The sequence below is a fragment of the Micromonospora sp. NPDC049836 genome (assembly GCF_044465125.1).
Lineage (GTDB): Bacteria > Actinomycetota > Actinomycetes > Mycobacteriales > Micromonosporaceae > Micromonospora.
This window is the reverse complement of the sequence record NZ_JBITLH010000013.1, coordinates 1-115,343: the sequence shown is the minus strand read 5'-3', so window position 1 is coordinate 115,343 and position 115,343 is coordinate 1. Positions and strand designations below refer to the sequence as shown.

75 protein-coding genes and 2 pseudogenes (1 of these 77 running past the window's edge) are annotated in these 115,343 nt (G+C 73.4%); 41 read left to right on the top strand and 36 right to left on the bottom strand.

Annotated elements, in window-relative coordinates:
* The 7 genes and pseudogenes from ACIBPB_RS27960 to ACIBPB_RS27930 all read right to left on the bottom strand — a co-directional run.
* A protein-coding gene (locus ACIBPB_RS27960) for a PHP domain-containing protein (RefSeq protein ID WP_396842427.1) crosses the window boundary here: on the bottom strand, positions 1-797 show its 5' portion. The gene continues 136 nt to the left of window position 1, outside the view; the window shows 797 of its 933 coding nt (coding positions 1-797); its start codon is at positions 795-797; its stop codon lies beyond the left edge, outside the window.
* 220 nt (positions 798-1,017) lie between these two features.
* Complete coding sequence (locus ACIBPB_RS27955; protein ID WP_396842426.1) at positions 1,018-2,133, bottom strand: alpha/beta fold hydrolase; 1,116 nt, start codon at positions 2,131-2,133, stop codon at positions 1,018-1,020.
* Positions 2,130-4,487 carry a thioester reductase domain-containing protein gene (locus ACIBPB_RS27950; RefSeq protein ID WP_396842424.1) on the bottom strand — a complete coding sequence of 786 codons (2,358 nt, stop codon included), beginning with the start codon at positions 4,485-4,487 and terminating at the stop codon, positions 2,130-2,132. Before ACIBPB_RS27950 ends, ACIBPB_RS27955 begins: the two co-directional genes overlap by 4 nt.
* Positions 4,480-12,450: an HAD-IIIC family phosphatase gene (locus ACIBPB_RS27945; RefSeq protein ID WP_396842423.1), complete on the bottom strand. Its 7,971-nt coding sequence runs from the start codon at positions 12,448-12,450 to the stop codon at positions 4,480-4,482. Before ACIBPB_RS27945 ends, ACIBPB_RS27950 begins: the two co-directional genes overlap by 8 nt.
* Positions 12,451-12,483: 33 nt before the next feature.
* Positions 12,484-23,619, bottom strand: coding sequence for a type I polyketide synthase (locus tag ACIBPB_RS27940; RefSeq protein ID WP_396842422.1), 11,136 nt, complete (start codon positions 23,617-23,619; stop codon positions 12,484-12,486).
* Between the two features lie 12 nt (positions 23,620-23,631).
* A pseudogene (locus tag ACIBPB_RS27935) lies at positions 23,632-29,136 on the bottom strand (SDR family NAD(P)-dependent oxidoreductase); the annotation flags it as partial.
* Positions 29,137-29,403: 267 nt separating this feature from the next.
* Positions 29,404-41,166: an SDR family NAD(P)-dependent oxidoreductase gene (locus ACIBPB_RS27930; RefSeq protein ID WP_396842421.1), complete on the bottom strand. Its 11,763-nt coding sequence runs from the start codon at positions 41,164-41,166 to the stop codon at positions 29,404-29,406.
* Between the two features lie 434 nt (positions 41,167-41,600).
* On the opposite strand from ACIBPB_RS27930, the gene ACIBPB_RS27925 reads away from it, so the two are divergent.
* Positions 41,601-42,389, top strand: coding sequence for a hypothetical protein (locus tag ACIBPB_RS27925; protein WP_396842420.1), 789 nt, complete (start codon positions 41,601-41,603; stop codon positions 42,387-42,389).
* A gap of 214 nt (positions 42,390-42,603) precedes the next feature.
* Here the strand turns inward: ACIBPB_RS27925 and ACIBPB_RS27920 are convergent, their stop codons facing one another.
* Positions 42,604-43,560: an oxidoreductase gene (locus tag ACIBPB_RS27920; RefSeq protein ID WP_396842419.1), complete on the bottom strand. Its 957-nt coding sequence runs from the start codon at positions 43,558-43,560 to the stop codon at positions 42,604-42,606.
* 81 nt (positions 43,561-43,641) lie between these two features.
* On the opposite strand from ACIBPB_RS27920, the gene ACIBPB_RS27915 reads away from it, so the two are divergent.
* Together ACIBPB_RS27915 and ACIBPB_RS27910 are read left to right on the top strand one after the other, a co-directional pair.
* Complete coding sequence (locus ACIBPB_RS27915) at positions 43,642-44,277, top strand: TetR family transcriptional regulator (RefSeq protein WP_396842418.1); 636 nt, start codon at positions 43,642-43,644, stop codon at positions 44,275-44,277.
* Positions 44,278-44,364: 87 nt separating this feature from the next.
* Positions 44,365-45,660 carry a cytochrome P450 gene (locus ACIBPB_RS27910; protein WP_396842417.1) on the top strand — a complete coding sequence of 432 codons (1,296 nt, stop codon included), beginning with the start codon at positions 44,365-44,367 and terminating at the stop codon, positions 45,658-45,660.
* Positions 45,661-45,711: 51 nt separating this feature from the next.
* Here the strand turns inward: ACIBPB_RS27910 and ACIBPB_RS27905 are convergent, their stop codons facing one another.
* Together ACIBPB_RS27905 and ACIBPB_RS27900 are read right to left on the bottom strand one after the other, a co-directional pair.
* Positions 45,712-46,299: a DUF305 domain-containing protein gene (locus ACIBPB_RS27905; protein WP_396842416.1), complete on the bottom strand. Its 588-nt coding sequence runs from the start codon at positions 46,297-46,299 to the stop codon at positions 45,712-45,714.
* Positions 46,290-50,180 (bottom strand): GDSL-type esterase/lipase family protein, encoded by a 3,891-nt coding sequence (locus ACIBPB_RS27900; protein WP_396842415.1) that lies wholly within the window; start codon positions 50,178-50,180, stop codon positions 46,290-46,292. Before ACIBPB_RS27900 ends, ACIBPB_RS27905 begins: the two co-directional genes overlap by 10 nt.
* Before the next feature lie 438 nt (positions 50,181-50,618).
* On the opposite strand from ACIBPB_RS27900, the gene ACIBPB_RS27895 reads away from it, so the two are divergent.
* Complete coding sequence (locus tag ACIBPB_RS27895) at positions 50,619-51,191, top strand: GNAT family N-acetyltransferase (RefSeq protein WP_396842413.1); 573 nt, start codon at positions 50,619-50,621, stop codon at positions 51,189-51,191.
* 60 nt (positions 51,192-51,251) lie between these two features.
* Here the strand turns inward: ACIBPB_RS27895 and ACIBPB_RS27890 are convergent, their stop codons facing one another.
* The 12 genes from ACIBPB_RS27890 to ACIBPB_RS27835 form a co-directional block, all read right to left on the bottom strand.
* Positions 51,252-52,214 (bottom strand): formylglycine-generating enzyme family protein, encoded by a 963-nt coding sequence (locus tag ACIBPB_RS27890; RefSeq protein ID WP_396842412.1) that lies wholly within the window; start codon positions 52,212-52,214, stop codon positions 51,252-51,254.
* A gap of 2 nt (positions 52,215-52,216) precedes the next feature.
* Positions 52,217-53,713: an arylsulfatase gene (locus ACIBPB_RS27885; protein ID WP_396842411.1), complete on the bottom strand. Its 1,497-nt coding sequence runs from the start codon at positions 53,711-53,713 to the stop codon at positions 52,217-52,219.
* A 134-nt stretch (positions 53,714-53,847) separates the two neighbouring features.
* Entirely contained in the window at positions 53,848-55,245 is a 1,398-nt protein-coding gene (locus ACIBPB_RS27880) for a sulfatase (protein WP_396842410.1), read from the bottom strand.
* On the bottom strand, positions 55,242-56,132 hold the full coding sequence (locus ACIBPB_RS27875) for a carbohydrate ABC transporter permease (RefSeq protein ID WP_396842409.1): 891 nt from the start codon (positions 56,130-56,132) through the stop codon (positions 55,242-55,244). Before ACIBPB_RS27875 ends, ACIBPB_RS27880 begins: the two co-directional genes overlap by 4 nt.
* A complete protein-coding gene (locus tag ACIBPB_RS27870) occupies positions 56,129-57,028 on the bottom strand; it encodes a carbohydrate ABC transporter permease (protein WP_396842408.1) in 900 nt (299 codons plus the stop codon). Before ACIBPB_RS27870 ends, ACIBPB_RS27875 begins: the two co-directional genes overlap by 4 nt.
* Positions 57,025-58,425 (bottom strand): ABC transporter substrate-binding protein, encoded by a 1,401-nt coding sequence (locus ACIBPB_RS27865; RefSeq protein ID WP_396842407.1) that lies wholly within the window; start codon positions 58,423-58,425, stop codon positions 57,025-57,027. The genes ACIBPB_RS27870 and ACIBPB_RS27865 overlap by 4 nt, the downstream gene beginning before the upstream one ends.
* Positions 58,422-60,485, bottom strand: a complete 2,064-nt coding sequence (locus ACIBPB_RS27860; protein WP_396842406.1) for an ADP-ribosylglycohydrolase family protein — start codon at positions 60,483-60,485, stop codon at positions 58,422-58,424. The genes ACIBPB_RS27865 and ACIBPB_RS27860 overlap by 4 nt, the downstream gene beginning before the upstream one ends.
* Positions 60,485-60,874 carry a D-ribose pyranase gene (gene rbsD / locus ACIBPB_RS27855; RefSeq protein WP_396842405.1) on the bottom strand — a complete coding sequence of 130 codons (390 nt, stop codon included), beginning with the start codon at positions 60,872-60,874 and terminating at the stop codon, positions 60,485-60,487. The genes ACIBPB_RS27860 and rbsD overlap by 1 nt, the downstream gene beginning before the upstream one ends.
* Complete coding sequence (locus tag ACIBPB_RS27850) at positions 60,867-61,805, bottom strand: ribokinase (protein ID WP_396842403.1); 939 nt, start codon at positions 61,803-61,805, stop codon at positions 60,867-60,869. The genes rbsD and ACIBPB_RS27850 overlap by 8 nt, the downstream gene beginning before the upstream one ends.
* On the bottom strand, positions 61,802-62,842 hold the full coding sequence (locus tag ACIBPB_RS27845; RefSeq protein ID WP_396842402.1) for a LacI family DNA-binding transcriptional regulator: 1,041 nt from the start codon (positions 62,840-62,842) through the stop codon (positions 61,802-61,804). Before ACIBPB_RS27845 ends, ACIBPB_RS27850 begins: the two co-directional genes overlap by 4 nt.
* A 255-nt stretch (positions 62,843-63,097) precedes the next feature.
* Positions 63,098-63,589: a carboxymuconolactone decarboxylase family protein gene (locus ACIBPB_RS27840; RefSeq protein WP_396842401.1), complete on the bottom strand. Its 492-nt coding sequence runs from the start codon at positions 63,587-63,589 to the stop codon at positions 63,098-63,100.
* 63 nt (positions 63,590-63,652) lie between these two features.
* Positions 63,653-65,056 carry a PLP-dependent aminotransferase family protein gene (locus tag ACIBPB_RS27835; RefSeq protein WP_396842400.1) on the bottom strand — a complete coding sequence of 468 codons (1,404 nt, stop codon included), beginning with the start codon at positions 65,054-65,056 and terminating at the stop codon, positions 63,653-63,655.
* A 218-nt stretch (positions 65,057-65,274) separates the two neighbouring features.
* On the opposite strand from ACIBPB_RS27835, the gene ACIBPB_RS27830 reads away from it, so the two are divergent.
* The 12 genes from ACIBPB_RS27830 (at position 65,275) to ACIBPB_RS27775 (ending at position 78,321) form a co-directional block, all read left to right on the top strand.
* Positions 65,275-65,997 (top strand): hypothetical protein, encoded by a 723-nt coding sequence (locus ACIBPB_RS27830; protein ID WP_396842399.1) that lies wholly within the window; start codon positions 65,275-65,277, stop codon positions 65,995-65,997.
* Positions 65,985-66,374 (top strand): winged helix-turn-helix domain-containing protein, encoded by a 390-nt coding sequence (locus tag ACIBPB_RS27825; RefSeq protein ID WP_396842398.1) that lies wholly within the window; start codon positions 65,985-65,987, stop codon positions 66,372-66,374. Before ACIBPB_RS27830 ends, ACIBPB_RS27825 begins: the two co-directional genes overlap by 13 nt.
* Positions 66,375-66,500: 126 nt before the next feature.
* Positions 66,501-67,220, top strand: coding sequence for a DinB family protein (locus ACIBPB_RS27820; protein ID WP_396842397.1), 720 nt, complete (start codon positions 66,501-66,503; stop codon positions 67,218-67,220).
* A gap of 452 nt (positions 67,221-67,672) precedes the next feature.
* Complete coding sequence (kdpF, locus tag ACIBPB_RS27815) at positions 67,673-67,762, top strand: K(+)-transporting ATPase subunit F (RefSeq protein ID WP_357323899.1); 90 nt, start codon at positions 67,673-67,675, stop codon at positions 67,760-67,762.
* Positions 67,762-69,417: a potassium-transporting ATPase subunit KdpA gene (kdpA, locus tag ACIBPB_RS27810; RefSeq protein ID WP_396842396.1), complete on the top strand. Its 1,656-nt coding sequence runs from the start codon at positions 67,762-67,764 to the stop codon at positions 69,415-69,417. Before kdpF ends, kdpA begins: the two co-directional genes overlap by 1 nt.
* A 20-nt stretch (positions 69,418-69,437) precedes the next feature.
* Positions 69,438-71,627 carry a potassium-transporting ATPase subunit KdpB gene (gene kdpB, locus ACIBPB_RS27805; RefSeq protein ID WP_396842467.1) on the top strand — a complete coding sequence of 730 codons (2,190 nt, stop codon included), beginning with the start codon at positions 69,438-69,440 and terminating at the stop codon, positions 71,625-71,627.
* A complete protein-coding gene (locus ACIBPB_RS27800; protein ID WP_396842395.1) occupies positions 71,627-72,508 on the top strand; it encodes a potassium-transporting ATPase subunit C in 882 nt (293 codons plus the stop codon). The genes kdpB and ACIBPB_RS27800 overlap by 1 nt, the downstream gene beginning before the upstream one ends.
* A gap of 121 nt (positions 72,509-72,629) precedes the next feature.
* Entirely contained in the window at positions 72,630-75,182 is a 2,553-nt protein-coding gene (locus ACIBPB_RS27795; protein WP_396842393.1) for a DUF4118 domain-containing protein, read from the top strand.
* Positions 75,179-75,871 carry a response regulator gene (locus ACIBPB_RS27790; RefSeq protein WP_396842392.1) on the top strand — a complete coding sequence of 231 codons (693 nt, stop codon included), beginning with the start codon at positions 75,179-75,181 and terminating at the stop codon, positions 75,869-75,871. The genes ACIBPB_RS27795 and ACIBPB_RS27790 overlap by 4 nt, the downstream gene beginning before the upstream one ends.
* An 84-nt stretch (positions 75,872-75,955) precedes the next feature.
* Complete coding sequence (locus ACIBPB_RS27785; protein ID WP_396842391.1) at positions 75,956-76,750, top strand: ABC transporter ATP-binding protein; 795 nt, start codon at positions 75,956-75,958, stop codon at positions 76,748-76,750.
* On the top strand, positions 76,747-77,508 hold the full coding sequence (locus ACIBPB_RS27780) for an ABC transporter permease (protein ID WP_396842390.1): 762 nt from the start codon (positions 76,747-76,749) through the stop codon (positions 77,506-77,508). Before ACIBPB_RS27785 ends, ACIBPB_RS27780 begins: the two co-directional genes overlap by 4 nt.
* Positions 77,509-77,541: 33 nt before the next feature.
* Entirely contained in the window at positions 77,542-78,321 is a 780-nt protein-coding gene (locus tag ACIBPB_RS27775; RefSeq protein WP_396842389.1) for a MerR family transcriptional regulator, read from the top strand.
* Here ACIBPB_RS27775 and ACIBPB_RS27770 read toward each other — a convergent pair.
* A complete protein-coding gene (locus tag ACIBPB_RS27770) occupies positions 78,318-79,544 on the bottom strand; it encodes an MFS transporter (RefSeq protein ID WP_396842388.1) in 1,227 nt (408 codons plus the stop codon). The genes ACIBPB_RS27775 and ACIBPB_RS27770 overlap by 4 nt on opposite strands.
* A 481-nt stretch (positions 79,545-80,025) precedes the next feature.
* Between ACIBPB_RS27770 and ACIBPB_RS27765 the strand changes: the two genes are divergently transcribed.
* The 7 genes from ACIBPB_RS27765 (at position 80,026) to ACIBPB_RS27735 (ending at position 90,064) form a co-directional block, all read left to right on the top strand.
* Entirely contained in the window at positions 80,026-81,567 is a 1,542-nt protein-coding gene (locus ACIBPB_RS27765; protein WP_396842387.1) for a hypothetical protein, read from the top strand.
* A gap of 145 nt (positions 81,568-81,712) precedes the next feature.
* Entirely contained in the window at positions 81,713-83,356 is a 1,644-nt protein-coding gene (locus ACIBPB_RS27760) for a glycoside hydrolase family 10 protein (protein WP_396842386.1), read from the top strand.
* Between the two features lie 24 nt (positions 83,357-83,380).
* Positions 83,381-84,286, top strand: coding sequence for a hypothetical protein (locus tag ACIBPB_RS27755; RefSeq protein ID WP_396842385.1), 906 nt, complete (start codon positions 83,381-83,383; stop codon positions 84,284-84,286).
* A gap of 329 nt (positions 84,287-84,615) precedes the next feature.
* A complete protein-coding gene (gene ileS, locus ACIBPB_RS27750) occupies positions 84,616-87,732 on the top strand; it encodes an isoleucine--tRNA ligase (protein ID WP_396842384.1) in 3,117 nt (1,038 codons plus the stop codon).
* A gap of 72 nt (positions 87,733-87,804) precedes the next feature.
* Positions 87,805-88,200 carry a GntR family transcriptional regulator gene (locus tag ACIBPB_RS27745; protein ID WP_396842383.1) on the top strand — a complete coding sequence of 132 codons (396 nt, stop codon included), beginning with the start codon at positions 87,805-87,807 and terminating at the stop codon, positions 88,198-88,200.
* Positions 88,197-89,096, top strand: a complete 900-nt coding sequence (locus ACIBPB_RS27740; RefSeq protein ID WP_396842382.1) for an ABC transporter ATP-binding protein — start codon at positions 88,197-88,199, stop codon at positions 89,094-89,096. The genes ACIBPB_RS27745 and ACIBPB_RS27740 overlap by 4 nt, the downstream gene beginning before the upstream one ends.
* Positions 89,093-90,064: an ABC transporter permease subunit gene (locus tag ACIBPB_RS27735; protein ID WP_396842381.1), complete on the top strand. Its 972-nt coding sequence runs from the start codon at positions 89,093-89,095 to the stop codon at positions 90,062-90,064. Before ACIBPB_RS27740 ends, ACIBPB_RS27735 begins: the two co-directional genes overlap by 4 nt.
* Positions 90,065-90,130: 66 nt before the next feature.
* Here the strand turns inward: ACIBPB_RS27735 and ACIBPB_RS27730 are convergent, their stop codons facing one another.
* A complete protein-coding gene (locus ACIBPB_RS27730; RefSeq protein ID WP_396842380.1) occupies positions 90,131-90,481 on the bottom strand; it encodes a DoxX family protein in 351 nt (116 codons plus the stop codon).
* A 13-nt stretch (positions 90,482-90,494) separates the two neighbouring features.
* Positions 90,495-90,800 carry a hypothetical protein gene (locus ACIBPB_RS27725; RefSeq protein ID WP_396842379.1) on the bottom strand — a complete coding sequence of 102 codons (306 nt, stop codon included), beginning with the start codon at positions 90,798-90,800 and terminating at the stop codon, positions 90,495-90,497.
* A gap of 102 nt (positions 90,801-90,902) precedes the next feature.
* On the opposite strand from ACIBPB_RS27725, the gene ACIBPB_RS27720 reads away from it, so the two are divergent.
* Entirely contained in the window at positions 90,903-91,817 is a 915-nt protein-coding gene (locus ACIBPB_RS27720) for a LysR family transcriptional regulator (protein ID WP_396842378.1), read from the top strand.
* Here ACIBPB_RS27720 and ACIBPB_RS27715 read toward each other — a convergent pair.
* Both ACIBPB_RS27715 and ACIBPB_RS27710 read right to left on the bottom strand, forming a co-directional pair.
* Positions 91,814-92,284, bottom strand: coding sequence for a hypothetical protein (locus ACIBPB_RS27715; RefSeq protein WP_396842377.1), 471 nt, complete (start codon positions 92,282-92,284; stop codon positions 91,814-91,816). The two genes, ACIBPB_RS27720 and ACIBPB_RS27715, sit on opposite strands and share 4 nt — an antisense overlap.
* Positions 92,281-92,874 (bottom strand): CDP-alcohol phosphatidyltransferase family protein, encoded by a 594-nt coding sequence (locus ACIBPB_RS27710; RefSeq protein ID WP_396842376.1) that lies wholly within the window; start codon positions 92,872-92,874, stop codon positions 92,281-92,283. The genes ACIBPB_RS27715 and ACIBPB_RS27710 overlap by 4 nt, the downstream gene beginning before the upstream one ends.
* A gap of 140 nt (positions 92,875-93,014) precedes the next feature.
* On the opposite strand from ACIBPB_RS27710, the gene ACIBPB_RS27705 reads away from it, so the two are divergent.
* Entirely contained in the window at positions 93,015-94,121 is a 1,107-nt protein-coding gene (locus tag ACIBPB_RS27705) for a sensor histidine kinase (protein ID WP_396842374.1), read from the top strand.
* A complete protein-coding gene (locus ACIBPB_RS27700) occupies positions 94,118-94,765 on the top strand; it encodes a response regulator (protein ID WP_396842373.1) in 648 nt (215 codons plus the stop codon). The genes ACIBPB_RS27705 and ACIBPB_RS27700 overlap by 4 nt, the downstream gene beginning before the upstream one ends.
* 35 nt (positions 94,766-94,800) lie before the next feature.
* Here ACIBPB_RS27700 and ACIBPB_RS27695 read toward each other — a convergent pair whose 3' ends face one another.
* Positions 94,801-95,889 (bottom strand): epoxide hydrolase family protein, encoded by a 1,089-nt coding sequence (locus ACIBPB_RS27695; protein ID WP_396842372.1) that lies wholly within the window; start codon positions 95,887-95,889, stop codon positions 94,801-94,803.
* 129 nt (positions 95,890-96,018) lie between these two features.
* On the opposite strand from ACIBPB_RS27695, the gene ACIBPB_RS27690 reads away from it, so the two are divergent.
* The 3 genes from ACIBPB_RS27690 (at position 96,019) to ACIBPB_RS27680 (ending at position 97,663) form a co-directional block, all read left to right on the top strand.
* Positions 96,019-96,237: a helix-turn-helix domain-containing protein gene (locus tag ACIBPB_RS27690; protein WP_357323815.1), complete on the top strand. Its 219-nt coding sequence runs from the start codon at positions 96,019-96,021 to the stop codon at positions 96,235-96,237.
* Positions 96,237-96,944, top strand: a complete 708-nt coding sequence (locus ACIBPB_RS27685; protein ID WP_396842371.1) for a Clp protease N-terminal domain-containing protein — start codon at positions 96,237-96,239, stop codon at positions 96,942-96,944. Before ACIBPB_RS27690 ends, ACIBPB_RS27685 begins: the two co-directional genes overlap by 1 nt.
* 200 nt (positions 96,945-97,144) lie before the next feature.
* Entirely contained in the window at positions 97,145-97,663 is a 519-nt protein-coding gene (locus ACIBPB_RS27680; RefSeq protein ID WP_396842370.1) for a barstar family protein, read from the top strand.
* A 55-nt stretch (positions 97,664-97,718) separates the two neighbouring features.
* Here ACIBPB_RS27680 and aceE read toward each other — a convergent pair whose 3' ends face one another.
* The 3 genes from aceE to ACIBPB_RS27665 all read right to left on the bottom strand — a co-directional run bounded on the left by aceE (position 97,719) and on the right by ACIBPB_RS27665 (position 102,245).
* Positions 97,719-100,436 carry a pyruvate dehydrogenase (acetyl-transferring), homodimeric type gene (gene aceE / locus ACIBPB_RS27675; protein WP_396842369.1) on the bottom strand — a complete coding sequence of 906 codons (2,718 nt, stop codon included), beginning with the start codon at positions 100,434-100,436 and terminating at the stop codon, positions 97,719-97,721.
* 161 nt (positions 100,437-100,597) lie between these two features.
* Positions 100,598-101,617: an Acg family FMN-binding oxidoreductase gene (locus ACIBPB_RS27670; RefSeq protein WP_396842368.1), complete on the bottom strand. Its 1,020-nt coding sequence runs from the start codon at positions 101,615-101,617 to the stop codon at positions 100,598-100,600.
* A 103-nt stretch (positions 101,618-101,720) separates the two neighbouring features.
* On the bottom strand, positions 101,721-102,245 hold the full coding sequence (locus ACIBPB_RS27665) for a universal stress protein (protein ID WP_396842367.1): 525 nt from the start codon (positions 102,243-102,245) through the stop codon (positions 101,721-101,723).
* Between the two features lies 1 nt (position 102,246).
* Here ACIBPB_RS27665 and ACIBPB_RS27660 point away from each other — a divergent pair, with 1 nt between their 5' ends.
* The 3 genes from ACIBPB_RS27660 (at position 102,247) to ACIBPB_RS27650 (ending at position 104,132) form a co-directional block, all read left to right on the top strand.
* Positions 102,247-102,957 (top strand): helix-turn-helix transcriptional regulator, encoded by a 711-nt coding sequence (locus tag ACIBPB_RS27660; protein ID WP_396842366.1) that lies wholly within the window; start codon positions 102,247-102,249, stop codon positions 102,955-102,957.
* A gap of 89 nt (positions 102,958-103,046) precedes the next feature.
* Entirely contained in the window at positions 103,047-103,499 is a 453-nt protein-coding gene (locus tag ACIBPB_RS27655) for a VOC family protein (protein ID WP_396842365.1), read from the top strand.
* A 60-nt stretch (positions 103,500-103,559) separates the two neighbouring features.
* The gene (locus ACIBPB_RS27650) at positions 103,560-104,132 is read left to right on the top strand and encodes a hypothetical protein (RefSeq protein WP_396842363.1); all 573 of its coding nucleotides are present in this window, start codon (positions 103,560-103,562) and stop codon (positions 104,130-104,132) included.
* Between the two features lie 120 nt (positions 104,133-104,252).
* Here ACIBPB_RS27650 and ACIBPB_RS27645 read toward each other — a convergent pair whose 3' ends face one another.
* Entirely contained in the window at positions 104,253-105,479 is a 1,227-nt protein-coding gene (locus ACIBPB_RS27645) for a DUF4241 domain-containing protein (protein WP_396842362.1), read from the bottom strand.
* Positions 105,480-105,511: 32 nt separating this feature from the next.
* Here ACIBPB_RS27645 and ACIBPB_RS27640 point away from each other — a divergent pair, with 32 nt between their 5' ends.
* From ACIBPB_RS27640 to ACIBPB_RS27630, 3 genes and pseudogenes are all read left to right on the top strand, one after another.
* Positions 105,512-106,018 (top strand): SigE family RNA polymerase sigma factor, encoded by a 507-nt coding sequence (locus ACIBPB_RS27640; RefSeq protein WP_396842361.1) that lies wholly within the window; start codon positions 105,512-105,514, stop codon positions 106,016-106,018.
* Positions 106,015-107,385 carry a hypothetical protein gene (locus ACIBPB_RS27635; RefSeq protein WP_396842360.1) on the top strand — a complete coding sequence of 457 codons (1,371 nt, stop codon included), beginning with the start codon at positions 106,015-106,017 and terminating at the stop codon, positions 107,383-107,385. The genes ACIBPB_RS27640 and ACIBPB_RS27635 overlap by 4 nt, the downstream gene beginning before the upstream one ends.
* Positions 107,386-107,426: 41 nt before the next feature.
* Positions 107,427-107,741, top strand: a pseudogene (locus ACIBPB_RS27630) (DUF885 family protein); the annotation flags it as partial.
* On the opposite strand, the gene ACIBPB_RS27625 reads toward ACIBPB_RS27630, so the two are convergent.
* Positions 107,728-108,063 carry a hypothetical protein gene (locus tag ACIBPB_RS27625; RefSeq protein ID WP_396842359.1) on the bottom strand — a complete coding sequence of 112 codons (336 nt, stop codon included), beginning with the start codon at positions 108,061-108,063 and terminating at the stop codon, positions 107,728-107,730. The pseudogene ACIBPB_RS27630 and the gene ACIBPB_RS27625 overlap by 14 nt on opposite strands.
* A 508-nt stretch (positions 108,064-108,571) precedes the next feature.
* On the opposite strand from ACIBPB_RS27625, the gene ACIBPB_RS27620 reads away from it, so the two are divergent.
* The 3 genes from ACIBPB_RS27620 to ACIBPB_RS27610 all read left to right on the top strand — a co-directional run bounded on the left by ACIBPB_RS27620 (position 108,572) and on the right by ACIBPB_RS27610 (position 109,900).
* Complete coding sequence (locus tag ACIBPB_RS27620) at positions 108,572-108,763, top strand: hypothetical protein (RefSeq protein ID WP_396842358.1); 192 nt, start codon at positions 108,572-108,574, stop codon at positions 108,761-108,763.
* A 14-nt stretch (positions 108,764-108,777) separates the two neighbouring features.
* On the top strand, positions 108,778-109,470 hold the full coding sequence (locus tag ACIBPB_RS27615) for a cytidylate kinase family protein (protein ID WP_396842357.1): 693 nt from the start codon (positions 108,778-108,780) through the stop codon (positions 109,468-109,470).
* Positions 109,471-109,540: 70 nt separating this feature from the next.
* Positions 109,541-109,900 (top strand): hypothetical protein, encoded by a 360-nt coding sequence (locus ACIBPB_RS27610; RefSeq protein ID WP_396842356.1) that lies wholly within the window; start codon positions 109,541-109,543, stop codon positions 109,898-109,900.
* 34 nt (positions 109,901-109,934) lie between these two features.
* Here ACIBPB_RS27610 and ACIBPB_RS27605 read toward each other — a convergent pair whose 3' ends face one another.
* From ACIBPB_RS27605 to ACIBPB_RS27595, 3 genes are all read right to left on the bottom strand, one after another.
* Positions 109,935-110,738 carry a maleylpyruvate isomerase family mycothiol-dependent enzyme gene (locus tag ACIBPB_RS27605; RefSeq protein WP_396842355.1) on the bottom strand — a complete coding sequence of 268 codons (804 nt, stop codon included), beginning with the start codon at positions 110,736-110,738 and terminating at the stop codon, positions 109,935-109,937.
* Between the two features lie 148 nt (positions 110,739-110,886).
* Positions 110,887-111,768: a PhzF family phenazine biosynthesis protein gene (locus ACIBPB_RS27600; protein ID WP_396842354.1), complete on the bottom strand. Its 882-nt coding sequence runs from the start codon at positions 111,766-111,768 to the stop codon at positions 110,887-110,889.
* A 109-nt stretch (positions 111,769-111,877) separates the two neighbouring features.
* Positions 111,878-112,189 (bottom strand): EthD family reductase, encoded by a 312-nt coding sequence (locus ACIBPB_RS27595; protein ID WP_396842353.1) that lies wholly within the window; start codon positions 112,187-112,189, stop codon positions 111,878-111,880.
* Between the two features lie 411 nt (positions 112,190-112,600).
* Here ACIBPB_RS27595 and ACIBPB_RS27590 point away from each other — a divergent pair, with 411 nt between their 5' ends.
* From ACIBPB_RS27590 to ACIBPB_RS27580, 3 genes are all read left to right on the top strand, one after another.
* A complete protein-coding gene (locus tag ACIBPB_RS27590) occupies positions 112,601-113,380 on the top strand; it encodes an SDR family oxidoreductase (protein WP_396842352.1) in 780 nt (259 codons plus the stop codon).
* 591 nt (positions 113,381-113,971) lie between these two features.
* On the top strand, positions 113,972-114,604 hold the full coding sequence (locus tag ACIBPB_RS27585) for a hypothetical protein (protein WP_396842351.1): 633 nt from the start codon (positions 113,972-113,974) through the stop codon (positions 114,602-114,604).
* A 171-nt stretch (positions 114,605-114,775) separates the two neighbouring features.
* Entirely contained in the window at positions 114,776-115,249 is a 474-nt protein-coding gene (locus tag ACIBPB_RS27580) for a hypothetical protein (protein WP_396842350.1), read from the top strand.
* Positions 115,250-115,343 lie beyond the last annotated feature (94 nt).

The window sequence follows — 115,343 nt, the reverse complement described above, 5'->3', positions numbered from 1 at the left end:
CCCTGGGTGGCCACCAGACCGTGCCGGTCGCACAGGCCGGCGAGCCGGTCGATGTCACCGGCGTCGTGCCAGGTGGTCCAGACCTCGATCCCGGTCAGGCCCAGGCCCGCCAGGTCGGCCAGCCGGTCCGGCAGCTCGTCGGCGGGAAAGGCCCGTGCGGGGTGGGCCAGCACCGTGACGCCACCCGCCTCGGCCACCCAGCGCACCACCTCGGCCAGTTCCGGCCGCCACGGATGGGGCACGTGCAGGGGCTGGCCCGGCTTGCACCACTCCTTGATGAGCCGGGCGTGGTTGCCGCGCGGGTAGTCGGCGAACCGGGGATCCCCGGCCGCGGCGTCCAGGAAGAAGTCGAGGTAGTCGCCGATGTAGGCGACCCGGTCGGCGCCGAACCGGCGCGCCGCCGTCGCCCAGTCGACGGGTACGCCGATCGTTGCGGCCTGGTCGAACCAGTCCCGCCACCAGGCGACCTCGACCCGTCGCACGTTGTCGACGCGGTCCCGGAAGACCGCGTCGTGAAGATCCACGTAGTAGGCGAGGCAGTGCAGTTCCTGGCCCCGCCAGGTGACCGTCACCTCGCAGCCCGGGATCACCTGGAGACCCGCGGGCTCGGCCACCGCGGCGAACTCCGCCACCCCGGCCACCGAGTCGTGGTCCGTGCAGGCGGCGACCCGCAGGCCGGCCGCCACGCAGCGGCGGGCCAGGTCGGCGGGCGACTCGTCGCCGTCGGACACCAGCGTGTGCAGGTGCAGGTCGACGCTGGTGGGCTGATCGGCGACCGGCCGGCCGCCGGCGCTCACTTCGGGCCCCCGGCGGCCGGCCGGCGAACCGGACGCGGCCGCCAGCGGGCAGCATGAATCGTCTGTGCTGGCATCAACTTTCCCCCGTGTGCCAAGGACCGGTCCCGGCCCAGACGTGAAAGCTACAAAGCTCAATCAATATCGGCAAGGCTGGATAGAACACTTCGATACGGATCGGCCGGCCCGACCGCGGCGGCCGCGGTCGGGCCGGCCGACCCGGTCAGGCTTGCGCCGGCCGGCCCGGTGCGGCCTTGACATGGCACTCGTCGAGGAAGTCGACGATGTAGCCGAACACGTCGAGCGCGGCGTTGCGGCCGATGATCGGGTCGACGTGGCCGTAGCCCGGCACCTCGGTGTACCGCACGTCCAGCTCCGGGTAGCGCGTCGACAGGACCTGGTGGCAGAGCTTGTTGGAGTCCAGCCAGAAGCCGTTGTCGCTGCCGGAGAGGAGCAGCACCGGCGCGTCGATGCGGCCGGCCTCGTCGAGGGCGTTCTCCGGCAGGCGGTCGTAGCGCCCGTCGTCGGTGCTGAACCGGACCACGCTGTGCGCCAGCTCGACCCGGCGCAGGTGCGGCAGGATCCACACCGGGACGGTGCCGAACAGCTCGGCGAGCCGGTCATGCGTACGCTCGTGCAGGTTGTCGTGCTCGAAGAGCGACGCGCCGACGCCCCAGGCGTCGTTCTGCAGGATGTGGCAGGTGGGGTCCTTGCACTCGGCGCCGATCGACGCCTCGGCGAAGATGAGCGAGTAGCGCGACCACATCCCCACCTTCTTGAAGTCGACCGGGAAGTTCGCGAACCGCGACCGGAGGAACTCGCCGCCGAAGTGCAGCCGGGCCCGGGTCTGCCAGGAGATCTTCGGGGTCAGGAAGACGCCCTGCGCGACCACCGCGCTGAGCCCCGGCACCAGGCCGGCCGCCATGCTCATCGACAGGCACAGCGCCCCCATGCAGTGCGCGACGATCGACAGTGGCCGGTCGTCGATCCGCTGCCGGACCGCCGCCACCGCCTCGGGGATGTCGTAGAGGGCCACGTCGTCGAAGGAGTAGCGGACCCGCCGTTCGTTGTGCGGCAGCCGGCAGCTTCCCCGCCAGTCCAGCAGCCACGGCTCGTACCCGGCGTCCAGCAGCACCTCGACCAGGTTGCGGGTCTCCGGAAGCACGAACATGTCGGCCGAGGCGGTCAGCCCGTGCAGCAGCAGCACCACCGGGCGGTCGGTGTCGCCGCCGTGCGGCAGCACCCGGCACAGGCCGAGTTCCGTGCCGTCGGAGGCGACGAACGGGATCTGCTCGACGGTGCCGGCGTCGAGTCGGGCGTGGAGGGGCCTGAGTGTCATGACAACCGCTTCCTGTCCTTGCTCAGCTTGCGGATCTTGCGGCGCAGGATGTCCCGGTCCCGGTCGATGGCGTCGCGGCGCAGATCCAGCAGGTCGGCCACGGCCCGCATGCCCGGCTCCGCCAGTCCCTTGCCCATCTGGACGAAGAACCAGCCGAGCCAGGTCAGCTTGGCCAGCCGCTGCTCCTGGGGGGACAGCCGGGGGTCGACGTGGATGCCGTCGATCTGCTCGCGTACGTAGCTGGCGGCCGGCACCCGCACGACGCCGGCGAAGCTCGCCGGCTCGCCGGCCCGGCCGACCGTGATCTCCAACGTGCGGGACTGCCGCCACAGGTCACGGCGGGCGCGGGCGGTCTTCCAGCCCTCCAGCCACCACTCCTGACCGTCGTTGTCGACCAGGGCGAGGCGGTAGCGCAGCAGCGGGTGGTCGGTGCCGTGCTGGTGCGGGATCCCCTCGTCCGGCCGTACCCAGATCTCGCCCTGCCGGACGGTGAGCGGCTGCGGGTGCAGCCGGTTGCAGCGCACGGTGCCGCTGACGTCGATGCGCCGGTGCTGGAGCACCTGGTACATGCTGGCGATGGAGAGCGTCAGCGACATGGTGCAGCGGCTCTCCCCCACGTCGTCCACCCCGCCGATCCGCCCCTCGGTGGTCTCGGTGAACCACAGGTACGGCGCGTCGTCGCGGTCCGGGAGCTTGACCCGGCCGTCGCCGGCCATCCGCTCGACGGTCCGCAGTTGGGCCCGCGAGTCGTAGCGGGCTGGCTCGGGCAGGTCGTGCCGGGCGATGAACGCCTCGGTACGTTCGGCGGTCGCCGGCGGCCCGAACATCAGGCCCTCGCAGAGCTTGGTGGCGGTGGAGCTGCGCAGCAGCCGGGCGACGAACTCCAACTCGGGCAGCGGATCGGCGTCCTGCCGGCGGAGGATGTCGGCCCGCCACTGCTCCCACCCGGTGACCCGGACGTTCATGCCGGCCACCTTCATGTCCCGGCGCAGTTCCGGCAGGGTGTCGGGGCGGCCGGTGAGGTGGTAGTTCTGCCCCCACGCCTCCGGCGTGCAGATGATCGCGGCGCCGATCCGGCTGACCCAGTCCACCGGGGCGGTGTTCATCGCCCGGAACGCCGGGACGGTGCGGTACCGGGAGAAGGCGGTGAGGAAGCCGGTGCTGAGGTCCTGCGGGTTGTAGGCGCCGGTACGGGTGTGCCCGGCGATCGCGCCGGGGCGCAAGATGGTCACCTTCAGGCCGTGCTCGCTGGCCCGGCGCAGGGCCGCCTCCCCCGCCCACTTGGACTTGTCGTAGCCCGCGACCAGCCGGGTGATGTGCGCCACCGGGTCGTCCTCCCCCATCGACTCGATGCCCAGCTCGTTGAAGACGGCGACCGAGGAGACGTGGTGCAACGGCTTGGGCGGTCCGGTCATCGCCAGCTCCGCCAGCCGCAACGGGCCGATCACGTTGGTACGGCGCAGCGAGGGGTAGCCGCGCAGGAAGTCCACCGCGGCGGCGACGTTCACGATCGAGTCCACGCCGCCGGCCAGGTCGGCCCAGCGCTCGTCGCTCAGCCCGAGCCGGGGCTCCCGGATGTCCCCGGCGAGCACCGTGACCCGCCGCCGCACCTCCGCCGACCAGGGCAGCGAGAACCGGTTCAGCGCCGCGCCGAGGCGGTTCTCGGCGGCCTCCTCGTCGGCCGCCCGGACCAGGCAGACCACGTGCGCGTCGCTGCGCCGCAACAGGTCCAGCAGCAGGTGACCGCCGAGGAACCCGGTGGCCCCGGTGAGCAGGATCCGGGTCGGCTCCCGCGGCTCCGGGGCGTCGCACCAGGGCAGCCGGTCGGCCAACGCGAGATCCGCGAGGATCATCTCGATGTCGTCGTCCGCGCCGGTCGGCTCCGCGGCGACGACCGCGCCGGCGGGATCGGACACCAGGTCGGTGCCGCTCGCCGGCAGTGGTGCGACGTCCGGCAGCCCGCTGGTCTCGGCCCAGCGACGCGCCAACCGGGCGGGCCGGGCGTCGGCGAAGACGTCGTCGAGGCTCAGCCGCACGCCGCCCTCCCGGGCCAGTTCGGCGACGAGTTCCACCGCGTCGACCGAGGTCAGGCCCGCGTCGAACAGGTCCAGTTCCGGGTCGGTGTGCCGGCCCCGCAGGAACCGGGACGCCGTCGCCGCGATCACCGCGGCGGCCTCCTCGACGGTGCGCGGACCGGTGCCGGTCCGGGCCGGCGCGGCCGGGGCGTCCGGCTGCCGGAACCGCGCGAGCAGGTCCGCCGCCTGCCTCCGCCCCCCGCCTGCCTCGATCAGCTCGCCCTCGGACCGTCGATCGACGTCCCGGTTACGGCTCGTGCCGATGTGCGTCTCAGGCATTGCCTACCTCCGCAGCGCTCGTCGACCCGAGGTCCCAGGACCGGAACTCCCGGAGTCGCGTCAAATCCACCGTGACCTGCAGCCGCTCGGCGTCCACGTCGCCGCCGCCGAGGCGGGCGACCAGCCGGCGGGCCGGAATGTTGCGGGGCGTGTGCTCCGCGGTGAGGCGCACCGCCGGGCAGCCGAGCGCCTCCGCCCGGTCGGCCAGCCAGGCCAGCAACCGGTCCTCCACGCCGCGGCCGAGCACCCGGCAGCTCAGCATCCACGCCACCACGTCGAGCACGCCGCCGTCGGGGCGCACGACGAGCACCCCGATCTGCCCGTAGTCGCCGAACCGGTCCCGGGCGGCGGCGGTCCAGACCTCGCCCTCGCCGCGCAGCCGGGCCAGCACGTCCGCGTCCAGCGCCAGCGGCCGCAGGTTGAACTGGTTGGTACGCCGGCTGAGCTGGATGGTGCGCTCCGCGGTCCGCTCGTCCACCGGCGCCACGTCCAGCTCCAGTCGCAGCCGGGCCAGGAACTCCGCGAAGCCGGTCTGTTCCCGGACCTCGGTGCGCGCCTGCTCCTGGCGGTAGAAGTCGGCGCGGACGGCGTCCTCGGCGGTGGCCGCCCGGGGCACCGCCGGCCAGATCCGGCGCACGAAGCCGGCCAGCTCGGCGGCGGGCGGACAGGTCAGGCAGAGCACCTCGGGCAGGGCGGCCCGGACCGCGGCGATCTCGACCGGGTTGTCGTCGAGGAAGAGGAAGGAGTCCAGGCCCAGCCCCAGCCGGTCGGCGATCGCGGCGATCCGCACCGGCTTCGGTTCCCAGGCCGCGGAGATGACCGCGAAGTGCTCCCGGCCGAGGAGGCTGTCCGTGCGGTCCAGGATGGCGTGCACGGTGCCCTCGTCGTTGTTGGACACCAGCGCCAGCAGCACGCCCGCGGCCCGCCACTGCAGCAGCCGGCGGGCCAGCAGCGCGCGCGGCCCGGTGAGGTCGACGTGCTCCGGTCCCAGCTCGCCGGCGATGCCGCCCCACACCGTGTCGTCGCCGTCCACCACGATCACCTTCGGCGGTGGGCGGCGGGCGTAGCCGATCACCTCCGCCGCCGAGAGCGCCACCTGCGCCTGGAACTCCTCCCGGAACGGCAGGTGGGCGATGGCGTCGGTGTCGTCGTCGAAGATCTCGGCGGCGGTGAACCCGGCCGTCCACCAGGACGGCGGCAACACCGCGACACCCGGCTGCTCGGCCAGCTCCGCGGCGATCTGTTCCGGCCACCGCCGCAGCCGCTCGTCGTCGGCGCGGTCCGGCAGGAAGCCCACGAGCACCGGGATCCCGGCCCGCTCCGCGAGCGCACGCAGCGCCGCCGCGTACTCCCCGGCCAGCTCGGTGACCAGGTCGGCGTTCGCCGGCTGGAACCGGGTCAGGTCGGCGGCGCGCAGCAGGATCAGGTCGGCGACCGTCCCCGGCGCGGCGAGCACCCCGGACGGGTCGTGCAGGGCGGCCAGCACCTGGTGGTACGGCGCCTCGGCGACCGCGTACCGCTCGGTGCCGCCGTCGAGGGCGAGGCCGAGCAGCGCCGGGAGGTTGCCCAGCGCGAACGTGGCGGCGACCGCGACCGTGCCCGCCGGTCCCGGCTCGGGCGCGGTGGTGAGCGTCCGCGGGTCGTCGACGACCTCGGCCACCACCGCCAGGTAGTCGGCGGCGAAGCGGGCGCAGCTGGCCTCGTCGAGGATGTCGACGTTGTAGTCGAGGCCGATCCGGCCCAGCCCGGGCAGCACGGTGACCATCAGGTCCAGGTCGGAGTGGCCGGTGCCGGCGGGCAGGATCTCCACGTCGGCGGCGCCGGGCGGCTGCGGCGGCAGGTAGTTGAAGTACACCTCGACCAGCGGCGCCTCCGGCCGGTGCAGGCCCTCCGCGACCAGCGCCGACATCGCGTCGAAGAAGCTGATGCCCTGCTCCAGCACGGTGCTGAGCCGGTGGTCCGTCCGCCGCACCAGCTCGGCGACCGGCGTGCCGGGCGGCACGTGCGCGGCGTACGGGATGGGCACCCCGAAGAACCCGATCGCGTCGGGCGCCGCCACGTGCAGCCGGGTGTCCACCGGCACGGCGAGGACGAACCGGTCCCGGTCGCGCAGCCGGGCCAGCAGCACGGTGAGACAGCCCAGCCAGAACGCGGCCGGCGTGACGCCGAGCCGGCCGGCCTGCTCGGCGACCCGCTCCACCAGGCCGGCGGGCAGTTCGGCGAAGTGGCTGTCGGCGCGGTAGGAGCGCGTGGCAGGCCGGGGCCGCGCGAGTTCCAGGTCGAGCCGCCGGCTGCCGGCGAACCCGGTGCCGCCGCGGTCGTCCGACGGCGTCGTGGGCAGCCCTGCCTGGGCCCGGAGCAGCAGGTCGAGGTCGGCGTTCGTGGCCGCCGGCAGCGGCGCGCCGGCCAGCGCCTCGCCGGTCCGGGTCGCCATCAGCAGCAGGGACGCCAGGTCGGACACCGCGTGGTGGGCGCCGACCAGCAGCACCTGCCCGCCGTCGGGGTAGGCCAGCAGCTCGAACCGCCACAGCGGGGCCGCCGCCAGGTCGAACGGCGCGGCCAGCAGGTCCCGCAGCCGGTCCTGGGGGTCGGTCCCGGCGGGCACCGGCGACCAGCGCACCAGCCCGGCGCCGGCCTCGGGGCGTACCTCCAGGCGGTATCCCCCGTCGGCGTCCGCGACGATCCCGGTACGCAGCGCGGCGTGCGCGCCGGCCAGGGCGGTGAGCACCTCGCTCAGCCGTTCCGGGGTGGCGGGCGGGCCGAGGCGGACGGCCAGTCCGATGTGGTGCGTGACGGCGGGGACGCCGCGCTGCTCGGTGCGGACCAGCCGGACCACGTCCCGGGTGGCCGGCCGGACCACCGTCTCGTCGAGGGGCGCCGCCGGGGTGCCATCGCCGCCCTGCCCGGTCGCCGCGTCGGCGGCGTCGATCAGGTAGTCGGCGATGCTCTCCACGCTGGCGCCGTTGAACATCATGGCGATCGGCAGCGAGCGGCCGAAGTCGGCCTGGATGAGGCCCCGGGTCTGCATGGCCATCGCCGAGTCCAGTCCCTGGCCGACCAGCGGCGCCGCGGTGTCCAGCCGGTCGACGGCGAAGCCGAGCACCCCGGCGAAGCGCTGCCGGATCCGGGCCACCACCTCGTCCCGGTCGTGCAGGCCGACGGGACCCGGTGCGGCGGCGGGGCGGACCCGGCGCGGCAGCACGGTGGCCAGCAGGGGCGGCAGCAGGTCGGGGTCGGTGGCGCGCAGGGTGGGCAGGTCCACCGCCAGCGGCAGCAGCAGCGCCTCAGGTACGGCGGCCGGCCGGGACAGCGACCGGGCGAGCGCGGCCTCGAGCAGCGCCAGCCCGGCCGCCGTGTCCAGGGCGTTGATGCCGCCGCGCCCGATGCGCCGCACGTCCTCCTCGGTGAGGTGGCCGGTCATCCCGGTCGCCTCGGCCCACAGCCCCCAGGCCAGCGAGGTGCCGGCCAGCCCGGCCTGCCGGCGCTGCTGGGCCAGGGCGTCGAGGAACGCGTTGGCGGCGGCGTAGCCGCCCTGGCCGGCCCCGCCGAGGACGCCGGCCACCGAGGAGAACAGCACGAACGCGTCCAGGTGCAGGCCGGCGGTCAGCTCGTGCAGGTGCCAGGCACCGTCGATCTTGGGGCGCAGCACCGCTTCCAGCCGCTCGGCGTCGATGGCGGTCACCAGGCCGTCGCTGAGCACGCCCGCCGCGTGCACCACGGCGGTCAGCGGATGCTCGGCGGGAATCGTGGCGAGCACCCGTTCGAGCTGGTCCCGGTCGGCCGCGTCGCAGGCCACCACGCGCGCCTGGGCGCCGAGCCCGGCCAACTCGTCGCGGAGCCGGTCCGCGCCGTCGGCCGCCGGACCGCGCCGGGACAGCAGCAGCAGGTGCTTCACGCCCAGCCCCGCGAGGTGCCGGGCGACCAGCGCGCCGAGCCCACCGGTGCCGCCGGTGACCAGGACGGTGCCGGCGCCGAGCGCGGCGACCGCGCCGCCGGTGTCCACCGGGTGCCGCGCCAGCGCCGGGACGAGCAGGCGGCCGTCCCGGACGGCCGCCTCCGGCAGCCCGGCGCGCACCGCGGTGAGCACCCGCGGGTCCGCCGCGTCCCGGGCGCCGTCGACCAGGATGATCCGGCCGGGGTTCTCGGCGCGGGCGGCCCGCACCAGACCCCAGACCGCGGCCTGGGCGGGATCGATCCGTTCGGTGCCGCTGCCGGTGAGGACGGCGTCGCGGGTCAGCACGACCAGCCGGGAGGTTTCCGGGCCGGGATTGTCGAGCCACCGCTGGAGCCCGTGCAGCGTCTCGGTGAGCAGGGCGCGGGTGCGGTGCGGCAGGTCGCCGTCGGCCGGGTGGTCGGCGGTGCTCAGCACGGTCAGCTCCCCGATCGGCCGGGAGGCCGGGCCGGCGTACGCCGACCAGCCGACCGAGCAGAGCGCCTCGTTGCCGGCGCTGGCCGGACGGGCCAGCAGGGAGGCGATGCGGGCGACCGGCCGGCCGTCCGGGTCAGCGAGGTCGAGGCCGTACGTGTCGCCGTCGGTGGTGATCCGGACCCGCAGGTCGGTGTGGCCGGGCTGCCAGACCGAGACGCCGCCGAAGGAGAACGGCAGCAGCGCCCGGCGCACACCGGCGGCCGCGGCGGCCGCCTGGAGCGCGGCGTCCAGCAGCGCCGGGTGCAGCGCGTAGCGGGCCGCCTCGTCGGCCAGCTCGGCGGGGAGCGCGATCCGGGCGTACCGGTCGTCGCCGGCGGCCCACAGCTCGGCGAGGCCCTGGAACGCGGGGCCGTACTCCAGCCCGGCGTCGGCCATGGCCGGGTAGTGCTCGGCGAGGTCCACGACCCGGGCGCCGGCGGGTGGCCAGGGCGCGTCGTCCGGCGGGCCCGGCGGCTCGGCCTCGCCGAGCAGGCCGCTGGCGTGGTGCCGCCAGCCCTCGTCGCCGTCGGCGTCGTTGTCGTCGCCGGTGCCGTCGGCCCGGGAGTACACCTCGATCCGGCGGCCGTCGGCGTCCAGCGGCCCGACCGACACCTGCAACCGCAGCTGGCCCTGTTCGGGCAGGGTCAGCGGCTCGTGCAGGATCAGCTCCCGCACCTGGGGGCAGCCGGCCTCCGTCCCGGCCCGGACGGCCAGTTCGACGAAGGCCGCGCCGGGCAGCAGCGCCGTACCGAGCACCACGTGGTCGGCGAGCCAGGGATGGGTGGCCCGGGAGACCAGGCCGGTGCAGACCACACCGTCCGCGCCGGCCAGCGGGACGGCGGCGCCGAGCAGCGGGTGCCGCACCGGGTCGAGGCCGGCGGCCCGCACGTCGGCGGTCGCGGTGCCCGCCGGCAGCCAGTAACGCGCCCGCTCGAACGGGTAGGCGGGCAGGTCGACCAGCCGGCCGCCGGCCGTCCAGGTGGACCAGTCCACCGGGATCCCGGCCGCGTACGCCGCGCCGAGGCCGCGCAGCAGGCACACCTGCTCGTCCTCGCCGCGCCGCAGGGTGCCGGTCACCGTCACCGGGCGGCGCTGCGCCTCGGCGAGCTGGGTCACCGCGCCGGTCAGCACGGGATGGGGGCTCACCTCGACGAACACCCGGTGCCCGGCCGCGAGCAGGTGGCCCACCGCCGCGTCGAAGCGGACCGTCCGCCGCAGGTTCCGCAGCCAGTACGCGCCGTCCATCGCGCCGGTGTCCAGGACCTCCCCGGTCACCGTCGACACCAACGGCAGCTGCCCCGCCCGGGGCTCGAGGCCGGTGAGGGCCGCCAGCACCTCGTCGGCCAGCTCGTCCACCTGCGGTGAGTGCGACGCGTAGTCCACCGCGACCAACCGCGCCGGCAGCCCGTCGGCGTTGCACGCGGCCACGAGCGCGGTCACCTCGTCGGCCGGGCCGGAGACCACCACCTGCTCGGGCGCGTTGACCGCGGCGATCTCCACCGTCGCCGGCAACCGGTCCGCCACCGCGGCCGGCTCGGCCAGCACCGACGCCATCCGGCCCCGCCCGGCCAACCGGGCCACCGCCCGGCTGCGCAGCACCACCACCCGCGCCGCGTCCGGCAGCGACAACGCGCCGGCCACGCAGGCCGCCGCGATCTCGCCCTGCGAGTGGCCCACCACCGCCACCGGCCGCACCCCGGCCGACCGCCACACCTCGGCCAGCGACACCATCACCGCGAACAGGGCCGGCTGCACCACGTCCACCCGGTTCAGCCACTCCTCGTCCGGGCCGGTGATCACGTCCAGCAGGGACCACTCGGTGAGCGGCGCGAACGCCGCGGCGCACTCCCGCATCCGGGCGGCGAACACCGGCGAGGAGTCCATCAGGGAGCGGCCCATCCCGGCCCACTGCGCGCCCTGGCCGGGGAACACGAACACCGCACCGTCGCCGGGTACGGCCCGCTCGGCCACCTCGACGTCGGCCAGCAGGCCGGCCAGCTCGTCCCGGTCCCGGCCCACGACCACCGCCCGGTGATCCCACTGGGCCCGGCCCGTCGCGAGCGTGTACGCCACGTCCCGGGGGTCCAGCTCCGCGGCCTCGCCGACCCGCTCGCGCAGCCGATCGGCCAGCCGGCGTACCCCGTCGGCGGTCCGCGCGGAGAGCACCCAGGGGACCGGGTCCGCGGCCGGCGCGGCCGGTTCGGCGGCGCCCGCCGGGGGCTCCTCGATGATCACGTGGGCGTTGGTGCCGCTGTAGCCGAAGGAGGAGACACCCGCCCGGCGGGGCCGTTCCCCGGGCGGCCAGGCACGGCTCTCGGTCAGCAGCCGGACCTCGCCGGCGGCCCAGTCCACGTGCCGGGAGGGTTCGTCGACGTGCAGGGTGCGGGGCAGCAGCCCGTGCCGCATCGCCAGCACCATCTTGATGACCCCGAGCACCCCGGCGGCGGCCTGGGTGTGCCCGATGTTCGACTTCAGCGACCCCAACCACACCGGACGCTGCGCCGACCGGTCCTGACCGTACGTCGCCAACAACGCCTGCGCCTCGATCGGATCACCCAACGTGGTACCCGTACCGTGCCCCTCCACCACGTCCACGTCCGCACCGACCAACCCGGCCGAAGCCAACGCCTGCCGGATCACCCGCTGCTGCGACGGACCGTTCGGCGCCGTCAACCCGTTCGACGCACCGTCCTGATTCACCGCGCTGCCCCGCACCAGCGCCCGGACCCGCCAGCCGCGCTCCTGGGCGTCGGAGAGCCGGGCCAGGACGAGCATGCCGGCGCCCTCGCTCCAGCCGGTGCCGTCGGCGGCGTCCGCGTACGCCTTGCACCGGCCGTCCGGGGCCAGGCCGCGCTGCCGGGAGAACTCCAGGAACGGCGCCGGCGTCGCCATCACGGTGACCCCGCCGACCAGGGCCAGCGAGCACTCCTGGGCGCGCAGCGAGCGGACGGCCAGGTGCAGCGCCACCAGCGACGACGAGCAGGCGGTGTCCACGGTGACCGCCGGTCCTTCCAGGCCGAGCGTGTACGCGACCCGGCCGGAGATCAGGCTGGCCGCGTTGCCCCCGTCGCCGTAGTCGTGGTGCAGCGAACCGGTGAAGACCCCGGCCGGGGTGCCCTTGAGCGTGTGCGGATCGATCCCGGCGTCCTCCAGCGCCTCCCAGGCGGTTTCCAGGGTGAGCCGCTGCTGCGGGTCGATGGCCGGCGCCTCGCGCGGCGCGATGCCGAAGAACGCGGGGTCGAAGTCGCCGGCGCCGGGCAGGAACCCACCCGAGCGGGTGTAGGTGCGCCACGGCTGGCCGGGGGTGGGGTGGTAGAGGGCGTCGACGTCCCAGCCGCGGTCCGCGGGGAAGTCGCCGATCACGTCCGCCGCCCCGGCCACCACCTCCCAGAGCTGGTCGGGCGAGGCCGCGCCGCCGGGCAGCCGGCAGCTCATGCCGACGATGGCGATCGGCTCGTCCCGCTGGCGCTGCAGGGTGTCCAGGCTGTTGCGGGCCACGTGCAGTTCGCCGGCCACGCGCTTGAGGTAAGCGACGAGTTCCGCTTCGGTGGACATGCGTCTCCTCTTGTTCGGACCGAAGTGGCCCGGTCAGCTGGCGGGGGCGTCGTCGGCGGTCAGCGAGATGCCGAGGTTGTCGGTGATGAAGTCGAGGACCTCGGCGGTGGTGGCCGTCTCGAGGGCGGCCACCGCCGGCCCGGCGGGCGCGGCCAGCCCACCGGCGTCCCACCACGCGGCCATGCCGCGCAGCGTGGTGGCGACCCCGGCCCGCTCGTCGGCGGAGAGGTCGAGCGAGGCCAGCCGGGTCCGCAGCCGCTCCAGCTCGCCGATCAGGTGCGGGTAGCCCGGGGCGGCGGCGGGCGGCGCGAGCCGGTCGTACAGGTGCCCCGCGAGCGCCTCCGGACTGGGCAGGTCGAAGACCGCGGTGGCGGGCAGCTTCAGGCCGGTCCGCTGGGCGAGCTGGTTGCGCAGCTCGATGCCGGTCAGCGAGTCGAACCCGAGATCGCGGAAGGCGAGCCCGGCGGGGACCGCGGCCGGATCGGGGTGGCCCAGGACCGCGGCGACCGCCGAGCGCACGATCTCCAGCAGCAGGTCCCGGCGCTCCTGCTCGGGCAGGCCGGACAGCCGGGTGGCCAGCGGCGCCTCGGCCGGCGCGGCGGTCCCGGCGGCGCGCCGCCGGGGCGTCCCGAGCAGCTCGGCCAGGAGCGGCGGTACGGCGGCGTCCGGCGGCGCGGCCCGGTCGACCCGGAGCGGGACGACCAGCGCGTCCGGGCCGCGCAGGGCCCGGTCGAAGGCGCGCAGCCCTTCCTCGGTGCCGGTGGGCCGGATCCCGGCGCGGGTGAGCCGGTTCCGGTCGGCCTCGCCGAGGCCGGCCGTCATGGCGCTGGCCTGCGTCCACAGGCCCCAGGCGACGGCCACCGCGGGACGCCCGGCGGCGTGCCGCCGCGCGGCGAAGGCGTCCAGGTAGGCGTTGGCGGCCGCGTAGTTGGCCTGCCCGGCCGAGCCGAGCAGCCCGGCGGCCGACGAGAAGAGCACGAACGCGGCCAGGTCGGCGTCGGCGGTCAGCTCGTGCAGGTGGTTCACCGCGTCCGCCTTGGGTCGCAGCACGGCGGCCAGCCGCTCGGGGTTCAGCGCGTCGAGAACGCCGTCGTCCAGCACCCCGGCGGTGTGGATCACCGCGGTCAGCGGGTGCTCGGCGGGCACCGCCGCGAGAGCGCGCGCCACCTGCTCCCGGTCGGCCACGTCGCAGGCGAGCGCCTGGACCCGGACGTCCGGCGGCAGGTCGACGGCGCGGGGCTGCCGGCGGCTCAGCAGCAGCAGGTGCCGGACCCCGTGCTCCTCGACGAGCCGCCGCACCACCAGCGCGGCGAGGGTGCCGCTGGCGCCGGTGACCAGCACGGTGCCGGCCGGGTCGAGCGGGCGCGGCAGGGTCAGCACCACCGTGGCCGGGTCGATCGCCTCGGCCAGGTAGCGGTGCGCCTCGGCCCGCTGCCGGGCGTCGAAGGCACGTACCCGGGGCGGGGGTGTCACCGCCGGCTCCGGGGTCGCCGGGTCCGGACACGGGTCGGCGGCGACGGCCTCGGCGAAGCTCCACCCGGCCGGGACCGGGGCGAGCAGCCGCGCCTCGGTCACCGGTCCGTCGGGGAACGACCCGGTGACCCGGTCGCCCACGGCGACGCCGGTGACGGCCGGCCCGACCTCGGTCACCACCCCGGCGGCCCGGTCCTCGGCGGCCAGCCGGCGGGCGCGCAGCGACACGCGCACCTCCCCGTCGGCGAGGGTCCGGCCGGCGGGCTCCGGTGCCGCCTCGGCGGGCTCCGCCGCCACCCCGGCGGGCTCCGGCGTCGCCTCGGCGGGTGGGGCGACCCGGGTGAGCCGCGGCACGTACGCCCGGCCGGCCCGGACCGCGACCTGCGGCTCGCCGGTGCCCACGGCCACCGCGAGCGCCGCGTCCGAGGGCTCGTCGAGGTCCACCAGCAGCAGCCGGTCCGGGTGTTCGGTCTGGGCCGACCGGATCAGGCCCCAGACCGCGGCGCTGGCCGGGTCGGGGACGTCGGTGAGCGCGCCCCGGGTGACCACCGCGAGCCGGTCCCGCGGCCCGGCGTCGGCGAGGAACCGCTGCACGCGGGCGAGGACACCGGCCAGGGTGGCGTGCACGTCGCCGTCGGGTTCGACGTGGACGGTGGCCGGCGCGGCGGCGCCGGCGTCCCGCGCCGCCGGGACCGGCCGCCAGTGCAGCCGCAGGTCGGTGTCGGCGCTGGGCGGCGCGATCCCGGCGAACGGGCGCAGCGCCAGGGACTCCGCCCGCAGCACGAGCCGCCCGGCGCGGTCGACGGCGGTGACCGAGACGGCGCGCTCGCCCGCCGGGGCGAGCCGGACCCGCAGCGCGGTGGCGCCCGTGGCGGCCAGGGTCACGCCGGTCCACGAGAAGGGCAGCACCTGCTGCCCGCCGTCGCTGCCGGCGACCGGGGGGACGGCCAGGTGCATCGCGTGCAGGGCGGCGTCCAGCAGGGCGGGGTGGATGCCGAAACTCTCCGGCTCGACGGGGAGGCCGACCTCGGCGTAGACCTCCGCGCCGACCCGCCAGGCCGCCTGGACGCCCCGGAACGCCGGCCCGTAGTCGTAGCCGCGCTCGGCGAGGTCGTCGTAGAGGTCGCCCACCGGCACCGGCTCCGCGCCGGCCGGGGGCCAGTCGGCCGCGCCGTCCGACACCGGGGCGTCGACGGCGGGGGCCACCGTGCCGGTGGCGTGCCGGATCGCCGCGACGTCCGCGCCGTCCGGGGTGGACGCCGAGTACACCTCGACCGTACGCCGACCGGCCGGGTCCGCCGGGCCCACCACGACCTGGAGGAACACCGGGGCGGTCGCGGTCAGCGGCAGCGGGGCCTCCAGGGTCAGCTCCTCCACCACCGCGCACCCGACCTGGTCGGCCGCGCGCAGGGCCAGTTCCAGCAGCGCGGTGCCGGGCAGCAGCGTCGTGCCCCGGACCGCGTGGTCGGCGAGCCAGGCGTGCGCGCCGGGCGCCAACCGCCCGGTGAGCAGCGCGCCCGACCGGCCGCCGGCCAGCGACACGGCCGCCCCCAGCAGCGGGTGCCGGGCGTTGCTCAACCCGGCCGCGCTCATCCCCTGCCCGGGCCCGGTCGCGTTCAGCCAGTAGCGCCGGCGCTGGAACGGGTAGCCGGGCAGGGTCACCCGGCGCGCGCCGGCCAGGTCGCGTTCCCAGGACACCGGTACGCCGGCGACGACGAGCTGGGCGAGCGAGCGGCGCAGGGCCGACGGCTCCGGCTGGCCCCGGGTCAGCGCCGCGATGGCCAGCGCCCCGCCGGGTCCGTCCTGGTCGTCGAGGGTTTCGTGGACCATCGGGGTGAGCACGGCGCCCGGGCCCAGTTCGACGAAGGTGGTGACGCCGAGGTCCCGCAACGCCCGGACCCCGGCGGCGAACCGCACGGTACAGCGCACGTGGTCCACCCAGTACGCGGCGGTGCCGATCCGCTCCGGGTCGGCCGGGGCGCCGGTCACGTTCGAGATGACCGGGATGTGGGGCTGCCGCGCGGAGATGGTGGCCAGCTCCGCGGCGAACTCGGCGAGCATCGGCTCCATGTGCCGGGAGTGGAAGGCGTGCGAGACGTCCAGCCGCCGGACGCCGTGCCCCGCCGCGCGGACCGACTCGGCGAGCGCGAGCACCGGCGCCTCGTCACCGGAGACCACCACCGACCGCGGACCGTTCACCGCGGCCAGCTCGACCCCCTCGACGTGCTCCAGGTGCGCCCGGACCTCCTGCTCGGACAGGGCGATCGCGGCCATCGCCCCGGTGGCCGGCAGCGCCTGCATGAGCCGGCCACGGGCCGCGACCAGCGCACAGGCGTCCGGCAGGGAGAACACCCCCGCGGCGTACGCGGCGGTGATCTCGCCCAGCGAGTGGCCGGTCACGTAGTCGGGGGCGAGCCCGGCCGCCCGTACCACCTCCAGCAGCCCGACCTCCACGGCGAAGAGGGCGGCCTGCGTGTACATGCTCTGCGGCAGCAGGCGGGCCGGCTCGGAACCGGCGGGCGCGAAGACCACGTCGCGCAGCGGGTGCTCGGCGTGGCCGGCGAGCCGGGCGTCGAGGAGCCCGCACGCCGCGTCGAAGGCGGCCGCGAAGGTGGGGTGCTGGTCGTAGAGTTCCCGGCCCATCGCGGCGCGCTGCGCGCCCTGCCCGGAGAAGAGCAGGGCCAGCCGGCCGCGTTCGGGCCGGGCCACGCCGGTGACCACGGCGCCGCTGTCCCGGCCGTCGGCCAGCGCGGTGAGCCCGTCCAGCAGCGCGTCGCGGCCGTCGCCGAGGAGCACGGCCCGGTGCGCCATCGCCGACCGGCCGGTGAGCAGGGTGTACGCGACGTCGCGCGCCGGCGGAGCGTCGTCCGCCGCCAGCTGGCCGAGCAGCCGGGTCGCCTGGTCCCGCAGGCCGGCGGCGGACCTGGCGGAGAGCACCCACGGCACGGGCGGGCCGGCCGGCTCCGCTCGCGGCGGCTCGTCGGCGGGCGGCTGTTCGAGGATGACGTGGGCGTTGGTGCCGCTGATGCCGAAGGCGGAGACAGCCGCCCGGCGGGGCCGCTCGGTCTCCGGCCAGGGACGCTGGTCGCGGAGCAGCTCGAGCGCGCCGGACGCCCAGTCGACCTGGCGGGAGGGTTCGTCGACGTGCAGGGTGCGGGGCAGCAGCCCGTGCCGCATCGCCAGCACCATCTTGATGACCCCGAGCACCCCGGCGGCGGCCTGGGTGTGCCCGATGTTCGACTTCAGCGACCCCAACCACACCGGACGCTGCGCCGACCGATCCTGACCATACGTCGCCAACAACGCCTGCGCCTCGATCGGATCACCCAACGTGGTACCCGTACCGTGCCCCTCCACCACGTCCACGTCCGCACCGGCCAACCCGGCCGAAGCCAACGCCTGCCGGATCACCCGCTGCTGCGACGGACCGTTCGGCGCCGTCAACCCGTTCGACGCACCGTCCTGATTCACCGCGCTGCCCCGCACCACGGCGAGGACCGGGTGCCCGTGGCGGCGGGCGTCGGAGAGCCGTTCGACCACGAGCATGCCGGCGCCCTCGGCCCAGCCGGCCCCGTCGGCGTCGGCGGAGAACGCCTTGCACCGGCCGTCCGGCGACATCGCCCGCTGCCGGGAGAACTCGACGAACGTCGCCGGGGTGGACATCACCGTCACGCCGCCGGCCAGCGCGAGCGTGCACTCGCCCCGGCGCAGCGCCTGGGCGGCCAGGTGCAGCGCCACCAGCGACGACGAGCAGGCGGTGTCCACGGTCAGCGCCGGCCCTTCCAGGCCCAGCGTGTACGCGACCCGCCCGGACGCCACGCTGGTCGCGTTGCCGCTGAGCCGGAACCCGTCCAGCTCCTCCACCAGCTCGTGCATCGGCGGCCCGTACTCCGTCGGCATGGCGCCGACGAAGACGCCGACCGGTTCACCGCGCAGACCGGCCGGGTCGATGCCGGCGCTCTCGATCGCCTGCCAGGACGTCTCCAGCACCAGCCGCTGCTGCGGGTTCATGGCGGTGGCCTCCCGGGGGCTGATCCCGAAGAAGGCGGCGTCGAACTCGCCCACCCCCTCGACGAAGGCGCCCCGACGCGCGTAGCTGGTCCCCGCGTGGTCCGGGTCCGGGTCGTACAGGGAGGCGAGGTCCCAGCCGCGGTCGGTCGGGAACTCCGAGGTGGCGTCCACCCCGTCGGCGACCAGCCGCCACAGCGCCTCCGGGGAGTCCACGCCGCCGGGCAGCCGGCACGCCATCCCCACCACGGCGACCGGGTCGTCGTCCGTGGCCGTGGCGGGCGCGGCGCCCGGTGCCTCGGCGGGAGCGCCGACGAGCAGGGTGTCCAGGTGGTCCGCCAGCGCCTGCGGGCCCGGGTAGTCGAAGACGAGCGTGGCCGGCAGCTTCAGGCCGGTCACCTGTTGCAGGCGTTGCCGCAGCTCCAGACCGGTCAGCGAGTCGAAGCCGAGGTCCTTGAACGCGCGCCCGGCGTCGACCGTGCCCGCGCCGGCGTGCCCGAGCACCAGCGCCGCCTGGCCGGTGACCAGCTCGAGCAGCGCGGCCCGACGGCCCGCCGCGTCCAGCGCGGCCGTCCGCCGCAGCCACGCCGAGCCGCCGCCGGCCGCGCCACCGGTCGCGCGCCGCGCCGGCGTCCGCACCAGCTCAGCGAAGATCGGCGGCAGGGTGCCCTGGGCGGCGCGAGCCCGCAGCGCCGCCAGGTCCAGCAGGGCGGGCACCAGCACGGGCCGGTCGGTCGCCAGGGCCCGGTCCAGCAGGGCCAGCCCCTGCTGCGGGCTCATCGCCGCCAACCCGGCGCGGGACAGGCGGGCCAGCTCGGTCCGGCCCACGTGCGCGGTCATCGCGCTGTCGGCGTCCCACAGTCCCCAGGCCAGCGACACCGCCGGCCGGCCGGCGGCGCGGCGGGCCACGGCCAGCCCGTCGAGGAACCCGTTCGCCGCCGCGTAGTTCGCCTGCCCGGCCGATCCGACCACGCCGGCCGCCGAGGAGAAGAGCACGAACGCGTCGAGCGCGTGTTCCCGGGTCAGTTCGTCCAGCCACCGGGCCCCGTCCACCTTGGGCCGCATCACCAGGTCCAGTTGCGCGGCGGTCGACGCGGCCACCACCCCGTCGTGCAGCACCCCCGCGGCGTGGAACACCGCCGACACCGGGTGCTCCGCCAGCACCGCCGCCAACGCCTCCCGGTCGGCGACGTCGCAGCGCACCCGGACGATCTCCGCGGGCAGCTCCCCGACGTCGGCGGTGCCGCTGCGACTGAGCAGCAGCAGCCGCCGCACCCCGTACTCGGTGACCAGGTGCCGGGCCAGCAGGCGGCCCAGCGCCCCGGACGCCCCGGTGATCAGCACGGTGCCGGAGGTGGACCAGCGGCCGGTGGGCGGCGGCACCGGCACCAGGCGCGGCACCAGCGGCACCCCGTCGACCATCGCGACCTGCGGCTCGCCGGTGGCCACCGCCCGCGCCACCGCACTCCCGACGCCCGCGCCGATGCCGACGCCCGCGCCGATGCCGGCGTCGGGGCCAGCGTCGGCGTCGGCGTCGCGACCAGCATCGGCATCGCGACCGGCATCGGCGTCGCGACCGGCATCGGTGCCGGCCTCGGTGTCGCTTCCGGTGTCGCGACCGGTGTCGGCGTCGCGGCCAGCGTCGGCGTCGGCGTCGGCGTCGGTGTCGGCGTCGGTGTCGGTGTCGGTGTCGGTGTCGGTGTCGGTGTCGGTGTCGGTGTCGACCAGCGTGAACCGGCCCGGGTGCTCGAGCTGCGCGGACCGGACGAACCCCCAGACGGCGGCGCTCGCCGGGTCGGCACCGCGGGCCCCGCTGGTCACCACCGTCAGGGACCGGTCGGCGGCCAGCGCCTGCTGCACCGCGGCCAGCACCTCGCCCACCCGGGCGCGCGGGTCACCGCCCGGCTCGACCCGCAGCACGTCGGCGGCGTCGCCGGGACCGGTCCCGACCTCGGCGGGCGCCGGCAGCCAGCGCAGTTCGTAGAGGCCGTCGCCGGCCGGCGCGCCCGACGCGGCGGCCAGCCGGGCCGGGTCGACCGGCCGGGACGCCATGGCCCGGACCGACAGGATCGGCGTGCCGCTCTCGTCGACGGCCGCGATGCCCAGCGCGGACGGCCCGGCCGGGGAGATCCGTACCCGCGCCACCGGTCCCCGGCCTGGTCCGAGGCTCACCCCGGACCAGGAGAAGGGCAGCTCGACGGGGGCGTCGGCGCCCTTGTCGAGCAGCGCGCCGTGCAGCAGCGCGTCGAGCAGCGCCGGGTGCACGGCGTAGCCCTCGGCGGCCGCCTCGTCGTCGAGCACCACCTCGGTGTAGACGTGCGCGGCGTCCCGCCAGGCGGCGCGCAGGCCCTGGAAGAGCGGGCCGTACTCGTAGCCGGCCCCGGCCAGCCGCGGATAGAGCGCGTCGACCGGAACCGGTTGCGCACCGGGCGGCGGCCAGGCGACCGGGAGGGCCGCGGTCGGGTCGGTCCCGGCGGCCAGCCAGCCGCGCGCGTGGCAGGTGGCCCGGCGTTCCGCGTCGTCGTCGGTGTCCTCGGCCGAGAAGATCTCGACCGCGCGCCGGCCGTCCTGCCCGGCCCGGCCCACGGTGACCTGCACCTGCCGGACGGTGTCCTCGGAGAGGACGAGCGGGGCCTCGAGCACCAGTTCGTCGACGACGGGGCGGTCGACCCGGCGCCCGGCGGTGTGCGCCAGTTCGACCAGCGCCGCGCCCGGCACGACCAGCGTGCCGACGATCGCGTGGTCGCGGGTCCACGGCTGGCCGTCGGCGGAGAGGTGCCCGGTGAACAGCCACTCGTCCCGGTCACCGAGTTGGATGGCCGCGGTGAGCACCGGATGCTCGACGCGGCTCAGCCCGGCCGCGCCCGGGTCGGCGGCCCGGACGCCCGGGGTGAGCCAGTAGCGCTGCCGTTGGAACGCGTAGGTGGGCAGCGCCACCCGGACCGCGTTGGTTCCGGCGTGGAAGGCCGCCCAGTCGATCGGTACGCCGGCCAGGTGGGCCTCCGCCAGGGCGGCGGCGAACCTGGCCGGTCCGCCCTGGTCCCGCCGCAGGGATCCGACGACCCGCACCGGCTCGGCCGGGTCCGTGGTCGCGACGGTCTCCTCGACCGCCATGGTCAGCACCGGGTGGGCGGAGACCTCGACGAAGCACGTGGCCCCGTACTCCACCAGGGCGCGCACCGCCGGCGCGAAGTCGACCCGGCCGCGCAGGTTGCGGTACCAGTAGCCGGCGTCGAGCCGGGCGGTGTCGAGGAAGGTGCCCGCGGTGGTCGAGTAGAACGGGATCTCCCCCGAGCGCGGCGCGATCGGCGTGAGGTCCCGGCCGATCTCCTCCTCGATCGCCTCGACCGAGGCGGAGTGCGACGCGTAGTCCACCGGGATCCGCCGGGCCCGGACGCCGTCCTGCTCGCAGTCCCGCATCAGGTCGTCGAGGACGGCCGGGTCGCCGGCCACCACCGTGGTGCGGGGACTGTTGACGGCGGCGACGGAGAGTTGGCCGTCGTACCGGGCGAGCCGCGCCTCGACCTGCTCGGCGTCGAGGGCCACGGAGACCATGCCGCCGTGGCCGGCGAGCCGGTCGCCGACCGCGCGGCTGCGCAGCGCGACCACCCGGGCGGCGTCGTCGAGGGAGAGCCCGCCGGCGATGTACGCGGCGGCGATCTCACCCTGCGAGTGGCCCACCACGGCGATCGGCCGGACCCCGTGCGCCTGCCACAGCCGGGCCAGGGAAACCATCACCGCGAACAGCGCGGGCTGCACCACGTCGACCCGGTCCAGCGACGGCGCGCCGGGCCGCCCACGCAGCACGTCCGCCACCTGCCACGGCACGTACTTCGACAGCGCGGTGCCGCACGCCTCGATCTCGGCGGCGAAGACCGGCGAGGAGTCGAGCAGTTCGACCGCCATCCGCTCCCACTGCGAGCCCTGACCGGGAAAGACGAGAACGACCCGGCTCGCGGTCGGGCCGGCGTGGCACACCGCCGGGTCCGGCTCACCCGCGGCCAGGGCGGCGAGGCCCGCCGCCAGGGTGTCCCGGTCGGCGGCGACGACCGCCGACCGCCACTCCAGGTGCGCCCGGCCGGTCGCCGAGGCGTACCCGACGTCGGCCAGGGTGAGGTCGGGGTCGGCGGTCAACCGGGCGTGCAGGCGGCCGGCCTGGGCCCGCAGGCCCGCCTCGCTGCGCGCCGAGACGAGCACCGGGACGGCGGTCGGCGCGCCGGCCGGCGGGACCGGCCCGCCGTCCCCGCCGGGAGCCGGCTCGGGCGCCGGCGGCTCCTCCACGATGACGTGGGCGTTGGTGCCGCTGACGCCGAACGACGAGACCCCGGCGCGTCGGGTACGCCCGCCACCGGTCCACGGCTCGGCCTCGACCAGCAGCCGTACCGCGTCCTCGTCCCAGCGCACGTGCGACGAGGGGGCGTCCACGTGCAGGGTGCGCGGCAGCGTGCCGTATCGCATCGCCTGGATCATCTTGATCACCCCGGCGACGCCGGCGGCGGCCTGGGTGTGCCCGAGGTTGGATTTCACCGAGCCGAGCCGCAGCGGGCCGTGCTCCCGCTCCCGCCCGTACGTCGCGAGCAGCGCCTGCGCCTCGATCGGGTCGCCGAGCGTGGTGCCGGTGCCGTGCCCCTCGACCGCGTCGACGTCGGCCGGGCCCAGGCCCGCGTCGGCGAGCGCCTGGCGGATCACCCGCTCCTGGGCGGCGCCGTTCGGTGCGGTCAGGCCGTTGCTGGCGCCGTCCTGGTTGACCGCGCTGCCCCGGATCACGCCGAGCACTCGGTGGCCGTTGCGGCGGGCGTCGGAGAGCCGCTCGAGCAGCAGCAGACCGACCCCCTCGGCCCACCCGACGCCATCGGCCGCCTGCGCGTACGCCTTGCAACGGCCGTCCGGGGCGACCCCCCGCTGCCGGCTGAACTCGACGAAGAGGTCCGGGCGGGCGAGCACGGTGACGCCGCCCACCAGGGCGAGCGAGCACTCATGGGCGCGCAGCGCCCGGCCGGCCAGGTGCATCGCCACCAGCGACGACGAGCAGGCGGTGTCGACGCTGATCGCCGGGCCCTCGAAGCCGAACGTGTAGGCGATCCGCCCGGAGGCGACGCTGCCGGCCGAGGCCGTGCTCAGGTAGCCCTCGATCTCCGGGCGCCGGTCGCTCTGCCCGGCCACGAAGCCGTAGTCCTGGTACATCACCCCGCAGAAGACGCCGGTGTCGGAGCCGCGCAGCGCCGTCACGTCGAGGCCGGCGTCCTCGAACGTCTCCCAGGCCACCTCCAGCAGCAGCCGCTGCTGGGGATCCATGGCGAGCGCCTCGCGGGGGCTGATGCCGAAGAAGTCGGCGTCGAACTCGCCGACCCGGTCCAGGAAGCCACCCCGCCGGGTGTACGAGGTGCCGGGGTGGTCCGGGTCGGCGTCGTAGAGGCGCTCGACGTCCCAGCCGCGGTCGACCGGGAAGTCGCTGGTCGCGTCGCGTTCCTCGGCCACGAACCGCCACAGCTCGTCCGGTGAACTGATACCGCCGGGGTACCGGCAGCTCATGCCGACGACGGCGAGCGGTTCACTGGCCCGGTCCTCGAGCTCGCGCAGCCGCGCCCGGGTCTCGTTGAGGTCGACGGCGACCCGCTTCAGATACCGGACGAGTTTCTCCTGTTGCGCCTCCGTGGCCTCAGCGCTCATCCCCGTGCCCCCGCTCATCCGTCGTACCTGTCACAGCTCGCCGTAGTCGGCGTCGATCAGCTCGAAGACCTCGTCGGCGGTGGCGGCCGCCAGGATCCGCTCGCTCGTGCGCTGCTCGTCCTCGGTGATCGAGGCGAGCAGGGTGCGCAGCCGGCCGGCGACCCGCGCCCGCTCGTCGGCCGGGGCCGAGTCGAGCGCCGCCGCCAATCGGCCGACCTCGTCGTCGAGCGACGGCGGCGCGCCGCTGTCCCCGCCGCCGAGTTCGGCCAGCAGCAGCTCGACGACGGCGGCCGTGTTGGGGTGGTCGAAGACCAGGGTGGACGGCAGCTGGACCCCGGTCGTCTCGGTGAGCCGGTTGCGCAGGTCGATGGCGGCCAGCGAGTCGAAGCCGAGGTCCTTGAAGGCGCGTTCGGGGTTGACCGCCGCCGGCGAGGTGTGGCCGAGGACCGCGGCGACCTGTGTCCAGACCAGTTCGAGGGCGACCTGCCGGCGTTCGGCCTCCGGGGCGCGGGCGAGCCGGTCGGCGAGGGAGCCGCCGGCGGCCGGCGGTCGTGCCGTGGCGCGCACCAGCCCGCGCAGCAGCGGCGGCAGCGTCCCGGCGCGGCCCTGGGCCCGCAGCGTGTGCTGGTTGAGCTTGGCCGGTACGAGCAACGCCGGGTCGCGCCGCCACGCCGCGTCGAAGAGGTCCAGGCCGTCCTCGGCGGAGAAGCCCTCGACGCCCAGCCGCGCCCACCGGCCGACGGCCACCTCGTCGAGCCGGCCCGCCATCCCCCGTTCCCCGGCCCACATGCCCCAGGCGAGCGCGCTCGCCGGAAGGCCCTCGGCCCGGCGGTGGGCGGCGAGCGCGTCGAGGAACGCGTTCGCGGCGGCGTAGTTGCCCTGCCCGGGACTGCCCAGCACCGAGGCCACCGAGGAGAAGAGCACGAACGCCGACAGCTGCGCGCCGGCGGTCAGCTCGTGCAGGTGCCACCCGCCGTCGATCTTGGGTCGGGTGACCCGTGCCACCTGCTCGGCGGTGAGCGACGCCAGCACCCCGTCGTCGAGTACGCCCGCCGCGTGCACCACCGCTGTCAGCGGCCGCTCCAGCCCGGCGAGCAGGTCGGCCACCTGGTCCCGCTCGCTCACGTCGCAGGCGGCGACCCGCACCGCGCAGCCCAGCTCCGCCAGCTCGGCGGTCAGCTTCCCGGCCCCGTCCGCGTCCGGTCCACGGCGACTGACCAGCACCAGCCGCCGGGCGCCGTACCCGGTCACGAGGTGCCGGGCGACCAGGGCGCCGAGGCCGCCGGTGCCGCCGGTGATCAGCACGGTCCCGTCCGGGTCCAGGGCCGGTCCGTCGCCGCCGCCGGTCGCCGCCGGCACGTCCCCGCCGGCCGCCGATCCCTCGTCCCCGGCCGTTGCGGTGGCCCGCTCGTCCGGGTCCGGCGACTCGGTGCCAGTCGGCGCGGCGGGCCGCCCGTTGCCAGTCGGCGCGCCGGGCCGGCCGAGCCGGGGGGCGAGCACCCGCCCGTCCCGGACCGCCAGTTGCGGTTCGTCCAGCGCGGCCAGCGCGGCCCAGTCGGGTTCCGCCCCGTGGTCGAGGTCGACGAGCAGGATCCGGCCCGGATGCTCGGACTGGGCGCTGCGGACCAGTCCCCAGACCGGGGAGAGCGAGAGGTCGAGCGCCTCGTCGGCGGTCGCCACCGCGAACCGGGTCACCACGACGAGCCGGGTGCCGGCCGTACCCGGGTCGCCGAGCCAGTCGCGCAGCAGGTCGAGCGTGGCCAGGGTGACGTTCCGGGCCGCGCCCGGCACGTCGCCGTCCGGCTCGCCGGGGTGGGCGACGGTGGCGACGACGAGGTCGGGCCGCTCGGCGGGCTCGACCGTGGCCCGGTCGAACGAATCGAAGCGGCGCACCCGCGCCGGACCCGCCTCGCCGACGGTCAACGGCGTCCAGTGCACCGCGTAGAGCGCGTCGGCGCCGGCGGGCGTGGCACCGGCGAGCTGATGCCGCGCGACGGGACGGAAGGCGAGCCGCTCGACGGCGGCGACCGGCCGGTCCTGCTCGTCGGTGAGGTCGATGCGCAGCGCGCCGGGACCGGCCGGGCCGATGCGGACCCGCACCCGTTCGGCGCCGGGCTGGTCGACCCGGACCCCGGACCAGCTGAACGGCAGGCTCGCTCCGGCCGGGTCGTCCCCGTCCAGCAGGTCGGCGCCGCCGTGCAGGGTGGCGTCGAACAGCGCCGGGTGCAGCACGTACCCGGTCCCGGTGGCGTCCGCCGGCAGGGTGACCTCGGCGTAGCGCTGCTCCCCGGCCCGCCACGCCGCCCGTACCCCCTGGAAGGCCGGGCCGTACTCGTAGCCGGCGTCGGCGAGGCGGGCGTAGAGCGCGTCGGCGGTGAGCGGCTCGGCGGCCGGTGGTGGCCGGTGCGGGCCGCCCGGGGGCGGCGGTGCGCTGCCGGTGAGCAGGCCACGGGCGTGGCAGCGGGGGTCGTCGGCGCCGGAGAGCGAGTAGACGCCGACCCGGCGGTGTCCCGCCGCGTCGGGTTCGCCGACGGTGACCTGCAACCGGACCCCGGCGGTGTCCGGCAGGACCAGGGGCGCTTCCAGGGTGAGCTCGCCGATGACCGGGCTACCGGTGTGCCGGCCGGCGGCGAGCACGAGGTCGACCAGGAGGGTGCCGGGCGCGATGACCGTGTCGAGCACCGTGTGGTCCGCCAGCCAGGGCGCGCCGTCCCGGCTCACCCGGCCGGTGAACAGCCACTCGTCGCGGTCACCGACCCGGGCGACGGCGGCGAGCAGCGGGTGGTCCAGCGGGGTCAGGCCGGCGCCGGCCGGGTTGCCGCCGGTGGTGGGGTTGAGCCAGTAGCGCCGCCGCTGGAACGGGTAGCTGGGCAGGTCGATCCGGCGGGCGCCGGCCAGGACGGCGGACCAGTCGACCGGCACGCCGGCCAGCCCGGCCTGCGCCAGGAAGGTGGTGAACGCCGCCGGCTCGGGCTGCCCGGCCCGCAGCGCGGGAAGGAACACGGCCTCCGCGTCCTCGACGCCCTGCCGGGCCAGCCCGGTCAACACGGCGTCCGGGCCCAGCTCCAGGAACCGGCTCACCCCCTGCTCCCGCAGGGTCCGGATCCCGTCGGCGAAGCGCACCGCGTGCCGCACGTGCCGGACCCAGTAGTCCGGATCGGTCAGCTCCTCCGCCACCACCCGGCCGGTCAGGTTCGACACCACCGGGAGCCGCGGCGGGCGGGCGGTCAGCCCCTGCGCGACCGCGCGGAACTCGGCCAGCATCGGGTCCATCAGCGCCGAGTGGAACGCGTGCGAGACGGTCAACCACTTGGACCGCCGCTCGTGCCAGCCGGGCAGCCACGCCTCCAGCTGCGCGATCTCGCCGGAGACCACCACGGCACGCGGGCCGTTGACCGCCGCGAGCGACAACCCCGGTGGCAGGGTGGGCAGCACCTCGTCCTCGCCGGCCTGGAGCGCCACCATGCCGCCGCCGGCCGGCAACGCGCCCATCAGCCGGCCCCGGGCCGCCACCAGCCGGCACGCGTCGGGCAGCGACCACACCCCGGCCACGTGGGCGGCGGTCAGCTCACCGACCGAGTGTCCGATCAGGAAGTCCGGGCGTACGCCGAACGACTCGGCGAGCCGGTACAGCGCCACCTCGACGGCGAAGAGCGCGGCCTGGGTGTGCGCGGTCTCGTCCAGTTCCGGGGCGTGCGGCGCGGCCAGCAGGTCCCGCAACGCGCCGCCGAACTCGGCGCACACCTCGTCCAGCGCCTCGGCGAAGACCGGGTACACCTCGGCCAGCCCGGCGCCCATCCGGGCCCGCTGCGCGCCCTGGCCGCTGAACAGCACGGCCGTCCCGCCGGCCATCGGCCGCCCGCGGGGCACGCCCGGCTCGCCCGCGGCCAGCGCCGCCAGGCCGGTCAGCAGCTCGTCCCGACCGGCCGCCACCACGGCCGCCGCCCGCTCGAAGCGGGCCCGCGCCGTCAGCGCCGAGTACGCCACGTCCGCCGGCCGCGCCTGCGGGTGCGCCAGCAGATGCGACCTCAGCCGCCCGGCCTGTGCCCGCAACGCCGCCTCGGTCCGGCCGGAGAGCAGCACCGGCACCGGCGCCGCGACCCGCTCGGGCGCGGGGTCCGCCGGCCCGCCGGTGGAGTCGGCCGGCACGCCGGCGGGGTCGGCCGGTGCTTCTTCCAGGATGACGTGGGCGTTGGTGCCGCTGATGCCGAAGGACGACACCCCGGCGCGGCGCGGCCGGCCGGCGGCGGGCCACGGTTCGGCCTCGGTGAGCAGCCGGACCTGACCGGCTGCCCACGGCACGTGCGGGGACGGGGCGTCCACGTGCAGGGTGCGCGGCAACGTGCCGTTCCGCATCGCCAGCACCATCTTGATCACACCGGCGATGCCGGCCGCCGCCATGGTGTGCCCGATGTTCGACTTGACCGAGCCCAGCCGCAGCGGCCCGTCGCGGCGCTCCTGACCGTAGGTCGCCAGCAGCGCCTGCGCCTCGATCGGGTCGCCCAGCCGGGTTCCCGTCCCGTGTCCCTCGACGGCGTCCACGTCGGCGGCGGTCAGCCCCGCACTGGCCAGCGCCTGCCGGATCACCCGTTCCTGCGCCGGGCCGTTCGGTGCGGTCAGCCCGTTGCTCGCGCCGTCCTGGTTCACCGCGCTGCCCCGGACGACCGCCAGCACCCGGTGGCCGTGGCGGCGGGCGTCCGACAGCCGCTCCAGCACCACCAGGCCCAGGCCGTCGGAGAACCCGGTGCCGTCGGCGCCGGCCGCGTACGACTTGCACCGGCCGTCCGGCGCCAGCCCGCGCTGCCGGCTGAACTCCACCAGCAGGAACGGTTCGGCCAGCACCGTCACGCCACCGACCAGGGCCAGCGAGCACTCCCGCGCCCGCAGTGCCCGTACCGCCAGGTGCAGGGCGACCAGCGACGACGAGCACGCCGTGTCCACCGACACCGCCGGGCCCTCCAGGCCCAGGACGTACGCGATCCGTCCCGACACCACACTGGCCAACGTGCCGGTGAGCCGGAAGCCCTCCAGCTCCGGCGGCATCGAACCGCCGTAGTCGGAGGAGAACGCGCCGCAGAACACCCCGGTGTCGGAGCCGCGCAGCGCGGTCGGGTCGATCCCGGCGTCCTCCAGCGCCTCCCAGGACGCCTCCAGCAGCAGCCGCTGCTGGGGATCCATCGCCAGCGCCTCCCGGGGACTGATCCCGAAGAACTCGGCGTCGAAGTCGCCGACCTCCGGCAGGAAGCCACCGCCGCGCGTGTAGACGGTGCCGGCGCTGTCCGGGTCCGGGTCGTACAGCCGCTCCAGCTCCCAGCCGCGGTCCTCGGGAAGCCCGGTGACGGCGTCCCGCTCGTCGGCAAGAAGCTGCCACAGCCGCTCGGGCGAGCTGGCGCCGCCGGGGTAGCGGCAGCTCATGCCCACGATGGCCAGCGGTTCGAGGTCCGACTCCTCCAGCTCACGCACCCGGCGCCGGGCGGTGAGCAGCTCGCCGGTCACCTTGTGCAGGTACTCGCGGAGCTTCCGCTCCTCTCCGGTACTGGCGTTCCGTGGGTCGTGGCTGCCCTGCGTCATGCTGATCGAAGCTCCTCGTGGATCAGGTCGAGACTCTCGCGGAGGAGACCTCGTCGCGGCCGTCGTCCAGGTCACCGCGACGCGGCCGGTCAGGCCGGAGCCGTGTCCCGGCTCCCTCGGCGCGCTCGCCTTGGCCGGACCATACGCAGCGGTTTCCGCGCCTGTCAGTCCGTCCAGAGGGGATCGTCCGGAAGCTGCCAAACCGTTCCGGCAGCCCGGATACGGCCCGCGTCAGGCCGACCCGAGCTCCCTGTCGATCAGCGTGAACAGGTCCTCGTCGGAGACCGTGCCGAGGCCGTCCTCGGTGCCGGCGTCGGCCTCGTCGCGGTGGCCGGCGGTGCCGCTGAGCACGTGCCGCAGCCGGTTGCCGAACGCGCGCAGGCGCGGCTCCGCCTCGGCGAGCCGCCGCGCGTCTCCGGCGAGTTCGCTCAGCAACGCCTCGACCTGGCGCAGTTCCCGCTCCAGCGGGGAGCCGGACGCGGCGTCCGCGCCACCGATCGTGCCCAGCAGGTACGCGGTGACCGCCGCCGGGTTCGGGTGGTCGAAGACCAGGGTGGTGGGCAGGCTCAGCCCGGTGGTCCGGCTCAGCCGGTTGCGCAGCTCGACCGCGGCCAGCGAGTCGAACCCCACCTCCTTGAACGCCCGGCCCGCGTCGACGGCCTCCGGCGCGGCGTGCCCGAGCACGGCGGCGACCTGGGCCCGGACCAGGTCGAGGGTGACCTGCTCCCGCTCGGCCGGCGCGACCCCGGCCAACCGCTCGGCCAGCGACCCGGTGGTACGCCGGGTCCGCTGGGCCGGCGCCCGGACCAGGTCACGCAGCAGCGGGGTGAGCGCCGCCGTGCCGGCCTGCGCCCGCAGCGCGGCGAAGTCGAGCCGTACCGGGACCAGCAGCGCCTCGCTGCGCCCCATCGTCTGGTCGAACAGCCGAAGGCCGAGGTCGGTCGGGAGCGCCGCGATGCCGCTGCGGGCGAGCCTCGCCCGGTCGGTCTCGCCGAGCTCGCCGGTCATCCCGGTGGCGTCGGCCCACAGCCCCCACGCGATCGAGGTCGCCGGCAGTCCCGCCGCGCGCCGCTGAGCGGCGAGGGCGTCCAGGTAGGCGTTCGCGGCGGCGTAGTTGCCCTGCCCGCCGTTGCCCATGGTCGCGGCGACGGAGGAGAACAGCACGAACGCGGACAGGTCCCGCCCGGCGGTCAGCTCGTGCAGGTGCCGCGCCGCGTCCAGCTTCGGCCGCATCACCCGCTCGAGCCGCTCGGGGGTCAGCGCCTCGACGACCCCGTCGTCGAGCACGCCCGCGGCGTGGACCACCGCGGTCACCGGATGCGCCAGCGAGTCCAGCAGCTCGGCCAGTTGGCGCCGGTCGGCCGCGTCACAGGCGACGACCCGGGCCTCGGCGCCGAGGGCGGCCAGCTCGTCGACCAGCTCGCCGGCGCCGGGAGCGGCCGGGCCGCGGCGGCTGACCAGCAGCAGGCGCTTCACCTGGTGGGCCCCGGCGAGGTGCTTGGCGACCGTTGCGCCCAGGCCGCCGGTGCCGCCGGTGAGCAGGACCGTCCCGTCGGGGTCCAGCGGCGCCGGTACGGTCAGCACGATCTTGCCGACGTTGCGGCCCTCGCGGAGGAACCGGAGCGCCTCCCGCCCGTCGCGCATGTCCCAGGCCCGGACCGGCGCGTGCCGCAACACACCCCGCTCGAAGAGGGCGACGACCTCCTGCAGCAGCTGCTGGATCCGGTCCTGGTCGACATCGAACAGGTCGAAGGCCCGGTAGCGCACGCCCGGGTAGGCGGCCGCCACGTCCGCCGCGTCCCGGATGTCGGTCTTGCCCAGCTCGACGAACCGGCCACCGCGCGGCAGCAGGTCCAGCGAGGCGTCGGCGAACTCCCCGGCCAGCGCGTTCAGCACCACATCCATACCGGCACCGTCGGTGGCCCCCAGGAACTGCTCCCGGAACGCCAGCTCCCGGGACGAGGCGATCCGCTGCCCGTCCACGCCGAGGGCGCGGACGGCGGGCCACTTCGCCGGGCTGGCGGTCGCGAACACCTGCGCGCCCAGGTGCGCGGCGAGCTGCACCGCGGCCATGCCGACGCCCCCGGCGGCGGCGTGGACCAGCACCCGGTCGCCGGGCCGTACCCCGGCCACGTCCACCAGCCCGTAGTAGGCGGTCAGGTAGGTCACCGGCACCGCGGCCGCCTGCGCGAAGGTGAAGCCGGCCGGCATCGGCACCAGCATCCGACGCTGCGCCACCGCGACCGCACCGAACGAGTCCAGCACCAGACCCATCACCCGGTCACCCGGCGCCAGGTCCGACACTCCCGAACCGACCTCCAGCACCACGCCCGCCGCCTCAGCGCCGAGACCGGTCAGCCCGGGAACCATGCCCAGGGTGACCACGAGGTCGCGGAAGTTGACCCCGGCCGCGCGGACCGCGATCCGTACCTCGTGCGCCGCCAGCGGCCGGTGCACGTCCGACTCGCCGATCGTGAGGTCCTCCAGCGAGCCGGCCCGGCCCACCGTCAGCCGCCACCCGTCCCCGGCCGGCACGGGCGCCGCCCGCTGCAACCGGGGCACCAGTGGCCGGCCGGCCCGTACCGCCAGCTGGGGCTCCCCGAGGTCGGCCAGGGCCGCCCACTCCGGTTGCCCGCCGTCGCGGTCCAGGTCCACCAGCCCGAAGCGGCCCGGGTGTTCGGACTGCACGCTGCGCAGCAGGCCCCACACCGGGGACTGGGCGAGGTTGACCGGCTCCCCGCCGGTGGCGATGGCGTTCCGGGTCGCCACCAGCAGCCGTACCCCGGTCGACCAGCTCGCGGCGAGCCACCCTTGCACCAGCGTCAGGGCCTGGCGCGCTGCCGCGTGCCCGGCCGCCGTGCCGTCGCCGTCGCCGTCGATCGCGGCGATCACGAGGTCCGGTGCTGCCTGGCCCTCGGCCACGGCCCGGTCCAGCGCCGCCAGGTCGGGGTACCGGTCCGCGATCCCGTCCACCGCCGCGCCGACGGCGGCGATCCGCACCGCCGCCGCCGGGGTCGGGTCGGCGGCTGCCCGCCACTGCACGTGGAACAGGAACTCCTGCGGGTCCGCGGGCATCCGGTCGAGTTGCGTCCGGTCGATCGGCCGGGAGACCAGCCGGGCCACGCTCGCGACGGGTTCGCCGGTGTCGTCCACGATGTCGACGCTCGCGGCGCCGTCCGGGGCGAGGGCGATCCGGGCGCGGGCCCGGGTGACCCGTCCGTTCCCGGCGTGCACTCCGGACCAGGAGAACGGCAGGTCGGTCGCCGACCCCGCCGCCTTGTCCAGCAGGGTGCCGTGCAGCGCCGCGTCCAGCAGCACCGGGTGTACGGCGTGCCCGTCGCCGCAGGCGTCGTCCGGCACCACCAGGTCGGTGTAGACGTGCGAGCCGTCCCGCCAGGCGGCGCGTACGCCCTGGAACACCGGCCCGTACTCGTAGCCCGCCGCCAGCAGCCGGAGGTAGAGGTCCTCCACCGGCACCGGCTCGGCCCCCAGCGGCGGCCAGTGGGTGGGGCGCCAGGCCGGTGCGGTGTCGTCGGGTTCGCGCAGGAATCCCCGGGCGTGGCACGTGGCGCCGTCACCCAGTTCCTGCTGCTCCGGACGCGAGTAGATCGTCACCTCGCGGTGGTGGTGGTGGGGGTCGGGTGCGCTGATCTGGACCTGGACCTGCACCGCGGTGCGTTCACCCAACACCAACGGCGTGTGCAGCACCAACTCCTCAACCAACCCGACACCCAACTGCCCACCCGCCGCCGCGGCCAACTCCACCAACACCGCACCCGGCACCACCACCGAACCGAACACCACATGATCGGCCAACCACGGCTGCCCCTGCACCGACAACCGACCCGTGAACACCCACTGCCCACCATCACCCACCGGCACCGCCGCGACCAACAACGGATGCCCCACCCGCCGCAACCCCGCACCCACCACGTCACCGACCGCCCCACCCCCGGACAACCAGTACCGCCGCCGCGAAAACGCATAACCAGGAAGATCAACCCGAACCGCGCCCGACCCCGCGAACACCCCCGACCAATCCACACCCACCCCAGCCACAAACGCCTCAGCCACCGACGTCACAAACCGCCGCCCACCCCCCTCACCACGCCGCAACGAACCCACCACCGCCACCGACTCACCCAACCCGCCGGCCTGCACCACCTCCTGCACCGCCACCGTCAACACCGGATGCGGCGACACCTCCACAAAACACGACGCCCCATCCCCCACCAACGCCCGCACCGCCGGCTCAAACCCCACCGGCTCCCGCAAATTCCGATACCAGTACTCCGCACCCAACTCCACCGGATCCACAAACCGACCACACACCGTCGAAAACAACGGCACCCCACCCGAACGAGGCCGCACCGGCCCCAACACCCGCAACAACTCCTCCCGCACCACCTCCACCTGCACCGAATGCGACGCGTAATCCACCGGCACCCGCCGCGCCCGCACCCCCCGCCGCTCACACACCCCCATCACCTCATCAACCGCACCAACCTCCCCCGCCACCACCACCGACGACGGACCATTGACCGCAGCCACCGACACCCGCCCACCAAACGGCGCGATCAACCCACCCACCTCAGCCACCGGCAACCCCACCGACACCATCGCCCCCGCCCCGGCCAACCGATCCCGCACCACCTGAGAACGCAACGCCACCACCCGCGCCGCGTCCTCCAACGACAACACCCCCGCCACACACGCCGCCGCGATCTCACCCTGCGAATGCCCCACCACCACCGACGGCCGCACCCCCACCGACCGCCACAACCCCGCCCACGCCACCAGCACCGCAAACAACACCGGCTGCACCACATCCACCCGCTCCAACGACGGCGCACCCACCACCCCCCGCAACACATCCTCAACACGCCAATCCACAAACCCCGACAACGCCCGCCCACACGCCGCCAACTCCGCCGCGAACACCGGCGAAGAATCCAACAACTCCACCGCCATCCGCTCCCACTGACCACCCTGACCAGGAAAAACAAACACCACCCCACCACCAGCAGCAGCACACCCGCCCTCCACCACCCCCACAACCGACTCACCCGCCACCAACGCCGACAACCCCGCCACCAACTCACCCCGACCAGCACCCACCACCACCGCCCGAGACCCCAACTGCGCCCGCCCCACCGCAGCCGAAAACCCCACATCCACCACACCCACACCCGACCCCACCAACACACCCCGCAACCCACCCGCCTGCGCCCGCAAACCCACCCCACCCCGACCCGACACCACCAACGGCACCACACCCAACGGCGCCTCCGGCGCCGGACGGTCGCCGGCGGCCGGGTCGCGGGGCGGGTCCTCCAGGATCACGTGAGCGTTCGTGCCGCTGATGCCGAACGATGAGACGCCCGCCCGGCGGGGCCGTTCGGACGCCGGCCACGGCACCGGTTCGGTCAGCAGCCGGACCTGGCCCGCGTTCCAGTCGACGTGCGGGGACGGCGCGTCCACGTGCAGCGTGCGCGGCAGCAACTCGTGCCGCATCGCCAGCACCATCTTGATGACGCCGGCGATGCCGGCGGCGGCCTGGGTGTGGCCGATGTTCGACTTCACCGATCCCAGCCACAGCGGGTCCGCACCGGCCCGGTCCCGACCGTAGGTCGCCAGCAGCGCCTGCGCCTCGATCGGATCCCCCAGCCGCGTCCCCGTGCCGTGGCCCTCCACGGCGTCGACGTCGGCGGGGGCGAGTCCGGCGTTCGCCAGCGCCTGCGCGATGACCCGCTCCTGCGACGGTCCGTTCGGGGCGGTCAGCCCGTTGCTCGCGCCGTCCTGGTTGATCGCGCTGCCGCGTACCACGCCCCAGATCCGGCGACCGTTGCGCCGCGCGTCGGACAACCGCTCCAGCACCAGCACGCCCAGCCCTTCGGAGAAGCCGGTGCCGTCCGCGGCCGCCGCGTACGGCCGGCACCGCCCGTCGGCGGAGAGGCCGCGTTGCCGGCTGAACTCCACCAGCAGGAACGGCTTGGCCATCACGGTGACCCCGGCGGCGAGCGCCAGCGAGCACTCCCGGTTGCGCAGCGCCTGCGCCGCCAGGTGCAGCGCCACGAGCGACGACGAGCACGCGGTGTCGACGGTGATCGCGGGACCCTCCAACCCCAGGGTGTACGCGACGCGGCCGGAGACCACGCTGTTGGTGGTGCCGGCCAGCCGGAAGCCCTCGAGTTCCGCGGCGCCCGGCGCCCCGTAGTCGTCCGACGACATGACCCCGCAGAAGACGCCGGTGTCCGAGCCGCGCAGCGAGGTGGGGTCGATGCCGGCGTCCTCGAAGGCGTGCCACGACGCCTCCAGCATCAGGCGCTGCTGCGGGTCGGTGGCCAGCGCCTCGCGAGGGCTGATGCCGAAGAAGTCGGCGTCGAAGTCGGCCGCGTCCGGCAGGAACCCGCCGCCGCGCGTGTAGAGCGTGCCGGCGCGGTCCGGTTCGGGGTGGTAGAGCCGTTCCAGGTCCCAGCCCCGGTCCCGCGGCAGCTCCGAGATGGCGTCGCCCCCCTCGGCCAGCAGGGTCCAGAACTCCTCCGGCGAGCCGATCCCGCCGGGGTACCGGCAGCCGATCCCCACGATCGCCAGCGGCTCGTCGGTCGTCTCCGGGCGCGGCGGAGCCGGCGACCGGTCGGTGTCCTGGTCGGCGCCGGCCGCCAGCCGGCCCAGCAGCCGGGCGACGTCCCCGCCGGTCGGGTGGTCGAAGACCAGGGTGGACGGCAGCGCGAGCCCGGTGGCCCGGGTCAGCCGGTCGCGCAGCTCGACCCCGCCCAGGGAGTCGATGCCGAGTTCCTTGAAGGTGCGCAGCGGGTCGATCGCCCCGGACGAGGAATGGCCGAGCACGGCCGCCATCTGCGCCCGGACCACGTCGAGGAGGGCCCGGTCGCGGCGCGCCGGCGGCAGCCCCGACAGCCGTCCCGCCAGCGACCCCGGCTCCGGTGCGGTGCGGCGTGCCGGCGCCGGGACCAGGTCCGCGAAGAGCGTCGGCAGCCCGCCGTCGCGGGCCTGCTGGCGCAGCGCGGCCCGGTCCAGGCCGACCGGCGCCAGCACCGGTTGCGCGTACCCGCCGGCCCGGTCGAACAGGTCGAGCGCCGGGCCGGCGGGGAGTGGCCGCAGGCCGGCGCGCGCCCAGCGGGCGGCGGCGGACCGGTCGAGGTCGCCGGTGCTGTCGTCCCACAGCGGGCCCCAGGCCAGCGCGGTGGCCGGCAGGCCGGCGGCGTGGCGGCGGGCGGCCAGCGCGTTCAGGTACGCGTGCACGGCCGCGTGGCCGGCCTGCCCCGGCGTCCCGAGCCATGCTGTGGCGCTGGTGAGCAGCACGAACGCCGCCAGTGGCAGCGCCTCGGTCAGCTCGTGCAGGTGCCGTGCCGCGTCCGCCTCGGTACGCACCAGGTGGTCGACCCGGTCCGGGCTCAGCGACTCGAGCGTGCCCTCGGCCGGCACGCCGGCGGCGTGCACGACCGCGGTCAACGGGCGGTCGAGGGTGGCGAGCAGGTTGGCGACCTGGTCACGACTCGCGAGGTCGCAGGTCACCACGTCGACCCGGCAGCCGAGAGCGGCCAGCTCCCGACCGAGACCCGCCGCTTCGTCCTCGGCCCGGCCGGACGCGTCGCCGCCGGCCAGACCCACCGCTCCGTCCTCGGCCCGGCCGGACCCGTCGCCGCCGGCCAGACCCACCGCTCCGTCCTCCGCCCGGCCGGGCCCGTCGCCGCCGGCCAGACCCGCCGGGTTGCCGTCCGCCGGGTCAGGCGCTTCGTCGTCGGCCGGGGCCGGGCGGTTGACCAGCACCAGGTGCCGGGCCTGGTGCCTCCGCACCAGGTGCCGGGCGAGCAGCGCGCTCGTACCGCCGGCGCCGCCGGTGACCAGCACGGTCCCGGCCCCGTCCAGCATCGGCGCCGCCGGCTGCCCGGGCGGGCCGACGCGGGTCAGGCGCGCGGTGAGCAGCCGTCCGTGGCGTACGGCGAGCTGCGGTTCGTCCAGGTCGGCCAGGGCGGCCCAGTCCGGCTGCCCGCCGTCGCCGGCCAGGTCCACCAGCACGAACCGGCCAGGGTGCTCGGCCTGTGCGGTGCGGACCAGGCCGTACGCCGCGGCCGCCAGCGGGTCGGGGGCCTCGTCACCGATCGGCACCGCCCGGTGGGTCACCAGGACCAGCCGGGTGCCGGCCAGTCGCGGCGACGCCAGCCACTGCTGGGCGAGCGTGAGCGCGTGACCGGCGGGCGTGCGCCCGTCGGGCTGGCCGGGATCCGCGATGGCGGCGACGACGACCTCCGGAACGGCCGCGCCCTCGGCGATCGCCTGCTCGACGGCGGGCAGGGTCGGGTACCGCTCGCCGTCGCCGGGAACGCCGTCGCCGAGCAGCACAACGGATGCGCCGGAACCGGGGCGCGGGCCGCTGTCCGGCACCGGCACCCAGTCCAACTGGCAGAGGTCGCCGACCGGCCGGGCGGCGTCCAGGTCGGCGGGGTCGAGCGGGCGGAGGTCCACCGTGTCGACGGCGGCGAGCGGCACGCCGTCCTCGTCGACGAGGTCCACGCGGAGTTGGGCGGGGCCGGACCGGGCGAGCCGGGCCCGGGCCCGTACGGCGCCCGGCTTCGACACCCGCAGCCCCGACCACGAGTACGGCGTCCCGCCGGTCTCCGCCGGGTCGGTCCGCAGCGCGAGCCGGCCGTGCAGGGCCGCGTCGAGCAGCGCCGGATGGAGGCCGTACCCGGTGGCCTCCTCGGCCTGCTCGTCGGTCAGCGCGACGTCCGCGTAGACGGCCTGGTCGTCGCCCTGCCAGGCGGAGCGCAGAGCCTGGAAGGCGGGCCCGTGGTCGTAGCCGGCCGCGCCGAGCCGGGCGTAGAGCAGGTCGGCGTCGATCGGCGTCGCGCCGGCCGGTGGCCACTGGGTGGGGCGCCAGGGGTGGGGCCGGTCGTCGACGGGGCGGAGGTACCCGCGGGCGTGGCAGGTCGGTGGTGACCCGTCGCCCATCGAGGTGTCGGGCTCATGGGAATAGATGCCGATCTCGCGGTGGTGGTGGTGGGGGTCGGGTGCGCTGATCTGGACCTGGACCTGCACCGCGGTGCGTTCACCCAACACCAACGGCGTGTGCAGCACCAACTCCTCAACCAACCCGACACCCAACTGCCCACCCGCCGCCGCGGCCAACTCCACCAACACCGCACCCGGCACCACCACCGAACCGAACACCACATGATCGGCCAACCACGGCTGCCCCTGCACCGACAACCGACCCGTGAACACCCACTGCCCACCATCACCCACCGGCACCGCCGCGACCAACAACGGATGCCCCACCCGCCGCAACCCCGCACCCACCACGTCACCGACCGCCCCACCCCCGGACAACCAGTACCGCCGCCGCGAAAACGCATAACCAGGAAGATCAACCCGAACCGCGCCCGACCCCGCGAACACCCCCGACCAATCCACACCCACCCCAGCCACAAACGCCTCAGCCACCGACGTCACAAACCGCCGCCCACCCCCCTCACCACGCCGCAACGAACCCACCACCGCCACCGACTCACCCAACCCGACGGCCTGCACCACCTCCTGCACCGCCACCGTCAACACCGGATGCGGCGACACCTCCACAAAACACGACGCCCCATCCCCCACCAACGCCCGCACCGCCGGCTCAAACCCCACCGGCTCCCGCAAATTCCGATACCAGTACTCCGCACCCAACTCCACCGGATCCACAAACCGACCACACACCGTCGAAAACAACGGCACCCCACCCGAACGAGGCCGCACCGGCCCCAACACCCGCAACAACTCCTCCCGCACCACCTCCACCTGCACCGAATGCGACGCGTAATCCACCGGCACCCGCCGCGCCCGCACCCCCCGCCGCTCACACACCCCCATCACCTCATCAACCGCACCAACCTCCCCCGCCACCACCACCGACGACGGACCATTGACCGCAGCCACCGACACCCGCCCACCAAACGGCGCGATCAACCCACCCACCTCAGCCACCGGCAACCCCACCGACACCATCGCCCCCGCCCCGGCCAACCGATCCCGCACCACCTGAGAACGCAACGCCACCACCCGCGCCGCGTCCTCCAACGACAACACCCCCGCCACACACGCCGCCGCGATCTCACCCTGCGAATGCCCCACCAACACCGACGGCAGCACCCCCACCCACAGCCACAACACCGCCAACGCCACCATCACCGCAAACAACACCGGCTGCACCACATCCACCCGCTCCAACGACGGCGCACCCACCACCCCCCGCAACACATCCTCAACACGCCAATCCACAAACCCCGACAACGCCCGCCCACACGCCGCCAACTCCGCCGCGAACACCGGCGAAGAATCCAACAACTCCACCGCCATCCGCTCCCACTGACCACCCTGACCAGGAAAAACAAACACCACCCCACCACCAGCAGCAGCACACCCGCCCTCCACCACCCCCACAACCGACTCACCCGCCACCAACGCCGACAACCCCGCCACCAACTCACCCCGACCAGCACCCACCACCACCGCCCGAGACCCCAACTGCGCCCGCCCCACCGCAGCCGAAAACCCCACATCCACCACACCCACACCCGACCCCACCAACACACCCCGCAACCCACCCGCCTGCGCCCGCAAACCCACCCCACCCCGACCCGACACCACCAACGGCACAACACCCGCACCCACCAGACCCGACCCAACCGCCGGCGCCTCCGGCGCCGGACGGTCGGCGCGGACGGGGAGCGGGGCGGCCGCCGGGGCGGCGGTGAGCACCAGGTGGCAGCACGAGCCGCCGATGCCCAGCGAGGTGACGCCGGCGGCGATCGGCTCGCCGTCGGCCGGCCAGGGCTCGTGCCGGGTCGCGACCCGCAGGCCGAGTTCGTCCAGCGGGATCCGGGGGTTCGGCGTGACGAAGTTCAGCTGGGGGACGAGTTCGCGCCGGTGGACGCAGAGCGCCGTCTTGATGAGACCGGCGATGCCGGCGGCGCCCTCCAGATGGCCGATGTTCGTCTTCACGGAGCCGACTACCAATGGGGTACGGCGGGAGCGGCCGTACGCCGCGCCGAGCGCCTCGGCCTCGATCGGGTCGCCCACCGGGGTGCCGGTGCCGTGCAGTTCGACGTACTGCACCTGGTCCGGGCGCAGCCCGGCACGGCTCAGCGCCTCGCCGATGGTCTGGGCCTGCACCTCGGCGCTCGGCACGGACAGTCCACTGTCGGCACTGCCGGTACGCACGGCGCTGCCCTCGACCACCGCGTAGATGCGGTCCCCGTCGGCCACGGCCCGCGCCAGTGGCTTGAGCACGACCAGGCCACCGCCCTCGCCGCGCACGTACCCGTTGGCCCGCTCGTCGAAGACGAAGCACCTGCCGTCCGGTGACAGTGCTCCGGCGGCCGCCACGGCGGCACTGCCGCGCGGCGAGACGTTGAGGTGGATCCCGCCGGCCAGCGCCACCTCGGCCTCGCTGCGGCGCAGGCTCTCGCAGGCCAGGTGCACCGCGACGAGCGAGGACGACTGACCACTGTCGACGGTCATGCTGGGGCCGTCGAACCGGAGCGCGTGGGAGACCCGGTTGGCGATCAGCGCCCGGCTGACCCCGGTCAGGGTGTGCCGGCCCACCTCGCCCGACATGGCGACCAGATCCGCGTAGTCGGCCGCCATGACGCCGAGGAAGACGCCGACCCGCGCGCGTTCCGTCGCCGTGACCGGGACCGCGACGCCCGCGTCCTCCATCGCGTGCCAGGCCATCTCCAACGCGAGCCGCTGCTGCGGGTCGGTCGCGGCGGCCTCCCGGGGGGACATGTGGAAGAAGTCGGCGTCGAACTCCTCCACGCCGTCGACGAAGCCGCCCTGCTCGGGTCCGTACGGGCGCCGGGGGTCGCGCCGCCGGATGGTGTCGGTCCCGTCGCGCAGCAGGCGCCAGTACTCCTCCGGCCCGGAGGCGCTCGGCACCCTGGCCGCGATACCTACGATGGCGATCCGCTGTCCGTCCGTGCCGGTCATGGCACCCCCGTTGTGGCTCCGTGTGGTCCGGTGTCCTCGGGAGGCTACGTATCGCGAGCAGGGCTCAAGAGTTCGTTGGCCGGAAGCTGTCAACATTGGTCGGGCCGCCGCCGGCCGGCCCGTTCCGGGCCACCGGCGATGTCCACAACTGCCCGGCGAGCCTTGGGGGCGGGCAAAACCGGCTGTTCGGCCGCGCGGGCTGACCGGCCGCGCCACATTGGCATGGTCATGCCAAATGTGGAAAGGCCGGCGGGTTATTGGTCCGTACCGCCGAATGCGTGCCGCCGCCGGACGCCGGGCGGCTGGCACCATGAGGATCCGCTTGATCTGTAGCATCGACATCTGTTGCCTTGATCGATCTTCGGGGAGATTTGATGAAGAGGCCAGATGTCAGTGATTTGCGCCGTCAGGAACCTGGCGATTTCGCAACCGTCGTGGCAGACAGAAATGGCGCACGCGGGCGCTCCGACGACGAGGATGATGTCGAGACGAGCCTGCACCAGGCGCAGGAGTTGATCGGGCGGGCCATGCTGAGCCGCCGGCGCGCCAGCCGGGGGGTCCGACACCTGCCCGGTGACGACGCGGTCTTCCACTCCGCGATCGGCGACATGATCGCCACGGCCCGGCGGGAGGTCCTCTACGTCCACTCGACCCGCGACGCCTCCGCCGAGCGCCGGCGCCGGACCCTCCAACTGCTGCAGGAGGCGGATCAGCGGGGTGTCGACGTCAAGGCCCTGGTGCCGCCACACCTCGTCGGTACGACCGCCGGGACCATGCGCGAGCTGGGCGAGCAGGCCAGCTACCGGACCTGTGAGATGCCGAGCCAGGACCTGCTGATCGCGGACGGCCGGGAGGCGGCGCTGCGCATCCCGCGCCGCGACGAGGAGCCGGACGGGACGCTGCTCGTCTCGATCGACCCGCTCGTGCACGTCCTCCGCGCCTTGTTCGGCGTCACCTGGAGCTACGGGGTTCCGATCGCGGAGCTTCGCCAGATCCGGGAGAAGCTGCGGGGTCAACCCGCGCGCTCGATCCTGGCCAGCCTGGTCGCCGGCGACAAGGACGAGGTGGCCGCGCGCAAGCTGGGCATCTCGGTGCGTACCTACCGTCGCCACGTCGCCGAGATCATGCGGGGGATCCGGGCGAACTCCCGTTTCCAGGCCGGTGCCCGCGCCGCCGAGTTGGCGTTGTTCACCAATCCGGCGTTGCAGGAGGCCATGGACTGAGCGACCGCGCCGGGCGGAGGTGCGCCTGGGCGGGCGGCGTGGCGGTCATTACGGCTGGTCCGCGGTGCCGGTCGTCCCGATCGGCGCCGCGGCCGGCTCGACCCGCCGGGGCAGGCGCCGGAGCGCCGCGGGGAGGTGACTGGTGTCGACGGTGCGGGGCCGGCCGGGCCGTACCCGGACGACCGTCGCGGGCCGGGCCGGCGCGCGGTGCGGGTCAGACGGCGGCCGCGAAGGCGAACCGCACCCCGGTCGCCTGCTCGGACAGCTCCCACAGCCGGCGGCCGTTCGCCGGGTCGGTCGCGGCGGCGGCGAGCTTCACCGGCCTGGGGTGGCCGCGCAGCTCGGCGATCCCGTCCGGGCCGATGAGCTGGCCGGCCTGGGCGCCCGGATCGGTCGCCGCGTAGAGCTGCGGCCAGGCGCCGCGCTCCACGGGCTGGGCGAGCATCGGGTTGCCGAGCCGGCCGAGCAGCAGCTTCCACATCCCGGTGGTGGCCGCCGTCTGGAGGTTGGTCGCGGTGTAGCCGGGATGGGCCAGGATGCTGCGTACGGGGCTGCCCGCGTCGGTCAGTCGGCGGTGCAGCTCCCAGCCGAAGATGGCGTTGGCGAGCTTCGACATGTTGTAGAAGCCCATCGCCGAGTAACGACGCTCGCCGGTCAGGTCGTCGAAGCGCATGCGCGCCTGGCGGTGGTTGGTGGAGGTGACCGTGACGACCCGCGGGTCCCGGCCGACGGTGAGCAGGTCGAGCAGGAGGCCGGTGAGGGCGAAGTGTCCGAGGTGGTTGGCGGCGAACTGCACCTCGTGCCCGGCGGGGGTCAGGGTCCGCGGTGGCGCCATCACGCCGGCGTTGTTGATCAGCACGTCCACCCGGCCGTGCTCGTCGTGCAGCCGCTTGGCGAAGCTCCGCACCGAGTCGAGGTCGGTGAGGTCGACGCCGTGCACCCCTACGGTGGCGTCGGGCGTGCCGGCGGTGACCTCGGCGGCCGCGCGCCGGCCCTTCTCCTCGTCCCGGACGGCGAGGACGACCTGTCCGCCGTGCGCGGCGAGTGCGCGGGTGGTGGCGAGCCCGAGGCCACTGTTGGCTCCGGTCACCACGAAGACCCTGCCGTCGAGGTCGGGAATCTGCTCGGCTGTCCAGCGTTGGCGCGGCATACCGGGCACTATGGCAGTCATGGCACTCAGTGTCAAGGTGCCCGTGAGTGCCATATCCGGCATCGCGTATCATCGGGGCGTGAGGGCACCCCAGCGATGAGCATGGCCGAGCGGAAGCGCCAGTTCGTGACCGACGAGCTGGTCGAGGCCGCACTACAACTCCTGGCGCAGCGCGGCTTCCACGCCGTCACGGTCGACGACATCGTGGCCGCCGCGGGCGTCTCACGGCGGACCTTCTTCCGCTACTTCGCCTCCAAGGAGGACGTGGTCGTCCAGTTCCTGGCGGGAATGGGCACCGCCATCGTCGAGGCGCTCGCGGCCCGCCCGGTGGACGAGCCGCCGTCCGTGGCACTGCGCCACGCCGCCTGGGTGCCGGTCGCGGCCTGCGCGGATCACTCCGACCGGGCCCTCCCGGTGGTCCGGCTGATCATGCAGACCCCCGCCCTGCGGGCGCGTTACCTGGAGCGCCAGACGCAGTGGCGCGTCGGGCTCGCCACCGAGCTGGCGACCCGGCTGGGGCTGGATCCGGAGGGCGACCTCTATCCCACCATGGCGGCCGGGATGACCCTGACCGCGATCGACGCCGTGCTGCAGCGCTGGCAGGCGGGGGACGAGAAGGATCGGCTGGCGGACCTGACCGAGCGGGCCATGGCGATCATCGCCCCGGCGCTGGACGCCCCCGTGACGCCGGCCGGCCGACGTCGTACTCCCCCAACTGTCCGGATCCGGGGCGAATGACGCGAAAGGCCATGAAGGACAGCGAAGTCGACGTATCGCCGGTAGGTTGACGGACCCGTTCGCTCGAACGTCTGTCGAGGTGTTGCCATGTCCGATGTCGACGTCGCCGAACTGCCGGCGTTTCCCTTCCTGAGCCCTCGGGCCCAGCCGTTCGTCCCGGTCGGCGAGCCCGACCTGGCCCGCCTGGACGGGCCGGTGACCAGGGTGCGGCTGCCCTTCGGCGGCTGGGCCTGGCTGGTCACCCGGCACGCCGACGTCCGGGCGCTGCTGCGGGCGCCCGGGCTGAGCTCCAACCCGTACCGTCCCGGCTTTCCGGTGCTCAACCCGATCCCGCCCGAGCAGGAGAGCGCCGCGGGGGCGTTCATCTACCTGGACGGCGTGGAGCACAGCCGGCTGCGCAAGATGCTGCTGCCGGAGTTCATGCTCCGCAACATCCGGCGGATCGAGCCGCTGATCGAACAGACCGTGGTGGACGCGCTGGAGCGGATGCGGGCGGCCGGGCCACCGGCCGACCTGATCAGCTCGTTCGCCTTGCCGGTCACCTCGATGACCATCTGCCACCTGCTCGGCGTGCCCTATGCCGAACACGAGCGGTTCCAGCGGCAGAGCCTGGCCATCATGGACCGGGCCTCCGGGCCGGCGGAGATCAACGCGGCCCTCGGCGACCTCGGCGCCCTGCTGTTCGAGCTGATCCAGGCCAAGCGCGTCGAGCCCGGTGACGACCTGCTGAGCCGGCTGACGGTCGACTACGTCGTCCCCGGGGAGCTGGGCGTGGAGGAGCTGCTGGGCATCGGCATGCTGCTGCTCATCGCCGGCCACGAGACCACCGCCAACATGATCGGGCTCTCGGTGCTCGCGCTGCTCGAGCATCCGGAGCACCTGGCGGCGCTGCGCGACGACCCGGAGCGGGCGCCGGACCTGGTGGAGGAGCTGCTGCGCTACCTGACCGTGGTGCGCGCCGGCCTGCCCCGGTTGGCGCTCGAGGACATCGAGATCGGCGGCCAGCGGATCCGGGCGGGCGAGGGGGTGGTGGCGATGCTGCCGCTGGCCAACCGCGACCCCGCCGTCTTCCCGGACGGCGACCGGCTCGACCCCGGGCGCGCGGACGTCCACCAGCACCTCGCCTTCGGCTTCGGCGTCCACCAGTGCATCGGGCAGCCGCTCGCCCGGGCCGAGCTGCGGATCGCCCTGGTGGAGCTGGCCCGCCGCCTGCCCGACCTGCGGTGTGCCGTACCGGCCGGCGAGGTGCCCTGGCGCCCGAACGCGGTGACCTTCGGCCTGGCCGAGCTGCCGGTGACCTGGGCGACGCGGCCGGCGCCGCCCGGATCCGACGACGCGGCCCGCGCGGGTGACGCGGGCGCGGATCGGGCCGGCCGGCGCTGACCGCCCGGCGGCCGGCCGGGTCATCCCCGGCCGGCCGCCGACCACCGTGAGCTAACCGGCCGCTCCCTTCAGCCGCCGCAGCGTGGCCTCCAGGCCGGTGATCTGCGCGGTGGCGCCGCCGGCGGTCGTCGTCGCCAACTGGGTCACCGTGCCCGAACCGGCCGCGGCCAGCCGGGCCGAGGCCAGCCGCTGCACCGCCCGCTGGTTCTCCAGCAGCGACGACACGAACCGCAGGTCCAGCTCCGCACCGGCCGGGGCGCTCGGCCAGGCCGACGCCGATCCGGCCGGACCGGACGGGCGGCGGCCCCAACCGGTCAGCAGGGCGGTGGCCCGCTCGATCTCCCCGGGGTAGACCGTCACCACCCCGGACGCCAGGCCGGCGACCTCCCGATCACGGGCCTGGTCCCGCATGGCGGTGGCCATCGCCACCGCCTGCCTGCGCCGGGCCAGCAGCCCGTCGACGAAGGCCACGTCCGCCTCGGTGAACGCCGCCGGGGAACTCATGCTGCCCGGCGCGCCGGTCACCGTCCCGCGCGGGCTCGGGTCCGGCCTGGCCCGCTCGGGACCCCCGTCGTCGCACCCGGCCAGCAGCAGGAGCCCGGCCAGCAGGGCGGCGGCCTTCCGGTACGTCAGGAGCATGTGCGTCGCTCCCCCGGGCTGTCGTACAGGCCGTCGATCTGGTACTGCCCGCAGGTGACCAGGGTCCGCCAGTCCTCGACGCCGTTGGCGGTCAGCTGCGGGTAGTGGATCACCTCGTAGGACGGGAAGTGATCGGTGGTGAGCCGCGCCGCGCTGACGCCCTGCAGGTCGACCCGGGTGTCGATGTGGGCGCTGAGCGGCCAGATGCTGTTCGTCTGGGAGTTGCTCGCCTTCCAGTTGAAGGTCAGCGCGCTGCCGGTGCCGCTGTACCAGAAGTAGTTCAGGCTCACCGTGTCGAGGTCGTCCGCCGGCGAGGAGGAGTTGACCACCGGCAACGCGTCGACGCAGAGACTGAAGACACAGCTGCCCTGGGCGAGGACGCCGAACCTGCCGTACCGGTTCCCGGGGCTGCCGTCCGACGCCCAGGCCACGTGGATCCGGGCGCTGGCGTACGGGCGGTAGTCGGGGTTGACCCGGCCGTCGCTGATCGGGTTGTACGGGAACTTGTCACCGATGTAGGCGCGGGCCACCAGGATGCCGTTGCTCGGCGCGGCCGGGGCACCGTAGACCGACCGCCGGTCCTTGGACAGGACCGAGCCCTGGAAGTAGCGGTACTGGGCCTGGAAGAACAGGGGATTCGTCATCAACGGCGACATCAACGCCTCGCTCGAGCGGGAACCCGTGCGGCCGTACTTCGTCGCCGCCACCTGGAAGTGGTGGATCCCCTTGTCGACCAGGTAACCCATGGTGAAGCTGGTCCCGGTGACCGGGAACGGCAGCGGAGTCATCGCCGCGTCCTCGTCCGGCCGGCTGCTGACGCCGTGGTAGATGATGTAGCCGTCCGCGCCCGGCACCGCGTTCCACTTGAGCTTCGCCTCGTAGGCCCCGCCCTGGCTGGCCGTCAGGCCGGTGGGCGCCGCCGGCAGCAGGATGCTCACCCCGACCGTGTTGGAGTACGCCCCCCGTTGCAGGCCGTTCACGGCCTGGACCTTGAACTCGTACCGGTCGCCGGGTACCAGGAACTTGGCCTGGAAGGTCGGCCCGGAGACCGCGAACTCCAGCTGGCTGAACGCCTGGCCGGCGGTGACGTCACGCATCCAGATGTAGTAGCCCGTCGCGGTGCCGGAGCGGCCCCAGGACAGGGTCGCCTCGCCGAGCTTCGGGGTCACCGAGAGCGTGCCGACCTGCGGCGTCGGGCCCAGTGGCACCACCGCGACGGTGTTGGAGTAGCCGCCGGCGATGTAGCCGTCGACCGACTGCACCTTGAACTCGTAGGTGGCCCCGTTGACCAGGTTGTTGGCCACGAAGTAGCGGTAGCCGATGGCGTACGGCAGCCGCTCCCACGACTTGCCGAAGGTGATCTCCCGGACCCAGATGTAGTAGCCGGTCGCGCCGGAGGCGCCGGTCCACTGCAGGGTGGCCTTGTGGTCGCCGCCGGTCACGGTGAGCGATTCGGGTCCGGGCGGCGGCGGCGCGGTCGGCCGGACCGAGACCGCCGCCGTGGTGCCGCCGGCGATCAGCCCGTCGTACGCCTGGAGCTTGAACTCGTAGGTCGCGCCGTTGATCAGCAAGCCGGCCGTCCAGGAGTCGTCACAGATCGCGATCGGCAGCTTGGCGAAGCTCTCGCCCGCGGTCACGTTCCGCATGTACGCGTAGACGCAGGTGGCGTTGGCGGGCATGCTCCAGGTGAGCACCGCCTCCCGGTCGCCCGCCTTGGCGACCAGGTTGGTGGGTGCCGGTGGCGCCGGGCCGGTCGGCCGCGCGGTGACCGTCGCGGAGTAGCCGCCGGCGATCAGCCCGCTCTCCGACTGCAACTTGAACTCGTACGTCGCGCCGTTGGTCAGCAGTTCGGCGGTCCACCTCGTTCCCGGCACCGCGAAGGGCAGCCGGGTGAAGCTGCTCTCCCCGGCGCTGACGTTGCGCATGTACACGATGTAGCCCGTGGCGTTGGTCGCGGCCGTCCAGCTCAGCGTCACCTCGCGGTTCCCGTTGCTGACGCTCAGGTTGGTCGGGCCCGCGGGTGGCGCCACCGTCGGGCGCACCGACACGGTGCTGGAGAAGCCGCCCTTGACCAGCCCGTTGACCGACTGCAACTTGAACTCGTACGTCGCGCCGTTGACCAGCAGGTCGGCGAGCCACTGGGTGCCGGAGACCGGGAACGGCAACTCGGTGAAGTCGCTCTCGCCGGCGGTCACGTTGCGCATGTGCACCAGGTAGCCGGTCGCGTTCGCGGCTGCGGTCCAGCGCAGCGTCGCCGTGCCGTTGCCGGCGGTGGCGCTGAGGCCGGTGGGGGCGGCGGGCGCCGTGATCGTCGGACGCGCCGTGACCACGTTCGACAGGCCCCCGTCGATGAGCCCGTTCGCAGACTGGATCTTGAATTCGTAGGTCGCCCCGTTGACCAGGTCCTCGGCCGTCCACTGGGGGCCGGGCACCGGCCACGGCAGCCGGGTGAAGGAGGTCTCCCCGGCGGTGACGTTGCGCTGGTGGATGTAGTAGCCGGTGGCGTTCGGCACCTCGGTCCACTGCAGGCTCGCCTCGCCGTTGCCGTTGGTGACCCGCAGGTCGGTCACCCCGGCCGGCGCGGGACCGGTGGGGGTCACCGCCACCGCGCTGGAGGTCCCGCCCGCGATCCTGCCGTTGAGTGACTGGACTTTGAACTCGTACCGGGCGCCGTTGATGAGCCCTTCGGCGACCCACGGCGACGCCGCCACCGGGTAGGGCAGCTGGGTGAAGGTCGTCTCGCCGAGGGTGAGGTTACGCATGTGGATCAGATAGCCGCTGGCGTTCGGCGCGGCGGTCCAGCTCAGGGTGGCCGAGCGGTTCCCCGGCGCGGCGCTCGGCGCGGTGGGCGCGGCCGGTGGCGTCCCTGGCACGGTGAGGGTCACCTCGTTGGAGATCGCCCCGGCGTCGTTGCCCTTGGCCGCCTGCACCTTCCACTTGTACGTCGCGCCCGGCACCAGGTCCGTCATGTGCCAGGGGTTGTAGTCGGCGGTCAGCGGGATGGGCAGCTTCGTCCACTCGGCATTGAGCACGTCGTCCTGGGTCCAGACCCAGTACTGGTTCGCCCCCACCGACGGGGTCCAGGACAGGTCCGCCTTGCCGGCTCCGGTGGAGACGACCGACGCGACCGGCGCCTGCTGCGGTCCCACCGGCGGTTCCTGATACGGGCGCGGGTAACTGGCACCGACCGCGAAGCGGCTGGCGAGGACGTCGGCGAAGGCGGCGGCGATCCGCAGCTCACCGCGGGCGTTCGGGTGTACGCCGTCCCAGGTGTGCTCGCCGGGCACGAACTCACCGGTCGGGTCGGCCACCACCACGGGTGAGGCGGTGGTGGTCAACTGGGCGGCGACCGTCACCAGCCGCTGGTTCACGTCCGACACCTTCGCCGCGAAGGCGGTCTCGTCCGCGGCGCGCTGCGTCGGCAGGAGCTTGCTGAAGACCAGCTTGACGTTGGGGTTGCCGAGCCGCGCGTTGGCGATGAAGGTCCGCAGGTTCGCCTCGACCTGGGTCGGCGTGTGCGACAACCAGACCAGGTCGTTGATGCCCAGCAGCACCAGCAGGTAATCGGGCTGGTAGGTGGTGACCCGGTCCCGGATCACCCCCACCTCGGTGTCCAGGGGCTGACCCCAGGTCGCCTCGTGGTCCTGGTCGAAGGCCGGGTCGGCGTAGGTGTGGTCCTCGTCGCCGGATTCCGGCGTCATCATGTTCTCCAGGCCGGTCTTGGGCCCGACCAGGTCCACGGTCACGTTGTTGGCGACCAGATGCTTGTACAGCCGGTAGCGCCAGGTCCAGTCCCCGCTACTGCCGTGCGAGATGGAGTCCCCGACCACCATCACCTTGCCGGCCGTGCTCGCCGTCGGCACCACGGCCTGGGGCGCCACCCGGGCCGGCGCGGTGGCGCTGGGAGACGGAGACGGCGGGGGCGCGGCCGACGCCGGGGGCGCAAAAACCATTCCCGTGAGCAGTAAAAGGGCGCAGAGCATTGCCAACCGACATCTCATAGATGCCTCTCCCCGTGTGGCCGGACCTCGCCCGGATGGTCTACTTCTTATCGATCAAGACCATCAGCGTCAACGACGCATAACGATTTTCGTTAAAGCATTCATCCGGCCTTAAGGGGCGGCAGCCCGCCAAAAGACAATTCCGCGCCGCTTCGGACATTCCGTTTCGCGCGCCGGTCCATCGCGGCCATGGCGGCGGGGTCCGCGCTCGCCCCGCCGCCGCGTGTCGGGCCCGTCCTGGCACCCGCGGCGGCGGTGGCCGACGACGTGCTCGAACCCGGTTGATCGGCCACCGGCCGGGGCGGGATCATGACGCCCATGGCGCTGCCCACTCCCACCCTGCACACCGCTCGGCTCCGGCTGCGTCCCTTCGGCGACGCGGATGCCGACGACCTCTTCGCGCTGCACCGCGACCCCCACGTGTTGCGCTACTGGGACGCGCCGCCATGGCGCGAAGCCGAGCGGGCCGAGCGGTTCATCGCGGCCTGCCGGCAACTGGCCGCCGAGGGCACCGGGGCCCGGGTGGCCGTGGACCGCGCCGCGGACCAGACCTTCCTCGGCTGGTGCGGCCTGCTCCGGTGGAATCCGGAACACCGCAGCGCGACGCTGGGCTACTGCTATCGGCAGGCGGCGTGGGGCCGGGGATACGCGACGGAGGCCGCGCACGCGTTGCTGCGGTGGGCCTTCGACACGCTGGACCTCAACCGCGTCCAGGCGGAGGCCGACACCCGCAACGTGGCCTCGGCCCGGGTGCTGGAGAAGCTCGGTTTCGTGCGGGAGGGGACGCTGCGGGAGGACTGCGTGGTGAACGGCGAGGTCTCCGACTCGTGGGTCTACGGGCTGATCAGGCGGGAGTGGCAGCCGTCGCCGGCGCCCGACCCGGCCCGCTGACTCCCCGCGCCGCCGCCCGGCGTCCGGGTGGGTCGCCTCGGCCGCCCGCTCCGGAGCGGCTCAGGCGTCCACCGCGCACCGGAAGCCGGCGTGACCGGTCGTGCTGTCCGGCGTGGACGAGGTACGCGCCGACACCCGGTAGCGGTTGCAGTAGGACTCGTGGCAGAGGTACGAGCCGCCACGCATCACCCGGGTCAGGCCGGTTGCCGGGCCCACCGGATTGATCCGGGTCGCCGGCGAGGGCTCGGCGTGCCAGTCGGTGCTGAACCAGTCGGCGCACCACTCCCAGACGTTGCCGCTGGTGTTGTAGAGGCCGTAGCCGTTGGGCCGGTACGCGCCCACCGGCGCGGTGCCGAGGTGGCCGTCCTCGCCGGTGTTCCGTCGTGGGAAGTCGCCCTGCCAGGTGTTGCAGCGGTGCTGGCCGCGCGGGGCGAGTTCGTCGCCCCACGGGAGGCGGGCCTGGTCGAGGCCGCCCCGGCCGGCCTTCTCCCATTCGGCCTCGGTCGGCAGGCGCTTGCCGGCCCACGCGGCATAGGCGGTCGCGTCGTGCCACGACACGTGCACCACCGGGTGGTTCGCCCGCCGGGACACGTCCGAGCCCGGTCCCTCCGGCGCGCGCCAGGACGCCGCCTCCACCGGGAGCCACCACGGCGCCCCGGGCACCTGCCCGTCGAGCACCCGGTGCGCCGCCTCGCCCCGGACGAACAGGTGGAACACGTACGACCAACCGAACCGTTCGGCGTCGGTCTGGTAGCCGGTGGCCTTGACGAACGTGGCGAACTGGGCGTTGGTGACCGCCTTCGCGTCGATCCGGAATGCCGCGATCGACACCTCGCGGACGGGTCCCTCGCCGTCGTCGGGGAAGACGTCGGGGTCGTCGCTGCCCATCCGGAACGGGCCGGCCGGGATCAGCACGGTGCCGCGCGCGGCCTGCTGCCGGTCGACGACCCGCACCGGCACGACCGGTGCGGGCGCCTCGTCGTCGTGCGGGCCGCGGCCGGGGGAACAGCATGCGTGGGACACGATCAGACCTTCGATAGGGGTACGTCGAACGCCAGCCCGCTGGTCTCGTCGCGGCAGATCCCGCGCAGCTGGTCGTAGAGCGCGGCCACCACCTCGGGCTCGGAGTCCCAGCGGTCGGTGGTCTCGCGCGGATCGGCGCTGATGTCGTAGAGCTGGCCGCGCGGGTGGTCGGCGTCCCACGGCGGGTTCTCGTGCGCCTTGCCGGAGCCGGAGCTGAACAACGCGTCGATCGACGGCTCGGAGAATCCGCCGCCCGAGCCGGGCGCGAAGACGGCCTTCCACCGGCCGGCCCGCAGCGCGAACCGGCCGCCGAGGCTGTGGTGCACGATCGGGCGGTCGGCCGGTGGCGGCGGCGCTGCCCCGGTGAGCGCGCCGAGGAGGTCGATGCCGTCCTCGGCGGCGCCCGCGGGCAGGGTCGCGCCGGCGGCCGCGGCGGCGGTGGGCAGCACGTCGGTCAGGCAGACCGGCGCACCCAGCTCCCCGCCCGCCGGGATGCGACCGGGCCAGGACGCGACGAACGGCTCCCGGTGGCCGCCGTCCCAGAGGTCGCCCTTCTGGCCGCGCCAGTCACCGTTGGGCCGGTGCTCGGACACGTCACCGTCGTCGGTGAAGATCATGGGAGCGCCGTTGTCGCTGGTGACGATCACCAAGGTATTGTCGCGCTGACCACGTTCGTCGATGGCGGCGACCAGCTGCCCGACGATGTCGTCGACCAGGCAGACCCCGTCGGCGCGGTCGCCGAGCCCGGACCGCCCGCGCACCCCGTCCGGCGGGACGACCGGGCGGTGCGGCGCCGAGGGCGTGACGTAGCAGAGGAACGGTTGGTCGGTCGGCACCGAGCGGATCCAGCGCACCGCCTCCGCCGCGAAGCGGACATCGACCGCGTCCTCCCGGAAACCGGGCGCCTGGAGGCCGGGCCGCTGCTCGGTGAGGTACTCCCCCTTCTCCCGGTCCGGGACGCCGAGGGTGCGGTCCTGGTCGATGAACGCGTACGGCGGCATGTCCAGCGAGCCGGCGATGCCGAAGAAGCGGTCGAAGCCGAGTGCGGTCGGGCCACCGGTGATCGGCGCGGTGTAGTCGATGTCCCGCCCGAAGTCCGTCTCGACGTCGTCGTGCAGCCGCGCGCCGGGGGCGAAGGCGTCCCGGACCGTGCCGTCGGTGTGGCGCCAGCCGAGCCCGAGGTGCCACTTGCCGAACGCGCCGGTGGCGTAGCCGGCGTCGCGCAGCACCGACGCGAGGGTCGGCCGGCCCGGCTCGATCAGCGCCGGACCGTGACCCATCAGCACGAAGTTCTTCAGCGGCCCGCGCCAGGCGTAGCGGCCGGTCATCAGGGCGTAGCGGCTCGGCGTGCAGACCGCCGAGGCGGAGTGCGCGTCGGTCGCGCGGACGCCCCGGGCGGCGAGCGCGTCGATGTGCGGGGTGGGGATCGCCGAGCCGTAGCAGCCGAGGTCCCCCCAGCCCAGGTCGTCGGCGAGGACGACGACGATGTTGGGTCTCATGTGCGGCAGCTCCCGTCGGTGCTGCGGTAGATCCGTACCGCGTCGGTGGTCGCCGGATCGAGGACGACGTTGCCGGCCTGGACGTTGTTGAAGCCGCGTGGCACGCGGGTACCCGCTTCCTGGTCGTCGGGGGGTCAGCCGAAGCGGCGCTGGAACTTCGCTTCCGGGTCCCACTCGTTGAGGCCCGGCGCGCCGAACGCGGGGGCCAGCACGTAGTGGTCGTGGGTCTCGACCAGCCGGTCGCGGAGCAGCGCGTGGTGGCGGCTCACCTCGGCCGCGTGTGCCGGGTCGTCCACCAGGTTGGTCATCTCGTAGGGGTCGTTGTCCAGGTCGAAGAACTGCCAGGGCCGGCCGCCGTGCGCGTCCCCGAGGACCGTGTACTTGTAGCGCCGGGTCCGGATCCCGCGCCAGGTCTCCTCGTGGAACGGCAGGCCGGGCCGCATCTCCGCGACGAACTCGAGCAGTACGCCCTCGCGCGGCACGCCGGCGGTCTCGCCCCGCACCACCGGGCTCAGGTCGAGCCCGGGCTTCGGCGCGGCGGGCGTGACCCCGGCGAGGCCGAGCAGGGTGGGAAACAGGTCCTCGGTGCAGACCGGATCGGCCACCGTGGCGGCGACGGCGGGGCCGCCCGAGACGATCAGCGGGACGCCGAGGGATTCCTCCCAGGGCCGCTGCTTGGCCAGCAGGCCGTGCGACCCGAGCAGCTCGCCGTGGTCGGCGGTGAGCGCGATCACGGTGTTGTCGAGCTGCCCGTTCTCGCGCAGCGCGGCGACCAGCCGGCCGATGTTGTCGTCCAGGTTCTCGATCATCGCGTAGTAGACGCGGAGGTCGTCGAGCAGGTCGCGGCCGTGCGGTCCGCGCTTGTTGTACTGCTTGCCCAGCTCGACGTTGTCCCGCAGCACGATCTCCCGGTCCCGCCAGCGCTCCAGGTACGGTTCGGGCGCCGTGAAGATCGGGTGCGGCGGTTCGACCGAGAGCACCGTCGCGAACGGCCGGTCGACCGCACCGAGGTGCGCGATGGCCAGGTCGAAGAGGCCGTCGGTCTGGAAGCCGTCGATCTTGTGCGGGGTCGGGTCGTCCTCGTTCCAGTAGTAGGTGTCCCACGGGTCGTTGCAGATGTCGAACCCGGCGAACCGCTGGAACCGCCCCTGGAAGGGCCGCGGCACCGGGGTCCGGGACGCCTTCACCACGTTGTGCCCCGGGTAGTGGCCGAAGTTGCCGTAGAGGTGCCACTTGCCGAACAGCGCCGTCGCGTACCCGGCCTCGTTCAGCTCGTCGGCCAGCGTCCGCTCCGCCGGCGACATCCGCCACTCGATGGACGGGATGAAGCGGGTGTGCGCGTACTCGCCGGTCATCAGCGAGAACCGGTAGGGGACGCAGACCGGATAGGTCGAGGAGGCGGCGTCGAACCGGGTGCCGGCGGCGGCGAGCGCGTCGATGTGCGGGGTGTTGACGTTCGGGTCCCCGTAGCAGCCCAGCGCCTGGCGCCGCAGCTGGTCGGCGATGATCAGGATGAGGTTGGGACGGCTCACTTGATACCTCCGGAGGTCAGGCCGCTCACGAACTTGCGCTGCAGCACCAAAAACAGGATCACCACGGGCCCGAGCATGAAGATCGCCGCGGCGCTGGTCAGACCCCAGTCGGTGGAGTACTGGTCCTGGAACGCGAGGAAGCTCGTCGAGACGGGCCGCAGCTCGGGGGTGTGGATGAAGGTGATCGCCCAGAAGAACTCGTTCCACGACCAGAGCGCGACGATCAGCGCCACGGTGAGGAATCCCGGCCAGGCCAGCGGCAGCACCACCCGCCAGGCGATCTGCAGGCTCGACGCGCCGTCGAGCCGGGCCGCCTCGGTGAAGTCCTTCGGGATCTTCAGCAGGAACGACCGCAACAGCAGCGTCGCGAACGGCGCGTCGGTCGCCCAGTAGATGACGATCAGCCCGAACAGGTTGTCGGTCAGGTGCAGCTGCGTCCAGAGGAAGAACAACGGCACCAGGAACAGCTGTACGGGCAGCGCGCTGCCCAGGAACAGGTAGGCGACGACCGCCCCGCCGCCGGGCACCCGCAGCTGGCTCAGCGCGAACGCGGCCAGCCCGGCGACCACGCAGGTGCCAATCACCGAGCCCAGGCAGATGATCAGGCTGTTGCGCATCGTGGTGGCGAAGTCGCCGCGGGTCCAGGCCTCGACGAAGTTGTCGAGGCTGAACGAGGTGGGCGGCGCGAGCGGGTTGGAGCCGATCTCGGCATTGTTCTTGAACGCGTTGAACAGCACGGCGACGAGCGGCCCGATCGCGAACAGCGCGAGGACGATCAGCACGACGTAGTGCGTACCCCCGTTGAGCCGCACGCGACGGCGGCCGCGCCCCGGCGCGCTCGGGGCGGCCCCGGCGGGCGCCGGCCGGTCGACGGTGGTGGCGGTCATTCGTCCTCCCATCCCTTCTTCCGCATCCACTGGTAGACGGCGAGGATCACCGCGGTGACCAGCGTCATCGACAGGCCCAGGGCGGCCGCGTAGCCGGCCGAGTATTCGTTGAACGCCTGCTTGTACATGAGCGTCGAGACGACCTCGCTGGACCCGGCCGGCCCGCCCTGGGTCATGATGAAGATGTAGTCGAACGCCTTCAGCGACCAGATCACCGTCATCAGCACGATGAACACCATGGTCGGCCGGATGCCGGGCAGCGTGACGTTCCGGTACTGCTGCCAGCGGCTGGCGCCGTCGACCTTGGCCGCGTCGTAGAGCGCCGGGTCGACGCCCTGCATCGCGGACAGGAAGATGACCGCGAGGAAGCCCCACCAGTGCCAGTCCACGACGAAGTTGACCGACAGCAGCGCGGTGCTGGTGTCACCCAGCCACGACTGGTCGATGCCGAACTGGTGGGTGATGCCGCTGGTCGGCGACAGCAGCATCTTCCACACCGCCGCGTTGACCACGCTGGCGACCACGTACGGGATGAAGTAGAGCGCCCGGAACAGCATCTGGAACCGCCGGACCTGGCTGAGCAGGTAGGCGCCGAGCAGCCCCATCGCCATCGGCACGGTCAGGAACAGCACGAACCAGATGAGGTTGTGCAGCAGCGCCTGGTGGACCTTCGCGTCGCCGAAGGCGGTGACGTAGTTGTCGAGGCCGATGAAGGTGGCCGGCCCGAGCCCGGACCAGTCCGTGAACGAGTAGTAGACGGTGGCCACGGACGGTCCGAGCACGACGAGCAGGTTGAGCACCAGCAGCGGCGCGAGGAAGGCCCAGCCGACCACCGCCGCGCGCAGCCGTGCGCGGCGGGCGCCGGACGCGGTCAGCGGCGCGGCGGTGGCGGTCACTTTCCGGGCCCTTTGGCGGGCAGCCGCGGCAGGTTGCCGTTGGCCTTCTCCTCGGTGAACATCTGGTCGATCTGCTTGCAGTACGCGGCCGGCGTCAGCTTGCCGGTCAGCACCTGCTCCAGGCCCTCGTAGACGAAGACGTCGGTCTTCGGCGGCCACCAGGTCCAGGTGACGAAGCCGTACTGGCCGTCGGCGACCGCCTTGTTGAGCGAGGTGAGCACCCGGCCCGCGCGCGGGTCGATGTTCGACGGGATGTCGCCGTCCGCGAAGTCGATCGGGATGTTGTACGTCGAGGGGACGTCGGCCATCCGCTTGAGCGCGGCGGCCCGGTCGCCGTAGTACCAGTTCAGGTACTCGGCGGCGGCGTCCTTGTGCTTGCTCGCCTCGTTGATCGCCAGCGAGCCGCCGATGCCCATCTCGAACAGCGGATACTTCACCTCGGACCGCAGCGCGGGCACCGGCATCCAGTCCCAGTCGTTCTCGTTCTTGGCCTTCGCCCCGAAGTACTGGCCGACCTGGCTCATGAACCAGTTGCCCTGCGGGACCATCGCGACCTTGCCCTTGCCGAAGTTGGCGCCGATCTCCTGGGACGGGACGGAGAAGTACTTCTCCACGCTGCCGCCGATCCAGCCCTTGTCGAAGTAGCTCTTGATCAGCGCGACCGCGTCGACGAACACCGGGTCGGTGAACTTGATCTCGCCGGAGAGCGCCTGCCGCAGCGCGTCCGGGCCGGAGTAGTGGTTCCAGAAGACCGTCATCAGCCACTCGCCGGCGGCCTTCCAGTCGACGTTCGACGAGCCGAACGGGACGATGCCCTGGCCGGCCGCCTCGGTGGCGAGCGCCTCCAGCGACGCCCGGTCGGTCGGCTGCTGCCAGCCCTTCTGCGCGAACAGCGTCTTGTTGAAGTAGAGCAGCATGGTGTCGACCCGCATCGGCAGCGCGTAGAGCTTGCCGTCGGTGGTGAACGCCTCGACCGCCCAGCTGGACAGCTTGTCCTGCCAGCCGAACTTCTTGGCGTACGGGGTCAGGTCGGCCAGCACGTGCGCCTTGCTCCACGCGATGGTCTGGGTGGCGCTCGGCCCCCGCACGATGTCCGGGCCGGAACGCGACTGCAACGCGGTCTGCACCAGCCGGCGCAGGTCCTCGCCCTTGTAGAAGGTGGTGTTCAGGTCGATCTGCGGCTTGGCCTTCTCGAAGACGGCGGCCACGTTGTCGGTGAAGTACTTCTGGTTGACGTCGCCCTGGATGTCCAGCCACAGGTCGACCTTGCCGGTGCCGTTGCCGGCGCCGCCGCCACTGTCCCCACCGCAGCCGGAGAGCAGGCTGGGGGTGGCGATACCGAGAGCGGTCAGGCCCGCACCGGCGAGGAACCGCCGGCGACTCAGCGAAGCGGTCACGATGTCTCCTCAACGGAAATGGGGGTGATGCGGACGGTCTGCGTGGCGGAGCGCCCCTGTGTGACGAGGAGCGCGACGCCGCCGCAGCTGAGCGCGTCGTCGTCGAGGTCGAAGAGCACCCGGTCGTCGACGCTGGCGGTGAGGCGGGTACCGGCCACCCGGATGGTGAGCCGGTAGGTGGTGCCGTACTCCCAGGGGAAGTCGCGGCTGCCGAGCACGGTCTCGTGGCGGACCAGCTCGACCCGGTCGCGGCCGGCCAGCCGCAGCGCGTAGTAGCGGGTCAGGCCCTGCACCCGGGCGGCGAGTCCGGCGGCCTCGGCCAGGTGGGGGGTGACGTCGGCGTGCACGGTGTAGTCGCGCCAGCCGCGCTCACCCTGGACGAGCAGGCCGGTGCCGCGGTTCTGCACGATCCGGAACGGCTCCGGCCAGTGCGGGTCCCAGCGGTCGACGGTCCGCACCCAGGCTCGCCGCCACATCGCGTCGGCGGCGCTGCCGTGCCCAGTCCCGGCGGTGGCCGGGCGGGTCAGCGTGAGCGTCGGCGCGCCGTCCCAGGTCAGCGACTCCAGCTCGACCGGCCCGGTGGCGCGCAGGCCGACGTACGCGATCGGCTGGCCGCCGAGGTCCGGCACCCGCCAGCGGATCTCGGCGCCGGCCGCGGCCGGGCCTTCGACCCAGCTCAGCGTGTCGCCGTCGTCGGCGTAGTGCCCGAGGACCGGGCGGACGTGCACGCCGGCGCCGGCCCGCAGCCGGGCGTGGACGGTCTGCCCGGGGTACAGGGTGGGGCTGGCGATCAGGCCGTAGATCGGCATGGCGCGCGCCTCCGGCGGGATGAAGGTCGGCGTCGCGACGGTGACCTCGGGGCCGGCCGGTTCGACGGCCAGCCGGCCGCCCGGGTTGTGCACCCGGGCCGTCCCGGCCAGGACCGTGAATCCCTGCACGCTGCCCGGCAGCGAGAAGTGGAACCGGGCGCCGCCCTTCGTCAGGTCGCGGGCCGGCTGCCGGGCCCAGACCCGGCCGTGTCCGGCCAGGGTGAGCGCCTCCCGGGCCACGTCGGTGACCGTGGACCCCCCGTCGGTGCTCGGCAGGTACATCCGGTCGGCGACCGGCCCGCGGTAGTCCGGCCCGGCGCCGTCGATCCCGGCGAGGCCGCCGAGGACGCCGCAGATCGCGCCGACGTCGCCCGCGTTGGAGTCGGTGTCCCAGCCGGAGGTGTTGACCACCGTCATGGCGGGCAGGAACGCGCCGCCGCTGCGGGCCACCGCGTGGATCACGGTGGCGTGGTTGGGCACCACGTGACAGTTGCCGCCGTAGCTCTGGTAGCCGTAGCGGGCGTCGATCCGGGCCCGGGTGGTCGTCCAGTCGGCGTCGGCGGCGGTCCACTCCCGCACGTCGGCGATGACCCGGTGGATCAGGCTGTCCTTCGGGATCAGCGCCACCGCGGTGTCGAGCAGCCGGTCCGTGTCGGTCTCGGTGAACGCGCCGGCGACCAGCGCGGCCACCACCCGGGCCGCGTGGATCGACTCGCCGTCGTGGCTGACCCGGGCGGCCCGCTCGGCCAGGTCGGCGGCCGCCTCCGGGTCGCCGGGACGGGTCATCGCGAAACCCTCGACGAAGATCTGCGCGCCCACCTGCTCGGCCACGACCAGGCCGTTGCGGGCGATCGACCCGCTGTCCGGCGCGCGGACCCCGTCCTTGAGGTGCAGGTACGCGGTGTGCTCGGTCGAGTTGCCCACCCCGCCCCACCAGAGCACCGACTGCCCCTCGGCGATCTCGTTCAGCCAGGTCTCGCCGATCTGGGCCGAGCCGGGTTCGATGCCGTGGTCGCGCAGCGCCCGGGGGAACATGAACGTGCCGCTGATGTCGTCGTCGGTGACCACCAGCAGGTGGTTCTTCAACGCGAGGTCGGTGCGGTGGTTGACGTAGCCGGTGATGTCGCCCAGCTCCGCCCGGATCCGGTCGAAGCGCCAGCCCTCGAAGGGGCGGCCGAGGTAGACGGCGATCACCTTGCCGAGCACGCCGGCGTAGACCCGCTCCTCGTAGTCGCTCGGGAAGTCGGTCATCAGAAGGGAACCCCCGCTCGCAGGATGACGTTGGCGTACGGCGTCGCCTCGCCGGTACGGACGACGGCGCACGCGCTGCGGCAGGCCGCCTTGAGGTCGTCGTGGCTGGTCGTCTTCACCGGGATGCCGGCGAGTCCGGTGTGCAGGCCGGCGAGGATGCCGGGGTCGGTCAGCTCCCAGGCCACCGTCGCCTCCTCGACGACCAGGTCGGCGGTGATCGCGGCGAGCACCGGCAGGAGGGTCGGGATGCCCCGGGCGACGCCGAGGTGGACGATCTCGACGCCGGGCGGGACCGGCAGGCCGGCGTCGGCGACGACGATCGTGTCGGTGTGGCCCATCCCGGCGACCAGGGCGGCGAGCCGGGGATGCCAGAGGCCGGTGTCACGCATGGCTGAGCTCCGGGTGTGCGGCACGGAACCGGTCCAGCTCGGCGCTCGTGGGCAGCGCCGACTGCGCGCCCATCCGGGTGGTCGCCAGGGCTCCCGCCGCACACCCGCGGCGTACCGCCTCGGCGAGGCTGCGGCCGTCGGCCAGCGCCGCGGCGAGCGCGCCGACGAAGCTGTCGCCCGCGCCGGTGGTGTCGACCGCGTCGACCGGGAAGGCCGGGTGGTCGGTGGCGCCGGTGGCGTCGGCGTGTATCGCGCCGCGTTCGCCGAGGGTGATCACGCAGGCCGCCGGACCGAGCGCGCGCAGGGCGACGGCGAGGACGGCCCAGTCCGTGGTGGGGGCGCCGGCCAGCCGCAGCGCCTCGCCCTCGTTGACCACCAGCACGTCGACATGGCGCAGCAGCGTGGCCATCGCCGGCGGTACCGGGTCGGGCAGCGGCGCGGCGTTGAGGACCACCCGGGCGCCGGCCTCGCGGGCGTGCCGGGCGGCGGCGAGGCAGGTCGCCAGCGGGATCTCGAGTTGCAGGACGAGCACCACGTCGGGCCCGAGCGTGGCCGGCAGGGCGGCCAGCGCGTCGTCGGTCAGCCGGGCGTTCGCGCCGGGCGCGACGACGACCGTGTTCTCCCCGGCCGCGTCCACGACGATCAGCGCCACGCCGGTCGCGGTGCCGGCCACCGTGGTCAGGTGCTCGGGCGGCAGCCCTTCGGCGGTGATCGCCGCGCGCACGTCGGCGCCGAACCGGTCGTCGCCGACCGCGGCGAAGAACAGCGTGGCGGCGCCCAGCCGGCGGGCCGCGACGGCCTGGTTGCAGCCCTTGCCGCCGGGTCGGGCGGCGATGTCCTCACCGAGCACGGTCTCGCCCGGCGCGGGCAGGTGCGGCACGGCGACCCCGAGGTCGAGGTTGGCGCTGCCGACGACCACGACACGGCTCACGACTTGTCTCCCTCGCTCGGCGCGTCACCGCCGGGTGGATCCGGGCACCCGCACGACCCGCGGCGGATCAGCGCGACGGGCAGCACGTCGGTCGGGCTGGTCGTGCCCTCGTGCTGGGCGAGCAGGTGGGACAGCGCGGCCCGGCCGATCGCGGCGAACGGCTGGGCCATGGTGGTCAGTGCCGGGGTCGAGTAGGCGGCCCCGGGGATGCCGTCGAACGAGGCGACCGCGACGTCGTCCGGGCAGCGCCGGCCGGTCTCGCTGATCGCCCGGAACACCCCGGCGGCCTGCTCGTCGCTGGCGACGAAGATGGCGTCCGGCGGTTCGGGCCGGGAGAGCAGCTCGCGGGCGGCCTGGTAGCCGGCGCGCCGGCCGAACGCGGACTGCACGACCGCCATCGCGCGGCGGGGGACGCCCTCGTCGGAGAGCGCGTCCCGCCAGCCGCTGACCCGGTCGTGGGCCGGCATGACGTCTTCGGGGCCACCGATACAGGCGATCCGGCGGCGGCCGTGCTCGATCAGGTGCCGGGTCGCCAGGTAGGCCCCACCGCGGTTGTCGACCAGCACGCTGGGGGCGCTGGCGCCGGGCACCTGGCGGTCGAGCGAGACCCAGGGGGTACGGGAGCGCTGCAGGTCGGGGAGGAACCCGGCCGGCCCGTGCGCGGGGACGATGAACAGCCCGTCGACCTGCCGGGCGAGGAAGGTACGCACGTAGGTGGTCTGCCGCTCGTCGTTCTCCGCGGCGTTGCCGATCAGCAGCGTGTAGCCCTTCGCGAACGACTCCTCCTCGATCGCGCGGGCCAGCGCGGCGAAGTAGGGGTTCGCGTTGTCCGGGATGACCAGGCCGAGGGTCATGGTGCGGCTCATCCGCAGTGACCGGGCGATGCCGTTGGGGCGGTAGCCGAGCTGCTCGACCGCGGCGAGCACTTTTGCCCTGGTCTGTGCCGACACGGGGCGCGGCCCGCCATTGAGGACATAGCTCACCACCGCTGGCGAGGTGCCCGCCAGCCGGGCCACATCCGTCCGCCGAACCGTCACGGGACCTCCGGTCAACACGAGTTGCGCTCGATGTGCCAGGAATCATGTGACGGGCACTGTGGCGAACGCAACACGTGTTGAATTCCCGTAACCTGACCGAGACCTGTGACGAGCCGACCCCGGTCCGCACCGGCGCCGCGCCGCGCCGGTCGACAGCGCGGAGATCCCGGCCGGATACCGGATCCGGCCGGGATCTGCGACGCCGCGGGTCGTCGTCTCGGCCCGCCGGGGCGGTCCGGGACCTGGACGCCGGCTTCAGTCGTGCCGGCGGATGGCGGTCGGCCAGCAGCGGGTGGTCACGCCGATCGTGTTCCAGGTGTTGATCGCGATGACGAGGGTGAGGAGCGCCGCGGCGCCCTCCTCCCCGTACGCCTTGGCGAGGGCTTCGACGGTCGACGCCGGCACCTTCGTGCTGGCCAGCAGGGTGACGTCCTCGGTGAAGTGGAGGGCGGCGCGCTCGGCGGCGGTGAACAGGTTGGAGTCGGACCAGATGGCGACGGCGTCCACGCGTTGCGGCGTGACGCCGGCCCGGCGGGCGGCGCGGGCGTGCATGTCGACGCAGTAGGCGCAGCCGTTGAGCTGGGAGGCGCGCAGCCGCACCAGCTCGCGCAGCGCCGGGTCGATGCCGGCCTGGTCCAGCTCGGCCGTGGCGGCCTCGTCGAGGTCGTTCACGACGCGGGCGAAGGCGGGGACGAGGGCGTCGAAGTCGAGACGCGCGGGGATCGGGACGTAGTCGGTCGCTGTCATGCCGAGGACGCTAGAACTCGATCGCACCAGTTCACTGGGGCAATCTGGCGGCTGCCTCCTGGGTCAATCCGCTCGCCGTCGGGCACTCCCCCGGATGCTCGCCACGAGCAGTTCGAGCGCCGTCTCGTACTGTCCCGGGGTCGGGCCGCCGTACCCGATCACCAGGGCCGGCCCCGCCGGCTGGCGGGCCGGTCCGAAGTGGAAGGAGCTCAGCCCCTCCAACCGCAGCCCGCGCGCGGCGGCTTCCTGCTCCACCGCCTCCTCGGTGGTCCCGGCCGGCAGGGTGAGCAGGCATTGGAGGCCGGCGGCGAGGCCGGTCACCTCGCAACCGGGAAGCCGGTCCGCGACGACCTCCTCCAGGCGCCGGCGACGCGACCGGTAGGTGGCGCGCAGCCGGCGGACGGTGCGGTCGTAGTCGTGCGCCTCGACGAACCTGGCGAGCGCCAGTTGGTGCAGCGCCGCCGGCTGCCCGCCGGAGAGCGCCCGCTGCTCCAGCACGTCGGGCAGCAGCCAGGTGGGCAGCACCCCCCACGCCAGGCCGACGGCCGGCGCCACCGCCTTGCTGGCGGTGCCCAGGTACGCGACCCGCTCGGGCGCCAGGGACTGGAGCGCCCCGATCGCCCGCCGGTCGTAGCGGAACTCGCCGTCGTAGTCGTCCTCGATGACGACGGCGTCGTGCCGCTCCGCCCAGCCGACGAGCCAGCGGCGCCGCTCGGCGGCCAGCGGCACGCCGACGGGGAACTGGTGGGCGGGCGTGAGCAGCACCGCCGACACGTCGAGCCGCGCCAGGAGCTGGACGTCGGCGCCGTCCTCGTCGACCGGCAGCGGTACGGGCGTCATGCCGGTCGAGGCGATCAGGCGGCGGTGGGTGTCGTGGCCGTACTCCTCCACGGCGATCCGGGTCGCGCCGCGCTGGCGCAGGGCCCGGCACAGCAGCACGAGCAGCTCCCCGAAGCCCTGGCCGACCATGACCCGTTCCCGCTCGACCGCGACGCCACGGGTGCGGGCCAGGTACGACGTCAGCGCGCCGCGCAGCCGCGTGGTGCCGGCCGGGTCGGGGTAGCCGAGCTCGGCGGTGGTGACGTCCAGGGCCGCCTGGCGGGCCGCGGACGCCCACTCCCGCCGGGCGAACCCGGCGGTGTCCGGTATCCCGCCCCGCAGATCGACCCAGCGCCGCCGGACCGTCCGCTGGCGCAGCCCCGCCTGGAGGTACGACGGCGTCTGGCCGGAGACCCAGGTTCCGGCGCCGACCCTCGATTCCAGCCAGCCCTCGGCGGCGAGCTGCGCGTACACGTCGGCCACCGTGTTGCGGCTGATGCCGAGGTCGGCGGCGAGTGTCCGGGCCGCGGGCAACCGGGTGTCGGGGCCGAGCCGGCCGTCCAGGATGGCGGCGCGCAGCGCCGCCTCCAACGACCGCCCGGGCCGGACGGGCGAGAGGTCGAGGTGCAGGTCCAGGCCGAGGCTCACCAGGGGATCGTAGATTGCCCCAGTTGAGTGCCGAGGAACGGGCACAGCCAGTTGGGGCGATCAAGCTCCCCCGGCCGACGCCGCCGGCGCCGGCGGTCGGCGCACGAGCCGGGTTCGCGCGGAGCCGGGACCCGCGCGACTGCGCCTGCTGTGGGCCCACCGTGCGGCGGCCGCCCAAGTCACTAGCGGAAACAGGTTTGTTGTGGAAACCTATTGGCATGACCACCGATTCGGTACCCGCCGGCGACGACCCCCGCCGGCTGCTGTCCGACGTACGCGCGCTCGCCCGCCGGGTGCGTCTGGACCAGCGGGTGACCTCGGTCGCGCTGCTGGTGCTCGCCGTGGTGACGTTCGCGGCGATCCCGATCGCCTGGTATTCGCTCGACGCCGACTGCGGGTCCCCGAGCGCGTGGATCAGCGACCCCAGCGTGGCGGGCGGCTCCATGTGCCAGGTCGGGCGGCACCTGGGCCCGGAGCTCTACTGGCCGCCGGCGCTGCTGCTGGCCTACCTGGCGATCGCCGGGTACGCCGTGCGGGTCGCCCGGGCGCGAGGGTTGGGCACCCGGGTGCTGCCGTACGCGCTCACCGGCGTCGCGTTGGCCGTCCTGAGCACGGTCGTGTGGCTGGTGAGCCGCCAGGACCTGCTCAGCCGCCCGCCGGCGACCGAGCCGTTCCCCTACTGGGTGCTTCTGCTGCACCGGCTGCTCGAACCGGCGGGCACCATCGGCGTCGCGCTGCTGGTGCTGGCCTGGCTGGAGCGCCATGTCGCGCTGTTGGTGTTCACCCTCGGCTACCTCGCGGTGGTGCTGGTGCCGATCGGCCTGGGCGGGCATGCCCCGGGGGGATACCTGGCGGAGTCCCTGGTGCCGCAGGTCGTCAACGGCGCCGTGCTGCTGCTGGGCGCGGCCGGTTTCCGGGTGGCCCGCCGGTGGCGGCGGTGACCGGCGGGGCCGCGAGCCCGGACCCGGACGCCTCGTCCGCCCACCCGGTCACCGGCCTCGACGACGTGGTGCACCAGCGGGTCCGGCTCGGCGTCCTCACCATCACGCACGAGGCCCGCCGGGTCGAGTTCGGCTACCTGCGGACCCAGCTGGAGCTGACCGCCGGCAACCTCTCCCAGCACCTGGGCGTGCTGGAGTCCGCCGGCCTCATCGAGATCGAGAAGGGGTACGCCGGCCGGCGCGGCCGGACCTGGGTCACGCTCACCCCCGCCGGCAGGACCGCGCTGGCCGACGAGATCGGGCGGCTCAAGCTGCTCATCGCCCGGGTCGAGACCACCGACTCCACAGCGGAGGGACGACACCACCGACCCGGCTGACTCTCCCCCGGCCGCGATCGTCACCGGTAGGCCCCGGACCCGGCGCGTCGCGTTTTCGGTCGGACCCGCCAGCTAGCATCGCCTCGATCGCCGACGGACGCGATCGCCAACGGAAGGGAGAGCGCCGTGGCCCAGGGCGACAGCACAACCTTCGTGGACCGGGACCTGCAGGGCGCGCGCTTCCGCAGATCGACGCTGGCCGGCGCGGTGATGCGCGGCGTCGATGTGCGCGGGCTCGACATCGACGCGCCCTGGCTGACGGACGGCCCGCTGCTGGTCAACTCCGTCGACGTCGTGCCGCTCGTCGAGGCCGAACTCAACCGGCGGTTTCCGGGGCGGGAGCTGCGGCACGCCGAGGATCCCGAGGGCCTGCGCACGGCGTGGTCGAGCCTCGAACGCGCCTGGGCGGCCGTGGTCGAGCGGGCGGAGGCCATGCCCGAGGGCACCGTCGACGTCTCGGTCGACGGCGAGTGGTCGTTCGCGCAGACCCTGCGCCACCTCGCGTTCGCCATCGACGCCTGGCTCGGCAAGGCGATCCTGCGCCGGCCGCAGCCCTTCCATCCGCTCGGGCAGCCGCACGCCGAGTACGAGACGGACGGCTTCGACATGTCCGTCTTCGCCACCGCACAGCCGAGCTTCGCCGAGGTGCTCGAGCTGCGTGCCGAGCGGCAGGCCATGGTGCGCGACTTCCTCCGGGACGTCACGCCGGAACTGCTCGCCGAGCCCCGGCCGACCGCCTGGTGGCCCGAGCACGAGGAGCCGGTCCGGCACTGCCTCCACGTGATCTTCGACGAGGAGTGGGAGCACCTCCGCTACGCCGTGCGTGACCTCGACGCCCAGGCTTAGCGCAGCCGTCCCATCTTTCGCACCCGGCCCGGCCGGCTCGACCCGCACTCAGCCGGGCGCCTCGACCTGCGCCCCGCCGGCTCAACCCGGGTTCCGGGCGGCTCGACCTACGGCCCGCCGGCCCGCTGCCGCCGGCGGAACACCCGTACGCATCCACCCCGGCCGACGCCCTGCCCGCGCCGCTCACCCCGCACCGCCGGTGACCCGTTTCACGTGCTCAACGGCCCGGCGTTAAAAGGGCGTCAAGAATCCGGCGGCCGGCGTCATGGTTGCGTCAACGGCCCTGTCCGGCCGGTATCTGAGGGGCTTTGATTGCCCGGCGCGACCGACTGACGGTCGTGACGAACTCAGTTCCGGTAAGGGGAGTCAGCCGTGTCTGACGTGGTGTTCGTGGCCTTGACGGTGGCGCTGTTCGCGGTGCTCGCCATGGTGGTGCGGGCGGTGGAGAAGCGGTGAGCGCGGTCAACGCGGTGGGCCTGGTGCTGGCGGTCGGCCTGGGTGTGTTCCTGGTCGTCGCCCTGCTGTTCCCGGAGCGCTTCTGATGACCACGACGACAGCCGGCGTCATCTTCGTCCTGTCGCTGATCGGAGCCCTGATCGCGGTCCACAAGCCGTTCGGCGACTACCTGTTCCGCGCGGTTTCCGGCACCCGGCACTCCCGGCTGGAGCGGGGCGTCTACCGCCTGGTCGGGGTCAACCCGGCCGCCGAGCAGTCCTGGGGCGTGTACGCCCGCGGCGTGCTGGCCTTCTCCGCCGTCTCGATCCTTTTCCTCTACGCCTTCCAGCGGGTGCAGCAGCACCTGTGGCTGTCGCTGGGCGTGCCCGCGGTGCCGCCACACGGCGCGTGGAACACGGCGGTGTCGTTCGTGACCAACACCAACTGGCAGTCGTACTCCGGTGAGTCGACCATGGGTCACCTGGTGCAGATGGCCGGTCTCGCGGTGCAGAACTTCGTCTCCGCCGCCGTCGGCATTGCGGTGGCGGTGGCACTGGTCCGCGGCTTCGCCCGCAGCCGCGCCGGCGAGCTGGGCAACTTCTGGGTCGACCTGACCCGCATCGTCCTGCGGATCCTGCTGCCGGTCGCGGTGCTGGGCGGGCTGGCCCTGATGATCGGCGGTGCGGTGCAGAACCTGTCGGGCGGCACCGACGTGAGCACCCTGACCGGCGGCACCCAGACGATCACCGGCGGGCCGGTGGCCAGCCAGGAGGTCATCAAGGAGCTGGGTACCAACGGCGGCGGGTTCTACAACGTCAACAGCGCCCACCCGTTCGAGAACCCGACCACCTGGACGAACTGGATCGAGATCTTCCTGATCCTGCTGATCCCGTTCAGCCTTCCCCGGGTCTTCGGCCGGATGGTCGGCCAGAACCGGCAGGGCTACGCGATCACCGCCGTGATGGCCGTCCTGGCGCTGGCCAGCGTCGCCCTCACCAACGCCTTCGAGCTGGCCGGGCACGGCACGGTGCCGCAGGCGGTCGGCGCCGCGATGGAGGGCAAGGAGGTGCGGTTCGACGTGGCGAACTCCGCCACCTTCGCCGCCGCCACGACGCTCACCTCCACCGGCGCGGTGAACTCGTTCCACGACTCGTTCACCTCGCTCGGCGGCATGATGACCATGGTCAACATGATGCTCGGCGAGGTCGCGCCCGGCGGCGTCGGCTCCGGCCTCTACGGCCTGCTGATCCTGGCGGTGATCACGGTCTTCGTGGCCGGTCTGATGGTCGGCCGCACCCCGGAGTACCTGGGCAAGAAGATCGGGTCCCGCGAGATCCGGTTCGCCTCGCTGTACTTCCTGGTCACCCCGGCGCTGGTGCTGACCGGCACGGCGGCGGCCTTCGCGACCGGTCACCACGCGACCGCGCTCAACGTCGGGCCGCACGGCCTGTCCGAGGTGCTCTACGCGTTCACCTCGGCGAGCAACAACAACGGCTCCGCCTTCGCCGGCATCACCGTCAACACCACCTGGTGGGACACCGCGCTGGGGCTGTGCATGCTGCTCGGCCGGTTCCTCCCGATCATCTTCGTCCTCGCCCTGGCCGGCTCGCTGGCCCGCCAGGCGCCTGCCCCCGCGTCCGAGGGCACCCTGCCGACCCACCGGCCGCTCTTCGTCGGCATGGTCGTCGGCGTCACGGTGGTCCTGGTCGCGCTGACCTTCCTGCCCGCCCTCGCGCTCGGCCCGCTGGCCGAAGGGCTGTGACCACCATGAGAGAGAAGGACATGATCCCGTCCACGCCGGCACCGCACGGCACCGCCGACGCGGCGACCGCCGGCACCCCGGCCACCCGGGGCAACCGGGCCGGCGGTGGCCTGCTCGACCCCGCCCAGTTGTGCCGCTCCCTGCCCGACGCCCTGCGCAAGCTCGACCCGCGCACCCTCTGGCGCAACCCGGTGATGCTGATCGTCGAGATCGGCGCCGCCTTCACCACCGTCCTCGCCGTCGCCGACCCGTCGGTGTTCGCCATCGTGATCGCGGTCTGGCTCTGGCTGACCGTGCTCTTCGCCAACCTCGCCGAGGCGGTCGCCGAGGGCCGGGGCAAGGCACAGGCGGCCACCCTGCGGCAGGCGAAGAAGGACACCGTCGCCACCCGGCTGGTCGGCTGGACGCCGGGCGCCGCCGCGAACACCTACCGGGACGAGGCCGTCCCGGCGCCGCAGCTCACCCAGGGCGACATCGTGCTGGTCGAGGCCGGGAACATCATCCCGGGCGACGGCGACGTGGTGGAGGGCATCGCCAGCGTCGACGAGTCGGCCATCACCGGCGAGTCCGCCCCGGTGATCCGGGAGTCCGGCGGCGACCGCAGCGCGGTCACCGGCGGCACCCGGGTCCTCTCCGACCGGATCATCGTGAAGATCACACAGAAGCCGGGCGAGAGCTTCATCGACCGCATGATCGCCTTGGTCGAGGGGGCCAATCGGCAGAAGACCCCGAACGAGATCGCGCTGAACATCCTGCTCGCCGCGCTCACGATCATCTTCCTGCTCGCGGTGGTCTCCCTGCAGCCGCTGGCGATCTTCTCGAAGGGTTACCAGGCCGCCGCGCCGAACTCCGGGGCGATCACCGACGCCGGGGTCACCGGGGTGGTGCTGGTCTCGCTCCTGGTCTGCCTGATCCCCACCACCATCGGGGCGCTGCTCTCGGCGATCGGCATCGCCGGCATGGACCGTCTCGTGCAGCGCAACGTCCTCGCGATGAGCGGCCGCGCGGTCGAGGCGGCGGGCGACGTCAACACGCTGCTGCTCGACAAGACCGGCACGATCACCCTGGGCAACCGGCAGGCCGCCGAGTTCCTGCCCGTCGAGGCGGTCACCGCCGCCGAGGTGGCCGACGCCGCGCAGTTGTCCAGCCTCGCCGACGAGACACCGGAGGGCCGCTCGGTGGTCGTGCTGGCCAAGAACGGGTTCGGCCTGCGCGAGCGGGAGCCCGGCCTGATCCCGCACGCCACGTTCGTGCCGTTCACCGCGCAGACCCGGATGAGCGGCGTCGACCTCACCGCCGATGCCGGCCCGGCCCGCCGGGTCCGCAAAGGCGCCGCGGCGGCGGTGATGACGTGGGTACGCGACAACGGCGGCCGTCCCACCGCCCAGGTCGGGGAGATCGTGGACGCGATCAGCGGCACCGGCGGCACGCCACTCGTGGTGGCCGAGCACGTCGCGGGTCAGCCGGCGCGCGCGCTGGGGGTGATCCATCTCAAGGACGTGGTGAAGGCCGGGATGCGGGAACGGTTCGACGAGATGCGCCGGATGGGCATCCGCACCGTGATGATCACCGGCGACAACCCGCGTACCGCGAAGGCCATCGCGGACGAGGCCGGCGTGGACGACTTCCTCGCCGAGGCCACCCCGGAGGACAAGCTCGCCCTCATCAGGAAGGAGCAGGAGGGCGACCGGCTGGTGGCCATGACCGGTGACGGCACCAACGACGCGCCGGCGCTCGCCCAGGCCGACGTCGGGGTGGCCATGAACACCGGCACGTCGGCCGCGAAGGAGGCCGGCAACATGGTCGACCTCGACTCCGATCCCACCAAACTCATCGAGATCGTGGAGATCGGCAAGCAGTTGCTGATCACCCGGGGCGCGTTGACCACGTTCAGCATCGCCAACGACATCGCGAAGTACTTCGCGATCATCCCGGCCATGTTCGCCGGCCTCTACCCGAGCCTGGACACGCTGAACATCATGCGGCTGGCCAGCCCCGAGTCGGCGATCCTCGCCGCGGTCATCTTCAACGCGCTGGTCATTGTGGCGTTGATCCCGCTCGCCCTGCGGGGCGTGCGGTACCGGCCGGCCGCCGCGTCGACGCTACTCAGCCGCAACCTGCTGATCTACGGCCTCGGCGGCGTCGTCGTGCCGTTCCTCGGCATCAAGCTCATCGACCTGCTCATCCAGCTCATTCCGGGGATCTCGTGATGCGCCTACCCACCTGGCTCGCCCACCACCTCGCCGCCCTGCGCGCGCTGCTGGTCTTCACCGTGCTGCTCGGCCTGGCCTACCCGCTCGCCCTGGTCGCCGTCGGCCGGCTCCCCGGCCTGGCCGACCGGGCCGACGGGTCACTCGTCCGCGCCGGCGGGACGCCTGTCGGCAGCGCGCTGATCGGCCAGGCGTTCACCGACGCCGACGGCAACCCCGTCCCGCGCTACTTCCAGTCCCGTCCCTCGGTCGCCGGGGACGGCTACGACCCCACCGCCACCGCCGCCAGCAACCTCGGCCCGGAAAGCGTGGTCGACATCATCGCCACCGACCCGGAGCAGTCGACGCCGAGCCTGCTCACCCAGGTCTGCGCGCGCAGCAAAGCCGTCGGTGACCTCGACGGCGTCGACGGGCGGCGCCCGTACTGCACAGCGGACGGGGTCGGCGCGGTGCTCGCGGTGTTCCGCGCCGACGGGCTCACCGGCCCGATCACCCGGGTGGTCAGCGTCAACCAGGCCGCCCCGGCCCCGCCGTTCCTGACCACCTACCAGGCCGTGCCGGTGGAGCCGGCGGAGCCGGGCGTCGACTACGTGGCCGCCGGCGCGATCGTCACCCCGATCCGCGGCGACGCCCCCGCCGAGCCGGCGGTACCCGCCGACGCGGTGACCGCCAGCGGCAGCGGCCTCGACCCGCACATCAGCCCGGCGTACGCCGAGATCCAGGTGGACCGGGTGGCGCGGGAGCGGGGCGCGGACCCGGCGGCGGTCCGTCGCCTGGTCGAGCAGCACACCTCGGGCCGGTCGCTGGGCTTCCTGGGCGCACCCGCGGTCAACGTGCTGGCCCTCAACCTCGCCCTCGACGAGCGGTTCCCCGCCCGCTGACACCGCGCCCGGGCCGGGCCGGCCCCCGGCCGGCCCGGCCCGGCGAGCGGGTCGTCCGCCGGGCGGAGCGCTCTGCCTGACCGCCTCGCCAGCGGCCCCCCGACCAGGAAGGATCGGCTGCGTGTCCCGCGGAGAACTGCGCATCTACCTGGGCGCCGCCCCGGGCGTGGGCAAGACCTACGCCATGCTGGAGGAGGCCCAGCGCCGCGCCGAACGCGGCACCGACGTGGTCATCGGACTGGTCGAGACGCACGGCCGCCCGCACACCGCGACCATGATCGGCGACCTGGAGCAGGTGCCCCGTCGCACGATCACCTACCGGGGCGCCGAGTTCACCGAGATGGACCTCGACGCGGTGCTCGCCCGCCGGCCCGAGGTGGTGGTGGTCGACGAACTGGCGCACACCAACGTGCCCGGCTCGCGGCACGACAAGCGCTGGCGGGACGTCCAGGAACTCCTCGACGCCGGCATCAGCGTGCTGTCGACGGTCAACGTCCAGCACCTGGAGTCGATCAACGACGTCGTCGCGCGCATCACCGGCACCACCCAGCGGGAAACCGTGCCCGACGAGATCGTCCGCGCCGCCGAGCAGGTGGAACTGGTCGACATGACCCCGGAGGCGCTGCGCCGGCGGATGGCGCACGGCAACATCTACCGGCCGGACAAGATCGACGCGGCGCTGGGCAACTACTTCCGGGTCGGCAACCTCACCGCGCTGCGCGAGCTGGCGCTGCTCTGGCTGGCCGACAAGGTCGACGAGCAGCTCGACCGGTACCGGGCCCAGCAGGGCATCTCCGCCACCTGGGAGGCCCGGGAACGCGTCGTCGTGGCGCTCACCGGCGGCCCCGAGGGGGAGACCCTCATCCGCCGCGCGGCCCGGATCGCCGCCCGCAGCAAGGGCGCCGACCTGCTGGCCGTGCACGTGGCCCGCAGCGACGGGCTGGCCGGCGCCGACCCCGCCCAGCTCGCCCGCCAGCGGGTCCTCACCGAGAGCCTCGGCGGCACCTACCACCAGGTCCTCGGCACCGACATCCCGGCCGCGCTGCTGGAGTTCGCCCGCGGCGTGAACGCCACCCAACTCGTGCTGGGCGCCAGCCGCCGGGGTCGCTTCGCCCAGCTGTTCGCCCGCGGCGTCGGGGTCAACACCACCGCGCTGTCCGGCGCCATCGACGTACACCTGGTCACCCATCCCGAGGCGGGCCGGGGCCGGCGGACGACCGGGGTGCCGGCGGCGCTGTCACGCCGGCGGCGGCTGCTCGGGTTCGCGCTCGCCGGGCTGGGCCTGCCGCTGCTCACGTCGCTGCTGCAGGCGCTGCCGGACCTCACGCTGACCAACGACATCCTGCTCTTCCTGGCCGGCGTGGTGGGGGTGGCGCTGGTCGGCGGCCTGTGGCCCGCGCTGGTCGCCGCGCTCGGCGGCTCCCTGCTGCTCAACTGGTTCTTCACCCCGCCGTACCACACCCTGACCATCGCCGAGGCGGACAACCTGCTCGCCCTCGGCGTCTTCGTCGGCGTGGCCGTCGCGGTGAGCTGGGTGGTCGACGTGGCCGCCCGGCGTACCCGCGAGGCGGCGCGGGCCTCCGCCGACGCGCAGACCCTGGCCACCGTGGCCGGCGGGGTGCTCCGCGGCGAACGGCCGCTGCCCGCGCTGCTGGACCGGCTCCGGGAGACCTTCGGGCTGCGGGCGGTCAGCGTGCTCGAACTGACCGCCGAGGCCGAGGGGCGCCCGGCCCGGGCCCGCGAGGAGAGCGCTTGGCGGGTGGTGGCCAGCGTCGGTGCGGCGCCGCCGGGAAGCCCCAGCGCGGGCGAGACCACCGTGCCGGTGGACGACCGGCTCACCGTCGTGCTGGCCGGGCGCCGTCTGGAGGCCGCCGACCGGCGGGTGGTGGAGGCGTTCGCCGCGCAGGCCGCGCTCGCGCTGCGCCAGGAACGCCTCACCGAGGAGGCCGCCGCCGCCCGGCCGCTGGCCGAGGCCGACCGGATGCGGACCGCGCTGCTCGCCGCGGTCAGCCACGACCTGCGTACGCCGTTGGCCTCGGCCAAGGCCGCGGTGTCCAGCCTGCGCAGCCCCGACATCGACTTCGACCCCGAGGATCAGGCCGAACTCCTCGCCACCGCCGACGAGTCCCTGGACCGGCTCGGCCGCCTCGTGGCGAACCTGCTCGACATGAGCCGGCTGCAGGCCGGCGCGCTCGGCGTCACCGCCGTGCCCGTCGGCGTGGAGGACATCGTGCCCCGCGCCCTGGACGAGCTGGGACCGCCCGCCGCCGACGTCACCACCGACCTCCCGACCGACCTGCCCGCCGCCCACGCCGACCCCGGCTTGGTGGAGCGGGTCCTGGTCAACATCGTCGCCAACGCGCTGCGGCACAGCCCGCCCGACCGGCCACCCACCATCACCGCGAGCGCCCACGCCGGGCAGGTCGAGCTGCGGGTCATCGACACCGGCCCCGGCATCCCCGAGGACCAGTGGGAGCACGTCTTCCTGCCCTTCCAGCGGCTCGGCGACCGGGACAACACCACTGGCGTCGGTCTCGGGCTGGCGCTGTCCCGCGGCCTGGCCGAGGCGATGGGTGGCAGCATCACCCCCGAGACCACCCCCGGCGGCGGCCTCACCATGGTGCTCCGCCTGCCCGCCGCCGCACCGACCCACGCGGAAGGGCCCCAGGAATGATCCGCATCCTGGTCGTCGACGACGAACCGCAGATCCTGCGCGCGTTGCGGATCAACCTGCGTGCCCGCGGCTACGACGTCCAGGTCGCCGAGACCGGCACGGCGGCCCTCAAGGCCGCGGCCAGCCATTCGCCCGACCTGGTGGTGCTCGACCTGGGGCTGCCCGACATCGACGGCGTCGACGTGATCCGGGGGCTGCGCGGCTGGACCACCGTGCCGATCATCGTGCTCTCCGGCCGGGCCGGCAGCGAGGACAAGGTGGCCGCCCTCGACGCCGGCGCCGACGACTACGTCACGAAGCCCTTCGGCGTCGACGAACTGCTCGCCCGCATCCGCGCGGTCACCCGCCGGCTGGCCGCGACACCGGCCGACGGCGCCGCCCCGACGGCCACCGCGCGGGTGGGTCGGCACACGGTCAACCTCGCCGACCGCACCGTCACCCGCGACGACGGCGTCGCGGTGCGGCTCACCCCCACCCAGTGGGCGATGCTCGACAAGCTGCTGCGCCACCCCGGCAAGCTGATCAGCCAGCGGCAGCTCCTGCACGACGTGTGGGGCCCGGAATACCAGCACGAGACCAACTACCTGCGCCAGTACATGGCCCAACTGCGGCGCAAGCTCGAGGACGACCCCGCCCGCCCCCGCCACCTGATCACGGAGCCGGGCATGGGCTACCGCTACCGGCCCTGACCGGCCCGGCCGGCGGCACCCGCCGAATCCGGGCCGCGCCGCGGCTTGACCTTGACGCTGCGTCAACCCTCCATGCTGGTTGACATGAGCATTCCGGCCACACGTCCGGCCCACGAGCCGGCCATCCAGGTACGCGGCCTGGAGAAGTCGTTCCAGGATCTGCAGGTGCTGCGCGGCGTGGACATCGACGTCGCGCGGGGCAGCATCTTCGCCCTGCTCGGCTCGAACGGGGCGGGCAAGACCACCCTGGTGAGGATCCTGTCCACGCTGCTGAAGGCCGACGCGGGCACCGCCCGGGTCGCCGGGTTCGACGTCGCCTCCCAGGGCAACGACGTCCGCCGGTCGATCAGTCTCACCGGCCAGTTCGCGGCGGTCGACAACATCCTCACCGGGCGGGAGAACCTCGTCCTGGTCGCCCGGCTCCGGCACCTCAGCGACCCGGGCCGGATCGCCGACGAGCTGCTGGCGCGCTTCACGCTGACCGAGGCGGGCGGCCGGCGGGTCGCCACGTACTCCGGTGGCATGCGCCGCCGCCTCGACATCGCGATGAGCCTCATCGGCGATCCGCCGGTCATCTTCCTCGACGAACCGACGACCGGGCTGGACCCGGAGGGCCGCCTCGAGGTGTGGCGGGCCGTCCGGGAACTCACCGCGGGCGGGACGACGGTGCTGCTCACCACGCAGCACCTGGACGAGGCGGAGCAGCTCGCCGACCGGATCGCCGTCCTCCACCAGGGCCGGATCATCGTCAACGGCACCCTCGCGGAACTCAAGCAGCTCCTCCCGCCCGCCCGGGTCGAGTACGTCGAGAAGCAGCCGACCCTCGAGGACGTCTTCCTCAGCGTCGTCGGCGCCCGGACCGAGAAGGAAAACCGATGAGCACGCACTTCTTCGGCGACACCGCCGCCCTGCTGGGCCGATCGCTGCGGCACATCGTCCGCAGCCCGGACACCATCATCACGACCGCGATCATGCCGATCGCCTTCCTGCTGCTCTTCGTCTACGTCTTCGGCGGCGCGATCCAGACCGGCTCCGACTCGTACGTGAACTACCTGCTGCCCGGAATCCTGATCATGACGGTCGCGTCCGGCATCTCCTACACCGCCTACCGGCTCTTCCTGGACATCCAGGGCGGCATCTTCGAACGCTTCCAGTCCATGCCGATCGCCCGGTCCGCCGTGCTGTGGGCGCACGTGGTGACCTCGCTGGTCGCCAACCTGATCTCGCTCGTGGTCGTCGTCGGCGTCGCCCTCGTCATGGGTTTCCGCACCGGGGCGAGCGTGCTGGGGTGGCTCGCGGTGGCCGGCATGATGGTGCTGTTCATCCTGGCGCTGACCTGGCTCGCCGTGATCCCTGGGCTGACCGCGAAGTCCCTCGACGGCGCGAGCGCCTTCGGTTACCCGCTGATCTTCCTGCCGTTCGTCAGTTCGGCCTTCGTGCCCACCGACTCCATGCCGGGCCCGGTGCGCGCGTTCGCCGAGCACCAGCCGGTGACCGCCATCGTCAACGGGATCCGGGCCCTTTTCGCCCAGCAGCCGGTCGGCACCGACATCTGGACCGCCCTGGCCTGGTGCGCCGGCATCCTGGTCGTCGGCTACACGCTCGCCGTCCTCGCCTACCGGCGCAGGATCTCCTGACCGGACCGGACGAGTGAGGGCAGGATCTACCGCATGCTGACGATCGGGCAACTGGCCTCGTACGCCGGGGTCACCGTGCGCGCGGTGCGGCACTACCACCAGATCGGGCTGCTGCCCGAGCCGGAACGGGACTCCTCGGGCTACCGGCGCTACGGCGCGACGGCGGTCGTGTCCCTCATCAGGATCCGCACCCTCGCCGACGCCGGCGTGCCGCTGTCGCAGATCAGCGAGATGCTCGACGCCGACGCGGCGACCTTCGCCGAGGCGGTGCGGCGGATCGACCGACGCCTGCGCGACGACATCCAGCGGCTGCAGGCCAGCCGCGAGCAGATCGCGCGGCTCACCGCCGGGGACGGCCTGGCGCTGCCCCCGGAGGTGGCCGCGTACCTCGACCGGCTCCGGGAGATCGGGGCGTCGAAGCGGATGGTGGCCGCCGAGCGGGACGGGTGGATCCTGGTCGCGGCTCGCCGGCCCGATCGCGTCGTCGAGTGGATGCCGGCGAAGCTCGCGCAGCTCGACGACCCGCACGTGGTCCGGCTCTACCAGGTGCTGTCCGAGATCTTCGACAGCGACACCGCCCAGGACGACCTGCTGGTGGAGGCGGCCGACATCATGGCCGCCCTGGCCGAGCAGGCGTACCGCTCGGGGGACGTGGTCGGCGAGGAGGAGGCGCTGGACGACCTGCCGGACCTGCTGGACTCGCTGGCCACCGAGCAGGACCCGCGCACGGAGCGGCTGCGGGCGCTGATGCGCGAGCGTGGCTGGTCGGGTTGGACCCGGATGGAACGGCTGCCGGAGCCGCCCGGGTCCTAGGGTTGCGGCGCCTCGCCGGGCAGCGCCGCCGCCCGGACCCGGCCGATCAGCGCCACGATCGCCAGCGCCAGCACCGCCACCACCACGAACGCGGTACGCAGGTCCAGCGCGCCGGCGAGCAGGCCGATCACCGGCGCCGCGAGCAGCGCGCCGGGCCACTGGCCCATCGCCACCACGGAGACTCCCTCGCCGGCGGTCAGGCCGGGCTGCTCGCCGGCGAAGCCGAGCACCGTCGGCGTCACGCAGGCCAGGCCGAATCCGAGCAGCCCGAAGCCGGCCATGACCGCGGCGGGATGGGGGTACGCCACCGGCAGCGCCACGCCCGCGGTGGCGACCAGCGCGGAGAGCCGGACGAAGCGGATCCGCCCGACCCTGCCGGCCAGCCGGTCGCCGACCAGCCGGGCGACGGTGGCGGCCAGCGACAGGCAGGTGTAGGTGGCGGCGGCCACCACCGCGGCGGCGCCGGCGACCTCGGTCGCGTACAGCGCGCTCCACTGCGCGCCGGCCATCTCGACGAACGAGGCGAGGAACGCGATCACCGCAAGCAGCAGCAGTTGTGGGGTGAACCGGTCCCGCAGCCGCCGGCGGGCCGCGCCGTCCCCGGTGTCCTGTCGGGGCGTGTCGGGCAGCCAGCGGTGGGTGCCGACCAGCATTGCTCCCAGCAGGACACTGGTGATCGCCATCTGCGCCGACGGGGACAGCCCGAGCGCGGCGGCGCCGGTGCCGCACAGGCCGCCGACCAGCATGCCGATGCTGAACCCGGCGTGAAACGTGGACAAGATCGGCCGCCCGTAGCGCTGCTGCACCTCGACCGACTGGGCGTTCATCGGGGTGGCCAGCAGGTTGGCGGCGAAGCCCCACACGGCGAGCCCGGCGACCAACGCCACCATGGTGCTGGACGCGGCCAACAGCGGCGCGTTGACCAGGATCAGCGCCGCGCCGGCCAGCGCCAACCGGCGGGTGTTGATCCGGCTGATCAGCACCGCGACCACGACCAGGGAGACCAGTTCCCCCGCGTTGGTGGCGATGTTGGCCAGCCCCCAACCGGTGTTGCCGACGCCGACCGCGTCTCGGACCTCCGGTACGCGGGCGGACCAGCCGCCGATGGCCAGGCCCATGATGACGAAGAGCAGCAGCACCGATCGGCGGGCCAGCACGGCGGTCCGGGGCACCGGCGGCGCGGGCGGCTCACCCGTCTGCTGCTGCGTCGAGGTGTCCGTCATGGTCGTCGTACCTCTCTCCGTCGGCCTCTGCGTCCCCTACCCGCTCGCGCGGCCGGGAAAGCACGCGCGGCGAAGCGACCGACGGACGGCGCACGCCTTTCGCGGCGCCGGACGTCAGCCCGGGCCGAGCACCCAGGTTGTGGGTGGTCAGGATCTGCGACGCCGATGCCGCGACACGCTACGGAGACCACCGCCGCACCCGCACCGGAGATTGGAGGCAGCGAAAGGGGTCTGGCCGACCCCGTGGCCCCTTCCTGGTTCGGCGGCGGGTCGGAACGTGGTGGCGCCGCCCGGCGCTGTCCGCCATCCTGGTCGCCATGCTCGTCGTGCACCGTGTTCGGGTCCGCCGGGGCGCCCATGCCCGTGGCGCGGCGCACGTGGCGCGGGGTCGATCGGTCGCGGCGTACCGACGTCCGCCGCTACCGGCGGGTGAGCCGCTGGTCGGCGGTCCGGCCGGCCGGACGGCAGGGCAGCGGCCGGCATGATGCGGTCACCTCCGGCGGGCACGCCGGCCGGCGAGGAGAGACTGCGGGAGTTGCGCCGCGGCCTGGCGGGTAACCCCGCCCTGCCCGCCGCCCTCGTCGCCCAGCTGGCCGCGCTGGACGACGCCGCGGTGCGCCGGGAGCTGGCCGAGCGTGACGATCTCGGCGCAGACCAGCTCCGCCTCCTGGCGCACCGCGGTGAGCCGGAGGTGGTGATTCGGCTGCTGTCGCGCGGGCTGGTGTCGCCGGGCGAGGTCGACCACGTCGACCCACCGATCGTGATCGCGATGGCGGACCTCGCCGCGATCCCCGAGGACTGGGCATGGCGACTCGCGGCCAGCCCGGACCCGGCCGTCCGGGCCGCTCTCGCCGCCACCGCGCATCTGCCGCCGGCCGTCGTTGCCGCCCTCGCCGACGACCCGGACCTGGAGGTGGTGGCCGAGGCCGCCGGCTCGCCGAGGATCAGCGACACCGTGGCGGCGCGGCTCGCGACCCACCGGCATCTGAGCGTACGTCGGGCGTTGGCCGGTAACGAGCACGCGCCGCGCCACCTGCTCGTCGCGTTGGCCGAGCGGCACGTACCGGCCGCGGAGCTGTGCCCGGCCTGCGACGGCTCCGGTCATTGGCTGGCCGAGCAGTGGCGCTGCGACGGCACGCACCGGGACGCGCTGGACGACCTGGACTACGCGCTCACCCTCAATCCCCGCACCCCGGCCGGGACCGTCCGCCGGTTCGCCGCTCATCCGTCGACGCATGTGCGCTGGCGGCTCGCCGTCCGCACCGACCTGCCGCAGGACGCCTACCGAGCCCTCGCCCAGGATCCGACACCGGGCATCCGTGGCGACGTCGCCGCGAACCCCGCCGTCGACGAGGCGCTCATCCGAGCCATGGCCGACGACACCACCTACGACGTACGCCGCCGCCTGGCGCACCACCCGGCCGTGCCGCTCGATGTCCTCGTCGCGCTGGCCACGTCGGCGAAGATCGGCCCCACCCTGCTGCCGCGCATCGCCGCGGCCACACCCGCCGAGATCGGCGACCTCGCTGCTTCGCCGGTCCCGGCCGTGCGGATGCTCCTCGCCGCGCGACCTGACCTGCCCCGCCAGATCATCGATCAGCTCGCCGATGACCACGACGCGAAGGTGCTCAGCGCTGTCGCGTCGAACCCGGCCTTGAGCGGAGCCCAGCTACGGACGATGGTGGCGGCGCACGGTCCACGGATCGCCGCGAGGGTCGCCGGCAATCCGGCCTGTCCCCCGGACCTGCTGACGCAGCTCGCCCGGCAGGCCCCACCGGTGCGGAGGGCGCTGCGCCACATCGCCGCACACCCGAACGCGCCGGCCGAGGCGCTCGTTGCCTGCCTGGCGGACGAGCGGGCACGCCGGATCGCCGCGAGCCATCCCGCGCTGCCGGCACAAACGATCATCCAGCTGCTCGCCGACGCCGACACCTACGTCGCCGCTGCGGCGGCAGCCAATCCGTCCCTCCCGGAAGCGGTCATGCGCGACCTCGCGGCACCGGGCACCGGATCCGTCGGCTGAGGGCCTTCCCGGTCGAGTCGGTGCGCTGCGGTCAGCGCTCCCGGCACGTCTGCCCGATGCTGGCTCGTGCCGCGCTGCTCCCCCGACGCCGCCGTCACCCAGGACCGGTTGGGCCCGGACCGACCGTACTGGGCAGACTAGGGCGATGTCCGCCGTCGATCCGCCCGTCCAGTCCGTCCGCCGTCGCCGCGTCCGGGCGTGGCTCGCCGTGGTCGCGGTGCTCGCCTTGGTGGCCGGGGTCGGCGCCTGGTCGGTGCGGGGTCGGGTCGCCCGCGATGGCGGGCCGTCCGCGTCCGGTGACGCGGCCGCCCTCGCCGCCGGTGGCACCGACTGCGCCGGCCGGCCGGCCCGGGCGACCCGCGAGGTACGCGGGATGTGGATCACGACGGTGAACAACATCGACTGGCCGAGCCGGCGCGGGCTGCCGGCGGAACAGGCGCGGGCGGAGTTCCGCGGCTGGCTGGACCTGGCGGTGCGGCAGCACCACAACGCGGTGTTCGTGCACGTGCGGCCGAGCGGAGACGCGCTCTGGCCGTCGGCGTACGCGCCCTGGTCGGAGTGGCTGACCGGCCGCCGGGACGGCCGCGACCCGGGCTGGGACCCGATGGCGTTCATGGTCGCCGAGGCGCACGCCCGCAACCTGGAGTTCCACGCCTGGTTCAACCCGTACCGGGGCGGGCAGCCCGCCACGGTCGGCGGCCCCGGCCCCCGGCTCGACCAGCTCGCGCCGAACCATCCGCTGCGCCGGCATCCCGACTGGGTGGTCACCTATCCCAGCGCCGACCGGCCCGGCAGCCGCCTCTACTTCAACCCGGGTGTGCCGGAGGCCCGCCGGTTCGTCGAGGACGCGATGCTGGAGGCGGTCCAGCGGTACGACGTCGACGGGGTGCACTTCGACGACTTCTTCTACCCGTACCCGGAGCAGGGGCAGGACTTCCCGGACGGCGCGGCGTTCGCCCGGTACGGCCAGCGGTTCACCGACCGGCACGCCTGGCGCCGGGACAACGTCAACACGCTGGTCCGGGAGATGAGCGAACGGATCAAGGCGATGAAGCCGTGGGTGAAGTTCGGCATCAGCCCGTTCGGCATCTGGCGCAACCAGCGCACCGACAGGGCCGGCTCGGCCAGCCGCGGCCTGCAGAGCTACGACGACATCTACGCCGACACCCGGCTCTGGGTACGCCAGCGGTGGCTGGACTACATCGTGCCGCAGCTCTACTGGCACATCGGCTTCGACCGGGCCGACTACGCGAAGCTACTGCCCTGGTGGGCGGCGACGGTCAAGGGCACCGGCGTGCAGCTCTGGATCGGCCAGGCCGACTACCGGGTGGGCGAGCGCGGCGCGTGGCGCGACCCGGCCGAGCTGGACCGCCAGCTCGCCCTCAACCGGCGCTACGGGGTGAGCGGAAGCGTGCACTTCAGCGCCCGGCAGGTACGCGCCGACAAGCTCGGCGCGGTCACCCGGTACCGCCGGGCGCACTACGCCGAACCGGCGCTGCCGCCCCCGATGGCCCAGCTGCCGGCGGCCCCGCCGGACGCTCCCACGCTCACCGGCACTCGGCGCGCCGACGGCGGCGTGGAGCTGAGCTGGCGCGGGGACGGTGCGACGAGCTTCGCCGTGTACCGGGTGGACGGTGACACCGCTCGGCTCGTCGGCACGACCCGGTCGGCCGCCTGGACCGACCGTACGGCTCCCCGCGATCACCCGCTGTCCTACTGCGTGTCCGGCCTGGACCGCAGCGGGAACGAGGGCCGGCTCAGCGCGGCGCGGTCCGTCGGGGCCGGTTGACAGCGCAGGTGGTAGAACCACCCCATGCGGCAACAGACGGACCCACTGGCCGGAGTCGACGAGGTCCCGTGGGGGTCACTGCACCACGCCTACGGCCCGGCCGTCGACGTACCGGACCAGTTACGCGCGTTGCGCTCGGCGGAGGTGCCGGTCCGGCGCCGTGCCCTGTCCGAGCTGTTCGGCAACGTCTACCACCAGGGCACCCGGTGGGGGGCGAGTTGCCACGTGGTGCCGTTCCTGGTTGCGCTCGCCGACGACCCGGCCACCCCGGACCGGGCGGCGGTGGCCGACCTGCTCCGGTCGGTGGTGCTCGGCGACCGGCGCGACGACGAGCTGCCGTTCGATCCGCGGCGGACCTTCGCCGCCGGCGAGGGGATCACCGACGAACAGGCGGCGCTGGTGGAGCAGCATCTGGAGGCCGAGGACCTGTACGAGCACGAGGAGGCCGCGGACCTGGCTGACCACGTGGCGGTCCGGTGGGAGGCCGACGCCTTCCACGCCGGGGCCCGGCACACCGACCGGTACGTCCGCTGGCTCACCGATCCGGACCCGCGGCTGGCCGGATACGCCGCCGAGCTGCTCGCCTGGTTCCCGCCCGACGAGGCCGCGTTGACCGGGCTCATCGACGTTCCGGCCGACGAGGCCCACGCCGCCCCCCGGGCCAGCGCCAACCTGACCCTGGCCCACTGGCCGGCCGGCCTCGAGCGGATCGACGCCGGCCTCCGCGAGCTGCTGTCCGCGTACGCCGCGGTCGTCCGGGTCACGGCGGCGGTCGGCCTGGCATACCGGCTCGGTGACCAACTGCCCGACCGCGCTCTCGACGTCCTCACCGACGCCCGCACCTCGGACTTCGATGCCGCCGTACCCGGCTGGGACCGGTCGGTGCGCGGGTTCGTGGCTGTCGCCCTGCACCGGCTGGGTCTGGCCTGACGTACCACCAAGGCGTTCCTGGCGATGGCGGGAAACGCGTTGCGGGCGACGCTCCCCCCTCCGGTAGCATTCCCGGCGCAAGGCGTGGATGGGGACGAGTACCGCCGCACGCAGCCAGGAGCGACCCGGGGATGGTGGAAGCCCGGGGGTGTGCGCAGCGGGAAGATCACCCCGGAGCCGTCGGAGGAAAGGCCGCCGAGGCCGAGTAGAACCGACCGCAGCACCTCGAGTGGGCCGGGACGGCGCGTCGCGGCCAAGGAGGGTGGTACCGCGGGGTCTGGCGCCTCGTCCCTCCGTTGGCGGCAGTTCCGATGTCCGACGGAGGATCCATGTACCGCTCAGTGGCGGCTCAGGTCGACCTGCCCGCGCTCGATCACGAGATCCTGCGCTTCTGGCGGGCGAACGACATCTTCGCGCGCAGCCTGGAGCAGTCCCGGGGCCGGCCGGAGTGGGTGTTCTACGAGGGGCCCCCGACCGCGAACGGCATGCCCGGCGCCCACCACATCGAGGCGCGCGTCTTCAAGGACGCCTTCCCGCGCTACCGGACGATGAAGGGCTACCACGTCGCCCGCAAGGCCGGCTGGGACTGCCACGGCCTGCCGGTGGAGCTGGCCGTGGAGAAGGAACTCGGGTTCAGCGGCAGGCAGGACATCGAGGAGTACGGCATCGCCGAGTTCAACGCGAGGTGCCGGGAGTCGGTGACCCGGCACACCGACGCGTTCGCCGAACTGACCGAGCGCATGGGCTACTGGGTCGACATGCGGGACGCGTACCGGACGATGGACCGGGACTACATCGAGTCCGTCTGGTGGTCGCTGCAACAGATCTTCGACAAGGGCCTGCTCGTCGAGGACTTCCGGGTCGCCCCCTGGTGCCCGCGGGACCAGACCACCCTCTCCGACCACGAGCTGGCCCAGGGCTACGAGACGGACGTCGACCCCGCCGTCTACGTCCGGTTCCCGCTCACCTCCGGCCCGCTCGCCGGCCGCGCGTCGCTGCTGGTCTGGACCACGACGCCGTGGACGCTGGTGTCGAACACCGCCGTCGCGGTCAACCCCGCGGTCAGCTACGTGGTGGCCACCGACGGTGACGAGCAGGTGGTGATCGCCGAACCGCTGATGGCATCGGTGCTGGGCGCGGGCTGGACCACCACCGGCGAGTCGTTCACCGGCAAGGAGCTGGAGCGCTGGACCTACCGGCCACCGTTCGACCTGGTCGAGGTGCCGGACGCGCACATCGTCATCCTGGCCTCCTACGTCACCACGGACAGCGGCACCGGCCTGGTCCACCAGTCCCCCGCGTTCGGCGCGGACGACCTGGCCAGCTGCCGGGCGTACGGGTTGCCGATGGTGAACCCGGTCCGTCGGGACGGCACCTTCGAGCCGGACGTACCGCTGGTCGGCGGCCTGTTCTTCCGGGCCGCGAACGAGCCGCTCGTCGAGGAACTGACCAAGGCCGGCCTGCTCTTCCGCCACGCGCCGTACGAACATCAGTATCCGCACTGCTGGCGCTGCCACACCGCGCTCATCTACTACGCGCAGCCGTCCTGGTACGTGCGGACCACCGCGGTCCGGGACGCGCTGCTGCGCGAGAACGAGAAGACCACCTGGCAGCCGGAGACGGTCAAGCACGGCCGGTACGGTGACTGGCTGAGCAACAACGTCGACTGGGCGCTGTCCCGCAACCGCTACTGGGGGACGCCGCTGCCCATCTGGCGCTGCCCCGACGGCCACCTGACCTGCGTCGGCTCGCTGGCCGAGCTCGGCGACCTGGCCGGCCGCGACCTGTCGGCGCTGGATCCGCACCGGCCGTTCATCGACGACGTGTCGTTCGCCTGCCCCTCGTGCGCGTTGACCGCCCACCGGGTTCCCGAGGTCATCGACGCCTGGTACGACTCCGGCTCGATGCCGTTCGCCCAGTTCGGGTACCCCTACCGGAACCGGGAGCTGTTCGAGCGGCGCTTCCCGGCGCAGTTCATCTCCGAGGCGATCGACCAGACCCGGGGCTGGTTCTACACCCTGATGGCCGTCGGCACGCTCGTGTTCGACCGCTCCCCGTACGAGAACGTGGTCTGCCTGGGTCACATCCTCGCCGAGGACGGCCGCAAGATGTCCAAGCACCTCGGCAACATCCTTGAGCCGATCCCGCTGATGGACACCCACGGCGCGGACGCGGTGCGCTGGTTCATGGCGGCCGTCGGCTCGCCGTGGTCGGCCCGCCGGGTCGGGCACGCCACGCTCCAGGAGGTCGTCCGCAAGACGCTGCTGACGTACTGGAACACCGTCGCCTTCCAGGCGCTCTACGGCCGTACCGCGGGCTGGTCGCCGTCGGCGGCGGACCCGGCGCCGGCCGACCGGCCGGTGCTCGACCGCTGGGTGTTGTCCGAGCTGACCGACCTGGTCGGCAAGGTCGACGCGGCGATGGCGGCGTTCGACACGCACGAGACCGGCAAGCTGCTCGCCGGGTTCGTCGACGACCTGTCGAACTGGTACGTGCGGCGCAGCCGGCGGCGGTTCTGGCGCGGCGATCCGGCCGCCCTGGCCACCCTGCACGAAGCACTGCGCACCGTGACGTTGCTGATGGCGCCGATCACCCCGTTCATCACCGAGCGCGTCTGGCAGGACCTGATCGTGGCCGTCGACCCGCGGGCGCCGCAGTCGGTGCACCTGGCGGCGTTCCCGGCTGTCGACGAGTCGTTGCGCGACCCCGCGTTGTCCGCCCAGATGGTGGTCGCCCGGCAGTTGGTCGAACTGGGCCGGGCGGCGCGAGCCGAGTCGGGGATGAAGGTGCGCCAGCCGCTCTCCCGGGCCCTGGTCTCGGCGGCCGGCTTCGCCGACCTGCCGGCGGACCTGCTCGCGGAGATCGCCGCGGAGCTGAACGTCGGCGGGCTCGCCCCGGTCGCCGGTTCGTTCGTGGACACCACGGCCAAGGCCAACTTCCGTACCCTCGGCAAGCGGTTCGGCAAGAACGTGCAGCAGGTCGCCAGGGCGATCGCGGCGGCCGACGCCGCCGCGCTCACGACGGCCCTGCGCACGGCGGGACGGGCGACCCTCGAGGTCGACGGGGAACCGGTAACGCTCGGCCCCGACGAGGTCGTCAGCACCGAGACGCCGCGCGAGGGCTGGGCCGTGGCCTCGGACGCCGGCGCGACCGTGGCGCTGGATCTGCGGCTGACCCCGGAGCTGCGCCGGGCCGGCCTGGCCCGGGACGCGATCCGCCAGATCCAGGAGGCCCGCAAGGCCAGCGGGTTCGAGGTGACCGACCGCATCGAGCTGCGCTTCGTGGCCGGCGACGAGGACACCGCACTCGCCCTGAGCGAGCACCGCGACCTGGTCGCCGACGAGGTGCTGGCCACGGAGTACGCCGCCGGCGAGCCGACCTGGGCGGGTGCGCGGACCTTCACGGACGAGACGAGCGGGCTGCGGTTCTGGCTCCGTAGGGCCTGACCGCGGGTCGGCTCTCTTGACCGCCGACCTGCTGCTTTACTATGTTACTAGTAAAGCAGCAGGGGGCTTACCGTGTTCGTCTTCCGGCTCGACACCCACTCCGGCGTGCCGCCGTACCTGCAACTCGTCCAGCAGGTCCGCCAGGCGGTGCTGCTGGGCTTCCTCCAACCCGGTGACCGCCTCCCGCTCATCCGCGAGGTGGTCGAGGACCTGGCGATCAATCCGAACACCGTCGCCAAGGCGTACCGGCAGATGGAGCAGGAGAACCTGGTCACCGGCCGGCCCGGCCAGGGCACGTTCGTCAACGAACAGCAGTCGGCCGCGATGTCGGCGTCGACGTACACGTCGCTGCACCGCGGCCTGGCGACCTGGCTGCGCCGCGCCTACGCCGCCGGCCTCGACGAGCAGGCGGTCAACGCGCTTTTCACCTCCGTCCACCAGCGGACCAGGAACGAGGACGTGGCGTGACAGAGACCGAGTTCGCGCTGCGCACCGACGGCGTGGGCAAGCGGTACCGGAAGGGCTGGGCGCTGCGCGACTGCACCCTGACCCTGCCGGCCGGCGGCGTGATCGCCCTGGTCGGCCCGAACGGCGCGGGCAAGACCACGCTGCTGCGCCTGGTCGTCGGGTTGCTGGCACCGAGCACCGGCACCGTGGAGGTGCTCGGCCACGACGTCACCGCCAGCAGCCCGCACACCCTGTCCCGGGTCGGGTTCCTGGCCCAGGACCACCCGCTGTACAAGCGCTTCACCGTCGCCGAGATGCTCCGCTTCGGCCGGGCCTGCAACCTGCGGTTCGACCAGGGGCTGGCCGAACGCCGGCTGGCGAAGCTGGGCATCCCACTCGACCGCCGGACCGGCACGCTCTCCGGCGGGCAGCAGGCCCAGGTCGCGTTGGCCCTGGCCCTGGCGAAGCGGCCGGACCTGCTTGTCCTCGACGAGCCGGTGGCCAGCCTCGACCCGCTGGCCCGGCACGAGTTCCTGCAGGTCCTCATGGGCGCGGTGGCCGAAGGCGGGGTGACCGTGCTGTTCTCCTCCCACGTCGTGCACGAGCTGGAACGCGTCTGCGACCACCTGGTCGTGCTCAACCAGGGCCGGGTCACGCTCACCGGTGACCTCGACACCCTCCTCGCCGAGCACCGGCTGCTCGTCGGCCCGCGCACGGCCACCGACCTCGACCGGGCCGGCACCGTCGTGCAGGCCGTCCACAGCGACCGGCACACGACCCTGCTGGTACGCGACGGCGCGATCCCGACCGCGCCCGGCTGGCAGGCCCAGCCGGTCGCGCTGGAGGACCTGGTGCTGGCGTACCTGCGCCGGTCGTCCGAGCCGGGCGCCGCGCTCACCTCGGCGGTGGCGGCATGACGTGGTTGATCTGGCGCCAGCACCGGACCGAGGTCTGCGTCCTGGCTCTGCTTGTCGGCATGTTCGGCATCGCCCTGCTCGTGCTCGGGACGCAGGCCCACGACCTGTTCCCCGGCGGTGCCGCCCGGTGTGCGGGAGCGGCCGGGGTCAACGAGGACTGCGCGGCCTCCTTCCGCCGGCTCGACGAGGAGTACGGGTACGTCGAGAACCTCCTGGCGGCCTTCTATCTGGTCCCCGTCGTCATCGGCGCGTTCCTCGGTGCGCCGCTGCTCGCCCGCGAGCTGGAGGACGGCACCTGGCAGCTCGCCTGGACGCAGGCCGTGCCGCGGATGCGCTGGCTGGCGGCCAAGCTCGTGACACTCGCCGGCGTCACCGTCACGCTCACCGCGCTGTTCACCGCGGTGCTCACCTGGTTCCGTCAGCCGTTCGACGCGTGGGAAGGGCGATTCCAGTACGACGCCTTCGACCTGGAGGGACTCGTCCCGGTGGCGTACGCGCTGTTCGCGTTCGGTGTCGCCACCGCCGCCGGCGCGATCGTGCGGCGCAGCCTGCCCGCGTTCGGCGTCGCGTTCGGGGCGTTCCTCGCCGCCCGGATGTCGGTGGCGCTGCTGGCCCGGCCCGCGTACGCCACCCCGCTCACCACCATGGAGCCGGTCCCCGTCGGCGGCTCGACGGACCAGGCGGGGCACCGGCCCGGCTTCGCCGACTGGGTGATCGAACACGGCTACGCCGACGCCACCGGGCGCAGGCTGAGCTGGACCGAGTACTACGAGCTGGAGGGCGCCGCCAACCGGGCCGGCGCCAACCTCAACCAGTTCCTGCACGAGCGGGGCATCCAGCAGTTCGGGGTCTACCACCCGGCCGACCGGTTCTGGCCGTTCCAGCTCATCGAGGCGGCCCTGTTCGTCGCCGTCGCGGCGGTCCTGATCGGGGTGGTGGTGTGGCGGGTACGGCGCCGCATGGTCTAGTGCCCTGACCCCCCTGCCACGCCGCCGGCCCCCTGGGGGACCTAAGGCTGCGATCGTTCCCGGCGTTCACCGGGCGATGGCCAGGACAAGCGAGGCGACGGCCAGCAGCAGGTAACCGCCGGGAAAGGCGATGTTGTGGTACACGCGGGCGCGGAGGTGGGCCGCGACGGCCCCGACGAAGAACAGGACCAGGCCCGTCGCGGCGGCGAGACCGATGAAGCGGGCGCCCAGCAGCCCGAGGAGGAGCCCGACGGCCCCCGCGCCCTTCAGCGTGGCAAGGAACGGGAGCCAGGACTGCGGTACGCCCACCTCAGCCGAGTTGGCGAGGACGAACCTGGCCCGCGCACAGTCAACGGCGGCGATCCCGGCGTTGGCCACGATCGTGACGACGGTGACCGTCAGGTAAGCGGTGAACATCGCGTGCTTCCGCTCAGTCGAGCAGGCGGTAGGCGCCGAGGACGTCGAGCGGTTGCGGCGTCGGGACCTGGCCCACGGCCCAGGTGGCCACGGTTGCCTGCAACCGGCGCGCCGCCGCGATGCCGGGCAGCGGGTTCTCGACGCCCTCGGCCAGTTCCAGCAGGGCAACGAACTCGGTGGTCCCGGTCGGGCGCAGGTACGCGTACCGGATGCCTTCCGGCTCCTGCGCCGCCACGGCCGCGAAGGTCGTCTCGATCGCGTCGACAAGCTCCGCGACGCCCTCGTCGGCTACCTGGTAGCGAACCATCAAAACAGGCATGGCGCCTCCTCGTCAGCGTTGGCGAGCCTGGTGCTCGCTCGCAGCTGAAGCCTTGCCGGGCACGGGATGCCCGTCCAATACCTGCGTCGATAACCTGATGGCATGGATGTCGACACCCGGCTGTTGCGCTACTTCATCGCGGTGGCCGAGGAAGGGAACCTCACCCGCGCCGCAGCCCGACTGTTCGTGTCCCAGCCGGCGCTGACCAAGCAGATCAAGCAACTCGAGGCTCGGCTCGAGATCCAGTTGTTCGTGCGATCCCGCGCCGGCATGGCCCTCACCGCACCGGGTCGGGTCCTGGCGGAGCGGGTGCCGTCCCTGCTGGCCGGCTGGGACCAGCTGCTGGTGGAGAGCAGGGGCACGGCCAGCCAGGTGGCCCGCGTGCTGCGGGTGGGCTTCGTGGCCAGCGCCGCCAACGAGGCCACGACGCAGATCATCGCCGCGTTCAACCGCCGCCGACCCGGCTGGCGGGTCGACATGCGGCAGGCCGCCTGGTCGAACCCGAGCGCCGGGCTCGTCGACGGAAAGGTCGACGCCGCCCTGGTCCGGCTGCCGTTCCCCGGGCAGGACACGCTGCGGGTGGAGGTGTTGTTCACCGAACCCCGCTGGGTCGCACTCCCCACCACGCACCGGCTCGCCACGCGCGACGAGATTTCTGTTCGGGAGCTGTGGGACGAGCCGTTCGTCGCCGCCCCGCCCGAAGCGGGCTGGTCCCGCGACTATTGGTTGGCCAGCGACGAACGCGACGGCCGCCCGGTGCGGATCGGCGCGGTCACCGACCAGCCCGACGATTGGCTCAGCGCGATCGCCAACGGTTACGGCATCGCCTTCGCCCCCGAGTCCTCCGCCCGCTTCTACGCCCGGCCGGGCGTCACCTACCGGCCGGTCACCGACATCAGCCCCAGCCAGGTCGGCGTCGCGTGGCCACCCGCCGCCGACAGCAACCCCGTCGTTCAGGACTTCGTCCGCTGCTGCCTGGACAGCAGACCCCGGCGGCAGGACGGGGCCACCGGCTAGGCCACCACCGCCGGCAGGACGAGGAGCGCGAAACGGAACACCCGCCCGAGGAGGCACGCGACGGCGAACTCCCAGTGCCGGAGCCCCGCGGTGCCGGCGGCGACGCTGACCACGGCCAGCGGTGGAACCCCGACGGCCGCGGAGACGAGCACCGTCGGTAGGGCGGTGCGCCGGCGGGAGAGCCGACGCTGGATCCGCCCGGCCCAACGGGCGCCCCCGGCCGCCACCCGGCCGGAGCGGCTCCGACGCGCGAGTTTCCGGCCCAGCCACCCCGTTCCGCGACGCGCGGCTTCGAACAGGAGCAGCTTGCCGGCGGTCTGCCCGAACGCCAGCGCGAGGACGGCGACCAGGGCGTGACCGCCACGGTGTCCGGCGACGACGGCGTACGCCTCGGCGTTCACGATCGGGACGAGGGCGGAGGCGAGACCGTACCCGAGCGCCAGCACCGCCTCGGCGAGGCTGCTCATGCCCGGCCGTCCCGTTCGAGCAGCCGGACCACCGCCGCGGTTGACCACAGCTTGACCCCGACGACCGCGACGGCGACGGCCAGCGCGAGCCGGTACTGCCCGAACGCGATGGCGCCGACAACCCCGGCGGTGTTGCCGGCCTTCGCCACGGGCGACCAGTTCAACGCCCATACCCGCCGGTCGATCAGATGGAAGTGGTTGGGGCTGAGCACGGGCCAGCACAGGAACGCCAGCGACAGCATGGTGTCCAGCACCAGGAACGAGAGCAGGAACACCAGGGCCACGACCGCGACGTCGGGCACGAGCGCCACCAGACCCACGCAGAGCACGGCGGTGCAGGCACGGTCGCTCACGATGTCGAGGACGGCACCCGCCCGGGTCTCCTGTCCGAGCCGGCGGGCGGCCCAGCCGTCGAGCACGTCGCCGGCCCAGTAGATGCCGTACGCCACCGCCAGCAGTCCGACGGAGCCGGCGACGAGGGCGGCCACCCCGACGCTGACCGAGGCGACCGTGCGGATGGCGGTGATGAGGTTGGCCACCGTACGGAGCGGGCCGATGGTGATCGCGGTGCGCGGGTCGACAAGAGTCACCTCCGCAGCGTCCTGCGGTGACCGTTCCGGCCGGAACGTCCCGCGGTGCCGATCTGGTCGCGGGGGCGGCACCGGGGTGCCGGCCGATCTGGTACCCCGGTACCTGTCCGGCTTCCAGCTTGATCGCCGAGACTGTGCGGGTGAGGACCAGGAACCGGAATGGGTGGCGCGACCCCGAGCGAGTGCGCCGGGTCGCCTACGGCGCGGCGGGCTTGATCATCGCGGTCGTGGTCACCGCCGTCGAGGGGGGCCTCTCGGTGCCGGCGGGCTGGGTGCGGCTGGTGGTGCCCATCGGCCTCGGAGCCCTGGCGCTGCGGCCCGCGTACCGGACCCTGGTCTTCGCGGTCTGCGCCGGGTTCGTGGCGATGGTGAGCACCGGGGAGTCGGTGCAGTTGGGCCTCGCGGCCGCCGGCCTCGTGTTCCTCTCGACCTGCGAAGACCCGGCCCGACGCCCGTGGCTGGGCTGGGTGGTCGGCCTGACCGGCGCCGCCGGCACCCTCACCGTCGCCCTGCTCGACCAGCGTGGGCTGTACGAGCAGCCGATCGGCTTCGTGACGGCCGGCTACCTCCTGGGGGTCCTGTTCCGGTCGTGGTCCCGCGGCCACGCCCTCACCCGGGAGGCAGGTGAGCTGCGCGGCCAGGCAGCCTGGCTCGAGCAGCGCACGAACCTGGCCCGCGAGCTGCATGACGTGGTCGGCCACCACGTCACCGCGATGGTGGTCCAAGCCGAGGCGGGCCAGTTCAGCGCCGACCCGGGGGCGGCGCTGCGGGCGATCGCGGACAGCGGACGTACCGCCCTGAGCGAGCTCGACACGCTCGTCGTGCACCTGCGCGACCCGGACGCGGCGATCGCGGTGAGCGCGCCGCCGCGCCTGTCCGACATCGACGAGCTACTCGCGCAGCCGCTGCGCCAGCAGGGTGTGACGGTGCGGGTACGTCTGGACCCGGAGCCGGGCCTGGACGAGATCGGCGTGCTGACCGTCTACCGCATCGCCCAGGAGGCCCTCACCAACGTCGCCCGGCACGCGAGAGCCACGACCGCCTGCGTCGAACTCGTCCGCGTCGGCGACCGCGTCCGGCTGCGGGTCAGCGACGACGGCATCGGGCCGCCCCCGGCACCCACGCGCGGCTCCGGCCTGCTCGGCATCAAGGAGCGCGTGCGAGCTCGCGGCGGGAGCTGGGAGCTGAGCCGGCGACCTGGCGGCGGCACCGTCGTCCAGGCCGACCTGCCGGTGGCGAAGCCGTGATCCGGGTTGCCATCGCCGACGACCAGCAGCTGGTCCGCGACGGCTTCAGCCTGATCCTGCGGTCCCAACCCGACATCCACGTCGCGGCGGAGGCCGCCGACGGCCGGCAACTCCTCGACGCCGTACGCCGCGACCCGCGCATCGACGTCGCCCTGGTCGACATCCGCATGCCGGTACTCGACGGCCTGCAAGCCACCCGCGAGCTGGCCGCGATCCCGCACGCCCCGGCCGTGATCGTGGTAACCACCTTCGACGACGACGCCTACGTCCTGGACGCCATCGCCGCCGGCGCGCGCGGGTTCCTGCTCAAGCGGGGCAGCGCCCGCGACCTGATCGCGGCGGTGCGCACCGTCGCGGCCGGGGAGGCGATCCTCTCCGCCGAGGTCACCGGCGCCGTCCTCGACCGGGTACGCGCGGCCGGACCGGCCACCCGCGTGGAACTGGCGGCCTACCAGCTGACCGCCCGGGAGACCGACGTGCTCGCGCTGATCGGTGCCGGACTCAACAACACCGAGATCGCCGAACGGCTCCACCTCTCCATGAGCACCGTCAAGACCCACGTCACCAACGTGCTGGCCAAGACCGGCAGCCGCGACCGGGTGCGAGCCGCCATCCTGGCGATCCAGGCCGGCCTTTCACCCTGACCTGAACCGGCGGCGGTGCCGTTGGAGCGCTTGGATCACCGCAGCGGGCTGAAGAAGGCGCGCAGGTCGGCGGCGAGCAGGTCGGGCTCTTCCTGGGCGAAGAAGTGGCCGCCGACGGTGGGCTCGCGCCAGTGGGTGAGGTTGGCGTAGGTGCGTTCGGCGAACGACCGGGGCAGGCCGGCGTCCTCCACGCTGACCGTGATGCCGGCGGGCACGGCGACCATCGGCAGCTCTGGGGCCAGGCGGTCGTCACGGTAGGGCCGGAAGGACGTGCCGATGCAGTTGGTGACCCAGTACAGCATCACGGTGGTCAGCAGCTCGTCGAAGCCGAACCGGCGGGAGATGTCGCCGCCGCAGTCGCTCCAGCGCTGGTACTTCTCGACGATCCAGGCGGCCAGTCCGGACGGCGAGTCGCTCAGCGCGGCCGCAAGCGTGTCGGGCCGGGTTTCCTGGAGGATTCCGTAGCCCCAGTCATCCTGGGCCTTCGCGTCGAGCATGGCGACGAACGCCTCCTCGGCAGCGCTGAGGTCGCCCCGGCGGTCTGCCGGCGGGAACTTGATGTGCTGCGAGAAGACCCCGATGACCCGTTCCGGGTGGCGGGCGCCGAGCCAGGTGGACACGCCCGACCCGATATCGCCGCCGTAGGCGCCGAAGCGCTCGTAACCCAGACCGGTCATCAGCTCAGCCCACACGTCCGCGACCGCCGCCTCGGTCGTCGGGCCCTCGGCGAGGGGTCCGGAGAAGACGAAGCCGGGCAGGCTCGGTATGACGAGGTCGAAGTCCGCCAGCCGGGACACCAGGGGCAGCATCTCCGTGTACGCGCTGGGCCAGCCGTGGGTCAGGATCAGCGCCGTGGCGCCGGGCGACGCCGAACGAACGTGAACGAAGTGGACCGGCGCGCCCCGGACCGTGGTGACGAACTGCGGGTACCGGTTGAGTGAACGCTCGACCGCACGCCAGTCGAATCCATCGAGCCAGTACCGCACCAGGGCTGCCAGGTACCCGGGGTCGGTGCCGGCGGCCCACGGCTCTCCTGGGGCGGCCGGCGCGAGCCGCGCCCGCGAAAGCCGAGCCCGCAGGTCGTCCAGGACGGCTTCGGGCACGTCGATGTGGAAGGGCGTCATCCGGTCATGATCCCATCGGCTGGCGGCCACCGGCGCCCGAGCCGGCCGAGCCGGTGTGCGCAACGCGGCCGCGCACGCCTCCGTCAGCATCTATTGACGAACGGCACCGCGTCAGCATATGCTGACGCCATGTCCGCGATCGCCGACCTTGACCGCGCCGCCCGCGGCAGCGACCCCGATACCGCCCTGCGCGCGGTGGCCCGCCTCCGCCGCCTGCTGGAACAGCTGGAAGTCGAGCAGGTCGCGGCGGCGCGCCGGGCCGGCTGGTCCTGGCAGGAGATCGCCGTCCGGTTGGGTGTCACCAAGCAGACCGTGCACCGCAAGTACCGCCGATACGAGGAGGCGTGATGTTCCAGGGCGCTCACCCCGATCTCCACCGTGTGGTGGGCCACGCTTCGGCCCTGGCCCGCCGGCTCGGCCATCACCGCGTCGGCAGCGAGCACCTCCTGCTGGCCCTCAGCGCTGCGGGCGGCCCGGTCGGTGCCGTGCTCAGCCGGCTCGGGGCGACTGAGCCGGCCGTCCGGGAGGTGGTGTGCCGGGCCGCGCCGCTGGGCGCCGGGGCCGCCGCCGACCGCGACACCCTGGCGCCGCTCGGCGTCGACGTGGACCGGTTGCTGTCCCTGCTGGGTCCGGCCGGCCTGGATCGGCCGACCGCAGCCGAACCCCTGCTGCCGCTCGGAGCGGCCAGGGCACGACGGCGTTGCGCTCGGATGAGTCCGCCGCTCGGACTCGACGCCCAGGCGGCCTACGAGGCGTCACTGCGGCTCGCACTCGCCCGTCGCGACCGCGGACACCGTCCGGAACACCTCGCGCTGACCCTCGTCGCGCTCGACCCCGGAGCCCGGTGGGTCCTACCCGCCGCCGGCGTCGACCCCGCGGCCCTCCTCGCCGAGCTGGCACACGCCTTCCCCCCACCGAAGCGCAACCCGCTGCTGCGCGCCGAACGCTGGATCGGTCGGCGATCCCGCCACTACGATCTCGTCCTGCGCTACGAGCGCACGACCGGGCGCACGGTCACCTCGGGCGCCGCAGTCGCCGCACTCATCGCAGGCTGACCCACATCCGGCTGCCCCCGGAAGCGGGTCTCCTTTCGCGCGGAGCAGGGCCAGCCAGGACGACGGCGAGCCGAACGCCCGCGTGACGCCTACGCCGCAACGGCGCGATCCCCCGTGCGAGGATCAGTGGCGTGGCCTCACCCACCCTCACCGAACGTCGGTCGCCATGGGTCGTCTTCGCCCGGGTTGAGGATCCATGGGTGAGCCGCGAGACCGCCGCACTCGGGACGCAGGGCGGGCGCACCGTCCGGCTCGACGGCCGGGAGCTGCGAGAGCCGGCATCGCTGTTCGCCGCATTCGCCCGGGAGCTGTCCTTCCCCGACTACTTCGGGCACAACTGGGACGCGCTCGTGGACTGCCTGCACGACTGGCACGGCCACGGGGGTCGCACGAAGGACGTCGCGATCCTGATCGACAGGGCAGACGAGCTACTCGGTGCCGCTTTTCTCGGTCTGTTTGTGTCGGTGCTGTGTGAAGCAGCGTGGAAGGCAAATCTCCAGTTGGACGCCGACGGCTGCCCCCACGAGGACCGGTACCCGTTCGCCCTGCACTTCGTCTTCCTCCTCGAAGACACCGCGCCCGCCGCCTTCACCGAGGCTGCGGCGAGCGGCGCGGATGTTGGTGTGGCGCTCGCGGAGGGACGGCTGACCGCGACCCTGACCGGCATCGACTGGCCCGGCGCAGACCCCGTCATGCCGTTCCGGGGCGACCTGCCCTAGCCGCTGACCGCCGCGGCACCGCGGTGGACTGGCGACCGGGCACCCGTGCCGCCCCTCATCCTGTGCCGCCGTGGGCGGTGCCGGCGTACGCTGCCTGTGCCTTGTGCAGCGTGGCCGTGTCCAGCAGCCCGCTCGCGGCCAGCTCCTGCATCACGCGCAGGGCGATCGACGCCTCATCGGTGTGGAAATGCCGGCGCAGGGCCGCGCGGGTGTCGCTCCGGCCGAATCCGTCGGTGCCAAGGGAGGCCCATCGATCGGGTACGAACCGGGCGATCTGGTCCGGTACGGCCCGCATCCAGTCGGACACGGCCACCACCGGCGCGGTGTGCTCCCGCAGCCGACGGGTGACGTACGGGACGCGGGCCGGCTCGTCCGGATGGTGCAGGTTCCACACGTCGGCGGCGAGGGCCTCGCGGCGCAGTTCGGTCCAGGAGGTGACCGACCAGACGTCGGCGGCCACGCCCCAGTCGTCGCCGAGCAGGCGTTGCGCGGCCAGCGCGGCCGGCACGGCGATACCGGACGCCAGGATGTGCGCCGCCGGCGCCTCGGTGTTGGCGGCGCCACGGAGCCGGTGCATCCCGGCCACGATGCCGTCGATGTCGACGTCATCCGGTTCGGCCGGCTGCGGGATCGGCTCGTTGTAGAGGGTGAGGTAGTAGAAGATGTTCTCCTGCGCCTCGCCGTACATCCGGTGCAGGCCGTCCCGCACGATGTGGCCCAGCTCGTAGGCGTAGGCCGCGTCGTAGGCCACGCAGGCGGGATTGGTCGAGGCGAGCAACAGGGAGTGACCGTCCTGATGCTGCAGGCCCTCGCCGTTGAGCGTGGTCCGGCCGGCGGTGGCGCCGAGCAGGAAGCCCCGCGCCATCTGGTCGGCGGCGGCCCAGAGCCCGTCGCCGGTGCGCTGGAAGCCGAACATCGAGTAGAAGATGTAGAGCGGGATCATCGGTTCCGCGTGGGTGGCGTACGACGTGCCGACGGCCGTCCAGGACGCTGTCGCTCCGGCCTCGGTGATCCCCTCGTGCAGGAGTTGGCCGTCGGTGGCCTCCTTGTAGGACAGCAACAGCTCCCGGTCGACCGAGGTGTAGGTCTGCCCGTGCGGCGAGTAGATCTTCTTGGTGGGGAAGAGCGCGTCCAGCCCGAAGGTGCGCGCCTCGTCCGGGATGATCGGCACCAGCCGGTGCCCGATCCCGGGATCTTTGATCAGGTCCTTGACCAGCCGCACCAGGGCCATGGTGGTGGCCACCGCCTGGCCGCCCGAGCCACGTTTCACGCTCGCGTACGCGGCGTCGCCGGGCAGGCTCAGCGGCTGGCTCCTGGTCACGCGACTCGGCAGGTAGCCGCCGAGTTGCTTGCGCCGCTCGTGCAGGTACTCCATCTCGTCGGACTTCTCGCCCGGCCGGTAGTACGGCGGGAGGTAGGGGTTGTCCTCGAGTTGCTTGTCGGGGATGTCGAGGTAGAGGCGGTCGCGGAAGAGTTTGAGGTCTTCCAGGGTCAGCTTCTTCATCTGGTGGGTGGCGTTGCGGGCCTCGAAGTGCGAGCCCAGCGTCCAGCCCTTGATGGTCTTGGCCAGGATCACCGTCGGCTGACCGGTGTGCTCCATGGCGGCCTTGTAGGCGGCGTAGAGCTTGCGGTAGTCGTGGCCGCCGCGTTTGAGGTTCCAGATCTCGTCGTCGGACAGGTGCTCGACCATCTTGCGGGTGCGCGGGTCACGGCCGAAGAAGTGTTCCCGCACGTACGCCCCGGACTCGGCCTTGTAGGTCTGGTAGTCACCGTCGGGGGTGGTGTTCATCAGGTTGACCAGGGCGCCGTCGGTGTCCGCGGCCAGCAGCGGGTCCCACTCCCGACCCCACACCACCTTGATCACGTTCCAGCCGGCGCCCCGGAAGAACGCCTCCAACTCCTGCATGACCTTGCCGTTGCCCCGCACCGGACCGTCCAGCCGCTGCAGGTTGCAGTTGATCACGAAGGTGAGGTTGTCCAACTCCTCCCGCGCGGCCACACCGATCGCGCCCAGGGACTCGACCTCGTCCATCTCACCGTCGCCGAGGAACGCCCACACGTGCTGCTGGGAGGTGTCCTTGATACCGCGGTGCTGCAGGTAGCGGTTGAACCGGGCCTGGTAGATCGCGTTCATCGGCCCCAGGCCCATGGACACGGTCGGGAACTCCCAGAAGTCCGGCATCAGCCGCGGGTGCGGATACGACGGCAGACCACCACCCGGGTGGGAGAGTTCCTGCCGGAAGCCGTCGAGCTGGTCGGCGCTGAGCCGCCCCTCGAGGAAGGCCCGCGCGTACATGCCGGGGGAGGCGTGGCCCTGGTAGAAGATGTGGTCGCCGCCGCCCGGGTGGTCCTTGCCCCGGAAGAAGTGGTTGAAGCCCACCTCATACAACGACGCGGAACTGGCGAAGGTGGAGATGTGGCCACCCACGCCGATCTCCGGGCGCTGCGCCCGGTGCACCAGCATCGCGGCGTTCCACCGGATGTAGGCCCGCAACCGCCGCTCGATGTGCTCGTCCCCCGGGAACCACGGCTCGCGCTCCGGCGGGATGGTGTTGATGTAGTCGGTGGTGGTCAACGACGGCACCCCGACCTGCCGCTCACGAGCCCGCTCCAACAAGCGCAGCATCACATAGCGGGCGCGTTTGGTTCCGCGCTCATCGATGACACCATCAAGCGACTCGACCCATTCGCTGGTCTCTTCAGGGTCGATGTCCGGAAGCTGGCTCGGCAGACCAGCGGTGATCACCGGGCGTCGCCCGGGCCTACGTTCCATCGTCGTTCCTCTCTCCAGGGCCCGTCCGGGCGTTCGCCCGCAGGCGGCTACCGCCTGGGCAGGCCGGGTGGTGTCAACGATCCCGGCGCACCGATCCGCTCGGCCCGACTTCGGTTCGGCGTCGCACGTGGCCGAGGTGTCGCTGTGGCCGGCCGTCGTCGTCAGTGGTCTCGGGCGACGTCCGGCGCGAGCACCTCGACGACCTGAGCGGTCGGTAGTCGAGGGGTGCGCGGCGGTCGGCCCGGCACCGGGTCGGCGACCCCCAGCCGCAACGCCAGGTACGGGCGGTCGAAGGGCTTCAGCATCCGGCGAAGGGCTTCGCGGGTACCGGGGACCGCGACGACATCGCTCAACGGCAGCACCGAGACCTCCATCGCGGTCGCGGTGAGCCAGATGGCCGACAGCGCCTCGCCGGCCTGCAGCCACCCGATCGGATCGTCGCCCTCGCCGTAGAGCAGCCCGTACGTGGCGGCCCGGTCGTGGCCGGCCCCGGTCGGCAGGGTTCCTCGATGGCCGAATCCGCGGCCCGGAACGGTGGTCTGTGGCGGCCGGTCCGGCAGCACCTCCGGGGGCAGCCCGACGCCGGCGGTCGTGGGCCGGCTCGTCCAGTGGTTCAGCTCGTCGCGGGCGAGCGGGTCCTGGCTCTGCACCGCGTCGGCTCTCGATACGGCGGCGGCCAGTTCGAGGACCTGCTCGGCGGTCAGGATCTGCAGCCGGACGGCACCGGGGGCGCTGGCGGTGATGGCACGGATGATGGGCGATGCGATGGGCTGGTCGCTGACGGGTCGCCGGTCGGTGTGTCGCGTCCGCATGGCCTGTTCCTGCTGACGGGTGGCCGGGGTGACCGTGGCCGCTTCGAAGCCGTGCAGCACGGCCAGCGGCACGGTTGGGGAGATGCCGGGGGTACGGGCGATCCGCGCGGTCCAGCCCTGGGCGGCCAGGGCGACGCACGCGTGGTGCAGGAGGATGCCGCAACTGAGGATCAGCATCCGGCCGTCGGGGTCGGTGGCAGTCAGTTGACGACGGGGTTCGGCGAACATTTCCAGCCGGTCCGGACGTACCCGCCATCGCCACGGCTGGGTGTTGAGGATCGACGGGGCGTAGCGCGCGGCGGCGGCCGCCGCGCCGGCGAGCAGGTCCGACGGGATGGTCATCTCGGGGTACGACGTCGTGGGGTTCATGGCTGCCTTCTTCGCAAAGATGCTCGCCGTGTTGGGCCGGACCGGGCCGGCGCCGTGGGTTCGGCCGGACCGGGACGCGCCGTGGACGGCGGCGGTACGGCGTTCAGCTCCTCGGTGGTATGACGTGGCGGTCCACATCAGCCCACCCGAGCGACTGGGGAGACGGGGGATGCGGCACGGCCGGGGCGATCAGGACCGGGCAGGTCGCGCGTTGGACGCACTGGTGGCTGACCGAGCCCAGCAGCAGGCCGGCCAGGGTGCCGTGGGTGGGTGCGCCGAGGACCAGCAATTGTGCGGATCTGGCGGCGTGGAGCAGTTCTTCGACGGGAAGCCCTCGTAGCACGCGGGGGCGGATCGGAACCGAACGGCCGTACTGGCGGGTCACCTCGACCAGCGTGTCCAGCAACGTCGTCTCGGCGGCGTGGGCGAGGTCATCCGCGGCGAACGCCACCGGCAGGTAGGCGTAGTGGGCCGGGTCCGGTGTCCAGACGTTCACGGCCTCCACGTCGGCGGAGGTTCGCTCGGCCTGCTCGAGCGCCCAGCGCAACGCGGTCTTCGACCCGGAGGAGCCATCGACACCCACCACGATCGTTCGCCGACCCGGCCAGCGGTGATCAGCCTGCCTCATCATGGCCTCCTCCTCGCCGTTATTTTTTACCATACTCGTTGTGTATATTCATGGGGTGCCTGACGACGTGACCTTCGGCGCACTCGCCGTTCCCAGCAGACGACGGTTGCTGCAGGCGCTGCGGTCAGCCGCCGCGCCGATGGACGCCGCCGCCCTGGCCGCTGCCAGCGGCCTGCATCCCAACACCGTCCGGTTCCACCTCGACGTGCTGATCAGGACGGGCTTCGTGCGCGAAAGCTCAGCCCGGCAAGGCCGGCGTGGCCGGCCGCGCACCGTGTACGAGCCGACAACCGCCGGAGCGCAGGACACGGGGTACGCACTTCTCGCGACCGTCCTCGTCGACCACCTGGACAGCACCAACGGTGGCGAAGCCGCCCGGAGCGCCGGCCGGGCCTGGGCACACCGGCTCCGCCCGAAACCCGCCGACCGGCCGGACGACCCGAAGGACATCGCCGGTACGGTCACCGCACTGTTCACCGAGTTCGGTTTCCAACCCACCGTCAGCGCGGACGGCGGTGACACCCGGATAACCCTGCATGCCTGCCCGTTCCGGCCGTTGGCGGAAAACCATCCGGGCATCGTCTGCACCATGCACCTCGGGTTGTTGCAGGGCCTCGTCGAACAGGGCGGCCAGGCGACGATCGACGCGCGCCTGACCCCGTTCGTACGGCCACACCAGTGCCAGGTCGACCTGGTCACCGCGGGCGGGTAGATCGCCGGCACGACGGTGACGGGGCGCTACCCGCGCAGGATCTTGTGTGGGTGGGAGACGCTGCCGCCGATGTCCGGCATGCTGTGGGCATGACCGAGGCACCGATAGATCGTTCCGCCCTGTCCGGCGACGCGGTGCCCGCCGCAGCGCCAGTGATCTCGGTGATGGTGATCGTCTCGGACGCGGGCGCCGCGGTCGACTGGTACCGGGCTGCGCTGGGCGCGACGGAACTGTGGAACCTCGGCGGCGTGGCCGGCCTCGAGATCGGCGGCGCCCCCTTCTTCCTCCACCAGGTCAATCCCGAGAACCCCACGGAGACCAGTCCCGGCCGGGCGGGGGTCACGAGCACCCGCATCGAGGTGTTCGTCGACGACCCGGACACCTTCATCGAACGCGCCGTCGCGGCCGGCGGAGTCGCCGGAGCGGCGATCGAGGATCACCGCATGCCCTGGGGGACGCACCGGCAAGGTGGCTTCACGGACCCGTTCGGTCACCACTGGTCCGTGGGCGACAGGTCACCCCTGAACTCGTTCCCGCGTTGACCGGGCCCAGCCTTTCCCTGCGGACAGGTAGCCGACCCGCGGTGACTACAGTGCGCGCCCATGGGACACGTCTTGGCCCGCCTCGCCGGTCACGGCATGGTGCTGGTGCCGTACTGGCCGTACACGTTCGAACGTTCCGACGCCGCGGCCGACGCTGTTGTGGTGACCAACTGGCGGGCGGACGGCCCGGCGAAGGCGCTCGTCGATCCGGCGGACGCGCGCTCCGCGCCCGGCATCGTCGACGTGGCGCCCGGCCCGGACCATCCGTTCTGGGCCATCGAGACCAGCAGCTTCAGGGTGGCCTGGCCGTCCGGTTTCGGCGTCGAGTCGACCGTCGACCCGTACTGCCTCGTCGGCGAACACGACGCGTCGATCTTCGTGCAGGGCCCGGTACACATCGCCGACCCGGACGTGCTGATCGCCTCGGGTCAGACGGTTGTCGCCCGTCGCACGATGAGCCGTGACGTGCAGGTCATCGAGCTGGCGTACGAGCACGAGGGTGAGCCGTGGCGGCAGGCCGTGTACCTGTACCCGCGCAAGGACGACCGAGTGCTCGTCTTCACCGCGCAGTCTCGCGAGCCCGGCATCGCGGCCGCGCGCGACGCCGTGGAGTGGATGCTGGCCCTCACCTGAGACGGGACGACCCCGCCACCGTCGGGCATGCCGGTCATGCCGACCTCCTGCGGACGCTCATCGACGGCCCCACCGGCCGATCGCGGTCGAGCCCGAGATCCGGATGCGGCCTGCGTATCGTCAGTCCTCGTCCTCGTCCTCGTCCTCCGAGTCGGTGGGAAACAGCAGCATGTCGGCGATGAAGCAGGTCACCGCGCCGGAGGTGTCGTAACCGATCCACGTGGGATAGACCCCGTCGCCCCACCCGCTGGACCAGGCGACCAGGTCCTCCGCATCGGTCGTGCGGTAGCGCGGCTCGACCAGGCCGTCGAGCGTGCGCCAGACGTCCACCAGGCGGTCGGCGGAGTCGGCGTCGACGTAGCAGGCCATGCCGCTGTCGACCCCGAAGCCGAAGAACTGCCGGTAGCCCAGGTCGAGCGGGTCCTGCCCGTCGCACAGCGCCAGCTCCCATCGCACCGCGGGACGGTCGCTGAGGTCGAGGCGGGCGGCGGTGACCCGGCTGTGCCCCGGATCATCGACGAAGGTCGCGAGGCCGACGGAGACGGGGTACGTGCCGGGCGGCACGGTGACGTCGAACGGCTTGGCGTCGAGGTCCAACGACGAGGGATCAGCAGCGAGCAGGCGGCCGGACGGCAGGTGCAGCCGTCCGGCGCTGCGGGCCGACAGGCGAAGCCGCCGGCCGTGGTGTTCGATCCGCGCGCCGGGGGTGAACAGGGTTTCGAGGCCGTGCGGCCGCAGCGGCCGGGGCGGACGCCATGGCGGCCGGGTGGCGGTTCGCACCGGAAGCGCATGGTGCACCGCGTCGACGATCTCCACCGGCGCGTCCCCGGCGAGACCCAGCAGTTCCCGCCAGCGGCGGAAGCCCGGAATCGGCAGGCGGGGCGGCGGTTGTATCGAGCGGGACTCGTGCCGAGCGCCCAGATCGCCGCGCGGCTCGACGACGTGGGTGCGCTCGCCGGAGAGTCGATAGGTGGTGCAGGTCCGTGCCGCGACATGCGGAAACTCGTGTACGCCCGCATCCGGCGGGCCGTCCCAGGTGGCGGCCCGGCGCAGGAACAGATCACCGCTCCCCGTGCCGCGCAGTTCGTGGCAGGACACCTGCCGGCCGGCCGCGTCGAAGCGCGACACGCGGCAGTACTCGTCGGCCCAGGAGAGGTCCAGCACCGCGTGCCGCCGACCGTCGATCAACACCACGGCCGTGTACGGCTCCCCCGCGGCGTCACGGGTCTGCGCCGCGGTCGCGGTCAGGGGATTGACCACGCCGTCGGCCCATCCGTCGCAGTACACGACCTCACGCCTGGACCACCGCCCAACGTCGATCACCACCCCCACAACCGAAACGGGCACCGGGCCACTCCTAGTGTTGGTGGGAGGCTGGGTTGCGGAGTGAACGAGAGTACGTCGAGTACGTGCAGGCGCGCATGCCATGGCTGCGACGGCTGGCGTACCGGCTGTGCGGGCAGTGGTCGGCCGCGGACGACCTGGTGCAGGAGTGCCTCGTCGCGCTCTACCGGCACTGGCGCAAGGCGTCGGCGGCGGACTCGGTCGACGCCTACGTGCGGGCGGTGCTGGTCCACGCCTACCTGGCCGAGCGGGAGCGGTCCTGGGCCCGTCGGGTCCGACCGATGGCCGACGTGACCGGGCCGCCGGTGACGCCGCTGGCCGGGGCCGACGACCGCGTCGACCTGCTGGGCGCGCTCACGAAGCTGTCTCGTGGGCAGCGCGCGGTGCTGGTCCTGCGCTACTGGGAGGACCTCGACGTCGCGCAGACCGCCGCGGCGCTGGGCTGCTCGACCGGCACCGTGAAGAGCCAGACCTCGTACGCCATCGCGGCGCTGCGCCGCCTGCTGCCCAACTACGTGCCTGGAGGGGTGGACACGCCATGAGAGAACTGTTCGCCACCCTGCCGGACGAACCCCCGCCGCTGCCGCCCGGATACCTGGACACCGTACTCACTCGGGGACGCCGCTCGGTCCGGCGCCGCCGGATCGCCAGCACGGCGGCGTGGGCCGCTGTCGTGCTCGTCCTGGCCGGTCTGGTCGTGCCCGGCGTCCCGCGTGCGGTCCGGCCGGCAGCCCCGGCGACCACGCCGAGCCTGCCGGACCGCTTCGCCGGATACTCGATGCTCACCAGCACCGTCACGTCGGCCCCGCCCGGCCGCGCAATAGCCCTCTACGGTTACGGCAGCGGCGAGACGTTCAACATGTTCCAGTCGTTGATCGTCGGGGCCGACGCGGACACCTACCGGCGGGTCGACGCCATGGAGGAGCGCGACCGCCCGTCGGCGTTGCTCGCCCCGGACGGCACCCGCGTGCTGCTCGGCGACGATCGCGGCGCGACCCGCGACCTGGTCCTGGTCGACCTGGCCACGGGCAAGCGCCGGTCGATCCCGCTCGGGGACCCGGTCGGCGTGCGGCTGCTGGCCTGGTCGCCCGACGGCCGCCACGTCGCCTACAGCGCCGCCCCCCTCCGTCACTCCGGGGAGTTCGGCACCGTGAACGTCGTCGAGGCCGAGGTGGCCCGCACCGGCACGCTACGGCTGCTTGACCTGTCGACCGGGCGCAGCACCGAGGTGCCGTCGATCAGGCCGGCGTGGACGGCGGCGTTCGCGGCGGACAGCCGACGGCTCGCCGTACAGGTGGGTCAGACGGCCCACCTCGTCGACCTCGACGGCCGCGAGCTGCGCAGGGTGCAGATCCCGAGCGGACGCGAGCTGGCGGCCGAGGTCGGCTGGTCGCCGGACGGCACGTTCCTCGCCACCGTGCCCTGGCTCTCGGACGGGCCGTTCACCGGCAGCAGGGGCGGCGACACCAACCACGGTGTCTTCCTGTGGAAGGTCGGCGACGTCCAGTTCCTACCCCTTTCCGGGGTCCGGACCCCACCGGCGCCGGTCCCGGACGTCGTACAACTGCTCGGCTGGCGCTCGGCGGACAGCGTGGTCGTCGCCACCGTCGACGACGCGGGCCACGCATCGCTGGCGGAGGTGCGACTCGATGCCGGCACCCGGCGGACCCTGTCCGCCTTCGCCACCGGTAGCAGCTGCGAGCTGGGCGCCCAGAGCTGCCAGCTTTTCGACCTGCACCTCGCCACCGGCCTGCTGCCCGACCTGACCGTCCGGAACGCCGGCCGGCCGCAGCGCGGCCCCCGGCCGATGCTCGTGGACGCTCTCATCGCGGTCGTCATTCTCGGCGGCGCGCTCCTGCTCTGGCGCCGGACCCGTCCGTCGCGTCGACGACGTCCGAGCATGGAATAGCCACCCGTTTCGGCCGGGAGCCGCGCGTTCCCGCCGCCGTCGCGCTGGCGCTGCTGCGGGACCGCTGCCACCAGGGGCCGTACGCGTCCGCCGAACTCGGGCGCTACCTGGGCCGACCAGGGCAGGCGCTGACCTACAAGGTGGGTGAGCGGGTGTGGCTGGCAGGCCGCGCGTCCTTCCCCGGCGACCGGCGCGCATTCCATCGTCACGCGCTGGAGCTGGGTTCGCTGGGCCTGGACCAGTTGACGGCCGCCGTCCAGGAGAGCAGCGACGGCCAAGGGCGCGGCCCAGGTCCCGCAGGAGACCCAGCCGCTCGGCCTGCTCGGCGGTACGGTCCGGAGATCAGCGACAGGTGATCTCCCGTTCGAAGTGGACGCGCAGCGTGTCGTAGCTGACCAGCCCGTCGTCGGTGTCGAAGGAGAGCGCCGCCGGCGGAGTGTCGGCCGGGAACTGCGCCACCTGCTCGGGCAGGGCGACCGCGTCGGCGTACGACCGCCCGTCCGCCGTGTCCACCCCGACGGAGAGCGTGCGGCCGAACTGCGCGGGCGGTGCCTGCCGGACGGTGCCGAAGCCGGTCCCGAGGACGATCAGTCCAGCGCGGGTGTCCGCCCCGGCCGGACCCGTTCCGACCGGGTCCGCCGCCTCCCAGAGCAGCACCGAGTCGCCACTCTTCCCCACCGGCGGAATCGCGTGCACCCGTATCGTCCGCACGGTGTCGCCAGGACAGATCGGGGTGTAAACGGCCAGCCGGTCACCGAGACGCACGAATCCGATCTGGTAGTCCGGGCGCGGCGGGTGCTGGCAGGCGGCGCCGACTTGGCTGAGGCAGAGCAGCAGCCCGGCGAGCAGCCAGAGCCGGCGCCGTCCGCGACGCGAGCGTTGGGGGTACGCAGCGTAGGCGCCCGGGCTACCCGGAGCCCGCCGCTGGCCGTTGCCGACCCCTGCGTCGGGCACGGTTCTGGTTGGCCGACCTAGGACTTCGTCTGTGGCTTGGCGGAAACGCCCCATAGCTCAATGATGCGACCGTGCTCGATGGTGAACATCTCCAGCTATGCCCCCACCTCAGGACATCGTCGGCCTGCGCAAGCTCCCGTGGAGGTCACACCTCGGCGGTGTACGTGCCGGGCCGAGCGGGCGACCCTGCCGGACGCCCTCGCCGGCCACCATCAGAGCGCGGATCGTCGCCGTGTCCCTGTCGGCAGCCGAGACAGATCGCGCCGAGGATCGCCTCGTCTGGCTCTTCACGCTGTCACTGATCGGCGAGTCGGCCGGCTACGGTGCTGTAGCGGTGCCGAACACGGTGCCGATGGCCGCCGCCGGCCAGGTCGCTGACCCGCGGCCGATCCGGCTGGCCGGTGCGCTCCGCGGAGACAGGTGAGCAGGGGGCAGGACATGGAGCGAGGTACCCGCGACGAGTTGCTCGGCCGCCTGGCGGAGCGGGTCGGGTCCGTCACCGTCGCACATCCAACGCGGGTGGCCATCGACGGACCGCCCGCCGCCGGCAAGACCACCCTCGCCGATGAACTCGCCGACGTCCTGCGGACACAGGGCCGCCACGTCATCCGGGCGACCGTCGACGATTTCCTCTTCCCCCGGGCGCAGCGCTACCCGCGTGGCGAGTACTCGGCCGAGGGCTGCTACTTCGACACCCACGACCACGAGGCGCTGAACCGGGTCCTGCTCGATCCGCTCGGCCCCGGCGGAGACCGACGCTTCCACCATGCGGTCTACGACCACACCGCGGACGCCGTGCTGTCCCCGCCGGCCATGACTGCCCCCGCCGACGCCGTGCTGGTCTTCGACGGCGTCTTCCTCATGCGCCCGGAACTGATCGATCGGTGGGACCTGCGGGTCTTCGTGTCGACGGCGCTCGACAAGACGGTGGATCGTGCGGTGATCCGAGAGCGTCGGGTGTCATCACGGGCCGACGTCGAACGGCGCTGGCGCGAGCGCTACCTCCCCTCCCAACGGTTCTACTTCGCTACGGTCCGCCCCACCGATCACGTCGACGTGATCGTGCACAACGACGAACCCGGGCGGCCGGCCTGGGAGGCTGGTCCGGCACGGTCACCCAGATCCGAATGACCCAACTCGTACGCGGGGACGGTGGCAACCGGGCAAGCACGGCACCTGGCGAGGACGGGCATTGCGAAGGTTGCTGTTCTTCCTGGCCAACGTCGCGGTGGGGGTGGGCCTGCTGATCCTGCCCAGTGCCGGTAGCGGCGCCGGAACGTGGTTCGGCAGCACGTTCTGCGCTCTGTTGGCACTGGGCGGAGCCGTCGGCGGCCGATGGGGGCGCGGACCGGTGGCCCGGGGCATGTCGGCTCCGCATCTGGCCACGGGCGGTCCGATGGTCGTGGGGCTGTGCGCGCTGGCCGGCGTACTGGTTTTGTGGCGACCCTCGGTGGAAGCCGACCTGCCGAGGGTTCCGTTCCTGGCCTGCTTGGCGCTCGGGGCGCTCCTGATGGTGCCGGTCGGCTTGCTGGGGGGCGACGCTCACCAGCGAGGCGACTGACGCGGCCGCCATGGTGTTGGCGTGTCGTCGATTGTCACACGGACGGGTCCCAGGCGATCAGCCGATCGAAGATGCGACGGTCGCCTTCGAGCGTCAGCGAATCCAGCGGTACGCGGCCGTAGAACATCAGGACCAGGTCACTGGCCGTGCCCCGGGCGGAGGCGTCGGCCGGGTGCGGGTCCTCGACGGCGGCGGCCGTGCCGGGGCGGGTGACTCGTGCGCCGTCGCGGTCAAGCCGGAGGCGCCATGAGCGGCCCTCGTTGGCGTGGTAGTCGACGACGGCGGGTTCGTGCGGCCAGGCGACCGTCGTTGAGCAGAGGGTGAACTGGCAGTCGTCGAAACCGTCCAGCGCGACCTCGTCCGGTAGCGGCTGCGGGGCACCCACGGTGCGCTGGGCGTCGTACGTGTACACCGCGATCTCGGGAACCTGACGTCGCGCCCACGCACCGGAGGTCTGTGGTGAGGGCGAGTCGTCCCACCACGTCCAACAACGGCGATCCGGGCCGGCCTCGCGCAGCGTGCTCGTCAGTTGCGCGACGGACTCGGTCCACCAGGTCAGGAGCGCCTCACGCTCCCGGGGAGCACCGGCTCCGTCCTCCCAGGCGGAGCTCTCCGGGGGAGCGTCCGCAGGCCCTGCCGCGACGATGGCGGCTGATTTGCGGCGGCCCATGCCGACGTGTCGCACGAGATCGAACAGCGTCCGCTCCGGAGCGGCATGCGGGTCGCTGGTCAGGACCGGCACGTCGAGGCTGGGCGCTGCCGCGACCGCAGCGCGGAAGGCGGTCGACCGTTCGTCAATGAGCCGTAGATGATCAGGGAACGTGAGAATCTCGTGCACGCTGGCTTTCTACCACTGCGCTCGGACAACCGGACGGCAATTTCACCGTCGGCGCGACCGGCGCCGGCACGCCCTTCGGATGGCGCGCGGCAGGTAACCGCCCCTCGGGCAAACCTGGGAAACCTCAGATGCGGCAGGAGAGGAGGGTCTAGTTGTCATCTCGGTGTCTGTGGCGGACCACCGCTAACCCGCCGACCCGGGTCGTGATGCCTGCCGGCCCGTGTCGGGCCGAGGCGAGCACGCTGGCCGGTCGATTGAGGGTGTCACCCTGCTCCACCTCGATCGCGATCGTTTGTGCGCCTGTCGTGTCGAGCAGGTGGGCGGCCAGGCAGCCGGTGCTGTTGGCGTTGGCGACGTCCTCGTCGACGCCGATCGCCGGCGCGAACATCCGCGCCGCGCCCGGTCGCTCGCCCACCGGCGCTACGTACACGAAACAGCCGAGGAGCCCGTACCGCCGGCACGCCGCTGTCAACCTGCCGAGGTGTGGGCGGACTCGACGCAGCGCCGACCGGTCGCCCACCGGTACCAGGATGCGTGGTGCGCCGGGCGCGGCGATGCGTGGCGCGTCGCCCGGAGGCAGGTCGTCCGCGGTGAGCCCGAGCGCGGCGATGATCGCGGCGCGCTCGTCCGGCGCCGGCCGGCGCAGCGCGACGAGGCCCTGGTCGAACCACACCTCGACAGCGGCGGGGCGGCGGATCGCGGCGGTGTCGAACGTGCGCCCGCCGGTGTGTTGGCGGTCGTTCAGCTCACCCAGCGCGGTGCGGGTCAACCGGAGGGCCTGCGCGGCGACGGTGCCGTGGCCGCAGCCGGACAGTTCGGCGGTGGCGGTGAAGAACCGCACCGGCCAGCCACCGTCCGGCCTCCGCCGCGGGCCGAGGAACGCCGCGTGTGAGATGCCGGCCGCAGCCGCGACCGCACGCCGGTCGGCGTCCGTGGCCGCCGGGTCGTCGTCGGTGACGGCCGTGGGGCTGCCGCCCCGGCCGTCGCGCCGCACGCACGCATCAACCACCGTGACATCCGGCCAGAACATCGGCCCACCTCCGACGCTCAACGAACCGGCAACTGCGAACGGCGTCCGCCGCAAGCCGGACCTGCCCGCAACAGCCGACCGAAGGTGTCCCGGAGCGTACCGGCGCGCCTCAGCCGGCGCCGTCCCGCACCGGATAGTGGATGACGACCGCACCGCCGGTGGCGTAGCTGACGACATCGGCAGCCACCCGCCGGCCCTGCGGCGACGCCCGCGCCGCGGCCATGGCCGCGGCGTCAGCGAAGTCGCCTTCGAAGACCGCGAAATACGGCGCTTCTCCCGTGGTCGCCGCCACGTCGAAGCTGTAGCGCCACGCAAGCAGGCCGGGCATCTCCATGACCAGTGGAAGGTGCCTGGTCACGTAGTAGTCGCGGAAGTGGTCAGGGTCGGCGGGCTCGGAATACAGGACCACCAACTTGTGCATGACGGCCTCCGTCCACCCCGTCCAGAGACGAGACCATAACACTCCGGTCGACCTGGGAACTCCTGCTAGGAACCAGGGACGACACCGAACGGTTCGGATCGCCCCGAGATCCACTGTGCTGCCGTCGGCATGGGCGCGCGGCGCGACCAGGAAGTCCATTGCCTGAGCCGCAAAGATCGTCCAGCCGGATGTGTCACCCACGTCCCGAAACTGATCGGTCACGCAGGTCCTGAGACCCGACACGGCTGGCATGGCGGATGTCCTGGGCCGGTTGAGGGTTGACACAGCGGCCTCCGTTGATGCATGACACCGTGCCGATGCACCGCCGGCTCTACGTTGGCGGACGGGTAATTGCGATGACGGCCATGGGGCGGTCAGCAAGGATGGTGCGTCGAGGGGGTGCGACCACGAATGTCACTCACGGATGGCACGGACCGACAGCATCGACCCGTTGCCCTGGTGACCGGTGCCGGCCGCAGCGCCGGCATCGCCGCATCGGTGGTGCTGACGCTGGCGCAGACCGGCTGGGATGTCGGCTTCACCTACTGGACCCCGTACGACGAGCGGATGCCCTGGGGAGCCGATCCCGAGGCCATGACGCAGCTCAGCAGCCAAGCCGCCAAGCACGGGGCAAGAACTGCCGCAGTCGAGGCGGACCTGGCTGATCCTCACGCCACGGCTGACATCTTGAAGGCCGTGGAGCGAGAGCTGGGCTCGGTCAGCGCGCTCGTCCTCGCCCACTGCGAGAGCGTCAAATCAGGCCTGCTCGACACCAGCATCGAGAGCTTCGACCGCCACTTCGCGATCAACACCCGGGCGACCTGGCTCCTGATTCGCGAGTACGCCCAACGGTTCCAAGGGCCGCATGGCACGGGACGCATCGTCAGCCTGACCAGTGACGCTACCGTCGGCAACCTTCCCTACGGAGCCAGCAAAGGCGCTCTCGATCGGATCACCCTGGCCGCCGCTCAAGAACTGGCCCACCTCGGTGTGACCGCCAACGCCATCGATCCGGGTCCAACCGATACCGGCTGGATGACCGCAGAGATCAAGGATGCCGTCCTCCGGGCCACGCCACTCGGTCGCCTCGGGCGCCCACAGGACTGTGCGAACCTCGTCGCGTTCCTGTGCTCACCCGAAGGGGGCTGGATCAACGGCCAGCTATTACGCAGCGACGGCGGCATCTCCTAACCAACGCCGCACCTTCCAAGACGCCAGGTCAAGCGTTGAGGTTCCCGCGGTTCGCCGGAGGGTTACCTGGCGCCGCTGGGCCGTCCGGACGCGCGACCAGGTGCACGTTTTCACCACGGGTACCGGCGGGCCGATCCGTCGGGGCACCTTCCGGAGCCGGGTATGGAAGCCGTCCTGCAACGAGCCGGCCTGCCGGTGGCGCTGCGCTTCCACAACCTGAGGCGCTCCTACGCAACCTGGCTGGCGCGGACGGCGTACCGATCAACGACGGGGCGAAGGTGATGGGGCACGAGCAGACGTCCACGACGTTGAATCGCTACGCCACTCGACGGCAGAGCGCGACCGCAGGGCGTAGAAGTCCTGTGCTGCCTTCTCGCTGCTTTCGGGCAACGAGTGACCCTCAAATACGAGTCAAGGCCCCTCAATCATGTCCGACTCCAGTGATCCGTTACAGGTTGGCTTCACTTGACCGGTGACACTCCGCCGAGTGTTGTTGGTGTTGAGCGTGATCGAACCGCAGAGCGCTGGAGATCCAGCTGCTAGTTATGACCGGGTCGGCGAACGGACGTGTCCGGGCCTTATCCTCCCCGCATGCCGATCACCGCCGTGGCCCGGCGACGGCGGGGCGTAGCCGTCGCGGCCTGTCTGCTCCTACTGCCCGTCCTGTCGGCCTGCTTCGACCAGGAGCGAGGTGGCACCATGCGACCGGGCAGGTTCCCGGCATCGACCATGTCTCCGCCAGCGGCGGAGGGCATACTCGCCGGCACCCCCACGCCGACACCGACCCGGGCGACCGTGGTGTCCCCGTCCACCTCGGCCACCCCCATCGTGGCTGCACAACGGGTACCCGTGATCCGGTCACTGGTCGCCACCCCGGACCGAGTGGATCCGCGCTCCTGTACACCGCCGGACCCGCCTGAGCGGCCCGAGGTGGTCGTCCGGCTGGAGAAGCCGGGCCCGGACCTCGCCGCCATCGTGGTAACGCTCAGCTACGAGGTTTCTGCAACGGACTACCAGGGCGAGGTCCGGATGCGGTACGACCCGGACCGGAAGGTGTTTACCCACCGGTTGCCGCCAGTGACCAGGACGGCGGTTGGCGAGCGAGCGGACGGCATCTGGCTGTCGGCCCAGGCCGAAAACCGGTCGATCCGGCCGAATTGGGTGCCGCCTCCGACGAGAGGTTGGATCGCCATCGCCGGCGTGTGCACCGTCATCGGTAACTGACCGGCTCCCGAGCTGGCGCCCAAAGTCGCGCAGGCTCGCAAGAGGGACCGCTTGTGGTTGTCCCCCGTCTTCACTCTCCCCCGCAGGGGTTGCGAAGGTAGGCGATCTTCGACGACACTCCCCCGGACCGTCCCGCCGGACACCGGCAGGCCCGAGCGCGCAGGGGATCCCATGCAGCCGTTGCACCCGGAGGCGAGCTCACGACGTTCGGTCTGGATGTGGGTCGGCGGCGCTGCGGGCCTCGCCCTCGCCCTCGCCCTCGCCATGTTCCTCAACAACAGTCGACCGCCTACCCCCGCCGCGACGAGCCGCCCAGCCACCAGCACCTTCGTGGTTTCCGGCGCGGTGGTCCTCGGCAACACCGCATCCTTCACCCGGGACGACCACGGCGGCTGCGCCGGCACCGGAGCCCACGCCGACGTCATCAACGGTGCCCCGGTGCTCATCACGACCACGGGCGGGCTGGCCGCCGGTCAGCTCACCGACCCCCGCGCACTCACGGACGGCACCTGCCGATTCTGGTTCTCCGTCCGCGGCGTGCCGACCGGGCAGGACGCCTACCTGGTCATGGTCGCCGACCGAGATACCCGCCAGTACGCCGAACAGGAACTGACCGACGCGCTGGTGAGCCTGCGCGTCGACTAAGAGCTCCTAACTCTTTAAGCGTTGGAGTCGGCGCCAGCAGATGATGGCGCAGGCGAGAGTGAGGAACGCTTCGTGGATGTCGTCGCGGATCTCC

Excerpts from the sequence above, each read along its gene's own strand:
- ACIBPB_RS27955 (WP_396842426.1), bottom strand. The coding sequence starts at position 2,133 with ATGACACTCAGGCCCCTCCACGCCCGACTCGACGCCGGCACCGTCGAG.
- ACIBPB_RS27950 (WP_396842424.1), bottom strand. The coding sequence starts at position 4,487 with ATGCCTGAGACGCACATCGGCACGAGCCGTAACCGGGACGTCGATCGA.
- ACIBPB_RS27945 (WP_396842423.1), bottom strand. The coding sequence starts at position 12,450 with ATGTCCACCGAAGCGGAACTCGTCGCTTACCTCAAGCGCGTGGCCGGC.
- ACIBPB_RS27940 (WP_396842422.1), bottom strand. The coding sequence starts at position 23,619 with ATGAGCGGGGGCACGGGGATGAGCGCTGAGGCCACGGAGGCGCAACAG.
- ACIBPB_RS27930 (WP_396842421.1), bottom strand. The coding sequence starts at position 41,166 with ATGACCGGCACGGACGGACAGCGGATCGCCATCGTAGGTATCGCGGCC.
- ACIBPB_RS27920 (WP_396842419.1), bottom strand. The coding sequence starts at position 43,560 with ATGACTGCCATAGTGCCCGGTATGCCGCGCCAACGCTGGACAGCCGAG.
- ACIBPB_RS27915 (WP_396842418.1), top strand. The coding sequence starts at position 43,642 with ATGGCCGAGCGGAAGCGCCAGTTCGTGACCGACGAGCTGGTCGAGGCC.
- ACIBPB_RS27910 (WP_396842417.1), top strand. The coding sequence starts at position 44,365 with ATGTCCGATGTCGACGTCGCCGAACTGCCGGCGTTTCCCTTCCTGAGC.
- ACIBPB_RS27905 (WP_396842416.1), bottom strand. The coding sequence starts at position 46,299 with ATGCTCCTGACGTACCGGAAGGCCGCCGCCCTGCTGGCCGGGCTCCTG.
- ACIBPB_RS27895 (WP_396842413.1), top strand. The coding sequence starts at position 50,619 with ATGGCGCTGCCCACTCCCACCCTGCACACCGCTCGGCTCCGGCTGCGT.
- ACIBPB_RS27885 (WP_396842411.1), bottom strand. The coding sequence starts at position 53,713 with ATGAGACCCAACATCGTCGTCGTCCTCGCCGACGACCTGGGCTGGGGG.
- ACIBPB_RS27875 (WP_396842409.1), bottom strand. The coding sequence starts at position 56,132 with ATGACCGCCACCACCGTCGACCGGCCGGCGCCCGCCGGGGCCGCCCCG.
- ACIBPB_RS27860 (WP_396842406.1), bottom strand. The coding sequence starts at position 60,485 with ATGACCGACTTCCCGAGCGACTACGAGGAGCGGGTCTACGCCGGCGTG.
- rbsD (WP_396842405.1), bottom strand. The coding sequence starts at position 60,874 with ATGCGTGACACCGGCCTCTGGCATCCCCGGCTCGCCGCCCTGGTCGCC.
- ACIBPB_RS27840 (WP_396842401.1), bottom strand. The coding sequence starts at position 63,589 with ATGACAGCGACCGACTACGTCCCGATCCCCGCGCGTCTCGACTTCGAC.
- ACIBPB_RS27830 (WP_396842399.1), top strand. The coding sequence starts at position 65,275 with ATGACCACCGATTCGGTACCCGCCGGCGACGACCCCCGCCGGCTGCTG.
- kdpA (WP_396842396.1), top strand. The coding sequence starts at position 67,762 with ATGACCACGACGACAGCCGGCGTCATCTTCGTCCTGTCGCTGATCGGA.
- kdpB (WP_396842467.1), top strand. The coding sequence starts at position 69,438 with ATGATCCCGTCCACGCCGGCACCGCACGGCACCGCCGACGCGGCGACC.
- ACIBPB_RS27800 (WP_396842395.1), top strand. The coding sequence starts at position 71,627 with ATGCGCCTACCCACCTGGCTCGCCCACCACCTCGCCGCCCTGCGCGCG.
- ACIBPB_RS27790 (WP_396842392.1), top strand. The coding sequence starts at position 75,179 with ATGATCCGCATCCTGGTCGTCGACGACGAACCGCAGATCCTGCGCGCG.
- ACIBPB_RS27785 (WP_396842391.1), top strand. The coding sequence starts at position 75,956 with ATGAGCATTCCGGCCACACGTCCGGCCCACGAGCCGGCCATCCAGGTA.
- ACIBPB_RS27780 (WP_396842390.1), top strand. The coding sequence starts at position 76,747 with ATGAGCACGCACTTCTTCGGCGACACCGCCGCCCTGCTGGGCCGATCG.
- ACIBPB_RS27775 (WP_396842389.1), top strand. The coding sequence starts at position 77,542 with ATGCTGACGATCGGGCAACTGGCCTCGTACGCCGGGGTCACCGTGCGC.
- ACIBPB_RS27770 (WP_396842388.1), bottom strand. The coding sequence starts at position 79,544 with ATGACGGACACCTCGACGCAGCAGCAGACGGGTGAGCCGCCCGCGCCG.
- ACIBPB_RS27765 (WP_396842387.1), top strand. The coding sequence starts at position 80,026 with ATGATGCGGTCACCTCCGGCGGGCACGCCGGCCGGCGAGGAGAGACTG.
- ACIBPB_RS27760 (WP_396842386.1), top strand. The coding sequence starts at position 81,713 with ATGTCCGCCGTCGATCCGCCCGTCCAGTCCGTCCGCCGTCGCCGCGTC.
- ACIBPB_RS27755 (WP_396842385.1), top strand. The coding sequence starts at position 83,381 with ATGCGGCAACAGACGGACCCACTGGCCGGAGTCGACGAGGTCCCGTGG.
- ileS (WP_396842384.1), top strand. The coding sequence starts at position 84,616 with ATGTACCGCTCAGTGGCGGCTCAGGTCGACCTGCCCGCGCTCGATCAC.
- ACIBPB_RS27735 (WP_396842381.1), top strand. The coding sequence starts at position 89,093 with ATGACGTGGTTGATCTGGCGCCAGCACCGGACCGAGGTCTGCGTCCTG.
- ACIBPB_RS27730 (WP_396842380.1), bottom strand. The coding sequence starts at position 90,481 with ATGTTCACCGCTTACCTGACGGTCACCGTCGTCACGATCGTGGCCAAC.
- ACIBPB_RS27725 (WP_396842379.1), bottom strand. The coding sequence starts at position 90,800 with ATGCCTGTTTTGATGGTTCGCTACCAGGTAGCCGACGAGGGCGTCGCG.
- ACIBPB_RS27720 (WP_396842378.1), top strand. The coding sequence starts at position 90,903 with ATGGATGTCGACACCCGGCTGTTGCGCTACTTCATCGCGGTGGCCGAG.
- ACIBPB_RS27715 (WP_396842377.1), bottom strand. The coding sequence starts at position 92,284 with ATGAGCAGCCTCGCCGAGGCGGTGCTGGCGCTCGGGTACGGTCTCGCC.
- ACIBPB_RS27695 (WP_396842372.1), bottom strand. The coding sequence starts at position 95,889 with ATGACGCCCTTCCACATCGACGTGCCCGAAGCCGTCCTGGACGACCTG.
- ACIBPB_RS27690 (WP_357323815.1), top strand. The coding sequence starts at position 96,019 with ATGTCCGCGATCGCCGACCTTGACCGCGCCGCCCGCGGCAGCGACCCC.
- ACIBPB_RS27685 (WP_396842371.1), top strand. The coding sequence starts at position 96,237 with ATGTTCCAGGGCGCTCACCCCGATCTCCACCGTGTGGTGGGCCACGCT.
- aceE (WP_396842369.1), bottom strand. The coding sequence starts at position 100,436 with ATGGAACGTAGGCCCGGGCGACGCCCGGTGATCACCGCTGGTCTGCCG.
- ACIBPB_RS27670 (WP_396842368.1), bottom strand. The coding sequence starts at position 101,617 with ATGAACCCCACGACGTCGTACCCCGAGATGACCATCCCGTCGGACCTG.
- ACIBPB_RS27665 (WP_396842367.1), bottom strand. The coding sequence starts at position 102,245 with ATGAGGCAGGCTGATCACCGCTGGCCGGGTCGGCGAACGATCGTGGTG.
- ACIBPB_RS27660 (WP_396842366.1), top strand. The coding sequence starts at position 102,247 with ATGGCCTCCTCCTCGCCGTTATTTTTTACCATACTCGTTGTGTATATT.
- ACIBPB_RS27655 (WP_396842365.1), top strand. The coding sequence starts at position 103,047 with ATGACCGAGGCACCGATAGATCGTTCCGCCCTGTCCGGCGACGCGGTG.
- ACIBPB_RS27650 (WP_396842363.1), top strand. The coding sequence starts at position 103,560 with ATGGGACACGTCTTGGCCCGCCTCGCCGGTCACGGCATGGTGCTGGTG.
- ACIBPB_RS27635 (WP_396842360.1), top strand. The coding sequence starts at position 106,015 with ATGAGAGAACTGTTCGCCACCCTGCCGGACGAACCCCCGCCGCTGCCG.
- ACIBPB_RS27615 (WP_396842357.1), top strand. The coding sequence starts at position 108,778 with ATGGAGCGAGGTACCCGCGACGAGTTGCTCGGCCGCCTGGCGGAGCGG.
- ACIBPB_RS27600 (WP_396842354.1), bottom strand. The coding sequence starts at position 111,768 with ATGTTCTGGCCGGATGTCACGGTGGTTGATGCGTGCGTGCGGCGCGAC.
- ACIBPB_RS27595 (WP_396842353.1), bottom strand. The coding sequence starts at position 112,189 with ATGCACAAGTTGGTGGTCCTGTATTCCGAGCCCGCCGACCCTGACCAC.
- ACIBPB_RS27590 (WP_396842352.1), top strand. The coding sequence starts at position 112,601 with ATGTCACTCACGGATGGCACGGACCGACAGCATCGACCCGTTGCCCTG.
- ACIBPB_RS27585 (WP_396842351.1), top strand. The coding sequence starts at position 113,972 with ATGCCGATCACCGCCGTGGCCCGGCGACGGCGGGGCGTAGCCGTCGCG.
- ACIBPB_RS27580 (WP_396842350.1), top strand. The coding sequence starts at position 114,776 with ATGCAGCCGTTGCACCCGGAGGCGAGCTCACGACGTTCGGTCTGGATG.